80 protein-coding genes, 1 tRNA gene and 1 pseudogene (1 of these 82 only partly in view) are annotated in these 109,628 nt (G+C 68.5%); 47 read left to right on the forward strand and 35 right to left on the reverse strand.

The features are described from left to right. On the reverse strand, nt 1-322 hold the start of the coding sequence (locus RIC11_RS09340; protein ID WP_350210565.1) for a DUF1559 family PulG-like putative transporter. The gene continues 611 nt to the left of window position 1, outside the view; the window shows 322 of its 933 coding nt (coding positions 1-322); it begins with the start codon at nt 320-322; its stop codon lies off the left edge, out of view. After that, entirely contained in the window at nt 319-1,464 is a 1,146-nt protein-coding gene (locus RIC11_RS09345) for a hypothetical protein (RefSeq protein WP_350210566.1), read from the reverse strand. The genes RIC11_RS09340 and RIC11_RS09345 overlap by 4 nt, the downstream gene beginning before the upstream one ends. A gap of 227 nt (nt 1,465-1,691) precedes the next feature. On the opposite strand from RIC11_RS09345, the gene RIC11_RS09350 reads away from it, so the two are divergent. Beyond that, nucleotides 1,692-2,777 (forward strand): hypothetical protein, encoded by a 1,086-nt coding sequence (locus RIC11_RS09350; protein ID WP_350210568.1) that lies wholly within the window; start codon nt 1,692-1,694, stop codon nt 2,775-2,777. A gap of 109 nt (nt 2,778-2,886) precedes the next feature. On the opposite strand, the gene RIC11_RS09355 is transcribed toward RIC11_RS09350, so the two are convergent. Further along, complete coding sequence (locus RIC11_RS09355) at nt 2,887-3,513, reverse strand: ECF-type sigma factor (RefSeq protein ID WP_350210570.1); 627 nt, start codon at nt 3,511-3,513, stop codon at nt 2,887-2,889. A gap of 217 nt (nt 3,514-3,730) precedes the next feature. Between RIC11_RS09355 and RIC11_RS09360 the strand changes: the two genes are divergently transcribed. From RIC11_RS09360 to RIC11_RS09375, 4 genes are all read left to right on the forward strand, one after another. Further along, complete coding sequence (locus RIC11_RS09360) at nt 3,731-3,976, forward strand: hypothetical protein (protein ID WP_350210572.1); 246 nt, start codon at nt 3,731-3,733, stop codon at nt 3,974-3,976. Nucleotides 3,977-4,204: 228 nt separating this feature from the next. After that, the gene (locus RIC11_RS09365; RefSeq protein ID WP_350210574.1) at nt 4,205-5,692 is read left to right on the forward strand and encodes a hypothetical protein; all 1,488 of its coding nucleotides are present in this window, start codon (nt 4,205-4,207) and stop codon (nt 5,690-5,692) included. A gap of 182 nt (nt 5,693-5,874) precedes the next feature. Next, nucleotides 5,875-6,834, forward strand: a complete 960-nt coding sequence (locus tag RIC11_RS09370; RefSeq protein ID WP_350210576.1) for an ABC transporter ATP-binding protein — start codon at nt 5,875-5,877, stop codon at nt 6,832-6,834. 47 nt (nt 6,835-6,881) lie between these two features. Then, nucleotides 6,882-8,123 (forward strand): ABC transporter permease, encoded by a 1,242-nt coding sequence (locus RIC11_RS09375; protein WP_350210578.1) that lies wholly within the window; start codon nt 6,882-6,884, stop codon nt 8,121-8,123. Between the two features lie 21 nt (nt 8,124-8,144). Here RIC11_RS09375 and RIC11_RS09380 read toward each other — a convergent pair whose 3' ends face one another. From RIC11_RS09380 to crtI, 7 genes are read right to left on the reverse strand one after another with little or no spacing between them, the layout of a single operon-like run. Next, nucleotides 8,145-8,405: a TFIIB-type zinc ribbon-containing protein gene (locus RIC11_RS09380; RefSeq protein WP_350210580.1), complete on the reverse strand. Its 261-nt coding sequence runs from the start codon at nt 8,403-8,405 to the stop codon at nt 8,145-8,147. Beyond that, nucleotides 8,402-9,547: a glycosyltransferase gene (locus RIC11_RS09385; protein ID WP_350210582.1), complete on the reverse strand. Its 1,146-nt coding sequence runs from the start codon at nt 9,545-9,547 to the stop codon at nt 8,402-8,404. Before RIC11_RS09385 ends, RIC11_RS09380 begins: the two co-directional genes overlap by 4 nt. A gap of 42 nt (nt 9,548-9,589) precedes the next feature. Beyond that, nucleotides 9,590-10,420 (reverse strand): lysophospholipid acyltransferase family protein, encoded by an 831-nt coding sequence (locus RIC11_RS09390; RefSeq protein ID WP_350210584.1) that lies wholly within the window; start codon nt 10,418-10,420, stop codon nt 9,590-9,592. 15 nt (nt 10,421-10,435) lie between these two features. Continuing rightward, complete coding sequence (locus RIC11_RS09395) at nt 10,436-11,989, reverse strand: phytoene desaturase family protein (protein ID WP_350210585.1); 1,554 nt, start codon at nt 11,987-11,989, stop codon at nt 10,436-10,438. Beyond that, nucleotides 11,986-13,446 (reverse strand): aldehyde dehydrogenase family protein, encoded by a 1,461-nt coding sequence (locus tag RIC11_RS09400; protein WP_350210587.1) that lies wholly within the window; start codon nt 13,444-13,446, stop codon nt 11,986-11,988. Before RIC11_RS09400 ends, RIC11_RS09395 begins: the two co-directional genes overlap by 4 nt. After that, nucleotides 13,443-14,339 carry a squalene/phytoene synthase family protein gene (locus tag RIC11_RS09405; RefSeq protein ID WP_350210589.1) on the reverse strand — a complete coding sequence of 299 codons (897 nt, stop codon included), beginning with the start codon at nt 14,337-14,339 and terminating at the stop codon, nt 13,443-13,445. Before RIC11_RS09405 ends, RIC11_RS09400 begins: the two co-directional genes overlap by 4 nt. A 12-nt stretch (nt 14,340-14,351) precedes the next feature. Next, nucleotides 14,352-15,881 carry a phytoene desaturase family protein gene (gene crtI / locus RIC11_RS09410; RefSeq protein ID WP_350210591.1) on the reverse strand — a complete coding sequence of 510 codons (1,530 nt, stop codon included), beginning with the start codon at nt 15,879-15,881 and terminating at the stop codon, nt 14,352-14,354. A 582-nt stretch (nt 15,882-16,463) separates the two neighbouring features. On the opposite strand from crtI, the gene RIC11_RS09415 reads away from it, so the two are divergent. The 9 genes from RIC11_RS09415 to RIC11_RS09455 all read left to right on the forward strand — a co-directional run bounded on the left by RIC11_RS09415 (nt 16,464) and on the right by RIC11_RS09455 (nt 38,340). Next, on the forward strand, nt 16,464-18,398 hold the full coding sequence (locus RIC11_RS09415; RefSeq protein ID WP_350210593.1) for a DUF4914 family protein: 1,935 nt from the start codon (nt 16,464-16,466) through the stop codon (nt 18,396-18,398). A gap of 253 nt (nt 18,399-18,651) precedes the next feature. Continuing rightward, nucleotides 18,652-27,678 (forward strand): tetratricopeptide repeat protein, encoded by a 9,027-nt coding sequence (locus RIC11_RS09420; protein ID WP_350210595.1) that lies wholly within the window; start codon nt 18,652-18,654, stop codon nt 27,676-27,678. Between the two features lie 20 nt (nt 27,679-27,698). Next, nucleotides 27,699-29,390: a hypothetical protein gene (locus RIC11_RS09425; RefSeq protein ID WP_350210597.1), complete on the forward strand. Its 1,692-nt coding sequence runs from the start codon at nt 27,699-27,701 to the stop codon at nt 29,388-29,390. Beyond that, nucleotides 29,387-30,376, forward strand: a complete 990-nt coding sequence (locus tag RIC11_RS09430; RefSeq protein ID WP_350210599.1) for an AAA family ATPase — start codon at nt 29,387-29,389, stop codon at nt 30,374-30,376. The genes RIC11_RS09425 and RIC11_RS09430 overlap by 4 nt, the downstream gene beginning before the upstream one ends. Nucleotides 30,377-30,450: 74 nt before the next feature. Further along, entirely contained in the window at nt 30,451-31,317 is an 867-nt protein-coding gene (locus RIC11_RS09435) for a DUF58 domain-containing protein (protein ID WP_350210601.1), read from the forward strand. Continuing rightward, nucleotides 31,314-33,188, forward strand: coding sequence for a VWA domain-containing protein (locus RIC11_RS09440; protein ID WP_350210603.1), 1,875 nt, complete (start codon nt 31,314-31,316; stop codon nt 33,186-33,188). The genes RIC11_RS09435 and RIC11_RS09440 overlap by 4 nt, the downstream gene beginning before the upstream one ends. A 4-nt stretch (nt 33,189-33,192) precedes the next feature. Next, a complete protein-coding gene (locus tag RIC11_RS09445; protein ID WP_350210605.1) occupies nt 33,193-35,700 on the forward strand; it encodes a VWA domain-containing protein in 2,508 nt (835 codons plus the stop codon). Between the two features lie 131 nt (nt 35,701-35,831). Beyond that, nucleotides 35,832-37,304 (forward strand): PQQ-dependent sugar dehydrogenase, encoded by a 1,473-nt coding sequence (locus RIC11_RS09450; protein WP_350210606.1) that lies wholly within the window; start codon nt 35,832-35,834, stop codon nt 37,302-37,304. A 178-nt stretch (nt 37,305-37,482) separates the two neighbouring features. Next, a complete protein-coding gene (locus RIC11_RS09455; protein ID WP_350210608.1) occupies nt 37,483-38,340 on the forward strand; it encodes a universal stress protein in 858 nt (285 codons plus the stop codon). A gap of 226 nt (nt 38,341-38,566) precedes the next feature. Here the strand turns inward: RIC11_RS09455 and RIC11_RS09460 are convergent, their stop codons facing one another. From RIC11_RS09460 to RIC11_RS09475, 4 genes are all read right to left on the reverse strand, one after another. Further along, on the reverse strand, nt 38,567-39,205 hold the full coding sequence (locus RIC11_RS09460) for a hypothetical protein (RefSeq protein ID WP_350210610.1): 639 nt from the start codon (nt 39,203-39,205) through the stop codon (nt 38,567-38,569). Between the two features lie 32 nt (nt 39,206-39,237). After that, nucleotides 39,238-39,783, reverse strand: a complete 546-nt coding sequence (locus RIC11_RS09465) for a CPBP family glutamic-type intramembrane protease (protein ID WP_350210612.1) — start codon at nt 39,781-39,783, stop codon at nt 39,238-39,240. An 80-nt stretch (nt 39,784-39,863) separates the two neighbouring features. Further along, the gene (locus tag RIC11_RS09470) at nt 39,864-40,106 is read right to left on the reverse strand and encodes a hypothetical protein (protein ID WP_350210613.1); all 243 of its coding nucleotides are present in this window, start codon (nt 40,104-40,106) and stop codon (nt 39,864-39,866) included. A gap of 81 nt (nt 40,107-40,187) precedes the next feature. Then, the gene (locus RIC11_RS09475; RefSeq protein WP_350210614.1) at nt 40,188-41,396 is read right to left on the reverse strand and encodes a 2,3-bisphosphoglycerate-independent phosphoglycerate mutase; all 1,209 of its coding nucleotides are present in this window, start codon (nt 41,394-41,396) and stop codon (nt 40,188-40,190) included. Between the two features lie 237 nt (nt 41,397-41,633). Here RIC11_RS09475 and RIC11_RS09480 point away from each other — a divergent pair, with 237 nt between their 5' ends. The 8 genes from RIC11_RS09480 (at nt 41,634) to RIC11_RS09515 (ending at nt 47,950) form a co-directional block, all read left to right on the forward strand. Continuing rightward, nucleotides 41,634-42,140, forward strand: coding sequence for a shikimate kinase (locus tag RIC11_RS09480; RefSeq protein ID WP_350210616.1), 507 nt, complete (start codon nt 41,634-41,636; stop codon nt 42,138-42,140). 78 nt (nt 42,141-42,218) lie between these two features. Further along, nucleotides 42,219-43,616, forward strand: coding sequence for a phosphoglucose isomerase-related protein (locus tag RIC11_RS09485; protein WP_350210618.1), 1,398 nt, complete (start codon nt 42,219-42,221; stop codon nt 43,614-43,616). 51 nt (nt 43,617-43,667) lie between these two features. Next, nucleotides 43,668-44,048 (forward strand): hypothetical protein, encoded by a 381-nt coding sequence (locus RIC11_RS09490; RefSeq protein WP_350210620.1) that lies wholly within the window; start codon nt 43,668-43,670, stop codon nt 44,046-44,048. A gap of 57 nt (nt 44,049-44,105) precedes the next feature. Further along, entirely contained in the window at nt 44,106-44,810 is a 705-nt protein-coding gene (locus RIC11_RS09495) for a metal-dependent hydrolase (protein WP_350210622.1), read from the forward strand. Between the two features lie 73 nt (nt 44,811-44,883). Further along, nucleotides 44,884-45,870 carry a DUF6263 family protein gene (locus RIC11_RS09500; protein WP_350210624.1) on the forward strand — a complete coding sequence of 329 codons (987 nt, stop codon included), beginning with the start codon at nt 44,884-44,886 and terminating at the stop codon, nt 45,868-45,870. A gap of 38 nt (nt 45,871-45,908) precedes the next feature. Next, nucleotides 45,909-46,220: a Rieske (2Fe-2S) protein gene (locus tag RIC11_RS09505; protein WP_350210625.1), complete on the forward strand. Its 312-nt coding sequence runs from the start codon at nt 45,909-45,911 to the stop codon at nt 46,218-46,220. A gap of 137 nt (nt 46,221-46,357) precedes the next feature. Then, on the forward strand, nt 46,358-46,777 hold the full coding sequence (panD, locus tag RIC11_RS09510; protein ID WP_350210627.1) for an aspartate 1-decarboxylase: 420 nt from the start codon (nt 46,358-46,360) through the stop codon (nt 46,775-46,777). A 93-nt stretch (nt 46,778-46,870) separates the two neighbouring features. Beyond that, a complete protein-coding gene (locus tag RIC11_RS09515; protein WP_350210629.1) occupies nt 46,871-47,950 on the forward strand; it encodes a 3-isopropylmalate dehydrogenase in 1,080 nt (359 codons plus the stop codon). A 39-nt stretch (nt 47,951-47,989) separates the two neighbouring features. Here RIC11_RS09515 and RIC11_RS09520 read toward each other — a convergent pair whose 3' ends face one another. Continuing rightward, complete coding sequence (locus tag RIC11_RS09520) at nt 47,990-48,310, reverse strand: hypothetical protein (RefSeq protein ID WP_350210631.1); 321 nt, start codon at nt 48,308-48,310, stop codon at nt 47,990-47,992. After that, a complete protein-coding gene (locus tag RIC11_RS09525; protein WP_350210633.1) occupies nt 48,300-49,355 on the reverse strand; it encodes a DUF1559 family PulG-like putative transporter in 1,056 nt (351 codons plus the stop codon). Before RIC11_RS09525 ends, RIC11_RS09520 begins: the two co-directional genes overlap by 11 nt. A 134-nt stretch (nt 49,356-49,489) precedes the next feature. Between RIC11_RS09525 and RIC11_RS09530 the strand changes: the two genes are divergently transcribed. The 3 genes from RIC11_RS09530 (at nt 49,490) to RIC11_RS09540 (ending at nt 52,864) form a co-directional block, all read left to right on the forward strand. Further along, nucleotides 49,490-50,110 carry a GDSL-type esterase/lipase family protein gene (locus RIC11_RS09530; RefSeq protein ID WP_350210635.1) on the forward strand — a complete coding sequence of 207 codons (621 nt, stop codon included), beginning with the start codon at nt 49,490-49,492 and terminating at the stop codon, nt 50,108-50,110. Nucleotides 50,111-50,242: 132 nt separating this feature from the next. After that, nucleotides 50,243-52,552 carry a PilW family protein gene (locus tag RIC11_RS09535; protein WP_350210636.1) on the forward strand — a complete coding sequence of 770 codons (2,310 nt, stop codon included), beginning with the start codon at nt 50,243-50,245 and terminating at the stop codon, nt 52,550-52,552. A 36-nt stretch (nt 52,553-52,588) separates the two neighbouring features. Beyond that, on the forward strand, nt 52,589-52,864 hold the full coding sequence (locus RIC11_RS09540) for a hypothetical protein (RefSeq protein ID WP_350210638.1): 276 nt from the start codon (nt 52,589-52,591) through the stop codon (nt 52,862-52,864). A gap of 214 nt (nt 52,865-53,078) precedes the next feature. On the opposite strand, the gene xylA is transcribed toward RIC11_RS09540, so the two are convergent. Then, nucleotides 53,079-54,392 (reverse strand): xylose isomerase, encoded by a 1,314-nt coding sequence (gene xylA / locus RIC11_RS09545; protein WP_350210640.1) that lies wholly within the window; start codon nt 54,390-54,392, stop codon nt 53,079-53,081. Nucleotides 54,393-54,715: 323 nt separating this feature from the next. Between xylA and RIC11_RS09550 the strand changes: the two genes are divergently transcribed. The 7 genes from RIC11_RS09550 (at nt 54,716) to prmC (ending at nt 62,577) form a co-directional block, all read left to right on the forward strand. Further along, complete coding sequence (locus RIC11_RS09550) at nt 54,716-55,597, forward strand: peptidylprolyl isomerase (protein ID WP_350210641.1); 882 nt, start codon at nt 54,716-54,718, stop codon at nt 55,595-55,597. Between the two features lie 462 nt (nt 55,598-56,059). After that, nucleotides 56,060-56,905 carry a 3-deoxy-8-phosphooctulonate synthase gene (gene kdsA / locus RIC11_RS09555; RefSeq protein WP_350210643.1) on the forward strand — a complete coding sequence of 282 codons (846 nt, stop codon included), beginning with the start codon at nt 56,060-56,062 and terminating at the stop codon, nt 56,903-56,905. A 53-nt stretch (nt 56,906-56,958) separates the two neighbouring features. Further along, nucleotides 56,959-59,007, forward strand: a complete 2,049-nt coding sequence (locus RIC11_RS09560; RefSeq protein WP_350210645.1) for a hypothetical protein — start codon at nt 56,959-56,961, stop codon at nt 59,005-59,007. Beyond that, nucleotides 59,004-59,987: a bile acid:sodium symporter gene (locus RIC11_RS09565; RefSeq protein WP_350210647.1), complete on the forward strand. Its 984-nt coding sequence runs from the start codon at nt 59,004-59,006 to the stop codon at nt 59,985-59,987. The genes RIC11_RS09560 and RIC11_RS09565 overlap by 4 nt, the downstream gene beginning before the upstream one ends. A 184-nt stretch (nt 59,988-60,171) precedes the next feature. After that, nucleotides 60,172-60,399, forward strand: coding sequence for a 50S ribosomal protein L31 (gene rpmE / locus RIC11_RS09570; protein WP_350210649.1), 228 nt, complete (start codon nt 60,172-60,174; stop codon nt 60,397-60,399). Between the two features lie 105 nt (nt 60,400-60,504). Further along, a complete protein-coding gene (prfA, locus tag RIC11_RS09575; RefSeq protein WP_350210651.1) occupies nt 60,505-61,578 on the forward strand; it encodes a peptide chain release factor 1 in 1,074 nt (357 codons plus the stop codon). 123 nt (nt 61,579-61,701) lie between these two features. Then, the gene (gene prmC / locus RIC11_RS09580) at nt 61,702-62,577 is read left to right on the forward strand and encodes a peptide chain release factor N(5)-glutamine methyltransferase (protein ID WP_350210653.1); all 876 of its coding nucleotides are present in this window, start codon (nt 61,702-61,704) and stop codon (nt 62,575-62,577) included. 85 nt (nt 62,578-62,662) lie between these two features. Here prmC and RIC11_RS09585 read toward each other — a convergent pair whose 3' ends face one another. Continuing rightward, complete coding sequence (locus RIC11_RS09585) at nt 62,663-63,409, reverse strand: 5-oxoprolinase subunit PxpA (RefSeq protein ID WP_350210655.1); 747 nt, start codon at nt 63,407-63,409, stop codon at nt 62,663-62,665. Between the two features lie 91 nt (nt 63,410-63,500). Beyond that, entirely contained in the window at nt 63,501-65,120 is a 1,620-nt protein-coding gene (pxpB, locus tag RIC11_RS09590) for a 5-oxoprolinase subunit PxpB (protein ID WP_350210657.1), read from the reverse strand. Nucleotides 65,121-65,441: 321 nt separating this feature from the next. Here pxpB and RIC11_RS09595 point away from each other — a divergent pair, with 321 nt between their 5' ends. Beyond that, nucleotides 65,442-66,353: a YihY/virulence factor BrkB family protein gene (locus RIC11_RS09595; protein WP_350210659.1), complete on the forward strand. Its 912-nt coding sequence runs from the start codon at nt 65,442-65,444 to the stop codon at nt 66,351-66,353. A 294-nt stretch (nt 66,354-66,647) separates the two neighbouring features. Here RIC11_RS09595 and RIC11_RS09600 read toward each other — a convergent pair whose 3' ends face one another. Next, the gene (locus RIC11_RS09600; protein ID WP_350210661.1) at nt 66,648-67,556 is read right to left on the reverse strand and encodes a hypothetical protein; all 909 of its coding nucleotides are present in this window, start codon (nt 67,554-67,556) and stop codon (nt 66,648-66,650) included. A 50-nt stretch (nt 67,557-67,606) separates the two neighbouring features. Continuing rightward, nucleotides 67,607-68,317: a PEP-CTERM sorting domain-containing protein gene (locus tag RIC11_RS09605; protein WP_350210663.1), complete on the reverse strand. Its 711-nt coding sequence runs from the start codon at nt 68,315-68,317 to the stop codon at nt 67,607-67,609. Nucleotides 68,318-68,721: 404 nt separating this feature from the next. Here RIC11_RS09605 and RIC11_RS09610 point away from each other — a divergent pair, with 404 nt between their 5' ends. The 9 genes from RIC11_RS09610 (at nt 68,722) to RIC11_RS09650 (ending at nt 77,307) form a co-directional block, all read left to right on the forward strand. Then, nucleotides 68,722-69,744, forward strand: a complete 1,023-nt coding sequence (locus RIC11_RS09610) for an SMP-30/gluconolactonase/LRE family protein (RefSeq protein ID WP_350210665.1) — start codon at nt 68,722-68,724, stop codon at nt 69,742-69,744. Between the two features lie 106 nt (nt 69,745-69,850). Then, complete coding sequence (locus RIC11_RS09615) at nt 69,851-70,891, forward strand: galactitol-1-phosphate 5-dehydrogenase (RefSeq protein ID WP_350210667.1); 1,041 nt, start codon at nt 69,851-69,853, stop codon at nt 70,889-70,891. An 84-nt stretch (nt 70,892-70,975) separates the two neighbouring features. Further along, the gene (locus tag RIC11_RS09620) at nt 70,976-71,773 is read left to right on the forward strand and encodes an SDR family NAD(P)-dependent oxidoreductase (RefSeq protein WP_350210669.1); all 798 of its coding nucleotides are present in this window, start codon (nt 70,976-70,978) and stop codon (nt 71,771-71,773) included. 178 nt (nt 71,774-71,951) lie between these two features. Beyond that, nucleotides 71,952-72,024, forward strand: a tRNA-Lys gene (locus RIC11_RS09625). A gap of 121 nt (nt 72,025-72,145) precedes the next feature. Next, a complete protein-coding gene (locus tag RIC11_RS09630) occupies nt 72,146-73,318 on the forward strand; it encodes a tyrosine-type recombinase/integrase (RefSeq protein ID WP_350210671.1) in 1,173 nt (390 codons plus the stop codon). A gap of 143 nt (nt 73,319-73,461) precedes the next feature. After that, entirely contained in the window at nt 73,462-74,043 is a 582-nt protein-coding gene (locus RIC11_RS09635; protein ID WP_350210673.1) for a hypothetical protein, read from the forward strand. Nucleotides 74,044-74,121: 78 nt separating this feature from the next. Next, the gene (locus tag RIC11_RS09640) at nt 74,122-74,469 is read left to right on the forward strand and encodes a DUF1580 domain-containing protein (RefSeq protein WP_350210675.1); all 348 of its coding nucleotides are present in this window, start codon (nt 74,122-74,124) and stop codon (nt 74,467-74,469) included. Nucleotides 74,470-74,549: 80 nt separating this feature from the next. Next, nucleotides 74,550-76,625 (forward strand): AAA family ATPase, encoded by a 2,076-nt coding sequence (locus RIC11_RS09645; protein ID WP_350210677.1) that lies wholly within the window; start codon nt 74,550-74,552, stop codon nt 76,623-76,625. A 364-nt stretch (nt 76,626-76,989) separates the two neighbouring features. After that, the gene (locus tag RIC11_RS09650) at nt 76,990-77,307 is read left to right on the forward strand and encodes a hypothetical protein (RefSeq protein WP_350210679.1); all 318 of its coding nucleotides are present in this window, start codon (nt 76,990-76,992) and stop codon (nt 77,305-77,307) included. A 46-nt stretch (nt 77,308-77,353) separates the two neighbouring features. Here the strand turns inward: RIC11_RS09650 and RIC11_RS09655 are convergent, their stop codons facing one another. From RIC11_RS09655 to RIC11_RS09710, 12 genes and pseudogenes are all read right to left on the reverse strand, one after another. Next, nucleotides 77,354-78,346: a DUF4268 domain-containing protein gene (locus tag RIC11_RS09655; protein WP_350210681.1), complete on the reverse strand. Its 993-nt coding sequence runs from the start codon at nt 78,344-78,346 to the stop codon at nt 77,354-77,356. Between the two features lie 1,560 nt (nt 78,347-79,906). Then, nucleotides 79,907-81,418: pseudogene (locus tag RIC11_RS20720) on the reverse strand (site-specific DNA-methyltransferase); the annotation flags it as partial. 146 nt (nt 81,419-81,564) lie between these two features. After that, nucleotides 81,565-82,485 carry a hypothetical protein gene (locus RIC11_RS09665; protein ID WP_350210685.1) on the reverse strand — a complete coding sequence of 307 codons (921 nt, stop codon included), beginning with the start codon at nt 82,483-82,485 and terminating at the stop codon, nt 81,565-81,567. A gap of 2 nt (nt 82,486-82,487) precedes the next feature. Then, complete coding sequence (locus RIC11_RS09670) at nt 82,488-85,559, reverse strand: BPTD_3080 family restriction endonuclease (RefSeq protein WP_350210687.1); 3,072 nt, start codon at nt 85,557-85,559, stop codon at nt 82,488-82,490. Between the two features lie 942 nt (nt 85,560-86,501). After that, the gene (locus RIC11_RS09675) at nt 86,502-87,419 is read right to left on the reverse strand and encodes a hypothetical protein (RefSeq protein WP_350210689.1); all 918 of its coding nucleotides are present in this window, start codon (nt 87,417-87,419) and stop codon (nt 86,502-86,504) included. Then, nucleotides 87,416-88,231 carry a hypothetical protein gene (locus RIC11_RS09680; RefSeq protein WP_350210691.1) on the reverse strand — a complete coding sequence of 272 codons (816 nt, stop codon included), beginning with the start codon at nt 88,229-88,231 and terminating at the stop codon, nt 87,416-87,418. Before RIC11_RS09680 ends, RIC11_RS09675 begins: the two co-directional genes overlap by 4 nt. After that, on the reverse strand, nt 88,215-88,943 hold the full coding sequence (locus RIC11_RS09685; RefSeq protein WP_502879384.1) for a MotA/TolQ/ExbB proton channel family protein: 729 nt from the start codon (nt 88,941-88,943) through the stop codon (nt 88,215-88,217). Before RIC11_RS09685 ends, RIC11_RS09680 begins: the two co-directional genes overlap by 17 nt. 208 nt (nt 88,944-89,151) lie before the next feature. Beyond that, nucleotides 89,152-89,982, reverse strand: coding sequence for a GYF domain-containing protein (locus RIC11_RS09690; protein ID WP_350210694.1), 831 nt, complete (start codon nt 89,980-89,982; stop codon nt 89,152-89,154). Between the two features lie 12 nt (nt 89,983-89,994). After that, complete coding sequence (locus tag RIC11_RS09695) at nt 89,995-92,892, reverse strand: hypothetical protein (protein WP_350210695.1); 2,898 nt, start codon at nt 92,890-92,892, stop codon at nt 89,995-89,997. 23 nt (nt 92,893-92,915) lie between these two features. Beyond that, nucleotides 92,916-95,378, reverse strand: coding sequence for a GAP1-N2 domain-containing protein (locus RIC11_RS09700; protein WP_350210696.1), 2,463 nt, complete (start codon nt 95,376-95,378; stop codon nt 92,916-92,918). Then, nucleotides 95,375-96,685 carry a hypothetical protein gene (locus RIC11_RS09705; RefSeq protein ID WP_350210697.1) on the reverse strand — a complete coding sequence of 437 codons (1,311 nt, stop codon included), beginning with the start codon at nt 96,683-96,685 and terminating at the stop codon, nt 95,375-95,377. Before RIC11_RS09705 ends, RIC11_RS09700 begins: the two co-directional genes overlap by 4 nt. An 11-nt stretch (nt 96,686-96,696) precedes the next feature. Continuing rightward, the gene (locus RIC11_RS09710; protein ID WP_350210698.1) at nt 96,697-97,200 is read right to left on the reverse strand and encodes a hypothetical protein; all 504 of its coding nucleotides are present in this window, start codon (nt 97,198-97,200) and stop codon (nt 96,697-96,699) included. 843 nt (nt 97,201-98,043) lie between these two features. On the opposite strand from RIC11_RS09710, the gene RIC11_RS09715 reads away from it, so the two are divergent. Next, on the forward strand, nt 98,044-99,471 hold the full coding sequence (locus RIC11_RS09715; RefSeq protein WP_350210700.1) for a hypothetical protein: 1,428 nt from the start codon (nt 98,044-98,046) through the stop codon (nt 99,469-99,471). A 62-nt stretch (nt 99,472-99,533) separates the two neighbouring features. Further along, nucleotides 99,534-100,466: a DUF1559 family PulG-like putative transporter gene (locus RIC11_RS09720; protein WP_350210702.1), complete on the forward strand. Its 933-nt coding sequence runs from the start codon at nt 99,534-99,536 to the stop codon at nt 100,464-100,466. 5 nt (nt 100,467-100,471) lie between these two features. Here RIC11_RS09720 and RIC11_RS09725 read toward each other — a convergent pair whose 3' ends face one another. Next, a complete protein-coding gene (locus RIC11_RS09725; RefSeq protein WP_350210704.1) occupies nt 100,472-103,603 on the reverse strand; it encodes a protein kinase domain-containing protein in 3,132 nt (1,043 codons plus the stop codon). A 6-nt stretch (nt 103,604-103,609) separates the two neighbouring features. After that, a complete protein-coding gene (locus RIC11_RS09730) occupies nt 103,610-104,224 on the reverse strand; it encodes an ECF-type sigma factor (RefSeq protein WP_350210706.1) in 615 nt (204 codons plus the stop codon). A gap of 178 nt (nt 104,225-104,402) precedes the next feature. On the opposite strand from RIC11_RS09730, the gene RIC11_RS09735 reads away from it, so the two are divergent. The 3 genes from RIC11_RS09735 (at nt 104,403) to RIC11_RS09745 (ending at nt 109,299) form a co-directional block, all read left to right on the forward strand. Continuing rightward, nucleotides 104,403-105,146 carry a hypothetical protein gene (locus tag RIC11_RS09735; RefSeq protein ID WP_350210708.1) on the forward strand — a complete coding sequence of 248 codons (744 nt, stop codon included), beginning with the start codon at nt 104,403-104,405 and terminating at the stop codon, nt 105,144-105,146. Nucleotides 105,147-105,341: 195 nt separating this feature from the next. Continuing rightward, a complete protein-coding gene (locus RIC11_RS09740) occupies nt 105,342-107,438 on the forward strand; it encodes a fibronectin type III domain-containing protein (RefSeq protein WP_350210709.1) in 2,097 nt (698 codons plus the stop codon). Between the two features lie 346 nt (nt 107,439-107,784). Next, complete coding sequence (locus RIC11_RS09745) at nt 107,785-109,299, forward strand: hypothetical protein (protein ID WP_350210711.1); 1,515 nt, start codon at nt 107,785-107,787, stop codon at nt 109,297-109,299. The last annotated feature ends 329 nt before the right edge of the window (nt 109,300-109,628 follow it).

Genomic DNA, 109,628 nt, shown 5'->3' on the forward strand with positions numbered 1-109,628 from the left:
CGCGTTGGTCGACGCCGATCTGGTCGAACAGGGCCTGCTCTTCCGCGTGCGGCAGGATCCACACGCGCCACGACACGCCCTCGGTGTTGTCGTCCGGCGGCAGCGTCGCGCCGGGCGGCAGGACGCGTTCGGCCGATTCGTAGTTGTGGGTCGCCAGCGAGAGCTGCTTGAGGTTGCTGGTGCAGATCGACCGCCGCGCGGCCTCGCGCGCCGCCTGCACGGCCGGCAGCAAGAGGCCGATCAGCACCGCGATGATCGCGATCACGACCAGCAGCTCTACGAGCGTGAAGCCGCGCAGCGGGTCGGCCGGGCGGGGAATCATCGCGCCGCCCTCCCGCGCCCGAGGGCCAGCGCGAGGGCCGCGGCCGCCGCGAGCGTGGCGCCGCCGGGCTCGGGCACGCCGGCCAGGGCGAAGGCCAGGGCCGCCTCGGCGCCGCCCACGTGGGGCGCGACCAGCTCGAGGAACCAGGGGATGTCGTCGTAGTCGAACACCCCGTCCGGGCTGCCACGGTCGCCGGGGGAAACGCCGCCCCAGGCGTCCTCGTAGGCGAGCTCGTCGAGCAGGCCGAGGGCGAACTCGTCGATGTCTCTCTCGTCGATGAGGCCGTCGATGTACATGTCGCCGAGGATCGGGTCGCCCGCTAGAGCAGAGACCTCGACGTTGTCGACCGCCCAGTACGCGTCCTCGCCGGCGCCCTCGACGCCGAACTCGAGCACGATCGATCCGGCCGAGGCCGCAGCGGCGGGCGCCGCGCCGCCGTCGGAAGCGGCCAGCAGCGGGCCGTTGACGAGGTCGGTGAGATCGATGAACAGGCGGTCGCTCGCGACGAGCGACTGGAACCGCGGGTTGCGCCGGTTGGCGACGCCCTGGTCGTCGACCGGGTCGCGCGTGGGCCGCCCTTCGCGGTCGAAGTAGGGCGCCGACTCCCAGCGGAGCAGCTCGACCGGCGTGGAGTCCGGCCCGAAGCGTGCCCGGACCACCGCAGCGACGTTGCCCGGCGATTCGCTCGAGCCCCCTTCGCCGCAGCAACCGCCTTGCCAGCTCGTGTCGAACCCGAGCGTCAGGCGGCGGGTGTCGGCGTGCAGGTCCGAGAGGTCGATGACCGGCGTGCGGAGCAGCGTTTGGTAGCTGAAGGGCTCGGCGCCCGGCTGGAGCTGGTCGTTCCAAAGGTCCGGGTCCGCGACGGCCACCACGCCACGGCCGCGGTCGAAGAACGGCCGCAGGCCGCCGCCGACCTGCTCCCAGAGCCCGTCTCGCCAGAAGGTCCAGCCGGCGAACTCGGGCGTGCCGCCGGTTGGCTCGACGATCTGGAAGCTCTGCCAGCCGCCGGGCGGGTCGGGCGACCAGGCGTTGGGCAACTGGTAAGTGGGCGAGCCGATCAGCGGGACCGCGTCGAAGTCTTCGGTAAATACCCGTTCGAACAGCCCTATCTGCGCGCAAGCCGCTCCGCCGAGAAGGTGCAAAGCACCGGCGATCGTAGCGAAGCGCAACAAGGGTGCGCCGGCCCGTCGGCGAGCGACGGCGCCACGGTTTTCGGATCTCTGCGGGGGCCGTTTCATTTCACGCTCAGCATAGCGAGTGGCGGGCGCGTAAAGCCAATGGTTGCGAAGGGTCTCAAATCGCTTGGTTGGGAGGTCCCGGCAGGGGTATTCTGAACGGAGCGTGAACTTCTCTCGTTTTCGGACCCATGATGTCGTTTGCCTCCAGCGCCGAGAGTCTCCGCGTTGCGGCGGCGTGTCTGGTCGCGTCGGCCGTGCTCGGGCCGGGGCTTGGTGAACGGGCCGCGGCGGCCGAGTTCTGGCTGTCGCTGTCGGACGTGGTGTCGCCGGGGCCGGAGGCGCCGAGCATCGCGCCGAAAGAGGGCGTGGTGACGACGTTCCGTGTGTGGGGCCGCCCCACGGCGGGGCGGCAGTTCACGGCGGTCTCGCTCGACGTGGTGGCGAGCGCGACCGGCGTGGAGTTCGTCGACGGGACGTACACCTTCTTCAACGACGCCGAGCCCGGAACGCAGCGCTTCGAGTTCACGCGCGACTCGGCCTCCACGCCGCCGCTGTTGTCGGACGTGCCGCCGCCGGTGGTCGCGATCGGCGCGGTCGACGCGCTGCGTGGCGTGAACGCGTTCACGCTCGAGCCGGCGCCCGGCGTCCGCGGGCCGGGCCCCTACTGCGCCGCCACCGAGACCGGCTGTGTGGCGGCGGGCGATGGCCAGCCGGCTTGGCTGTTGGCCGAATTCGACCTGGCCGCCCTGGCGGCCGGGGCGATGGTCGACCTGCACCTGCAACTGGGCGACCGGGGCGTGGTCGAGCGCACCCTCGCGCCGGGCGACTACGCGATGGAAGGCGCGGTCGACTCGGCGGACTACGTGGTGTGGGCGTCGGCGTACGGCGATGTCTTTGCGCCGGCCGACGGCAACGCCGACGGCCTGGTGGACGGGGCCGACTACACGGTCTGGCGGGATCATCTGGGCGAGGTGGCGGTCGAGGGCGTGTTGGCCGACACCGACGTGCGCTTCGGCGTCGACGCTGGGGCGGGCAGCGAGCCCCTCTACGACGCCGAGGACCCGCTCGACCGCGGCGTCACGCTGCCCGGCGACGACCCCGACGCACAGGTGGTCGTCGCCGCGCCGGCTGTGGCGGTTCCCGAGCCGGCGTCGGTCGCAGGCGCCGTAGGGCTGGTGTGTGTGGGGCTCATCAGCAACGGCCGACGCGGGCCGACACGACACAGAGAGTTTTTGCGAATGACCAATGACCAACGGTGGTCGGTGGTCGGTGGCTAGCGGCTCATGGCTAGGGTCTTCGGGTAGCCGGGTCAGCCCGACGCACTTGATCGTTGGGGCTTGATCGTTGGGCATTCCCCCCAAAAGCCGAACCGGCGCCCAGCATCGGCTACGCAGGCGGCGCGTCGGCGGCGGGGGCCCAGCTTGCGCGGATCAGCGCCAGCTTCCGCTCGACCGTCCGCTCGACCACGCCCAGCTCGGTGGCGATCTCGGCGCTGCTGTAGCCCTCGAGCTTCCTGCCGGCGACCAGGCGGAGCGTGTCGTCGGGCAGCAGGGCGAGCAGGCGGCGCATCTCGTCTTGCATGGCGACGACGAACTCGGGCCCCAGCTCGTCGTCCGACGGGTCGCAGCCGGGGGTCCCTTCGTCGTCGGCCGTGGGGCCGATCCGCACCCTCGGCTGGCCGCCGCCGCGCTTCAGCGCGGTCTGCTTGTAGCGCTCGTTGATCGCCTTGCGGGCGGTGATCTTGGCGAGCAGCGACCAGAGGTTGTCGCGGTCTTGCAGGTCGGGGAAGCGGTCGCCGGCAAACCCGTGGAAAAGGCTCTGCATGGCGCTGATGGCCACGTCCTCTTCGTCGCTCGCCGCGCGAGGCAGGGCGCCAAGCTTGGTCCTCGCCAGGGCCACGATCCGGCGGAAGTAGCGGTCCCAGAGCTCGCGCTGGGCGACCGAGTCGTCCCCCTCCCGGAGATCGGCGATCCACCGGGTGACCGAGCCGCGTGACGTTTCTTCGTCGTGCATCGGACCGGCTTGCTGGGGGCTCACGGCGCTTCGGTGCGGCGCCGTGTCGCTTCAGTCTGCCTCGTGGGGTCGGCGCCGGCAAGCAGAGCCGGTCGCGGCTGCCGGTGTCGGGCGGCGGGGCGGGCCGCTGATAACCACCTTGCCGCCCGGCGGACCGCCCTCGGCGGGCGGTTGCCAGCTCGATCGAGCGGAGCACGCAGTCCGGCGGAGGTCTCTGATGAAGACCCGCAAGCGGTGTTGGGTTGCCGCAGCAGCGCTGGCGACCGCGGGCATCGCGCCGGCGACGACCCCTCCCACGCCGATCACGCCCGGCGGCCTCGGCGCGGGGCCCGCGGTCGTCGCGCCGGAGAACGTGTTCGGCGGCGCGTCGTCGGTCGGCGCCTCGGCGCCGGGTCCGGCCGGGCTCGCGCTGCTCGGCGCCGGCATGGGCCTGCTCGTCGCGATGCGGCGCCGCTTGGGATGAGCGGGTCGCTTGGCCCGCCGAGAAACTCCGCCGGGTCGGCCGAGAGTTCGGTCGGTCCGGACTTTTTTTTGCCGCGCGGTGTCGGGCGCGGGGCGGCGTTGCTGATCGGCAGCGGAGGGGCGCGCGCCGTCGGACGCCGGCGCCCTCGCCCTCCGCCGCACGCGCGGCGTGTGCGGTCCCTCCCCGCCACGGCGGACCTTTCTCTCCCCAGACCAAGCGAGGCATGCCATGTCAGTCACGAAGCAGCGGTTCCTGTCGGCCCTTGCGGCGGCGCTCGGCGCCGGCGCGGCGTCGGCCGCGATCCCGTACTCGCCCGTGCCGGTGCACGGCCCGCCGGTGGTGGGCCCGGGGGTGATCGCGCCGGACTATGTCTACGGCAAGGAGTACTCGCACGACCGCGACTTCTCGACGATCGGCCCCACGCCCGACCCGCAGCAGGTCATCGCGTGGGACGGCGGCGGGGGGACGGCCGACGCGATGGATTACTCGGGGACGCGGCCCGCTTGGGAGCCGGACCAGCAGGTCGACGCGATCGCCAACACGCGCGACGCGATGTTCGACCTGCTGCTCCGCGACGCGGCCCACCTGACCTTCTCGCACGACGACCTCATCAGCGGCTACGGGCCGATGTTCGGCGGCGGGCCGGGGCTGCTCACCGTGCCGAGCGTGGGGCCGGTCTTCCTCTCCGGCGGCGCGAAGATCGGCGGCGCCGGCGAGATCAGCGTCGAGCACGGCGGCGCGTGGGGCGCGCCGGCGCCGATGGACCTGTGGGCCTCGGCGGGTGAGGTCAACGGGATGCCCACGCCGGTCGACGTCGACGGCACGGAGCTGTGGGGCCGCGAGCCTCGACCGAGCGAAGAGCCCGACGCGCCGGTCTTTGGCGACGCTGACAAGTACTCGCTCGACACCGACTTCCCGAGCGGGGTCTCGGTGTGGAACGCGTCGGGCGACCCGTACGTGTCGCACGCGACGATCGTCGACGCGGTCACCACGCTGCTCGGGCCGATCCCGGCCTCGGCGTTCTCGCTCCGCGACGAGAGCCAAGGCAGGCAAGCGATCAACCTCGACGCGCTGCTGGTCAGCGACACGATCGAAGAGGGCGGCTTCTGGCACGAAGACGTCGGCCAGCGCAACGGCGCGCCGCTCCGCGACCAGAACGGCCAGCCTTTCGACCCGGTCGGGCCCAATGGCGACGAGCGGGGCGACACGCTTGTGTTCAGCATCCGCCAGATCCTCGATCCGGCCGACGCCGACGGCTATTACTCGACCGGCAGCGAGCTGTTCGTGCTCGACTCGCTCGGCGGGGTGGGCTTCCTCAAGCACGGCGGCCACCTGTGGGACCACGGCTTCACGCTGAGCGAGCTGGCGTACCTCGGCAGCGAAGAGCAGCCCTTCGAGGGCCGCGCGGTGATCGACATCAACGCCCTCGAGATCATCGGCGAAGACCAAGCCACGCCCTGCCGGCCTGGCGACTTCAACTGCGACGGCGCGGTCGACGCGGCGGACTACACGGTGTGGCGCGACTCGCTCGGCTCGACAGGCTTCGGCCTGCCGGCCGATGGCGACGGCGACGGCGACATCGACGCCGACGACTACGGCGTGTGGAAGTCCAACTACGGCGCCGGCGGCGGCGCGCCGGCGTCGGCCGTCCCAGAAGGGTCGACCGCGGCCCTGGCGTTGGGGGCCCTGGCGGCCGCGGCGATGCGCCGTCGTTGAATAGGGGGGATGGCGAACGATCCGAGTGCGGCGCAGGCGGGTCGGCCCGAACGCGGGGGCCGGCCCGCCCTGTTGCTTGGCCCGCGCCGCGTGCCGATCACGGGCGACAAACCCGCCGCGACGCGGTAAGATCGGCGGCTCGTGAGAGTCCGGCCGGTTCGTCTGTGTCAAGCGCGGTAGCGATGAGCGTCGCCCTTTCGGTCCGCGACCTGATGAAGTCTTACGGCGAGCGGGTCGCGTTGCGCGGCGTGAGCTTCGAAGCGAACACGGGCGAGCTGCTAGCGTTGCTTGGCCCGAACGGCGCCGGCAAGACGACCCTCATCCGCTGCTTGTCGGGACGCGTGCGGCCCGACGCGGGGCGGATCAGCCTGCTCGGAAAGCCGTTGCCCCGGCAAGGCGGCCGCGAAGCGCTGGGCTTCGTGCCGCAAGAGCTCGGCATCTACCCGGACCTCACCACGCGCGAGAACCTGCACGCTTTCGGGGTGTTCAACGGCCTGTACGGCCGCGGGCTGCGGGAGCGGATCGGCTGGGCGCTGGAATGGACCGGCTTGGCGGACCGCGCCGACGAGCTGCCGCGCGACTTCTCTGGCGGCATGAAGCGACGCGTCAACATCGCGTGCGGCGTGCTGCACGAGCCGAAGGTCCTGCTGCTCGACGAGCCGACCGTCGGCGTCGACCCCCAGAGCCGCGAGCGGATCTTCGCGATGATCCAAGCGCTACGCGCGAGCGGCACGACGGTCGTGCTCACCACGCACCACCTAGAAGAGGCCGAGCAACGGGCCGACCGGATCGTCGTGGTCGACCACGGCGAGGTCATCGCGCAGGGCACGCTGGCCGAGTTGATCGACCAAACCGTCGGCGCCGACCGACAAGCGACGGTGCGGCTTGCCGAACCGCTCGCCGACTACGCACGCCAGACGCTCGCCCAGCGTTGGGCGCCGCCGGCCGGCGCCAGCGGCGCCCAGGCGACGCCGCTCGACGCCCGCGTGCTCCGCACGCAGGTCGCTAGCGTGGCGGAGGACCTGCCGCGGCTGCTCGAGTCGATATCGCACCTGGGCGGCGAGGTCCGCGACGTGGAAGTCCACGCGCCGAACCTGCAAGCGGTGTTCTTGCACCTGACCGGCCGCGAGTTGAGGGAGTGAAACCCGGCCCGGAGCGTCGATAAGCTCTCTCGAGGGGGAATGCCCCTGTGTCGCCCCCGCTCTCGCTCGTTTCGAGGCTGCTAGCTGTGCCGCGTTTGGTCTGGGAAGTGACGCTCGTCGGGCTCCGCCGCCTGTGGCACGGCAAGCTCGAGCTGGTGCTGGTGTTCGTGGTGCCGGTGGTATTCTTCACGATCTTCGCGTTGATCTTCACCGGAGGGGTCGGGTCCGGGAAAACCAAGCGGATCAAGGCGGCCGTCGAGAACCTCGACGCGGACCCGCTGGCCGCGATGCTGATCGACCGGCTCGTGGGCGACCCGAGCATCCGCATCGTGAACGCGAGGTCGGACCAGGCCACACGGGACCCTTACGACCGAGCGCGGGACGCGATCCTCGACGGGTCGGCCGCGGTTTCCTTGGTGGTGCCGGAGGGCTGGGCCGAGTCGCAGCCGACCAGCGCGCCGGCCAAGCTCTTCCTGCTGTACGACGCGTCGGACCAGGTGGCGCCGCGGCTGATGGCCTCGCTCGTGGGGCGCGCGGCCGGCGAGGCGCTGGCCGTTCGCGCAAGGGCGCGGCGTGTCGAGGCCCGCAAGACCGCGTCGGACGGCACGCGCGCGGCCCCCGCGCCGCCGCTCGTCGCCGCGCCGCCGGCGGTCGAGTCGATCGACGTGCTGGCCGACGGCAAGTCGAACCCCGTGGTCGCCATGTACGCGGCGGGGATCGCCGTGATGTTCCTCTTGTTCAGCGCCACGGGGTCGGCCGGGTCGCTGCTCGAAGAGGAAGAAACCCAGACCCTCGAGCGGCTGCTCGCCTCGCGGGTCGGCATGTCGCACATCCTCGTGGGCAAGTGGCTGCAGCTGTCGATCGTCGGCGGGCTGCAGATCGTCGTGATGTTCGCTTGGGCGCAGTTGGTGTTTGGGCTCGACGTGTTGGGCCGCCTGGGCGGCTTCCTGATGATGACCGTGGTCACCGTGGCCGCGGCCGGCGCGCTGGCCCTGATGCTCGCGGCCGCTTGCCGCAGCCGCGCGCAGCTCAACGCCGTGTCGGTGATCCTCGTGCTCACGATGTCCGCGCTGGGGGGCAGCATGGTCCCGCGCTACCTGATGAGCGAGTCGATGCAAGAGGTCGGACGCGTCACGTTCAACGCGTGGGCGATCGACGGCTACACGAAGGTCTTTTGGCGCGACCTGCCGATCGGGTCGCTGTGGCCCGAGCTGTCGGTGCTCGCCGTGTCCGCGGCCGCGATGCTGCTGGGCGCGCGGGTGCTGGCGACCCGTTGGGAAGCGGTCTAGCCCGCGAGGCCCGCGCGGCGGTCACCGCCACCACGCGACCAGCGCGCCCGCCACGGCCAAGCCGATGATCCACCAACCGACGCGGAGCACGCGGCCGGTGGCCGAGCCGGCCCGCCAGGCCTCGGCGCGGTCCGCCTCGGTGATCCAGTAGCCGCAATCGGGGCAGGCCTCCGAGTCGGCGTCGATCGCGGCGCCGCAGTCCGGGCAAGGGAGGAGGTCCGCGTCGGGGTCGCCGTCGGGGTCTTCATCGAAGGCGTCGCCCCAAGAGTCGTCGCCGTTCATGAGGTCGTCGCGGCGGGGCGTCCGCGCCACTCGGCGGGCTTGCCGACGAGGTCGCGCAGGAGTGCCTCCCACTGGATGACCAGCAGCAGCACGACCGCGATCGGGTGCGCGGCGGCGCCGTCCAGCGGCTGGCGGAACCGCAGAGCGGCGTCGAGCCGCTGCGCGTAGCCCAGCGCCAGCGCGAGCCCCGCCATCCAAGCCGCGCCCCACTCGCCGGCCGCGCACGCGAGCGGCGTGAGCAGCCACGGCGCGGTTTGACCGGCCAGCAGCATCGCGGTGACGACCACCAGCAGGCCCGGCTTGGCGAAGCCTTCGGTCGCGTTCTTCGTGAGGCCGTTCCACACGGCCGGTCCGCTGTGGTACATGCGGCAGGAGGCCAGGTCGGTCGCGTCGACCAGGTCGGTGCGCAGCCCCGCGTGCCGGTACGCACGCGGCAGGGTGACCCCGTCGTGCCGCGACGAGCGGATCGCCGCGTGCCCCCCCGCGAGGCGGTACGCGGCCTTGTCGGTTAAGAACAACTGCCCGCACCCGGCGGCGAGGCTCGGCCGGCAGTGTTTCCGCATGCCGCGGAGCGACAGGAAGCCGAGCAGCAAGAAGTGGATCAGCGGCAGCAGCCACCGCTCGAGCGTGGTGACGGTCACTTGGCGCGGGAAGCCGCTGAGCAGGTCGGCGCCGCACGCGCGGCGGTGCGCGACCAGGCGCGCGAGGCTCGCCGGCTCGAGGCGCACGTCGGCGTCGATCCACAGGAGCGTGTCGTGCCGCGCGGCCTCGGCCAGCCGCCAGCACGCGTGCTGCTTGCCGTTCCAACCGTCGGGCGGCCCCGCGCCACGCACGAGCCGCACGCGAGGGTCGGCGGTGGCCAGTCGCTGCACGATCGCCGGCGTGTCGTCGTCGGACGCGTCGTCGTACACAACGACCTCCACCCGCACGCCAGCCGACGCGGCCAGCACTGACCCGACGCAGCCGGCGATGTTCGCCCCCTCGTCGCGCGCGGGGATCAGGACCGACAACGCCGGCTCGGGGTCGCCCTGGGGCGCTGGCGGCGCGGTGGGGAACGCCGTCCGGTTGCGGAAATAAAAGTACGCCGGCACGAGCGCCATCGCGAGCGACACGGCGCAGAGTGTTGTCAGCGGATCGAGCATCGGCGGCATTATGGCTTGTCGGTCGCCGTGGGGCGAGTCGGGTCAGTTGGTGGTGGTCGGGCCGCGGGACAGTTTCTCGCCGTGGGCGGCGCGGTACGAGCGGCCGGTCAGCTTGGCTTTCAGCCAGCGGACCGACTCGTAGACCCCGCCAACCCCCTCGGCCCCGCCGAGCACAACCCGCCATTCGCTCGGGTTGCGGCGTAGCGATCGCGCTTCGAGGGCGCGTTGCGTGTCACGCAGGCGGTCGGCCAGCAGCGTGTTCCAGCCGGCTTTGCCGAGGCCCTCGAACGACGACACGGCGATCGGTTCGCCGAATTGGCAGAGGGCCTCGGGCAGGCGTTCTTCCCAGAACGGGTACTCGATCGCTAGCGGCCAGAGCCACGCGTCGCGGCCCTCGGCGGCGAGCCGGTCCGCCAGGTGCGCCAGACCCGGCTCGAGCCGCGCCGCCCGGTCCCGCGGGTCGACGAAGCCTCCCTCGGGCGTGACCCAGAGGCTCGCGCGGGGTTCTTCGAGCACTTCGCGTGCGACCGACAGGAACTGGGCCGCGCCGCGGCGGGTGCCTTGCTGGACGGGGAAGAAGCCGAGCTTCTCGAAGACCGGGTACCGCTGGAGCGCCTCGGCGTCGAAGGGGGCGTAGAGCGTGCGGTCGGGGGCGACGACCTCCGCCAGACGCATCGCGACCAGCGGGTCCCACCACGACGCGTGGTTCAGGTACACCACCAGCGGCCCGTCGCGGGGCGGTTCGGGGCCCGGCCGAGCGATCGCCACGGAGTGGAACGCGCGGCGCAAGTATCGCCGTGTGTACCAGCGGAAGCACGCGAGCACGCGGCGCGAGACGCGTGGCTTCGGTGCGGCGTGAGGCGGTCGGGGCATGGGCCGGGCGGCGGCTCAGGCGGGGGCGAGCCGGCGCTCGCCGACGCCGGCGTTGTCGGCGTCGAGCGAGTCGGCGGCGATCCAGCCGCTCATCAGCACCATGGGCATGCCGGGGCCCGGGTGCGCGGCGCCGCCGGCGAGGTAGAGGTTCTTCACGTCGCGGCTGCGGTTGGCGGGCTTGAACGCGCCCAAGAAACGCCCGTGGCTGGCGAGGCCGTAGATCGCCCCGCGGAGCACGTTGTAGCGGCTCTCGATGTCGGCCGGGGTGAGGGTCTCTTCGGTGACGATCGCGTCGCGGAGGCCCTCCATGCCGGCGGTTCGCTCGAGCTTATCGAGGATCACCTCGCGGTACGCAGGCAGCATGCGACTCCAGTCTTGCCCGTCCCGGCGGTACGGCGTGTGGACCAGGATGTAGAGCGCCTCGCCGCCGTCGGGCGCGACGCCCGGCTCGGTCACGGCGGGCGCGCAGAGGTAGGCCGTCGGGTCGGGCGCGGGGACGCCGCGGTTGTAGATCGCTTCGAACTCTTCGTGCGGGTCTTCGGAGAAGACGAAGTTGTGGTGCAGCAGCTGCTCGTAGCGGCGGTTGAGGCCCAGGTAGAGCACCACGCCGGAGCAGGCCGGCTCGTACTTGCGGCGCTTGAGGAACGGCGACCTGGGCCCCTCGCCGAGCAGCTCGCGGTGCGTGAGCACGCTGTCGCAGTTGCTGACGACCGCGTCGGCGTCGTGGCGGTCGCCCGACTCGGTTTCGATCCCGACGGCGCGGCCCTTCTCGGTGAGGATGCGGCGGACGGGGGTCTCGGTGTGGACCTCGACGCCCAGCTCCTCCGCCAGCCGCGCGAGGGCCTCCGGCACCGCCCGCGTGCCCCCCATCGGGTACCACACGCCCTCTTGGGTCTGCATGTGGGCGATCCCGCAGAGCACCGCGGGCGAGGCTTCGGGGCTGGAGCCGACGTACTGCGTGAAGTGGTCGATCATCTGCGCGACCCGCTGGTCGGGCACGTGCGAACGCACCGTGCCGGCGACCGTGCGTCCCATGCGTAGGGCCAGCAGGTCGGCGAGGACCTTCGCGTCAAAGGTGGTCGAAAAGTCGATCGTGTCGCCGATCCCGCCCACGCTCTTCCAGAAGAAGAACCGGTCGGAGATCTCGTGGAGCCGCTTGCTCGTGTCGATGAACTTCTCGTAGCCGGCGGCGACCTCCGGCCGCCCGGCGAACTCGCTGAGCGTTTGCTTCATCCGCGGCACGTCGGCGGTGAGGTCGAGCACCGACTTGTCCTCGAAGAAGCAGCGCCACTGCGGGTCGAGCCGCACGAGGTCGAGCCTTTGGTCGACGTCGTGCCCCGCTTCGGCGAAGATGCGCCGCAACACGCTGGGCAGCGTCAGGATCGTGGGGCCCATGTCGAAGCGGTAGCCCTGCCGGCGGAGCTGCACCGCCTTGCCGCCGACCGTGGCGTTGCGCTCGAAAAGCGCGACGCGGTAGCCGCGGGCTGCGAGCGTGCAAGCGGCCGCGAGGCCGCCCAGACCCCCGCCCACGACGGCGACACGCTTTCCGGACTCGGCTTGTGCGATCATCGCGGCTTGTTCTTCGTGTGGTTAAGGGCTCTGTGCCGCTTGGCGGCTCTCAAGAATCCGACGAGTCCGGCGCCGCGGGCGGACCAACCCCCGGCGTGTTGCGATTGGATCAGGCCGACGACGATGTCGTCTAGCGCCGGCGTGGGCGGGTCGGCGTGCAGCAGCAGCCGCCCCCGCCGGCGGGCGATCGCTTGGGGCCGGGTCATCGCCAGCAGGCCCTCCGCCCCGCGGGTGACGCCGTAGCCGCTCTCGCCGGCGCCGCCGAACGGCGCGTCGGGGTCGGCCGTGGGAGCGATCAGGTCGTTCACCGTGACCGAGCCGGCCCGCAACCGCCGCGCGACCCGCTCCGCCTCGCGAGCGGGCCCAAAGACCGACGCCCCCAGTGCATACCGCGAAGCGTTGGCGAGCGTCACCGCGTGGTCGGCGTCGCGGGCGATGTCGAGCGTGAGCACCGGCGCGAACAGGTCGGCTTGGCCGACCGCCGTCGGCTCCAGCGCCGGCGTCAGGACGATCGGCGGCAGGCGGCGGGCGTCGCACGCGGCGTCGAGCGCCGCGCGGTCGAAGCCCTCCGGCCAAGCGATCCGCGCGCCGGCGTCGATCTCCGTGCCGACCGTCCGGCGGACCGACTCGGCGACCGCCTCGGGAACGTCGAAGCAAGCGGCCTTCGGCAACCGATCGATCACCCGGTCGCCGTGTTCCCCGATCGCGACCGCGATCAACCGGCGGGGGCCGATACAGGTGGCGCCCGCGTTGAGCGTGAGGCCCCAGGCGACGCACCTGGCGACCCGCTCCGGGTCGGCGCCGGGAAGGACGACGACCGCGTCGCTCCCAGAGCACTCGAGCGTGCAGGGCGTGAGCTTGTCGGCGGCCGAGCGCGCGACCGCGCGGCCTGTGGCGGAGGAGCCTGTGGCAACAACGTGGTCGACGCCTGCGTCGATAGCGTCCTGCGCCGCCTCGGCCGTCTCGCCGAGCACCGGGGCGAGCGCGGGATCGAGGCCGCCGGCGACTAGCGATGCGTGCAGTCGGCGCGCGAGGGCTTCGCACCCCGGCGGTGGCTTGAGCAGCGCGGCGTTGCCCGCCGCGAGCGCCTGAAGCGCCGGCACGGCGAGCAGGAAGAGCGGGTAGTTGCCCGCGCCGATCACGAGGACCACGCCGTGCGGCTTCCGCACCACACGGAGCGACACGCCCTGCAGCCAGCCGCCGGAGCGGCGCGTGCGGAGCAGCCGCGCGGCGTGCCTCTGCAGCCACCGGGACGCGTCGGCGGTGGGGAGGCACTCGGCGGCGAGGCTCTCGGCCGGTGTTCGGTCGTAGGGGGTTTGGATCTCGTCGGCCCACGCCCGCGGGTCGGCGCCGAGCGCGCGGCGCACCGCGGCGATCGGCCGCAGACGCTCCGAGATCGGCGTGTGCTCCCAGTCTCCCTGCGCGGCTCGGGCGGCGGCGACCGCCTCGGCGCTCACGGCGAGGCTCCTGTGATGGCGAGCGTCTCGGCGACTTTCTGAGCGACGACTTCGCGGGAGACCTTCACGCCCGCGCCCGACTCGATCACGTCGAGCGTCGCTTCGGCGAGGGTGCGGGGCAGGGTGGCGAACGCGACCACGCCGGGGTCGGCGCCGGCGGCGGCCAGGTTGTCGGCGTAGCGCTCGGCCGCGACGAGGTCGTCGCGCGCCGCGTCGAACACCCGCTGCCGATCGACGCCGGCGGGCAGGTACACGCGGCCGTGCCGCGCGTCGTCGGGGGCGTCTTTGAGGATGTTGACCAGTTGCAGCCCCTCGCCGAACGGCGCGGCGTCGGCGGCCAGCGCGTCGCGCTCCGCGGAGGGGGCCAGGCGCAGGACGAACAGTTCGGTGAGCATCTCGCCGACGATCCCCGCGACGAAGTAGCAGTACCGACGCAACGCGTCGAAGTCCGGCAGCCGCAGCGCGCCGCGCGCGTCGGCGCCGCGTAGCGTGTCGGCCATGCCGAGCGCCGAACGGATGACGTTCCGCTTGAGGGATCCCCCGGCGGCAGACTCGAGGCCGTTCAAGCGGCCGATCACGGCGGGCGCCTCGGCGAGCAGCCGGTTGTATTCCGGGTCGGCCGAAGGGGGCGTGCGAGACCACGCGGCGGCGGCCTGCCGGGCGTTGGCCTCGGTCGGCTCGCCTAGCAGCTCGATGAAGCGGCCGAGCTCTCGGATCCGCTCGTCGCGCGAGAGGAGCTCGGCGTCTTCGAGGGTGTCGGCGATCCGGAACAGCAGGTAGGCCAGGCCGACCTCGCGGCGCAGCGGCTCGGGCAGCAGCGGGATCGCCAGCGCGAACGTGCGGCTCGTGGCCTGCAGCAAGTCGTCGATGAGCGCGTCGGGGGGGGGCGTCATGTGTGGGGCGGCTCAAGCGGCGGCGCGCTTGCCGAGGTCTTCCAGCAACGCGTCGGTCGCGATCCGGGCCGAGCTGTAAATGGTGGGCAAGCCGCTGCCGGGGTGCGTGCCGCCGCCGACGAGGTACACGCCGCCGAGGTCCTCGAAGCGGTTGTGGGGTCGCCAGTAGAGCATCTGGTCGAGGCTGTGCGCCAGGTTGAACGTTGCGCCGCGGTAGATGTGGTGGGTGTGGCGCCAGTCGAGCGGCGTGACCGTTCGCTCCACGCGGATCCGCTCTTCGGGCCGCTCCACGCCGAGCCGCTCGAGCTGCCGCATCACGACCCCCCTCAGGCGCTGGGGCTCCTCGTTCCAGTCGATCCGCCCCTCGCTCGCGCCGAGGTTGGCGGTCGGGACCAACACGTACAGCGTGCTGCACCCGGCCGGGGCGAGCGAGGGGTCGGTTTGCGTGGCGGCCTGCACGTACACGCTGCAGTCCTCGTCGAGCGGGCGGCCGTGCTCGATGTCGGCGAGGTTCTTCTCGTACTCGGGGGCGAGGTAGACGGTGTGGTGCGCCAGTCCGGGCAGGTCGCCCTCGAGCCCCAGGTACATCATGAACGTGCTGCAGCTGTACTTCATCTTCGCGAGCTTCTTGTCCTTCCACCGCCGACGCAGGTGGTCGGGCGCGAGCTCGGTCATCGTCTGCGCGAAGTCGGAGTTGATCACCAACGCGTCGACCGCGTGCTCGCCCGAGCGGGTCGTCACAGCCGACACGCGGCGCCCCGAGAAGCCGAGCGACTCGATCGGCTCGTCCAGGCGGACCTCGCCGCCGAGTTCCTCGACGATCTCGGCCATGCGTTGGGAGACCTGCCCGCAGCCGCCGATCGGGTGGTGGACGCCGTGCTCGTACTCGAGGAACGCGAGGATCGAGAACAAGCTGGGGCACTGGAAGGGCGACATGCCCAGGTACTTGCCCTGGAATGTGAAGGCCAGCTGCAGCCGCGGGTCCTTGAAGAAGCGTCCCACCTCGCGGTGGAGCGTCCGCCACGGCCGCACCAGGTGCGCCGAGCGGAGGACCTCGGGCCGGAGCAATGCGGAGAGAGAGTCGAAGGGGCTCTCGAGGATCGGAGTGAAGGCCTCGAGCTTGCTGCGATTCTCGCGGAGGAACCGCGTGAAGCCGCCCCGGTCGCCGGGCGACAGCGCGGCGATCTGCTGCTCCATCCGCTCCACGTCGGGCGTGCAGTCGAGCCGCCCCGGCTTCTGCCGCGGCCCCTCGCCGAAGACGAGCCGGTACTGAGGGTCGAGCCGCTCCATCGGGACTTCGGCGGCCAGGTCGTAGCCGCACTGGGCGAAGATCTCGCCGAGCACCCGCGGGTACAGGAAGAAGGTGGGACCCAGGTCGAAGCGGAAGCCCTCGGCCGCGAAGCTGGAGGTCCTCCCGCCCGGCACGCCGTGCCGCTCGAACACGCGGACGCGGCAGCCCGCTTTGGCCAGCAGCATCGCGGCCGCCAGCCCGCCGGGGCCCGCCCCGACGATGGCGACCTCGGGCCGTGGTTTGGTTGGCACTGCGGACAGCTCCTGAGGCGGCGGGGTTGCGGGGCGGTCCGCCGGCGGCATGCCGCGGTTCGGCCCTCGTGTTTGTAGAACGTAGCGTCTGTCAGCCAAGCTCTTAAGCCGAGTCTCCCGAGCCGGGGCGGCAAAATCGCCGTAAGACCGGGGGTCTGGGCGGAGTTTGCTTGGGTCCCTCCTCTTGCCCGCGCCCGGCCCCGGGGCCCGCGGGCCTCGCACTCCTGCTTGCTCCCGGCGTTCGTTTTGCTTCGCTTGACCCTCCCTCCTATTGGAGATGGCTCTCCGAAGGCGCGGCGATGGTCCCGCAACTCCGGGAGTCGACCTCCGAGGGCAAGACGAGCCGCACCGGCGGCGGGCGACTTCCTCGGCATGCTCTACCGCTTCCGCATCGACGACCGCGTGCTCGGGAAGCGGCTCGGGCTCCGCGGCGCACGAGCCGGCTGGCGCCGTGCTCGCGGAGGCCGTGTTGTGCGGCTCGGCCCATCCTTCCAACGGGGCCCCTGACGGGCTACGCTCACCTGCAATCGCCAGGCGCCCACGGCCAGTCTACGGCCAAGTCAGGATCGGAGTAGAACCGCCATGCCGCTCAAACAGCTCCCGGGGCTGACGCTCTCCAACAGCGCGATGTCGATTCTCGAAGCCGCCGAAGCCGCGGGGCGGCTGCACTTGGCTGGCTCGGTCGACGACCTCGTTAAACTAGCGATCCCTTCGCCGGAGCTCGGCTTGGGCGAGGTCTCGCCCGACGGGCATTACACGGTCGGCTACGACGTGCCGGGGCGCGGCCGCGTCGACGAGGTGCGTGTGTGCAAGGTCCGCAACGGCGTCGCGGCGAACTACGTGGAAGCCTACATGCGGCGCCGCGACCCGGACTGCATGGTCGTCGGCGACAGCCGCGCGACCGACAAGCCGACCTTCGAGAAGCGATTTGGAAAGCCGTTCGACGGACTCCGCGAAGAGACCATCGAGTGGCTCAAGACCCAGCCCATCGCGTGCTTCTTTTTCCGCACCGGCTTGCCCGACGAGCCGCTCGACGCGGTGGCGATCGCCCCGGCCAACGCGGGCTTCTTCGCTCTGGGCCTCGCGATGCTGCAGGGCATCGTGCCGCTCGAGGAGATCCGCCTGGACGGGCCGGACTACCACCACGGCGCGGTCGTGTACGTGGCGCCGCCGTTCCGGCACACGCACTTCGACGGCCGGCAGGTGGTGGTTCACAACCGGCGGTTCGAAGAGAGCGTCGGCCTCCACGAGCTGTTCAGCTACAACCTCTACCCCGGCCCGTCGGCCAAGAAGGGCGTGTACGGCATGCTGCTGACGCTCGGCGAGCGGCACGCTCAGCCGTGGACCACCGCCCACTGCTCCACGGTGGAGGTCGTCACGCCCTACGAGAACGCCACCGTGATGATGCACGAGGGCGCTTCGGGCGGTGGCAAGAGCGAGATGCTCGAGCAGATGCACCGCCAGGCCGACGGCTCGCTGCTGCTCGGCGTGAACACCGTGACCGGCGACCACCGCACGCTGACTCTCCCTCGTGGCTGCGAGCTGCATCCGGTGACCGACGACATGGCGCTGTGCCACCCGTCGCTGCAGAGCAAGGCCGCGCGGAAGCTGTCGCTGATCGACGCGGAGAACGCGTGGTTCCTGCGCGTGAACCATATCGCCGATTACGGGACCGACCCGCACATCGAGCGGATGACCGTCTCGCCCCCGGGCCCTCTCTTGTTCCTCAACATCGACGCGAAGCCGGGCGCGACCGCGCTGATCTGGGAGCACACCGAGGACGAACCGGGCAAGCCGTGCCCGAACCCCCGTGTCGTGGTGCCGCGCAACTACGTGCCCGACGTGGTCAGCGGCCCGGTCACGGTTGACATCCGCAGCTTCGGCGTGCGGTGCCCGCCGTGCACGGCCGAGAAGCCGACCTACGGGATCTTCGGCTTGTTCCACGTGCTGCCGCCCTCGCTCGCCTGGCTCTGGCGCTTGGTCGCGCCGCGCGGCCACGGCAACCCGTCGATCGTCGACCAGGGGGGCATGCAGTCCGAGGGGGTGGGCTCGTTCTGGCCCTTCGCCACGGGCCGCAAGGTCGATCAGGCGAATATCCTGCTCGACCAGATCATGCAAACCGACGACTGCCAGTTTGTGCTCATCCCCAACCAGCACATTGGCTGCTGGCGTGTCGGCTTCGCGCCGCAGTGGGTCGCCCGCGAGTACCTCGCGCGGCGCGGTTCGGCGAAGTTTAAGCCGGGCGACCTCGTGCCGGCGCGGTGCCCGCTGCTCGGCTTCCACAAAGAGAAGATCCAGGTCGAGGGGCAGACCATCGGCAAGTGGTTCATGGACGTGTCGCAGCAGCCGGAGGTGGGCGAGCACGCGTACGACGCCGGCGCGACGATGCTCACGGAGTTCTTCCACAAGCAGCTGCGCGAGTTCATGGTCGACGACTTGCAACCGCTGGGCCGGCGGATGATCGAGGCCTGCCTCGACGGCGCAACGCCGCAGGACTACGTGGAGATGACGAGCTAGCTCCAGCGGGGGGCTAGTGAAGAAGCGAAACAGCGCAGCGTGGCCGCGTTTTTCGAAATCGCGGCGCGCGTCTCTGTGCGGCGAGGCCCGGCTCGATTCCGGCGGCCTTGGACCTTGCGCAAAGAATTCGCTTGTTTGCGTGCGCCAACCCGCGATACTCGGGGGGCTTCGGCGAAGAGGCAGTCGGCGGCCCGCGCGGCAAGCGTGGCGCCGGCCACCGACCCGACTTCCGAGACCGGAACAGAGAAGACGCATGCAGCGACTGTCTTTGGCGGTTCTAGCCGCGTTCGTTGCGCTACCGCCCCCGCCGAGCCAGGCCCAGCCAACGGAGGCCGCGGCGCCGGCCGAAACCGCGGCGCCTGACAAAGCCCTCCGCTACCACAAAGCGCTGCTGGGCCGCCCCGCGCCGGGGTATCTGTTCGACCGGTTCTTCGATGCTTGGGTCGACGAGGCGTCGGTCGAGTCGCTCGGCGACTTCCTCAAGAGCCGCGCCGACGAGTCGCCCGCCGACGGCCTGCTCGCTGCGTTCTTTTACGCTAAGCAGGGAGACGACCTGCAGGCGCTCGAGCAGTTCCGCGAGACGCTCGCCGCCGCGCCCGGCTCGGCGGACGCGTGGTATCAGAAGGCCCTCATCGAAGCGCGTTCGCTCAACTTCGAGAACGCCCTGTCGGACCTGGCGAAAGCGGCCGACGCGGCGGCCGACGACGAGACGGCCTCGCGGATCTCGAAGCTCCGCGGCCGCTTGCTTGTGCGTTCAGGCAGGCGCGAGGAGGCCATCACCGAGCTCTGCGGCCTGGTCGAACGCCGCCCCGACGACGAGCAACTCGCCGAGGACGTCGTCGAGCTGCTCGTCGACGAGGGCCTCTACGACGACGCCGCGGGCCTCGCCGAGCGGCTCGTCGCCCGCACCGACGACGCCTACCGCAAGGTGCTCCGCCGGCTCCGCCTGGGCGACATCCGCCAGCAGTCGGGCGACCGGGCCGCCGCGGTGACGATCTACTCCGACGTGCTCGAAGAGGTCGGCGCCGACACATGGCTCGAGCGGGAGGTCCTCGCCCAAGTGGAGCGTGCGTTCCGCCGTGAGGAAGACACCGGCGGTCTCAAGAAGCACTACGAGAAGCTGGTCGAGCGCTACCCGCAACGCGTTGCGGTGCTGCGGGGCCACGCGCGGGTGCTCGCCGACTCGGGCGACAGCAAAGGAGCGATCGAGCGGTTCCGCGCGATCCTGGCCGTGACCCCCGGCGACCGCGAGAACCAGCAGGAGTTTGTGCAGCTGCACCTGCGGCTGGGCGACTTCGCGGGCGCTCGGGAGCAACTGGAGCGACTCGTGGAGCTCCACCCCGACGACGCGGAGCTGAGGGTCGAACTGGCGGAGGTCGCCGCAAAGCTTAAGGACGAGGGGGCCGTTGTCGCGGCGGTCGACAAGTACCTGGAGCTCTCCGACAAGAGCGAGTACGCCCACCTGCGCGCGGCCCGGCTGCTCGAACGGCTCGAGCTGCCGGACCAGGCGCGGGCCAAGTACGCGCTGTTGACCGAAGCGTTCCCCGAGTCGCGGTCGGCCAAGGAGTCGCGCGCGGCGTTCCTCTACAAGTCGGGGGACAAGCCCTCGGCGATCGACTTGTGGCGCGCGGCCGCCGAGGGGGGCGACTCGCTGCAATACGTGCGTGTCGCCAAGGCGCTCGCCGCGCGGCAAGAGCACCAAGCGGCGTACGAGCTCTTGCAGTCCCAAGCGGAGAACCTAGCGGACGATCCCCTCTACCTGGCGCAAACGATCGACACGGCCCTCGCCGTGGATAAGCCGGACGAGGCCGTGCCGCTGGCCCGGCGGCGGGTGCGACTGGCCGACGACCCGGCCGAGCTGCAAGACGCCATCGCCCAAGCCGCCCGGGTGATCGACCGCGCGGAAGCGACGGTGCGGGTGCTCGGAGAATTGGAGTCCGCCGAGCGGCTCCTCCCCCAACAAGTGTGCCTGAAGGCGGAGCTTCACGACCGGGCGGGCGACCCGCAGCGGGCCGACGACACGCTGCGTCCGTTGGTCGAGGGCGGCGACCTGATGGCGGTGTCGCAGCAAGTGCGCTTGGCCCGTTCGCGACGCGACTGGGACGCCGCGGCCGACGCGGCCGAGCGGCTGCTGGACCTGCCCGACGGGCGGAACAGCCGGAACCTGCGGCAGCTGATCGAGCTGCTCGAGCGGGCCTACCGCGTGGAGGAGGCCCTCGCCCGCGCGCCCGAGTGGAAGCGGCTCTCGCCCGGCAGCAGCGGGCCGTGGCTGACCGAGGCCCGGCTGGTCGAGGCCCAGGGCAAGCAGTCCGAAGCGATCGAGATCCTCCGCCGCGCCGCGCGGCAGCTCGACGACGCACGCGACGTGCGCTCCCGCCTGGCGCAGCTCTACACCGAAGCGGGCCAGCTCGCCGACGCCGAGCGGATCTACTGGCGAGACTACGAAGAGAGCGAGGACGTCGTCGAGAAGGTCCGCGCCGTGGAACAGATCGCCCGGGTCGCGGAGCAGCAAGGCAAGGCCGCCGCTTTGGTCGACGACTTCCAAGAGCGGCGCCGCGCGAACCGCGACTCGATCGAGCCGCTGCTCGCCCTGGCCGCGATCCATCGGGTGACCGGCGACTACGCGAAGCGGGTGCAGGCGCTCGGCGAGGCGGCGAAACTCCGCCCGGACGACATGCAGCTGCTCGCCCAGATCGCCCGCGAGCAGGAACGCGAGGGAGACTGGGAAGCGGCCCGCGACACGCTCCGCCGCGCCGCGGAGGCGGACCCGACCCAGCGGTCGAAACAGAACCTCGCGCGGCTGTTGATCCGCTGGGGCGAGACCGATCAGGGCTACGCGCTGCTCCGCGAGATGGTCACCGACACGACCGACGATCCCCGCGAGCTGGAGAAGGTCGCCGACGCGATGGCGGGCGCGGGCGACTGGCGCTACGCGATCGACTTCCTCCGGCCGTTGGTCGACCGGTACCCGGACGATTACCGGCTGCGGTACTTGCTCGGCGTGGCGCTCGAGGAGGACGATCAACTCGACGCCGCGGCCGACGCTTTCTTGGCGGTGCTGCGGTGCGACGAGCAGGCCGGCGCAGGGCCGGCGAACGCGGCGACGAACTGGTACCAAGGCGAACTCCACTCGATCGCCCCGCCCGGGTTGTCGGACCTCATCAACGCCACTCAGCGGACCTACCAGGCCTACACGCACCTGCAGAACCGGGGCGGCATGGTCGCTTACCAGGGTTCCGGCCTGAACGTGCGGAGCACCGTGTCGATGCCGAGCGACGCCGACACGGCGCACGGCTATGCGCTGGCGCACCTGAGCCAAATCGGCTCGCTGCTCGAAGACGAGAAGGCCGCCGCCATACGCGAGGCGGCCGCGGCCACGGGCGTCGCCGACGCAGAGGCGGCCCTCGCCCTGGGCGGCACGAATTCGCCGACCGGCGCCAGGCAGGTCGACTTCGAGGCCCTTGGAGACCTCGTCGATCGGCCCGCGGTCATGGCCTATCTGGTGCTGACCGGGGCCGACGCGGCGTCCGTCCCGCCCGAGTACTACCTCAAAGCCGTCACGGCACTCTCAGAAGGCTATCCCCAGGTGGCGCTCATCGCCGCGCTGCACGGCATCAAGCGCTCCGATCTTCCTGTGGACGCCGAGCACCCGCTCGTTCGCCGGGCGATCGAACTGATCGGCCGCATCGACGAGCCGGCCACCGTCACGCTCATGCAAGCGTGCCAGTGGCGGAATCAATCGCACACGGCCGTCGCCGCGCAGGCGCCGGAGGCCTTGCGTGAGGAGCTCGGCAAATGGGTCGTCGAGGGGTACCGCCGCGCGTCGACGCCACAGAATTACGGCGCCTACTTGTTCCTGCAGATCGCCGGCATGCTCCGCGAGAACGGCGACCCGGCGACCTACGTGAGCTTCATCGAACAAGAAGCAAAAAAGCACGACGCTTCGTCGAAGGCGTCGGCCCCGATACCCTTCATTCGTCAGCAAGAAGCCCTCGTCGCGCCGCCGGCGTTCCCGCCGGCGAGCCTGCGGAGTGTGCCGGGCTCGGTGTTGGCGCTGCTGCAGATGACCAGCCGCCAGCCGAACGTGAGCGTCCATATCGGCGGGGTCGAGCGCGAAGCGACTTGGTCGGACGAGGCTTTCGCGGAGGCGGTCGCGTCGGTCGACGACGACACGCTCCGCGTGTTGCTCGCCGCGTCGATCGAAGACAGCCAAGAGATCATCGACCGGACGATCGCCGACCTGCTGGACGCCGCCAAGCCGTCGCTCGACGCCTACCTGCTGGGCGCCGGTTGGAGCGTCAAGAATGAAGAGCCGACCGAGGCGATCTCGCTCTTGAGCAAGGCCCGGTTCTTGCCGATGAACGCCGACGAGCGGCGCTCTATCGACGGCTCGCTGGTCGCGTTGGTGCAGCGGCTCACCCAGGGCGACGAGCCGCCCAGCGAAGACCTCCTGCAGCTCGGCCGCGACGCCGCGCTCCGGCTGCGACACGGCAAACTCGACCCCAACGCCCGCGCCGAACTGGCCACCGCGATGGCGGAGCTCGGCCTCGAGAAGGAAGCGGACCGGCTCGAAAAAATCGGCGGCAGCGCCGCGACGAGGGTCGTCTCGCAGGTCGCGCGCCCTCAGCCGGCGGCCTCACGGGACCAGATCCAGCGGATGATCGAAGCCGGCCGGACCGACTCGGCCGTGCGGCGCCTGGCGCAGGAGCTGCGCGGCGCCATGCAGCAGATCGCCCAGAACCCGTGGAACCGGGGCCACTACGCCCGCCAGCTGCGCGAGAAGTTCGAGGGCTACGCCCTCATCGACGAGACGCTCGCCGAGCTCGACCCGGGCGACTCGGCAGCGCACCGCAAGCACGCCGAGTACGCCGAGGCGTTGCTCGTTTTCGACAAGCACGACCGCGCTGTCGAGGCCCTCCGCCGCGCGGCCGAGCTCCGCCCGCGCGACGACGGCTACCGGGTGAGCCTGATGCTCGCGTTGGTGGCCGCGGGCCGGCCGGACGAGGCCGAGGAGTTGGCCGGCGGACTGGGCCGCGACGGCGCCGCGCTGCTGGCGGCCGAAGTGGCCTCCAAGTTCCACGACTACGAGCATCCGATCGACCAGCGGCTCGCGCAGATCGCGCTGGCGGTCGCCGCGTTCGAGCATTCGCTCGACACGCCGCGTGTGGATGTGTCCTGGGCGCCCCGCTTCCGGCAGGCCGTGGCGAACCCCCACCACACGCGCCAGCACGACGACCGACTCGAGCTGCTCTACTCCAAAGACGCGGACCAAGACACCGAGCCGCGCAAGCGCCGGCGGACGCTGCACGACCGCTTCTGTCGGGCCATGCTGCGGCAAGACCAGACCGCGTGCGACGGCCTGGCGGGCCTCTGGGCGGCCGCCGAAGCAAACGAGGGGGTCCACGACGATCACCGGTTAGAGCTGCTCGATTGGGGCGCCGACGCTCTCCGGCGGCACGAGCCGATCCGTGTCACGAGCCAGGCGTTCAACCGCGTGCCGATGAGCGCTTCGAACCAGCCCGGCGCCGTGCGACTGCGATCGCCGGCCGAGCTGCTCGTTCGCCACGCCGCCGAAGCCGATGAATGGTCAACGGTCGACAAGCTGCAATCCGACCTGGACTCGGGCGGCGACCCGGCCGCGCGCCGCGCCGTGCGGGAGCTGCGGGAGCTGTACCAATGCTCGGAGGAGGAGTTCCTCGACCGAGCCGAGTCGCTCGTGCGGTCGTGGCGCGGCCGCAACGCGGCCCCTCCCGGCGGCGAGGTCAGCCCCGAGATGGCGGTGCTCGACTGCTACCGGCTGCGCGGCCTGGGCGTCGATATCGAGCCGCTCTTCGATCGGGTGCTCACGCAGGCCGGCCGGCAATCGGGCTCGCTGCCGGACGCGTTGATCGACTACGCGGCGTACCTGGCGGAGGCCGAGGGCTCGACGGCCGCCGCCGATTGGCTCGAGAAGATCGCCGCGACCGTTATCTGCCCCCGCGATCGCCGCGAGGCCTACGTCGCCAAGCACTACAGCCAGGGCGGTTGGTCGAGCAACTCACCAAACGGCCAGATCCACCTGTTCGGGCAGTTGCTCAACCAAGCGGCCCAGCAGCCCGACCTAGCTCTGCCGGTCGCCAAGTTCCTCGCCAACGGCAGGGTGGGGACGGTCGGCAGCAACGCGGCGCAGGTGGCCCAGAGCCGCATCCGGATCGAGCAGCCCAGCGACCCCGAAACGGTCGAGCGCTTCTTGGAAGACGCCGGGCTCTTGGCCGCCGCCGGCGAGCTGCCGCTCGGGCCGCTCGCGTCTTCGTCGTTGGGTGGTGGCAAATCATTAGCCGACCTGTGCTTCGGCGCGCTGGGCAGCGTGCCGGCCGAAACCCGGCAAGCCGTGGCGGAGCGGCTCGCCGAGCGGCAGCCGCAAACGCTCGGCCTGTGGCTCGCGCAAGTGGCCCTCCGTCCCAAGAAGGGCGAAGCCCCTTCGCTCGAGTTCCTCGCCGGCCACCTCGGCGAATTGAAGCAACTGGAGCCCGAGCAACGGGCGCAGGTCGCGAGTCGCCTGAGCGAAGTCGTTACGTCGCTCGCGAACGAGTCCAGCGACGAGGGGCCGGGCGTCGCCGACGCGGTCGCTTGGATCGAAGCGGAATCCGGCAGATCGAGCAAAGCGGTGGTGGAGCGGCTCGAGGGGATGTCGCGGTTCGAAGAACTCGGCGTCGAGGGGCATCAGCTCGACGAGTGGCTCGCGCAGAACCTCCCCGCCTTGGTGGAGGACGACCTCGACACGGCCGCGTGGGCCTACCTCGAGGTCTGCCGCTTGTACGACGACGCGATGGCGCGGGGCGTGTCGGGGATGTACTTCTCGGGCTCGACGGCGGCCTACATGCTCCCGCGGCTCAGCTACTACTGGCGGCGCAATGGCGACAGCACCGGCCTGGCCGAGCTGGCCATCGCGGTGCTCGACAGGGAAGCGGACGAGGGGGTCGTGCTGGGCCGCAACGACCTGCGCCAGGTGCTCGAGCCGATCAAACGCAAGTGGGACGAGCTCCGGGCGTCGGCCAACGGCGCGCAGCAAAGGCTCGAGGCCTGGAAGACTTACTTGGCTTGGCTCGAAGAAGAGATCGCGTCGGCGGATTCTCCCGCTCTTCTTCCCTTGCTCTACGACCGACTCGATCGGCTCAACCAGGAAGACGTCGAAGCGATCGCCGAATGGCTCGACGAGCAACGCGGCGAAGCGGCCGCTCCCGACCTGGTCGCCAACGCCGCGGCCGCGGCCCGGTGGGCGCTCGACCGCCTTCGCTCGGGCGAGAACCGCTACGACTACTCCCGCTTGTCTGGCCGCGAGGCCGCCGCGGCGCACCACCGCTACGTGGCCGAGCGGCTCGCCGACGCCGACACGCCGCTCGGCGTGCGGGCGACCCTGGCGGTGAACCTAGCGGCGCTCGACGGCCGCCGGACGCCGGCCGAAACCGCGCGGGCGATCGCGTTGTGCGGCGCGGAGGCTTGCGACGCCACGTTCGCCTTCGACTACGAGGTCGAGCTGACGCTGGCCCGCAACGCGTACGAGTTGACCATGGACGGCGACGACGACCCCGCGGCCGCACGGTACCTCGATGCGTGGGAGAAGCGCTACGTGACCACACGGCCACGCACCAACCAGCGGGGCTACCCCCGCTCGCCGAACGAGGCCCAGTCGCGCGACGCGGTGCTGTGCCTGGTCGCCGCGATGTGCCAACGGGGCGAGCCGGAACGGGTGCTGCGGATTGTCAAGCGTTACGACAGGTTGCTCGAAGGCCGCCACGAGGTCGTCGCGCTGCTGACGCGGCACGACCAGATCGACGACGCCGCGCGCTTCGCCCGGGCCGGTTGGAACGAGTACCCGCTGACCAACTCGTCGTCGGCGCCGGTCGTCTACGACGCGCGCCTCGAACAGCAGGCCGAGAAGCTCTACGCGGCGCTGGAGGGCCCGGTCGGCTACGTCGCCGAGGTCGCCCTCAGCCGGCTGCCCGACCCGGACCAGCACAGCGACGCCCAGCCGCCCAGCGTCGCACGCGAGGAGCGGATGATCCGCTTGGCCCAGCGCTTCGATCAGGCCGCCCTCGAAACCACGCCGATGAAAAACGCGGCCTTGGTCCTGTTCCACGACACGCCCCAAGCGAGCGACCTGCTCGGCGACCACCTGGCCGAAGCGGCCGACCCGATCCGGCTCGCCCCGTTCGGCCAGTCGGGCGGCGATCGGCTGCAAAAAGCCGGCAAGCTCAAGCAACAGCACGCCGAGTGGGCGTTGCGCGACGGCGACGCGGGACCGGCGATCGCGCTGCTCGACGAGCTGACCTCCCCCAGCCGCAACAACAACTGGGCCCTCTGGAACCTGTACCACCAGGTAGGGGGCGACCTCTGGCGCGGGATGCTCGAGTCGGTCAATCAGCACGACCGAAAGCAGCTGCGAGAGATCGCCGACTGCTCTCGACGCTTGTTCGAACGGATGGACAACGGCCAACCAAACCAAGTCAACCGCCTGGTCACGCTCGCCGCGCAGAGCCACGCCTTCGTCGACGCGGCCGACGAGTATATCGCGTGGCTCGGGGCCCTCGGCGAACAAGGGAAGCGCGTGCTGCGGGACCGAGGGCTGGAGTCCTCCGGCGCCGATCGCTTCCTCGGAAACCTGGACCGCGACGACCCGGAGTCGTGCGGGGCGCGTGCCGAGCGTCTGGCGCAAGTGGTGCGGATAGGCGTCGCCAGCGGCTGGCTGCGCCCCGCCGAACGCGGGTGGCCCAGCGTGGTGTCGCAGCAGGGCAGGCAAGACTTCAAGCCGTGGGACGTGTTCTTCACCCCAGAGGAAGTCCCCGACGCGGCCGCTTCGGTCGCGGAGAAGGCCGGCGAAGCCAACGCGTTCGTGTGGCAATCGGCCGCTTGCCAACTCGACTCGATCGGCAAACACCAGGAGGCCGCCCACGCCTGGCGCGAGGCGATCGCCGCAACCGACAGCGGCGGCGAGGGGAGCCGCATGCACCTGCGGACGCGCCTGATCGACTCCCTGATCTCGGCCGAGCTTTTCGACGCGGCGCGCGACGAAGTCGCAAGCTGGTCCAGCACGACGGGCGAAGAAAACGCCGGCGAGCCGTCCCCGCGGCACGAAGGTCTGCTAAAACGGATCGACCAGGCGGAGCAGAAGGCCAATCCGGAGGCCGGCGACACAACCAAGCCGGACGCCGCCGCCCCGACGGCGCCGGACAGCGGCACGACGCCACCCGAAGACAGCGGCGAATCCCAGCCCCCGGCCGCCGAACAGAAAGCGGCCTAATCCCCTCTCCTGGAGCAGCGATGGCAGGCCAGCAGGATCGCCTCAGCGACTTTGTCGCCCACGTGCGGCGCCGGCTCACGGCCCGCCGCTTGTGGTCGATCGCCGCCGTCGTGGCCACCGTGGCCGGCGCGGCGCTCGTGCTGTTGGCCGGGGCGCGGGTGCTGACGGGCCACGCGGCCGAGCCTTGGTGGTACGTGGCGGCGGCGCTCGCCGCCGGCGTGACGACGCTCGTCTGGTTCGGCCTGAGCGTGCCGCAGACCGACGCGTCGGCCGAGTGGGCCGACCGCCAGTGGGGGCTGCAGGACTCGCTCGTGTCGTGGCTGCACTTCCGCCGCGCAGGCAAGCAAGAAGGCTTCTACGGGTTGCAAGCGAAGCAGACCGCGGAGCGCGTGTCGTGTCTGGACCCACAGTCGATCCCGGTCCGCCCCGCGACTCGCCGATGGCTGACCGCCGCCTGCCTGGTTGCGGTCGCAGCGGGGCTCGGGTTCATGAAGCCAAGCGCCGCCGTGCAAGAGAAGATCGCGCAGGAGGCCTTCACGCTCGCCGAAACCGAGCGGATCAACGAGCGGCTCGAGGAGCAACTAGAAGAGCTCACCGCGGGACTCGACGAGGAAGAGCGTGAGCTGATCGACCCAGACCAACTCCGCGAGCAGATCGAGGCGTTCCAGGCCACGCCCGACCAAAAGCAGGCCCTCCGACAGTACGCCCGGCTCGAGCAAGAGCTGCAGAAGAAGATCGCCAAGCTCGACCAGCGGCGGAACGAAGAGCTGGCCGCCAAGGCCGCCGCCGAGCTCGACAAGGCGGCCGAGACCCGCAAGCTCGCCGAGCCGCTCGCGCAGAAGCAGTACGATCGAGCGGCCGAGCAACTCGAGCAGATGCAGCCGGACCCCGCGGCGAAGCTCACCGAGCAGCAGAAGCAGGCCGCCCGGCTCCGCGCGGCCAGCCAGCGGATGGCGGCCGCCGCCAAGAGCCGCCGCGGCGCGAGCGGCGGCAGCGGCGCGGCTCAGGCGGGCGCGGGCCAGAAGGGCGCCGGCGCCGGCGCGTCGCAGGGGGGGGATGGGTCGGCGGGCGGTTCGGGGGCGAGCGGCGGCGACCTCGGCCAGGCGATGCTCGACCTCGACGAGGCGGTCGCCGAACTCGAGGACGCGCTCGACAAAGCGGCCCAGCAGCAGCGCCGCCTCGGCGAGTGCGACGCCAAGTCCCTGAGTCGGTGCAACGCGCGCCAGTCGCGCGCGAGCGCCGCGTTGTCGGGCCTGTCGAAGTGCCTGTCGAAGATGGCGATCAAGCGCAAGGCGCAGAGCCGGCTGGCGAGCCTGTGCAAGTCGTGCAGCGAGTGCCAGGGCGGTCTGTGCGACAAGGCGGGCCTGTGCTTGTCCCCCAAGTCGGGCAAGAACGCCGGCGCGGCGACCGTCGAGAGCCGCCGCGAGGGCCTCGCCGAAGCGCTGGCAGCCGGGCCAGCCGAGCAGCTCTCCGGGATCAAGGGCGACGGACCCTCCCAAAAGAGCGTCGAATCGGCCGACGAGGGCTCGGGCGTGTCGGGCCGTACCGCCGTGAGCCGCGAGCGTCGGTTCCGGCGCAGCGTCGAGTCGTTCGTCAGCCGCGAGGACGTGCCGGCCGGCGTGCGGCAGGGCGTGAAGCGGTACTTCGAATCGATCCACGACATCGCGCCCGCCGCGAAGCCAACCACCGCCGCCAGAGGGGAAAGCCTGTGACCCTGGTCGCCGATCAAGCGGAACAAGCCGCCGAGGATTTCGTCGAGCGCTTCGGCGCGATCCGCGACGAGGTGAGCAAGTTCATCGTCGGCCAGCAGCGGCTGATGGAGGACGTGCTGGCGGCGGTCGTGTGCGGCGGGCACGTGCTGTTGGAGGGGGTCCCGGGGCTCGGCAAGACGGCCCTCGTCCACTCGATCGCCGAGGCCCTCCACCTCGAGTTCCGTAGGATCCAGTTCACGCCCGACCTGCTGCCGGCGGACATCGTGGGCACGCAGGTGCTGGTCGACCGGCAGGGGCACAGGGCGCTGGAGTTCGCGCCCGGGCCGGTCTTCTGCAACGTGCTGCTGGCCGACGAGATCAACCGGGCCACGCCGAAGACCCAATCCGCGCTGCTAGAGACCATGCAAGAGCGCTCGGTCACGGTCGCCGGCCAGACCCACCGGCTCGGCGCGCCGTTTTTCGTGCTCGCCACGCAGAACCCGATCGAGCAAGACGGCACCTACCCGCTCCCCGAGGCGCAGCTCGACCGGTTCTTCTTCAAGCTCTTGGTCGAGATGCCCTCGCACGACGAGTTCTCCGAGATCCTCAACCGCACCGGCGGCGCCACGCGGCCCGAGATCCGGCCCGTCGCTGGCGGCGAGGACATCCTCCGGATGGGCGCCACGCTGCGCGAGACCCCGATCGACCAGACGGTGCAAGACTTCCTCGTCCGCGTGGTCCGCGCCACCCACCCCCAGAGCGAAGACGCCCCCGACGACGTGCGGCGCTTCGTGCGGCACGGCGCGTCGCCCCGCGGCGCGCAAGCGATGCTGGCCGCCAGCCGCGCGCGGGCGCTGCTGGCGGGCCGGTACCACGTGTCGCGCGACGACGTGGCCGCCGTGGCCGTGCCCGCCCTGCGGCACCGGATCCTGCTGAGCTTCGAGGGCGAGGCCGACGGCGTGCGGACCGACGAGGTCGTCCGCAGCGTGCTGGAGTCGCTTGGCTAAAAGGCGCTCGACCCGCTCGCGAAGCTGCCCCGCCGCTTGCGCGGGATTCCGCAATCCGCAATCCGAGTTCCGCGATGCGCTTAACGGACCCCGAATTCGTCCGCCGGCTCGACTCGCTGCACCTGCTGGCGCGCAAGGTCCTCGGGGGCACGCTGCAGGCCGACCGGAAGAGCACGACCAAGGGGTCGGGCGTCACGTTCGCCGACTACGCGGAGTACTACTACGGCGCCGACTACCGCGCGATCGACTGGCGTGTGTTCGCGCGGTTCGAGTCGCTCGTGATCAAGCTCTTCGAGCTGGAAGAGGACGCCACGATCTACCTGCTGGTCGACCTGAGCCGCTCGATGCAGAGCAAGTCGCTCTACGCGCGGCAGCTGGCGGCGGCCCTGGGCTACATCGCGCTGAACTCGCTCGACAGGCTCGCGGTGTTCGCGTTGGGCGACACGCTCGACCCGCTCCTCGACGCGTGCCGCGGCCGCAACAACGCGTTCAAGATGCTCCGCGCGCTCGACGAGGCCGAGACCCGCCCCGGCGACACCCGCTTCAACGCCTGCTGCCGCGTGTTTCAGGCGCGGCACACGCGGCGGGGCCTGGTCGTCGTGATCTCAGACTTCCTGTTCCCAGACGGGTTCGAAGAGGGGCTGCAGTACCTGGGCTTCCACGGGCACGACGTGTACGCCCTCCAGGTGCAGGACGAGAACGACACCCGCTGCGACTACAAGGGGGACGCCCTGCTCGCGTGCGTCGAGACCGACCAGCGGCGGCGGGTGACGATCACCGACCGCGAGGCGCGGCGCTACGAGCAGGCGGTGGCCGACTGGAACGACTCGCTCCGGCGGTGTTGCGCCCGACGCGGCGTCGGGCTCGCGTCGACCCAGACCGACAAGCCTTTCGAGCGGGTTGTCGAAGACATCCTCCGCCGCGGGGGCCTGGTCGCATGACGCTCGCCGCGCCGGTCATGCTGTGGTCGCTGCTGGCGCTCTCGCCGCTCGTGGCGGTTTACTTCCTCAAGGTGCGGCCGCGCCGCCGCCCGACGACGGCCTTCTTCCTTTGGGCGCAGGTCCTCTCGGACAAGAAGCCGAGCCGGCTTTGGGAGCGGCTTCGGAACGTGGCGTCGCTGTTGATGATGGCGGCCGCGTTCGCGGCGATCGCGCTGGCGATGGCCGGGCCGCGTGTGGGCGACGCGTCGGCCGACGACTTGTTGATCGTGGTGGACAACAGCGCGTCGATGTCCGCGGGGCAGGGGGGCGCCACGCGGCTGGGCGCCGCGAAAGCCGAGGCCCGCGACCTGGCGCGCGCCATGAACGGCGTGCAACGCGCCGCCGTGGCGACCATGGCGGGCCGCTTGCGGTACGCCTCGCACCTGAGCGACAACCCGCGCGAACTGATCGCGGCGATCGACCGCATCGGGCCGACGCACGAGGCGCTGCGCGTGGATCGGCTGCGCGCCGCCGCGGCGACCGCCAACGCCGGAGTGGCCTCCGACAACGGCCTCGCCGACGGCCCGCTCAACCAGACCGATCGCGGCGACTTGGCCGGCGCCAGCCCCGACTCGTCGCGGCGCCGGGTTGTGTTTCTCACGGACGGATCGCACGACGGCCTGCCCGCCGGCGTGGAGCCGCTTGTCGTTGGGGACGACGCGCCGAACGTCGGCCTGGTAGGCGCCGACCTTCGGTTTTCTGCCGAAGACCCCGACCGTCTGATGTTTTACTACCAGGTCGCCTCGACGCACGACGGGCCGCTCGACGTCGACCTGCTGCTCTACCACGAGCCCGACGGCGAGCCACGCCGGCTGGCGAAAGTCGTGCCCGTCGAGGCCTCACCCGGCGTGGGCGCTCCGCGTGTGCTGGCGGTCGAAGCGGGCGAAGCCGGGCGGTGGGTCGCCGAGCTGGACACCGAGTCCCTCGCCGGTGGCGACGCCCTCGCCGGCGACAACACCGCCTACCTGATCGCCTACAAGGAGCCGCCCATCCGGGTGCGGGTCGCGGCGGAGGAGAGCTACTTCTTCGACCGTGCCGTCGAGGCGTTCGCCACGTTCGGCGGCGGGCTCACCGCCGTGACGGGCGACCAGCCGGCCGACGTCGTGCTCGCCCACGGCGCGCCGCCGGAGGACGCACAGCGAGTCGTGCTGTTCGCCCCCCGCGGCCGGTCCGCGTGGTGGGGCGAGGCGGGTGAGGAGTTCGACGTGGCGGCGCCGCGCGTCGTGGCCGAGGGGCACCCGGTGATCCGGGAAATCGACCCGCTGTCGATCGACTTCGCCGGCGCGAGGCGGTTGACCCCGCCGGCTGGCAGCGAGGTGCTCGTCCGCAGCGACACGGGCCAGCCGCTGATCTACGTAGCCAAGCGTCCCGGCGAGGCGGCGGTCGTCGTGAACCTCGAGCCGGTAGCCGCGGAGTTCTACTACAGCGCGTGGTTCCCGGTCCTCGTCCGCGCGGCGGCGAAGCACCTGGTCGGGCGCGAAGCGGCCCTCGCTGCGACGCGTTCGCCCGGCGAGAGCCTCGCGCTGCCGCTCACCGCCGACGACCCGCCCGCGGCGGTGACGGGGCCCGGCGGGTTCTCCCGCGAGCTCTCGGGAACGACGATCGAGGGCCTGCCCGCGCCGGGCTTTTATCGCGTCGAAGCCGGGCCGCGTGTGATCGAGCTAGGCGTGAGCCAGCTGGCCGCCGACGAGACGTTGCTCGACTCCAAACCCCAGGCCGCCCCGCCCGAGGGGCTCGCCAGCGGATTCCGGCTCGACCATTGGCTCGTCGCAGCGGCGCTGGTGGGAGTCACGTGCGAATCGCTGCTCTACCACCGCCGCAAAGTGGGGTGAGCCGGTGGAGTTGCTGTCGCTCGAACCGTTGGCGTGGCTCGTCGCCCTGGTGGCGCTCGGCTTTGCCTTGCGGTGGAGCCTGGTGGACCAGCCGCTGGCGCGTCGCGTCGCGTCGGTCGCGCTGCGTGGCCTGGCGATCGTCGCCCTGGTGATCGGCCTGTGCCGGCCGTACTGGGTCACGCCGAGCGAGAGGATGCACGTGGCGTTCCTCGTCGACGCGAGCGACTCGGTCGACCTGTCGGGCATCGAACAGGCCGCGGAGCGAGTGCGAGAATCCCTCGAGCAGCTCCACGCCCAGGACACCTGGTCCCTGTTTGCGGTCGGCGCCGAGCTCCGCGAGCTGGAGTCGGCGGAGGAGCTTGCTGCCCTGGCCGACTCGTGGCGTGGCGGCGTCCAGGACGATCGCTTCCGCGGCGAATCGCGGCTCGCCGACGCGCTGCTCGGCGCGCGGCTCTCGTTCCCGGCCGGCTACGCGCGGCGGATGGTCGTCATGAGCGACGGACGCGCGACCGACGACGGGCTGCCGCGCGCGGTCGAGCAGCTCGCGGAAGAACGCACGCAGGTGCTCTTCGCTCCGCTGGCGGCCCTCGCCGACGCGGAGGCGGCCGTCGTGTCACTCGAGGCCGCCTCGCCGGTCGCTTTCAAGGGCGAAGTGGTCCGGCTCCGCGCGAAGCTCCGCGCCAACGCCGACATCCCCGCGACGGTCCGCATCCTGCACCGCGGCGTCGCGGTCCGTTCGGAGGAGGTGGCCCTCGCCGCCAACACGACGAGCCACGTCGAGTTCGACGTCGAGATGCAGTCGACCGGCCCCGCGCGGTACACCGCCGAGGTCGTTCCCGGCGCCGACCGTTTCCCCCTGAACAACCAAGCGGGCTGCACGATCGACGTCCGCGGCGAGCCGCGTGTGCTCGCCTTGCACAGCGAGCCCCGCGACCTGCGGCCGCTCGCGCGGGCGCTCGAGACGCAGGGCCTGGAGCTCGACGTGCGGGGCAAGCTGGGGCTGCCGACTTCGCTCGAAGAGCTGCTCTCGTTCGACGCGGTCGTGATCGCCGACCTGCCCGCGACCGACCTGTCGCCGCGCCAGATGCAGATGCTCAAGCGCTACGTGGTGGACTACGGCGGCGGCCTCGTGATGCTCGGGTCGGAGAACAGCTTTGGCCTCGGCGGCTATTTCAAGACGCCGGTCGAGGAAGTGCTCCCACTGGTTTCGCGATTCGAGAAAGAGAAGGAGAAGCCGTCGCTGGCGATGGTGCTCGTGATCGACAAGTCGGGCTCCATGCAGGGCGCGCCGATCGCGCTGGCGCGGCAGGCGGCCAAGGCGGCGGTCGAGCTGCTCTCCGCCCGCGACCTGATCGGCGTCGTCGGGTTCGACGGCGCGCCGCAGCTCGTGTGCGAGTTGCGCAGCGCGGCCGACGTCGACGCGGTGCAGTCGGCGATCGACTCGCTCGAGGCGGGCGGCGGCACCTACGTGTACCCCGCGATGGTCGAGGCCCGCGACATGCTCGAGGTTGCGCCGGCCAAGATCCGGCACATGATCGTGCTGAGCGACGGCCACACGCAGCCGGCCGACCACCAGTCGCTCGCGCAGGAGGCCGCCGACGCGGGCATCACCGTGTCGACGGTCGCCCTCGGCGGCGCCGACAAGCAGCTCCTCTCCAGCATCGCCGAGGCCGGCCGTGGCCGGTACTACGAGACCGACGACCCGGCCAACGTGCCCCAGATCTTCACCAAGGAAACGATGCAGGCGAGCAAGTCCGCCATCAAGGAGGACCTCTACGCGGCCGTGCTGACAGGCGACCACCCGATACTCGCCGGCGTGGTCGAGGACGAGCTCCCCTTTTCGCTCGGCTACGTGATGACCGAAACCAAGCCGACCGCGCAGCTCTTGATGGCGGCCGAGACCGGCGACCCCTTGATGGCCGTCGGGCGGTACGGGCTGGGCGCCGGCCTCGCCTACACGAGCGACCTCACCGAGCGGTGGGGAGGGGAGTGGCTCGCTTGGGATGGCGTCGGCAGGTTTTGGGCGCAGGTGCTCCGCGGCGTGTTACGCAAACGCGACGCCGACGGGATCGACCTCCGCACGTCCGCCGCCGAGAGCCTCTGGCGCATCGATATCGAGCGCTTCGAGGCGACCGGCTCGCCCGTAGCTGGCGTAGAGTGGGAAGCGGTCGTAACCGACCAGAACGACAAGGCGACGCCCGCCCGCGTCGAAGAAATCGGCCTGGGCCGCTACCGGATCGAGGTCCCGACCGACGGCGCCGAGCGGCTGAGCCTCCGCTTGCACGACACCGACTCCGACAAGCTGCGGGTCCTGCACTGGCGCCGGCCGTATCCCCGGGAATACTCGCTCACCGGCGGGGCCGATCCGTCGCTGGTCGCGTCGCGGGCGTTCGATCCCGGCGCGATCCGGCGCGACGTCGAGCCAGAGCCGAGCCGCCAGCCGGTCGCCCATTGGGCTTACCTGGCGGCTCTCGGCTTCTTGCTGGCCGGGTTGGTCGTCCGGCGCCTTTGAGAGCGAGGCTCGGCGACCGCCGTACCGGGGCGGGAGCCGGTAGTTTGTCAACGCCGGCGCCGGCGATTAGGGTGGTCCGGTTTATCGGGCGACAGCGCCCGCGGTGATCGGCACTGGGAACGGAGCTAAAGATGACGCGACAACGATTGATCCTTCTGGTGATCGCCGCCACGTGGGCGACAGCCGCCCAGGCGGGGCTCTCCCGCTTCGCTCAAGTCGCATCGGGCTTGAACTTGCCGGTGTACGTGACAGCCGCGCCGGGCGACGACTCGCGTCTGTTCGTGGTCGAACTCACCGGAGCGATCCGCGTGGTCAACGCGGAGACGGGCCAGGTCAACGCGACCCCGTTCTTGACGCTGCCCGACACGATCGCCAGCGGCGAAGGCGGGCTGCTCGGCCTCGCGTTCCACCCCGAGTACGAGACGAACGGGAAGTTCTATACCTATTCGACGGCCGACAACGGCGACGCGACCTTCGACGGCTCGCCGTCGCCGTTCAGCTCCCACGTGCGTGAGTTCACGGTCTCTTCGGACCCGGATGTGGCGAACCCGACCGGCCGCGAGATCATCAGCTGGGTGCAGCCCACGACGGTGCACAACGCCGGCTGGATCGGCTTCAACCCGAAGCTCGACGACTCGACCCCGCAGTACCTCCACATCGCGTCGGGCGACGGCGGGCGGTCCTCCCAGGCGCAGTCGCTCGATACGCCGTTGGGGGCGATTCTGCGTGTCGATGTCGACGCCGACGACTTCCCCGGCGACCCGGACCGCAACTACGCCGTGCCACCGACCAATCCCTTCGTGGGCGCCGTCGACGCGGACGAGACCCTCGCCTACGGCCTCCGCAACCCTTGGCGCTCGAGCTTCGACTCGCTGACCGGCGACCTGTGGATCGGCGACGTTGGCGCAGGCGAACGCGAAGAGATCGACCTGATCCCCGAGGGCACGAGCGGTCAGAACTTCGCTTGGCCCCGCCGCGAGGGGAGGATCGCCAACAACGGTGGTGAGCTGCTGCCGACCGACACCGAGCCTGTCTACGACTACGAGCACGGGACCGAGCCCTTCCAAGGGAACTCGGTGATCGGCGGCTACGTGTACCGCGGGCCCGACCCCGACCTTTACGGGACCTACGTGTTCGCCGACAACCGCCGACGCCGCGTGTGGACGTTCGACCCGGCCGACCCGGAGGGGACGGTTGCCCGGTGGGACAACGTGCTGCCCACTAGCCCCGGCACGCTCCGTGACCCGGTCTCGATGGGCACGGACAACCGGGGAAATCTCTACCTGGTCGACCTGCGCGAGGGGCTCTTCCGCATCGTGACCGACCGCCTGATCGACGGCGACTACGACGCCAACGGCGTGGTCGACCAGGACGACTACTCCCGCTTCGCGGAAGAGTTCGGCGAGCCCGCCGATCCCGGCGCCGACGGCAACGGCGACGGCGTCGTTAACGCGGCCGATTACACGATCTGGCGAGACAACCTCGGCGCCACCGTGGCGGACGTTGCGGCTCAGGACGCCGTGCCAGAGGCCACGGCTCTGTCGCTGGCGGTGTTGACGGTCGGAGGGGTCGCCGGGAGGGGGCGCCGTTTCCGCCGACGCTAGCGCGTGTCGCAACCGCCCCCGCCGCAACCGGGCCGCGTCATTCGGCCGCACCAGCGGCCGGGCCGCGTCCGCTCTCGCCACGCCGCCGTAGGTGAGCGTACAATTAAGTGAGGGCGACGATCGCGGCAGACGGGACGCCGGGGCCAGCCCTCTTCTCTTCTCGCGGGAGGACCTAGCAATGATCGGTCAAATCTTGGTCGGATTGGGCGGCAAGGGCGCCGATGGCGGCTGCTACACCGAGTCGGCCATCCGGATGGCGACCGACCTCGCCGTTCGCCACAACTCGTCGCTCACGGGCGTCACGGTGGCCGACCTCGCGCAGCTGCACCGGGTTGGGCCGGTGCCGATCGGGGCCGGCGCCGCGGCCGCCGAGATGCGCCAGCACCGCATCGACGAGACGCGCGACCGGGTCTCCGCGGCGATCGTCCACTTCGAGGAGGCTTGCCAGCAGGCCGGCCGCCCCTACACCGTGAAGCGGGAAGAGCGCAGCGAGGCGTTCGACTACTTGATCTCGCTCGCCCGCTACCACGACCTCACCGTGCTGGGCCTGCGTGGGCTGTTTGAGTTCGGCGTGGCCGGCGAGACCCACTACGACCCAGGCGACACGCTGTTGCGGCTCGTCACCGGGGGCGTGCGGCCGATCATCGCCACGGGCCCCGAGCACCGCGCGATCAACAAGGTGCTCGTCGCCTACAGCGGCTCGCCCCAGTCGGCGAAGACCATGCGGCGGTTCGTGCAGATGCGGGTGTGGCCCGACGCCGCGCTGCGGCTGGTCGCGTTCGGCGACGACCACGAGCGGCGGCAACGCCACCTGACCCACGCGGCCGCGTATTGCGAAGCACACGGCATCGAGGCCGAGCGGGACTACCGGCCCGGCGACCCGAAGACCGGCCTGCTCGAGGCCGCGCACGAGTGGGGCGCCGACCTTATCGTGATGGGCAACAGCCACCGCACGCTGATCAGCCGCAAGGTGCTCGGCGACACGGTGCTGCACACCATCCGCCACAGCGACCTGCCGATCTTCTTCGCGCAGTGAGACCGCGGGCGAACCTCCCGACGCTTCGTGCACCGCGGAGGGCGCGGGGATTGCAGAGCGGCCAAGAAACTCACCTGAGCCGCGACCACGAGTGACCGGCCGAGCGCGACGCAAGAGCCTCGGGTCGCTCGCCAGCGGCCGCCGCTCGGCGTTATCTCGGCTTGGTCGCTCGCTCCCTCCTTGCTTCTGTGGTGAGCCACGTCGGGCGGCCTTCGCGTTGATGCCGTCAGTCGTGTCCCTTTTCGCCGGCGGCGAGCTCGGGCGCCTCGAGTAGTCGGCACGCGTAGGTCTCGTCGCGGAGCACGCGGCCCTCGTGGCCCGGCGCGTCGGCGAAGTACTCGGTGCGGTCGCCGACGCCGTCGGTCGCGCGTTGCGAGCTGCGGTAGCGGAAGCCGACCCGGCGTCCGTCTTCCTCGGCCCACTCGAGGAAGATCACGCTGTGCCCCGAGCCCCCCTCGCGCCAAAGCTGCACGAAGTCGCCCGGCCGTGCTTCCTCGAGCGGCACGGCGCGGCCGATCCCCAGCGACTCGACCGCTAGGACTACCAGCGTGCGGTCGCCGCCCGGCGCGCCGTACCAGAGCTTGAGGAATCGCTTCAGGTCGTCGACCGACTTGTCCTCGAGCAGCCCCCGCTGGTCGGCGACACGCACGGCAACCGCGTACGTGTAGCCGCAGCAGAAGCTGCCCTCCTCGCACGCTTCGAGGAGTGTCTCGCCGCGGAAGGTGACCGCCTCGGTCACGCCCGACGCGCCGTCCTTCCAGTAGTAGCCGCCGCCGTCTGGGAACGACCGGGCGGCTTCGACGACGTCGTTCGCTTGGGCGAGGTTGGCGAGAAACAGCGTGAGGCAGGCGAGGGCGGGCCGCATAGTTCGAGCCGGTCCAAGGGGAACAGGGGAATTCATCGACCCAGCATGATAAACGGGCCGCCAAAGAGAAACTTCCACGCGACAACCGTGGCCCAGTGGATCAGCACGGCGGGCCAGATCGACTTCGACAGCACATAGCTCAATCCGCAAACCAGCCCCAACGCGAACACGATGACCAAGAACTCCGCCCGCCAAAACATCGGACGCGCGTGGGGAACGAACAGCCACGCGGCGAGCGGATGGGCGGCTGTGAACAGCGCGGTAGAGAACCCGATCGACGCCCAGGTTCGGCCCTCGAGCCGCCCGAGGCGCTCCGGGCTAATCAGCAGCCACCGCCAGAACAACTCTTCCACGAGTGAGGGGAGAAAAAAGAAACCCACGACCAACGCTGCCGATCGACCGACGGGACTGAACGTGGGCTCCAATCTGCCGAGTCCCGTCCCGAGGTACACGGCGGTCGCGAAGACGGCGTAAGCGGCGAACAACGCGGTCAGGCGCCAGCGCTCCAACCCCACAACACCCGCGCCCAGCGCTGGCACACGCTGTTTCAAAAGCGGCGGCAGTCCGAGTACGCTCACGCTAGACGAACCTCTCCCGTGCCCGTGATCCAGCGTGAAGCCTTCGGCGGGCGGCGAACCCTCGCCGAGACGCTCAGCAACTACGCACCGTTCTGCGTGTCGGGCCCTGAAGACGCAGGTTGCGCCGGTTCGACGGTCACGTGCGCGATGTTCATCAACGCGCAATGCTCGATGCCGTGATCGCTGCCCACGATCAAGAGTTCGTCGTAGACCATTCCCTGGTCGGGATGACGGACCTCGAAGGTCGAGCCGTTTGTGAGGTGAACCCTCATCGGCTGAAACGGCTGCCGCCGAAACAAGGCTCGCAGGTCATCGGAAGTCATCGCGGCGATCGAAGCGGTGTGCGAGGGTTGTCGGACCTTCCCTAACTAGACTAGCCGAAAATGCCGCCGAGGAGGGCCGCCTCAGGCGCCGAACTTTGTCAGCCGCCCCGCGTTCGCCAGGGCGAGCGTCATCAGGTGCTTGGCCTCGAATTGGCCCAGGCCGCCGGTCAGGCACTGCCGCTCGCCGAACGACTCGGCGCCGTCCGAGCGGCAGTTCTTCGCCCACAGCAGCGTCGGCACGGCGTGCCAACTGTGGCTGGACAGCATGCTCGGCGTGCTGTGGTCGCCGGTGGCGATGAACACGTCGGGGTGCATGTCCATGATCGCGGGGACGGCCGCGTCGTACTCCTCGGTGCGCCGGACCTTCGCGTCGAAGTCGCCGTCCTCGCCGGTGGAGTCGGTGTACTTGAAGTGGATGAAGAAGAAGTCGTACTTGTCCCAGTTCTCCTTCATCAGCGCGACCTGCTCGTCGAGCGACTGCGCGTCGCCCACGATGTCCATCCCCACGAGCGAAGCCAGCCCCTTGTACATCGGGTACACGGCGATCGCCGCCGCGTGCAGGCCGTAGACCTCCTCGAAGCTGGGGATCGACGGCTTGCCGGTGATGCCGCGCAGCGTGCAGCAGTTGGCCTTCTCCTCGTGGCTGAGCAGCTGCCGCACCTGCTTGACGAACTCGTCGCACACGCGGGCGGTCTTCTCGCTGCCCGGCTCGCGGGCCTCGGCCTTCAGCGGTGGCACGCCCGTCCGCTGCGGGTCGGTGTCCTCGACCTCGCCGCCCAGGTCGGGCCCCCGGAACACGACCACAAAGCGATGCTCCTTGACCGGCTTGACGATGACTTCGACCCCGTCGATCGACACCTCCTTCGCCAGCCGCTCGACGAGCGGCTTCGATTCCTCGCTCGGGATCCGCCCGGCGCGGCGGTCGGTGATGTTGCCGTCGGAGTCGACGGTGCAGAAGTTCGCCCGGATGGCGACATCGCCCTCCTCGAGCTTGAACCCGATGCCCGTCGCCTCGAGCGCGCCGCGGCCGATCAGGTACTCCACCGGGTCGTACCCGAACAGCCCCAGGTGGCCCGGCCCGCTCCCCGGCGAGATCCCCGGCGCAACGGGGATCGAGCTCCCCAGCACCCCCTCGCGCGCCAGCTTGTCCAGGTTGGGCGTGTTGGCGGTCTCGAGCTCGGTCTTCCCGCCCGGCTCCTGGGGCAGCCCCCCCAGGCCGTCGCCCACGTAGAGGACGATCTTCGTGTCGTTCTTCTGCAAAAGCGGGGCGATCAGCTTGTGGAGGTCCATTGGGCAGGCGCGAGGCTGGAGGCCGGAGGCGGGAGGGCACTAGCAGTACGCCCAATCGTCGGCGCCCCGGTCTGCCGGGCAAGACCCTGAGGCCCCTGCACGCCGCGTCGAACAGGAGCGACAAGGCCGCCGGGGCTCGCACCGCACCTCCGGTAGCGGCTCCGGAGTCGTGTCCGCACCTACGCTTTGGAGCTCGGCGGCCTAGGCGCTCACGGCGGCTTGGCGGTTAATCTCCCCATGCCAGAGAAGATAAACGTCGTGCTGATCGGCATGCCCGGCTCGGGCAAGAGCACGGTGGGCGTCGTGCTCGCGAAGCGAACCCGCCGCGGCTTCGTCGACGCCGATCTGGTCATCCAGCAGGCCGAGGGCCGCACGCTTCAAGAGATCGTCGATGCCGAAGGCGCCCACGCCCTCCGCGCGGCCGAGGAACGAGCCGTGCTGAGTCTCGCCGTCCGGGGGCACGTCATCGCGACCGGCGGCAGCGCGGTCTACAGCCGCGAGGGCATGGAGCACCTGGCCGCGTCGGGGCGGATCGTCTACCTGGCGGTCGATCTGCCAACGCTCCAGCAGCGGCTCGGCGACTACTCCCAGCGGGGCGTCGCGATGCGGGCCGGGCAGTCGCTGGCCGATCTGCTGGCCGAGCGCGACCCGCTCTACCGGCGGTGGGCCGACGCGACCGTCGACGCGACCGGGCCGACAACCGAAGCCGTCTGCGAGCGGATCGAGGCCGCTCTGGACGGCTGACCGGTCGGGCGTGCGGCGGTAGACTCGGGCCGTGCCGGCCGCCGGCCGCTCCCCCCGCCCCGAACCCTAGCTCGACCCATGGCTCTGCTTAAGTACGACCCGTCCGGCGCCCTGTTCGACCACGGGGGGACGTCGCCGATCGAGCTCGACGCGATCGCGCCGCGCCTGGAGTCGGCCCGCGCCGAGGTGCTCGCCGACGCAGACCTTTGGGCTCGCGGAGTGGAAACTCCGCCAGAGAAACAGCCGCTCGACGCGGGCTTCCACCGGCTGCCCGACCGGCTGCTGGCGGAACTCGCCGAGAAGGGCGCCGAGAGCGAGGTCGCCCGACTCCGCGCGACGGCCGACCGCCTGGCGGGCGACTGCAAGAGCGTGGTGGTGCTCGGGATCGGCGGCTCCTACATGGGCGCCCGCGCCCTGCTCGAGGCCTGTTGCCACCCGTACTACAACGAGGTCCCCGCCGGCGTCCGCGGCGGCCGGCCGCGAGTCTACTTCGAGGGGAACAACGTCGACAACGACGCGGCCAGCGGCCTGCTCCAGCTGCTGGGCACGCGCGACGAGCCTTGGGGCGTGGTCGTCATCTCCAAGTCGGGCGGAACGCTCGAAACGGCCGCCGCCACACGGATCTTCCTCCGCGCCCTGAGCGAGTCGGCCGGCGACAAGCTGCCCCAGCGATTCGTCCCCGTGACCGGCGCGAGCGGCAAGCTGTTCGACCTCTCCCAGGCGCTCGGCGCGCCGGAGGTCTACGAGGTTCCCGACGGCGTCGGCGGGCGGTTCAGCGTGCTCTCGGCGGTCGGCCTGCTGCCGGCGGCCCTGATGGGCCTCGACATCGAGAAGCTGCTGGCCGGCGCGAAGGCGATGAACGACCACTTCGAGTCCGCGCCGGTCGCGGAGAACGTGGTGCTGCAGTACGTGGGCGTGTGCCACTTGCTGGAGGAGACCGAGGAGTGTTCGACACGCGTGCTCAGCACCTGGGGCAAGCGGCTTGAAGCGACCGGCTTGTGGTACGACCAGTTGCTCGCCGAGAGCCTAGGAAAACAAGAGCAGGGCGCGTTGCCGCTGACAATCGTCAACACCCGCGACCTCCACAGCCGCGGCCAGCAGCACCAAGAGGGCCCGCGCGACAAGGTGATCACCAACGTCATTGTCCAGTCGCAAGACTCCGAGCCGCTCGCGATCGGCGAGCTGTCGCTCGGCGGGAGCGACTACAACCAAGACAAGCTCAACGAACTGTCCGGCAAGACGCTCCCCGAAGTTCTAAAAGCCGCCATCGCCGGAACGAACCAGGCCTACGCGGAAGACAACCGCCCCACGGCCGACATCGTCATGGACAGGCTGGACGAGCACACCATCGGACAGTTCTTGCAGATGATGATGCTCGCCACCGTGGTCGAAGGCCGCCTGATCGGCATCAACCCCTACGGCCAGCCGGGCGTGGAGGCTTACAAGAAGAACATGAACGCGATCCTGCGGGGGTAGAGATTTACCGCGGAGACGCGGAGGACGCGGAGGACGCGGAGAGTGTCATCGGTGTCAAAAGGTGAGGAGCATGAAATCGCGTTCATGCAGGCTTTTGTTGAAAAGCACCGCCAAGAGCGATACCTAGAACTTCGCGTAGAGAACCGCAAGAAATGGCTTGATCGGCTGAACCACATGTTGACTAACGAGCTGCGTAGCGACTTCATCGTTAGCGAGGAAATGGCGCAGAGAATGCTCGCCGAGCAAGACGTGACTCATGCCTGGCTATTCGCCGACGCATCGGACGCGGACATGGCGGAGTCGCCGCTCGACGCCGCGTTGCAAGAAATCAACCGGGCGAGCTTCGGGATCGTCGGATCGTTCATCCCAGGGCGGCTGGCGTGCTTCCGGCCGGAAGCCCCCAGCGGATCAATTTTGCTCTACCGGCAATAGTCGAATCTCTCCGCGTCCTCCGCGCCTCCGCGGTGAACCCCAACCCACCAACGAAGCATGCCCACCAAGCTCACCTGGTACGGCCACAACGCCTGGCTCCTCGAGACCGAGGGCTCGAAGGTCCTCATCGATCCATTCCTGAACGACTCGCCGACCTCCCCGGTCGAGGCCGACGCGGTCGGGTGCGACCATATCCTGCTGTCGCACGGGCACGGCGATCACCTGGGCGACACGGTCGCGATCGCCAAGCGGACCGGGGCGACGGTGGTCACGAACTTTGAGATCTCTCAGTGGCTCGCGGGGCAGGGCGTGCCGGCGGACTACGCGATCGGCATGAACCCCGGCGGCGGGGTCGACCTGCCGTTTGGGCGGGTCAAAATGACCATCGCCCACCACTCCAGCAGCTTCCCGGACGGCTCGTACGCGGGCGTGCCAATGGGGATGGTCGTTGAAACGGGCGGCAAGCGGGTCTACTTCGCGTGCGACACGTCGCTGTTCATGGACATGAAGGCCATCGGCGACGCGTCGCTCGGCGGCGCGCCGCTCGACCTGGCGGTGCTGCCGATCGGCGACCTGTTCACGATGGGCCCGGCCGACGCGGTCGAAGCGACCAAGCTGCTGGCCCCAGCCAAGGTCGCCCCGTGCCACTACAATACGTTCCCGCCGATCGAGCAGGACGCCACCGCGTGGGCGGAGCGAATCCGCCGGCACACGGTGGCCGAACCGGTCGTGCTCCAGCCGGGCGAGTCGATCGACCTGTAACACCGTCGCCAGAGACAGAACCCGTCCCCGCATTGCGGCAAAACAAGAACCCCTCCAACACAAGAAGGCCCCTATGTTCTCCACCCCCCACGCCGCGCGTGTGCTGACGCTGATCGCGGCCGTCGCCCCCCTCGCGGCGACCGCCGCGGAGCCGCTCGTGTGGAAGTGGGAAGAGGGCGAGTCGCAGCGGTACAAGTCGACCCAGTCGATGCAGATGACGATCAACGCGGGCCCCGCCGGCAAGGTGCAGACCGAGACCGAGACCACGATGGCGATGACTTGGTCCGCCAAAGAGGTCAAGCCCGACGACGCGGCCGTCCTCGAGCAGCAGGTGGAGCGCGTCGCCATGTCGATGCAGGGCCCGATGGGGCAGGGGATGAAGTACGACACCGCGTCCGACGCTCCGCCCAGCGGCATGGCGGCGATGATCGCCCCGACCTTCGAAGCGATGGTCGCCGCGCCGATCACGCTGACGATGCTCCCCACCGGCGAGATCACCGAGCTCTCGCTCCCCGAGGAGATGACCAACGCGATGGGCGCGATGCCCGGCGGGGCGGACATGAACCAGATGGTCAAGCAGTCGTCGCAGCAGGGGTTCGTCACCTTCCCCAAGGAGCCGCTCGAGGTGGGCCAGTCTTGGACGCGCCAAGCGACCGCGTCGACGCCGCAGATGGGCGAGCTCGTGACCACGACCACCTACACGTACAACGGCCCGAAGGAGGTCGACGGCAAGCAACTCGAGTCGATCGGCGTGACGCTCGACCTGGACAGCGGCAAGAACGGCGGCCAGGGCCAGATGCAGATGGACTTCAACACGGTCTCCTCCGACGGCGAGATCCTCTTCGACCGGGAGTCCGGCAAGATCGTCAGCAGCCGCCTCGACGCCGAGAACGAGATCACGATGACCATGGGCGCCCAGTCGATGACCAACAGCATGACCCAGCAGGTCCGGCTCGATGCGATCGGCGCGGACGAAGAGGTTGATTTCGGCGCCGGTGACGAGCAGCAAGAGCAAGAGCAAGCCCAACAGCCCGCGCCGGCCGGGACGGGCGACCAGTGAGCGGCGCGCAGGACCCCGCGGAATCCGAGTTCGAGGCCGTGCTTCGTGTAGGCGAATTGGCCGAGGGCGAAGGCCGCACCGTGCAGGTCGGCGACCGGTTGATCGCGCTCTTCCTGCACGGGGGCGAGTACCTCGCCATCGACGACCTCTGCCCCCACCAGGGCGCGTCGCTCGGGGCCGGCTGCGTGGTCGACGGCGCCGTTTCCTGCCCGTGGCACGGCTGGCGCTTCCGCCTGGAGGACGGCAAGTGGGCCGACAACCCACGGCTGGGGGTCGACACGTTCCCGACCCGCGTGGTCGGGGAGGAGGTCCAGGTGGCGAGCTCCCCGCGCCCCTCGGGAGAGGGCTAGAGCGGCGGTTTGGGCGACCGGACGCGACCGGACGCGGCCTTCGGGGCTCGCGGGTCGAACCGGGCGGCGGCGGTTGGTAAGATTCGGTGCTCGGCCCTCACCGGCCGCCCCCAACCCCCTGCTTGCCGCTCCGTCCCATGCTCCACAAGATGCTCCGGGCGAAGATCCACCGCGCCAGCGTGACGCGGTGCGACCCGGACTACGTCGGGTCGATCACGATCGACGCCGACCTGCTCGCCGCCAGCGGCATCCGCCCCAACGAGGCGGTGCTCGTCGTGGACATCGACAACGCGGCCCGCTTCGAGACCTACGTCATCCTGGGCGAGCCCGGGTCGGGTGAGATCGGCGTGAACGGCGCGGCGGCCAAGCTCGTCGAGCCGGGCCACAAGGTGATCATCTTGGCCTTCGGCTACCTCCACAGCGACCAGCTCGACGACCACAAGTCGCGAGTGGTCCTCGCCGAAGAGGGCAACCGCCCGGGCCAGTCGTTCGACTTGGCGAGCCGGCTGGAGGCGGGCGACCGGCGGCGGGACGACGGCCCCCGCTCCGACGCCTGAGAGCGGGGTCTTTGCCTCAGCCGACGTCCCCTCACACCACGCTCCGCCGGCCAACCCTCCGGCCTACAGCCTCCAGCCTCCAGCCTCTCCAACATGAAAATCGCTGTCATCGCCGGCGACGGCATCGGTCCCGAAGTGGTCGGCGCGTCGCTCGAAGTGCTGGAGGCGGCCGCCTCGGCCTCCGGACTCGAGTACCAGACGACCGACTTCCCGTTCTCGGCCGCGCACTTCCTCGAGACGGGCCACGTCCTCTCGGACGACGACGTCGCCACGCTCCGCGGCTACGACGCGATCCTCCTCGGCGCGGTCGGCGGGCTGCCCAACGATCCGCGCCTGGCCGGCGGGGTGATCGAGAAGGGCATCCTGCTCAAGCTGCGCTTCGAGCTCGACCAGTACATCAACCTCCGCCCGGTGCAGCTCTACCCCGGCATCCAGACGCCGCTGGCCGGCAAGACCGCCGAGGACATCGACTTCGTGTGCGTGCGCGAGAACACCGAGGACCTGTACTGCGGCGTCGGGGGCTTCGTCCGCAAGGGCACGCCGCAAGAGATCGCCAGCCAGACGATGATCGCCACACGGTTCGGGGTGGAGCGGTGCCTGCGGTACGCGTTCGACCTGGCGACCACCCGCGAGCGCCGCCACCTGACGCTCGTCCACAAGACGAACGTCCTCACCTACGCCGGCGAGACCTGGAACCGCGCGTTCAACGAGGTCGCCGAGGACTACCCGGGCGTCGAGACTGCGTACCACCACGTCGACGCGTGCTGCATGTACATGGTCACCAAGCCCGAGGCCTACGACGTGATCGTCGTGCCGAACATGTTCGGCGACATCATCACCGACCTCGGCGCGGCGATCGCCGGCGGCATGGGGATCGCCAGCAGCGGCAACCTGAACCCCGACGGCGCGGCGCCGGGCATGTTCGAGCCGGTCCACGGCTCGGCGCCGGACATCGCGGGCCAAAAGGTGGCCAACCCGATCGCCACGATCGATTCGCTCGGCCTGCTGCTGCGAGAAACGGGGCGGATCAAAGAGAACAAGGCCGCCGTCCAGGCCGGCGAGCGGGTCGGCGCCGCCGTGAGGGCGACCACCCCCAAGTTCGCCGGCAAGTCGCTCGACCGCAGCGGCTACGCGACCGACGAGGTCGGCAAGATGGTGATCGACGCGCTCTGATCCGCTTTCCGGGCTATCCTGGGGTAGCCCGGCCGGTCTTCATCGACTCACCTGGTCCTCCATCATCCGCCGCGCAGCGGCTTGGGCCTTGTCCCAGCGGCCGGCGCCGCAGTCGTCGCAGATGTCCTCAAGCCACTCGGCCTCGTGCGGAGGCAGCTCGCCCGCCTCGCGAGCCGCTTCGATTCTTCCGCGCACCTCTTCGACCCGGTCCGCCGACTGGCGGTTGCTCAGGGAGTAGACCGCCTTGGCGTACTCGTAGCCCGTAGGGCTGACCGGGCCGTAGCCGCAACCGGTGAGGGCCGCCACACAGAGCAGCGCCAGGGCGAGGAACCAACGTCGTGTCGTGTTGTCAGAGTTCACCGCTTGCCACCTCGTTCTCGCCGATGCTGCTGTACTCGGCCCACACGATCAGGCTGACGTCGTCCGTCACGAATCGGACCGACCCGTCGCCGAGGCCGACATTCCCGCCGCCGGGATGCTCGGAGTACATCTGCCCCACGTGGTAAGTCGGGAAGTTCACCGGGTGGATGATCGGCTGGCCGGTGATGTCCAGCTCGCCACCGGAGGGGCCGCCGTGAACCAGCACCAGGGTCGCCGCCGCGTCGGGCCCGTTTTCTGGCGACTGGAAGCCGGGGTGGGTGAACGCGCCCGGCACAACGCCCACCCAGGTCTTCTCGCTCAATAGCGACGAGTGCTCGCCGAAGAAGATCGTCTTGGAGAGCCCGTCGGTGACCTCCGCGTACTTGGTCTTCGAGTTGCGATAGAAGGGGCCGTCCGCCACGAGCGAAACATCGCCGTTGTGTGTCACAGTCACGGTCTCGCTCGTGTAGATGTCGACGAACACGGGCCCCGAAGCCGTCGCGCCGCACTCCCCCCAGCACGACTCTTGCCCGTGGCTCGCAACGTAATGAGATCGCGCGAGCAAGATCGGGCCGGTCCCCCGATCGACCTCCGCGCCTGCCTCGTCGCGCACGACCAGCGGTTCGGTCGGGCCGCTAGCGGAGGGGCAGAGAAACGTGCCGATGGTGGTCCGCACCAGGTCCGCATGGCCGGGCGCCCAGATCGGTTCGTCGAAACGCATAGCGAGCGAGACCACGCCCTCTTCGAGGTAGGGCAGCAGATGCGCGCCCCACCCCCAGCCGGGCGGGGCGTCCCAGGTGTCCGGGTCGCGCTGGTCGGAACGGGTGTCCGCCACGTAGCCTGGCGGCAGCAGCTTATGCGCCGACTCGTAATTTTGCGTGGCCAAGCCTATCTGCCGGAGATTGTTCGTACACTGCGACCTCCGCGCCGCCTCGCGCGCCGCCTGAACCGCGGGCAGCAGCAGCGCGATCAGCACGCCGACGATCGCGATCACGACCAACAACTCGACCAGAGTAAACGCCGACGGTTGCGATCGCTTGCTCACGGCGCGGCCCCGTTTTGTAACTTTGGCTAAATCTGCGACGCCCGAAGTGTAGCCAAGGTGAAAATCCTGGCAACCGGCCAGGCCGAGAATTTTTCGCCTCTGCTAAAAATCCGAACACGCAGGGGGAGGACCGAATGAGCGACCCGACGAACGACCCTCGCCATCTGGCGTGCGTCGGGGCGAGCGTCACCTTCGGGAGGGGCTTGGCCGACCGCCGCAAGGAGTGCTACCCGGCCGTGCTCCAGCGGCTGCTCGACAGCCGCGTCGGCGAAGGCGCCTGGCGGGTACGCAACTTCGGCTACAGCGGCGCGACTGCCAGCCGGGGCTCGAACGAGCCCTATTGGGACACGCCGAGCTTCACCTCGGCCACCCGTTTCGCGCCGCACGCGGCGATCGTCATGCTCGGCACGAACGACGCCCAGTTCGCCAACGCCGCCGCCCGGGCGTCGCTGCCGCGCGACTTGGCCGATCTGGTCGGCCACTTCCGCGGCCTGGGGGCCGAGGTTTTGTTGAGCGACCCGCCGCCGGCCTTCCCGCCGGTCGCCGAGATCGACTTCGACGCGCTGCGGGACGTGGTTCGGCCGGCGATCCGGCGGGTAGCGGCGGAGAGGGAGGTCCCGCTCGTCGATTTCCTCACGCCGCTGGCCGGCCGCCGCGAAGATTTCCCCGACGGCCTCCACCCGACCGCCGCGGTAGCCGAGTCGATCGCCCACATCGCGCTGGCCGCCCTCGTCAAGGAAGGAATCGCCCGGTAACCGCCGGCGCGGTGCGGCCAGACGTAACTCTTTCTTGACCCTCGTGTTATGGCGTGATGCAATAGCCATAGCGCTCGGGGGCCGTCAGGGGCCGCTACGCCCCGGCCGCTGCCCCCCCTTACGAGGCGCCACGTGACGCGAAACCGCCGCTACCTCTTGCTGCCTTCCCGCCAGCCCCTCGGCCGGCGGGGCCTGACGCTCGTCGAGATGCTCGTCGCGATCTCGATCTCGCTGTTGATGATGGCGGCCGTCGTCACCGTGTTCGCGAACATCAGCGGCAGCATCTCGCGCCGCCGGGCGACGATCGAAATGGCGTCGTCGCTCCGCTCGGTCCGCGAAACCCTCGCCCGCGACCTGGCCGGCGCGACCTGCCCGGCCGTGCCGGACCAGCGCCCCGAGTCGAACCACGGCTACCTCGAGATCATCGAGGGCCCGCAGAACGACTTCTACCCGACCCCTTGGATCTGGGACGGCGACAACGACGGCGTCGGCGATCCGATCAGCAACACGCCGGGCGTCGACCTGTCGCTCTCGTCGCTGCCGGGCAGCAACCTCCGCCACGCCGGCACGCCCGACGACGAGGAGGGCGCCGGCCTCACCGTTGGCCCGAACCAACCCCTGCCCGAGGAAGCCCCGACCGACGCCCGCGGCCTGGGCGACGGCGACGACATCCTCATGCTCACGGTGCGGAACGAGACCGACCCGTTCGTCGGGCGGATCCCGCTCCGCAGCGGCCCCGGCGCGCCGAGCAACACGGCGTTCCCGCTATGGCAAGCCGAGGAGGTCGAGTCCCAACTGGCCGAGGTCGCGTGGTTCGCGGTCGAGAACCCGGTCGAACGCTCCGGCGCGCAGACGTTCGCCTTCGGCGAGCCCGGCTACCGCACGATCTACCGCCGCGCGTTGTTGATCTTGCCGGATCTGGACTACCGGATCGACGTGACCGAGTCGGGCGTCGACTACGGGAACCAGAACACGACCGCGGGGCGGCTCGCCGGACCCGGCGTGGTGCGGGTGCTCGCTCCCGCCATCGGGCGGCCGGATGTGTCGCAGGCTCTGGCCAGCCTGATTGCCTTCCAAGAGCAGTACGACCTTTCTGTGCACCTCGAATGGGACCCCCTACTGCCGGATTCGACGCTCGACGACGCACGCGACGCGCCCGGCAGATGGGTCATCCGAGCCAACACGCTGGGCTCGCTGACCAAGCGAGAGAACCGGTACGAGCACCACGGCTATGTCGGCGAATCGCTGGCGCCGCAGGCGGTAATCGACTTGTACGTCGCTTCCAACCTGGCGCCCAGTTACCGGGCTTTTCCGTACCCGGTGGCCTCCGGCGGCCGGTTCAACGCCGGGCCGATAGGTCTGAGTTTCGTCAACGATATCGAGGTCCCCCCGCCGGGCGACCCCGCCGCTTTCCGCAGCGTCGTGGCGCCGATCCCCGGCGCGGGATCGGCTCGGTCGGTCGTGGCCTACGAGCCGACCGATGACCAGATCCTCGCCCAGAACCGCCGCTACAGCGTGAGGCCATTCGTCGTTCCCAATTACGAAACCGACACGCCGGCCACCGCCCGGGCGATCCTCAACGAGGACGGCCACGTCGTCCACGTGACCCGCGGCCTCGCGCCGCTGGGCGGCGCGCGCCGCGGCGACGACGTGATGCTCACCGGCGCGCTCGCGTTCGACCTGCGGGTCTACGACCCCGGCGCGCCGGTCTACGCCTACTACACCGACGCGGCGAACAGCCAACCGGTCCAGCTCGACCAGACGATCGAGCCGAGCGACCCGGCTTGGGCGAGCGCGTTCAACGCCGATGCGCCGTGGTGGCTCAACGCGGGCGCGACTCCGCCGCTCGACCCGATCGGCAACCTCTCGCCGACGACCGTCGTGCCGTTCGTGTTCCAGCGCCGCGGCGCGTACGTCGACCTCGGTTACGGCTCGACCTTCCTGACCCCCTCGGGCGCCGCGGCCAACATCGGGACCGTCCTCCCGGCGCAGCGGTTCTTCCCCCGGTCGGGCAACCAAGCGCTCTTCGCGACCTCGCCGGTGGCCCAGACGATGCGTTTCTTCACCGACGGGGCGATCCGCACGCCGGGCAGCGCCGACCTCACGACGTTCTACCGCACGTACGACACGTGGAGCTGGCACTACGAGACCAACGGCCTCAACGAAGACCGCGACAGCGAGAATGTCGGCGGCGTGCTCCGGCCCATGATCGACGAAGGGACCAACGGCTTCGACGACCTCGACCCCACCGACAGCGGCGACCTGCTCATTGCCGAAGCGTCGGACCGACGCTTCAACGGCCCCGACGACCCGGCCGAACGCGAGGCCCCGCCACCTTACGAGACGGCCCTACGCGGAGTTCAGGCGATGCTGCGGGTCTACGAGCCCGACAGCCGCCAGATCCGCGAGGTGCGGGTGCGTGAGTCGTTCCTGCCGGAGTAGGAAGAGTCGTCGTCGGCCAGCAGCAGGAACGCGCGAGTGCACACGATCCGGCTACGCGCCGCTTGGCGGCTCAGCGACGGCCACGCCATCCGGTCGTTCAATCGGCCGACCGGGCTCGACCGGGGCCAGACGGTCTGGCTCGCGTGGGACGGCGCCGCTCAGGCGGCCGCTCTGAACGGGGAGCCGCTCGACCCGACCGCCGGCCGGCACGACGTGACTGTCCGCCTCCGGCCAGGTGCGAACGAGCTCCGCCTTCGCGGCGCCGACGCGGCGGTGCTAGAGTCGACCCGGCTGGAGATCGAAGCGATCTAGGACGCGGATCAACGCGGATCGAGCGAATGCACGCCGATGGCGCCGCGGTCAATCGGCCCCCGCTAACAATCAGCGTGAATCCCAATCAGCGTGAATCCGACCAATCCGCGTGTCTCCGCGTCCCGTTCTTCCCGAAAACCGACTCACCCAGTCGCCCACCTGGAAAGAGGGCGATGGTCGAACCTTGGGCGGTTTCGAGTTCCTGGACCGCGGCTCAGAGGTACTCGTTGATCACGTTCTCGAACAGCTCTTGCTGGCCGCTGCGGTTGGGGGCCGCGTCGCCCTTGTCGAGCATGACCTTCTCGAGCGACGCGAAGTCGTGCTTGCCCGCTTCGATCTCGGCGCCCAGGCCGCTGTCCCAGCTCGCATACCGCTCGCGGACCATCTCTTCCAGCCGCCCGTCGGCGCGCATCGCCGCGGCGACCTTCAGCCCCCGGGCGAACACGTCCATGCCCCCGATGTGCGCGTAGAACAGGTCGATCGGCTCGTGGCTCTCGCGGCGCAGCTTCGCGTCGAAGTTGACGCCGCCGGTGGTGAACCCGCCCCACTTGAGGATCGAGTGCATGCACGCGGCGGTCTCGTACACGTTGGAGGGGAATTGGTCGGTGTCCCAGCCGAGCAGCAGGTCGCCCGTGTTGGCGTCGATCGAGCCCAGCACGCCGGCCGCTCCGGCGACCTCTAGCTCGTGGTGCATCGTGTGGCCCGCGAGCGTGGCGTGGTTCGTTTCGAGGTTGAGCTTGAACCGGTCGATCAGGTTGAACTGCCGCAAGAAGTTGATGCACGCGGCCGCGTCGGAGTCGTACTGGTGCTTGGTCGGCTCTTTGGGCTTGGGCTCGATGTAGAAAGGCTTGTCGAAGCCGATCGACTTCGCGTAGTCGACGGCCATGTGGAAGAAGCGGGCGAGGTTCTCTTGCTCGCGCTTCAGGTCGGTGTTCCACAGACACTGGTAACCCTCGCGGCCGCCCCAGAACGTGTAGCCGCCGCCCCCCAGCTCGTGGGTCACCTCGATCGCCTTCTTGACCTGCGCGGCCGCGTAGGCGAACGCCTCGGCGTTGCAGCTCGTGGCCGCGCCGTGCATGTACCGCGGGTTGCTGAACAGGTTGGCGGTGCCCCAGAGGAGCTTCACGCCGGTCCGCTCCTGCTCTTCTTTCAGGACCTTGACGACCGCGTCGAGGTTCTTGTGGCTCTCGGCCAGCGTGGCGCCCTCGGGCGCGACGTCGCGGTCGTGGAACGCGTAGTGCGGCACGCCCAGCTTCTGGAAGAACTCGAAGGCCGCGCGGACCCGGTTTTGGGCGTTCTCGACGGTCTCGGAGTCGTCGTCCCAGGGCCGCTGCCACGTGCCGGGGCCGAACGGGTCGGCGCCGCGGCCGCGGAACGTGTGCCAGTAAACGACCGAGAACCGCAGGTGGTCCCGCATCGTTTTGCCCTCGACGACGGCGTCGGCGTCGTAGTGCTTGAAGGCCAGCGGGTTGCGGCTCTCGGGCCCCTCGAAAGCGATCGGGGCGGTGACTTCGGGGAACGCGGTCATCGTGGTCGGCCGTGGGAGGAGACGAACAGTCGATCGGGCACGGACACCCGCAGGCGGCGGGTTGGGTGAGGAGTGTAACAGATCGACCGAATGTTGCGCCAGGTGGGCGTATCGGCCGGTGAATAGGGCGCCGGTTGTTCGACGGCCTGGGGGCTTCCGCTTAGAGTGCAGGTGCTCGGCGTAAGGTCCCGTCGCGGGCCGGAGCGAGCCCAGCGAAACTCAAGAACGGCGGAGATTAATACGTGGATTTTTTGCGACGCACTCGGGCGGCAGGGCTGGTTTTCGTGCTCTGTCTATTGGGTGAACCGGCGAGCGGCACGATCTTGCGCATCTCGACAACGCTCGGCAATATCGACGTAAGGATGTTCGACACCGCCACGCCTCAGAGCGTGCAGAACTTCCTGAATTACGTGAACGATGGGGACCTTGTCGGCTCGTTCTTCCACCGCGCCCCACTGCAGCCCCGCGTCGACGCCGAGGGGGAATTCGTTCGCGACAACGAGGGGCAGATAATTTTCGACACCTTTGTGGTGCAGGGGGGCGGCTTCACCTACACCGACGAAGGGGGCCTGGGGAATGTGCCGACGGATCCCCCCGTGGTCAACGAACCGGGGCTAACCAATCTTCCCGGCACGATCGCGTACGCGAAAGTCGGCGGAAACCCCAATAGCGCGACCAGCGGGTTCTTCTTCAACACGATCGACAACAGCGAGAACCTCGACGCTCAGAACGGGGGGTTCACCGTGTTCGCACGAATCGTCCGGGGCGAGTCGGTGCTCAACGCGATTGCCGCGCTAGACAAGTTCGACGTTGATGGTCAGTCGGGGTCGACATTCGATAACGTGCCGCTGCTCAACAACGGGGGCTCGCTCGAAAACAATCTGATCTATGTCACTGGCGCCACGGTTCTGGGTTTCTCGCCCGGCGACTACACGCTCAATGGAACGGTCGACAGCGCCGACCTGGCGCGGTGGCAAAGCCACTACGGCGCCAGCCTGCGGATCGAGGATCACGCGAACGGGTCCCCGATCACGCTGATGGCCGCCGACGGCAACGGCGACGGCGTCGTCGATGCGGCCGATTACACAATCTGGCGCGACGCCTACGGCAGCGCATCGGCCGCGGTCGCGGCGCCAGAGCCCTCGGCGGCGATGATGCTCGCCGCCGCGTCGGTCGCAGCGGCCGCACGCCGCCGCAGCCGGTAAAAAAAGCGCGACCTCGGTCGAGCCGGCTACTCACCGACTAGCTGCGGCGGCCAGGGGCAAACAAGCCGCCGCAGCAAAGATCGACCGAGGCCACGCGGGCCACCCGATACCGAAGCACGCAACGTGCCAGCTTCGATTGGCCGACGCGTCCCGTTGTTGGATTCCTGTTAGGCGTTCGTCACAAACGACTTAACGCCACGCCGCGCGTATTCTCAAAGCGAGACCGGCCCCGGCGACCTGCCGGCGGGGGCCGAGTGGCGTTGCACTTTTCAACGGACTGCCGAAACCTGCCCGGCCCCCGCAGGGGGCTCGCCGTAGCGAGCCCCGGCGTGTCTCATACCGGGACGCGCCCCTGAAAGCCCCCACCAGGCTGGCGGCATTGATCCGGTGGGGTCGGCGCCTTAACACGAGCGTGGGCGGCGCCCGAGCCGCCGACCTTCCTCCCCCTCGTCGGATCCGGCCATGGATGCGCCCCATCGCGTCGTTGCAATCGGTCCCCACCGTGTCGGCGGCGGATCGCCGCTGCTGGTCATCGCCGGGCCGTGCGTGATCGAAAGCGAAGAACTCACGCTGCGGATCGGACATTCGCTCGCCGAGCTGAGCGCGGCGCGGGGCGTGCAGCTCGTGTTCAAGGCCTCGTTCGACAAAGCCAACCGCACGAGCCTCGACGCGTACCGCGGCCCCGGTCTCGAAGAGGGCCTCCGGATCCTCGCCCGCGTCCGCGAGGCGACCGGCCTGCCGGTCACGACCGACATCCACGAGCCCGGCCAAGCCGCCGCCGTGGGCGAGGTCTGCGACCTGCTGCAGATCCCCGCGTTCCTGGCCAGGCAGACCGACCTGCTCGCCGCTGCCGCAGCGACCGGACGCGCGGTCAACGTCAAGAAGGGCCAGTTCATGGCGCCCAGCGACATGCGGCACGTGGTCGCGAAGCTCGTCGGCAGCGGCTGCCGCGACGTGCTCTTGTGCGAGCGCGGCACCTTCTTCGGATACGGCCGGCTGGTGAACGACTTCCGCTCTATTCCCGAGATGCAGGCCCTCGGCGCGCCGGTCGTGTACGACGCCACGCACAGCGTGCAGGAGCCCGGCGCGGCCGGAGGCAAGCTCGGCGGCGGCGCCACCGGCGGGCGACGCGACATGGTCGAGCCGCTCGCCAGGGCGGCGGTCGCCGCGGGCGCCGACGCGGTCTTCTGCGAGACCCACCCCGACCCCGATAGCTCGCCCAGCGACGGCGCCAACATGGTTCCGCTGAGCCGTTTGCCCGCACTGGTCGATCGGCTCCTCGCGATCCGAGAGGCCGCCGGCCTATGATGGTGGCAGCGGCCTCCGGCGCCGCCCCGTCTGCCCCGCTCTGAGTCCCAAGCGTGCCAACGAACCCCGACAGGCCGCCGCGAACGGCTCGCCCCCGAGCGATCGGCGCCACGGTCGTCGCGCTCGCGGCCGTCGCCGGCGCAATGCTGTACGGCTGCCGCCCCGGCGACACGGCCCAACAACGCGCCGCTTCGAACCGCTCGGCCCGGGAGGGGGCGAACCAGCGTGGCGCGCTGTTCGAGTCGATCCGGTCGCAGCTCCGCACGCTCCCGGAGCGGACCGCCCTGGAACTCCGCCCCCCGGCCGTGGTCCTCGACGCCCGCAACAGCACCAACGGCGAGGAGATCCTCGGCGCGTTGCTGCGACGCCCCGACGCGCCGCCCGGCGCCCCGGCGAACCTCATCCGCGTGCCCAGCCGCAACAGCGACTTCAAGCGGCACGTGCGCCCCGGCGACATCCTCAAGTACTACGCGCGGCTCGACGACGCGACGCTCCAGCGGCTCGAAGCGACCGGCGACGTCGACATCGCCACGTTCGAAGCCGTGGAGTTCATCGTCGCCCAAGTAATCAGCGACAACGAGTTGCTCATCGAGGGGGGCGTCCCCCAGGAAGTCGACGCCCTGTTCAAGGTCGAGGTCTGGCGGATCGACGACCAGCGGATGGCCGACATCAGCCGCGACCTCAACTCTTACCTGACCCGCCGCGACCCGCCGCTGGCGTGGCACCCCAGCCCCGACGAGCTGACCATCACCCGGCTCACCGAGCGGCTCAATCAGTGGCTCCGTCAGACAGGCGCGGCCGCGGTCGACTGGACGATGCCCGAGCGGCTCGAGGGCTTGCCCGCCGAGCTCTCGGACACCGAGGAACTCCGGCCCTACTTGTCCGAGCAGAGCCTCCGGTCGGGGCTCTTCAGAGACGACGAGACCCGCCACGTCCAAGGCGCCATCTGGCGGCGCGACGTGGCCCGTTGGGCGCGCGGGCCCGACCCGTCGCCGCTGGCTATCGCCGAGCGGCTCACCGAGTGGGTCGGCAAGAACATCCAGCTCGTGCCCGACGATGAGAGCCCGCCGCGGTGGCCGTGGGAGCTGATGCTGCACGGCAAAGCGACCGTCGAGGGACGCGCGTGGGTCCTGGCCGGCCTGCTCGAGCAACTCAATATCACGCCGGCCATCGTGTCGCTGCCCGTCGAGACCTTCGGCGACTACCCGTTGGTCGGGGTATCGCACGACGGCCAGCTCTGGCTGTTCGACCCAAAGATCGGCATGCAGCTTCACTCCGCGGAGGGGAAGCCCGCATCGCTCGTGAGTATTGGGGCCGCCGACGAGGCGACCGTGAGCCTCGTCGCTTCGCCGTTCTCGCTGACACGCCGCGCCGCGCTGCTCGAGGAGCGCCTGACCGGCGACGACGCGGTCCTGCTGGCGGTCGACTCCGACGCGGTCGCCGAGCGGATCGCCTCGGCCGAGGGCGTCGAGGAGGTCGGGCTGTGGCCCGAGCCGTTCCAGACGCTCCTCGGCAAGCTCCGGTCGACGGCCTCGGAACGCCGCCGCGCGGTGCGCGAGTTCTTGCCCTTCGCTTGGCGCCCGAAGCTCTGGAAGGGGAGGGCCCTGCACCTGCGGGGCGTGGTGCAGAGCACGTCGGCGCGCGACGACCCGCTCGTCGAGTTGCTCGACGATCACCGCGAGGCGGCCCGGTTGTACCTCGACCCGAACGTCCGGCCGCCCGACACGAGGCTCGCGGGAGTCGCCGAAGACAAGCGGGTCATCTACGAGCGGGCCAAGCTGCTCGCCACGCTGTGGCTGGGGCTCCTCGCGGCCGAGCAGGGCGACGACGAGGTGGCGGTCGATTGGCTCGAAAACCGTGTGTTCGAGGGCGCCGACGCGGACGAGATCCGGCCGATCGTCCATTACAACCTGGCGTTGGCCAAAGCCCGGCTGGGCCAAACCGACGAAGCGGTCACGCTGCTGGAGGGGATCGAAGGCCCGATGGCCCCCGCCGCGCGGCTGGCCGCTGAGCGCCTGGCCGCCGCGAGCCGGGGCGACGACGTCCGGTCGGCCGACGACTCGCCGTCAGCCGACAAAGCCTCGACGGTGGCGGGCGAGTGAGCGGCCGGCCCCGCGCGCTGGTTTGGATCGGCAAGCAGTGGTTCTTGCTCGCGCTGGTGGTGGTGCTGACCCTCGGCGCCGTCGCGCACGGCCCGCTGGCGCCGCTGACCGACGCCATCCCCCGCGGCCCGCTCGTCGCGGCGATCATGCTCGCGATGTCGGCCCCACTGAACCTGGGTCGTTCGCTCTCGGCGCAGTCGGCCGGCGCGGCCGTCGCGGTGGGCGTCGTGACCAACACCGTGCTGGCCGGTCCGCTGGCGTGGCTGCTGGGAGGCTGGTTGCCCGACGAGCTGGCGATCGGGCTCGTCGTCGCGGCGCTGGCGCCCTGCACGCTCGCTTCGGCCGCGGTCTGGACCCGCCGCGGGCGAGGCAACGACGCCGTCGCTCTGGCGGTCACGGTGGTGACCAACCTGGCCTCGTTCCTGGTGCTCCCCGCGTGGGCGGGGCTGCTGATAGCGCGGTCCGAGCCAATCGCGGTCGTGGGGCTCGGCGCGCAGCTGCTAGCGATCGTCGTCGCGCCGATCGTCGTGGGGCAACTGCTCCGCACGCTGCCCCCGGCCAGGCTGTGGTGCGACCGCCACCGGCACGCGCTGAGCCTGGCCGCGCAGGTCGGGCTGCTCGGGATGGTCCTGATCGGCGCCGTCCGCTGTGGCGCCGCGCTGTCCGACCCGTCGGCGCGCGTCGGCGCCGCGGCCTGGGGGGGGCTCGCCGCGAGCGCGGCGGCGGTCCACCTCGTGCTGTTCGCGGTCGCCTGGCGGCTGTCCCGTTGGCTGGGGTGTCCACGCGGCGAGGCCCTCGGCGCCGCGGTTTCCGGCAGCCAGAAGACGCTCGCCGTCGGCCTCGGGGTCGCCCTGCAATTCGGCCCACTCGCCGTGTTGCCTATGATCGTTTACCACGCTTTGCAACTGCTGATCGACGCGGTGCTGGTCGACCGGCTCGGCCCCCCGGCGGCTTCGGACGCGGGGCTCAAGGCGCCCTGACGGCAGCCCCTCCGAAGCCCGAAGCCCGACGCACGCAGCCCGACGCAGGCTCCCCGCCATCCCTCGCGCCCTTGAGCCGCGACCCGCCCCGCCGTACGATACGGGGCTACCCGATCGCTCCCATCCACGCCCGCACAACCCGGGCGGCTCAACCCCCCGAGCGAGACCAAGAGGAACCGCGACGATGAAGGAAGGCATCCACCCCAAGTACCAAGAGACGGCCGTCCACTGCGGATGTGGGAACACGTTCACCACCCGCAGCACGCGGTCGGAGCTGAAGGTCGACATCTGCAATGCGTGCCACCCGTTCTACACGGGCAAGCTGAAGTTCGTCGACACGGCGGGCCGGATCGATAAGTTCAAGAAGAAGTTCTCGGCCGCGGGCTACGCGAGCCTCAAGAAGAAGAAGTGAGGCGGGAACGTGCAAAGGGGAATGCGGAAAGTGGAAGGCCTTTAGCGCGACGCCGCCCGTGGCTCGTGTTCCTCCCCCTTTCGGATTTCGCCCTTACCCTTCCCGATGCGTGACCTCCTAGAGACGAAGCTCGACCGGTTCGAACAGCTCGAGCGGGACCTGGCCGACCCGCAGGTCCTCAGCGACTCGGAGCGGGTGGCCGCCACGGCCCGCGAGCACGGCTCGCTGGCGCGGCTGGCGGGCAAGTACCGCCGCTTCAAGGACCTCTGCGACGAGATCGCCGACGCCCGCGAGATGGCCCACGGCGACGACGCCGACATGCGCGAGCTGGCCGAGGCCGAGCTGAAGGGCCTGGTCAGGGAGCGCGAGTCCCTGTGGGACGAGCTGCTCGGCATGACCATCGGTGGCGAAGACGCCAACCGCACCCGCTGCCTGATGGAGATCCGCGCCGGAACCGGCGGCGACGAGGCCGCGCTGTTCGCCCGCGACCTGTACGAGATGTACAAGCGGCACGCGGAGCAGAAGGGCTGGAAGCTCGAGATCATGGACGCGAGCCCCACCGAGCTGGGCGGCTTCAAGGAGCTTTCGCTCGGCCTGGAAGGGGAGGGGGTTTACCGCGAGCTGCAGTACGAGTCGGGCGGGCACCGCGTGCAGCGGGTCCCGAAGACCGAGACCCAAGGCCGCATCCACACGTCGGCCGCCACGGTGGCCGTGATGGCCGAGCCGGAAGACGTCGAGGTCACGCTCACGCCGGACGACTACCGCCTGGACAAGTTCAACGCGTCGGGCCCCGGTGGGCAGCACGTGAACAAGACCGAGTCGGCCGTGCGGCTCACGCACCACGAGACCGGCATCGTCGTGCAGTGCCAGGACGAGAAGTCGCAGCACAAGAACCTGGCCAAGGCCCTCCGGGTGTTGAAGTCGCGGATCTACGATTTCCGCCAACAGGAAGAGACCAAGAAGCGCTCCGCGGAGCGGAAGGGATTGGTGGGCTCCGGCGACCGCAGCCAGCGGATCCGCACCTACAACTACCCCGAGAACCGCCTGACCGACCACCGCATCGGCCTGACGATCTACAAGCTCGACCAGATCCTCGCCGGCGACGTGCAGCCCGTGACCGACGCGTTGATCGACCACGACCGGCAGAGCTTGCGCGACGCGATGGGGGGGTTGGATTAATGTGGAATTCGGAATGCGGAATGCGGAACGACGCGCAGGCGGGGCTTGAGCCCGAGCGGTCCCGCATTCCGCATTCCGCCTTCCGAATTCAGCGTGCTTCGATAGACAGCGCGGGAGGGCGCCGTGCCTGACGCCTCGCCCTGGTCGGTGCTGAAATTGCTTACATGGACGACCGACTTCTTCAAATCGAAAGAGGTCGACTCGCCGCGGCTCGACGCGGAGGTCCTGCTCGCCGAGGTCCTCGGCTGCAAGCGGATCGAGCTGTATGCCCGCTTCGAAGAGGTCCCGCCGGCCGCCGCGCGCGATGCGTTTAAGGCGCTCGTGAAGAAGCGCGGCGACGGTGAGCCGGTCGCCTACTTGGTCGGCCGGAAGGAGTTCTACTCGCTCGACTTGGAGGTCGAGCCCGGCGTGCTGATACCGCGGCCGGAGACCGAGCTGCTGGTCCTCACCGCGCTCGACCGCCTGAAGGCCCGCGGCGACGCCGCGCCGATGCTGGCCGACGTGGGGACCGGCACGGGGGCGATCGCGATCGCCGTGGCCAAGCACGCGCCGGCGGCCAAGGTCGTCGCTATCGACGTCGACCCCCAAGCGGTCGCCCTGGCGAACAAGAACGCCGAGCGGCACGGCCTGGCCGACCGCGTCTTCGCGACCGAGAGCGACCTGTTCGCCCGGCTCAAGGCCGAGCGGCGGTTCGACTTGATCCTCAGCAACCCGCCGTACGTGACGACCAACGAGCTGATGAACCTCGACCCGACGGTCAAAGACCACGAGCCCCACCTGGCGCTCGATGGCGGCCCGGAGGGGACCGACGTCATCGAGCGCTTGCTCGCGGCGGCGCCCGACCGGCTGAAGGAGGGCGGCGAGCTGCTCGTCGAGATCAGCCCGATGATCGCCGCACGCGTGGAGCGCCTCGTCGGCGAGGCGCCGGGCCTCCAGCACGTGGCCACGATCAAGGACCTCGCCGGCCACGCGCGCGTCGTCCATGCTCGGCTCGGATAGCCTCACGCCAAGGAGCGAAGGCGCAAAGGAGGCTGGCCGACATCGTTGCGCCTTCGCGCCTTGGCGTGAGACCATTTCCGTCTTGTCAGGCAGAGAAAGCGCGTAGCGTGCAGCCTGCCTGGCAGAGGGCGGTGCGAACGGCGACTGCGTTTTCCAGTGCGCTGGGATGATCGCCGTGCAGGCAGAGCGATTCGATTTCGCAGAATCGAGCCTCTCGATTGATGACAAGAGCTTCGCCAACGTGAATCAACTCGTGGACTTGATTCGCGATGGCGTCGGTGTCTCCCAACACCGCGGCTGGCGAGTCCCGTGACACGAGCGCTCCGTCTGGCGAGTAGGCTCGGTCGGCGAACGCTTCGGCGTAGAACGGGACGTCGGCGTGGTCGGCCGCCCGCGCGAGCTGCGATCCATTGCGGCCCAGCACCGACAACGGAGTGTGATAGCAAATGACAAAGTCGATCGCCGCGTCGGCGAGGGCCTCGTCACGCCCGACCTGGTGGTACAGCGCGCCGTGGAGCTTGAGGTAGCTCACCCTCCCGCCGAGGCCGTCGGCGATCGCGTGCAGGCGGTCGACTTGGCCATTCAGCAAGTCGATCAGCTCGCGCGGCGTGATCGGCAGCTCGCGGCGTCCGAAGTGCGCGCGGTCCTCGTGCCCCGGGTGCGCGCCGATCGCCACGCCCGACTCGACCGCCCGTCGCACGGCGGCGGCCATCGAGCGCTGGTCGCCCGCGTGGCCGCCGCAGGCGATGTTGGCGGAGGTCAACAGCGGGATGAGCTCCGCGTCGGTCGCGAAGCCCTCGCCCACGTCGGCGTTGAGGTCGATCGTTCTCATCGATAAAGGGCTAACCACGACGGGCACGACGCACACGACGGCTCGAACCTACAACCGAGTCGTCGTGCTCGATGTGTCCGTCGTGGATTGATCACTTTAATCGTAATCGGAAGCCTTGGATCGCCAGGGCTAGTTCGCGTTCCGCCAGGCGGCGGAAGTGCTCGGCTTCGGCGAGGGTGATCGGCTCGAAGCGGACCGGGTCGCCCGGGCGGAGCTGCGCCAAGGCGGGCCAGTCGACGCTCGCCACGACCGCCACGATCGGGTAGCCGCCGAGCGTCTGCGCGTCGGCCCCCAGCACGATCGGCCGCCCGTCGCCGGGCAGCTGCACCGCCCCGTGGCAGGTCGGTTGCGACTCATCGGGTGGGGCGCCGGCGAGCGAGACCGGCGGGCCATCGAGCCGCAGGCCCATCCGGTTCGACTGCGAACCGACCCGCCAAGCCGAGCGGCAAAGCCGGTCTAAGCCCGACGGGCCGAGCAGCTCCGACTGCGGGCCGGCGAGCAAGCGGAGCGTCGCCCGTCGGGTGGCTGAAGGGCCCCACCACTCGGGCGTCGGTTGCAAGTCGGCCGGCTCCGTCGGCGCCGAGTGGATCGGGTCGCCATCGGACAGCCGCTCCCCTTCTAATCCGACGAGGCCGCCGGCGGCAGCCACGTACGCCCGGGCCCCGCCCGCCAGAGCGCGGAGGTCGAGCCGCTGGCCGGCCGCCAAGTCGATCCGCCGTGAGCCGCGTAGCCGCGCCGGCGTTGCGCCGGCCAGGCCCAGGCGCACGTCGCGGAGGGCCTCGAGCACCGGGCCGACGAGCGTGGCCTCGATCGCCGCGCCGCCGACCGGGCCGCCCGCCAGCGCGCAGGCCAGGCGGTGAGCTTCGGCGTCCATCGGCCCGCCGGCCGGCGCGCCGGCGCTGCGGCGGCCTCGCGGCGCCGGCGCGTGCAGCGCGGTCCAGGCGCCGGCCGACACGACACGCAGCACCGCCTCGCCGTCGGCCGCAGCCGCCCGACGCGCTGGGCGCGGCTCTACGGTCAAGCGGTCGAACTCCGCACGGTCGATCGCACGGAAGCGCACCGTGTCGCCCGGTTGCACCAACGCGGCCGGCTCGCGGCGCGGGTCGTACAGCCGCGTGGCCGTGCGGCCGATCAGCCGCCAGCCGCCGGGCGACTCGTTCGGGTAAACGCCGGTGTAGGGGCCGCCGATCGCGACCGATCCGGCTGGCACGCGCGGGCGGGGCGTGTCGCGGCGGGGCACTTGTAGCTCTTCGGGCAGGCCTTCCAAGTACGGAAAACCCGGCTGAAAGCCGACGGCGGCCACCCGGTACGGACGAGCATGCCGCGCGACGACTTCCTCCGCGGTCAAACCGGCTCGCCGCGCTACCTCCTCAAGGTCGGCCCCCTCGGCGCCGCCGTAGAAGACCGGGACCTCGATCGCACCGCGGGCTCCGCGCGCCGGACTGCCGCTGGCCCCTGGCGCCGCGGCCAGCCACTTCCCGACGGCCTCGCTGGGCGACGCGCCGGCAGCCACCTCAACGATTGCGGGGTCGAAGTAAGCCACCGCGCGGCCGAACGCGACGACCAAGTCCGTCACGCCCGGCGGCAGGTCCTTGGCGTCGACCCGGGGCGGACGTGCTCCGCCGAGCGACACGGCCACCGCGGCGTCGCCCAGCGGCTCGTGCGTTCCGGCCGGCTGCGGCCGATGCGGTTTGGTACAAACGCGACACACGCTGCAGCACCCGGAAATGTAACGAAACCTGTAGCGAAACCGACGTTAACTCTCTGTGGTATAACCGCTTGCGATTTTGTTACACCGGTGCGGCGGCAAACCGATCCCGGTCCGTTTGCCCTCCTGCCCCCTATTTTAGCAGGCCGATCGCCTAACTTTGCCGGTTGGCGCGGCGGATGGCGGCTGCCGCCTGCCCGCCTGCCCGCCTGCCCGCTTGCCCGGCGAGGGCGCCGGATAGCGGCCGGGGGATGGCGCGGGCTTTGCTCCCCCCGGGGGAGTGGGCGGCTCTTTGACCCGCTTGGCGCATCCTCGAGGAGACCCGTGAAATTTCTCAAGCAAGTCTTTCTCGAATTCGGGCAGGATCACTGCGGGATGTTGGCCGCGGCGCTGTCCTACTACACGCTCTTCGCGCTGCCCCCGCTGATGTACTTGCTGATGATGGTCCTCACGGCCGGCCTGTCGGTGGCCTACGATTCGGACGCCGCCGAGAAGGAGGCCGCGCGGGTGCTCGAGGATCAGGCCGCCCAGTTGCTCGGCGGAGAGGAAGCGGCCGAGCAGGTGTCGACGATGATCGACCGGGCCGACCGGTCTGGCAACAAGTGGTGGAAAGCGCTGCTGGGTGTCGCGGGCGTGATGCTCGGCGCCACGGGGCTGTTGGCCACGCTCCAGCGGTCGCTCAACCTGGTGTGGAGCGTCAAGGCGGACCCCGACCGGCCGCTGTTCAAGGTCTTCTTGCGGCAACGCTTCGTCGCGTTCGCCGTGATCCTCGGCATGGGCGTGCTGCTGCTCGCGTCGGTCGCCGCGTCGGCCGTGATCGGCTACCTAGGCGACACGGCCGAGACCGTGCTCGGCGTGCGCCCCGTCTCGGCGGCGGTGACGGCCTACGTGGTCCAGGCGGTGATCGCGTTCGTGGCGTTCGCCGTGTTGTTCAAGGTGCTGCCGGAAGTGAAGGTCGCCTGGTCCGACGTAGTAGTCGGCTCGTTGATCACCACCGTGTTGTTCCTCGCCGGCCGTGTCGCGATCCAGCAGTACTTCGCCTTCAACAACCCGGCCGCGCGGGTCGGCTCGGCCGCCGCTTCGTTGGCGGTGATCCTGGCCTGGGTCTACTACTCGTCGATGATCTTGTTGTTCGGCGCCGAGGCGACCCAGGTCTATGCCAACCGGCACGGCAGCGGCGTGCGACTGAAGCGCCGCGCGGTGCGGATCGTCGAGTCGATCGAGCGTCCCGAGTGACCGGGCCCGCCCAAAAATAGAAGGTCGATCCGGGTTCTCTGTCAGTGACTTCGGAAGATCGGTGGTTCCTGACCTCAGCTCGGACAACAACAACGGGGGTTCGAGCGAGGTCGGGATCCAAAATCACCCCTCGGAAGGCAGCTTGGTGAGCCCCTCTTGGCGAGGCCGAGCCGAGGGAACCCTCCCCACCGAAAACCCGGAGGGAGCAAATAGAAGCACCGCGCCGGCGCGCCACCCCCAGCGGCGCCGGCACGGTGCTCAATCGGATCGTCTAAGCCGCGTTGCGTCCTCGGGTCAAACCGAGCGCCGCGCCCTCGCCCGCCGGCGGCGCCCGGCCAGCGCAAACGACGCCAGCAGCAGCGTTCCGCTCGACGGCTCGGGGATCGCAAGCACCGAGTCGGCAACCGCCGTGAGCCGAGCGCCGTCTTCGGCGCTGAGGCCGAGTTGGTTCAGCACCGAGGCGAGGGGGATGTCGCTCGTGGTCGGGTCCCCGTAGATCGTCCCGTAGAGGACCAAGCCGTTGAGCAGCACGCCGCGGTTGTTGGCGTGGTAGATGTCATTGGCGTAGAGGCCGAGCCAGAAGTCGTCGGCCTCCCACGCGTCGCCCGCGCGGGCCAGGCGGGCGATGTCCATGCCGACCGCCTGGTTGATGTTGGCGGTCGACTGCTCGTAGCCGTCACGCAGCTCGGCCTGCATCTCGGCCGGCCCGCCGGGGAACGAGGGGTTGGCGCCGGCGTAGAACGAGTGGCCCGGGCCGCGGGCCCAGGTTTCGTACAGCACCGGCACGACGTCGGGGCTCCGGTCGGCGACCAGCTGGTACATGTCCAGCGTGCTGCTGAGGTGCTGCGAGAGACTGCCCAGCCGCGTGGGCATCGTCGACAGGTCTTGCAGGACCACGAAGTCCCAGTCTTCTCCGGCGGGGATGCCGGTGTTGATCGCCGAGGCGTTGTTGTCGATGTGCCACTGGAGGGACTGGCCGTTGACCGACCGGTTCACCGTGCGCGGCGCCGGGTAGCCCGCCGCGCGGGCCAAGTCGAACACCACGGCCGGAACGCTCCGTGTGCCGCCGCAGCAGGTGGCTTGGGTGAAGCTGTTGCCGAAGTAGAGCAGGTTGAGGGGCTCCTGGGCGTGGGCCGGCGCGGCCGCCACGAGGGCGGCCAGCGCCAGCATCACTCCAAGGCCCCGACCGAGTAGCCGAGACATGATCCGGTGCTCCGGGTTGCGGGTGTCGACGCTTGAGGGCGAGGGAGGACTCAGCGTCGACGCGCGGCGATCCCGACGCCCAGAAGACCGACCAGCGCGAGCGTGGTCGGCTCGGGGATCGGGTTAGACTCAACCCGCAACGCGCCCAGGTAGTAGAACAGCTGCGACGAGTCGTTGTTCGGGCCGGGCTCGGCCGTGAGGGTGATCTCGCCCGACGCGGTCGGGATGATCCCCGAGACGGTGACGACCGAACCCTCGTTGCCCGACGCGTCGAGCACGGCCGATCCGCTGTTGGCGCCGGTGACTTCGTACAACGCGTCACGCACGTTCGTGGCGCCCAGGCGGCTGGCGAAGATCGTGAAGTCGTAAGTGGTGAGCCCCGAACCGTCGAGGCCGGTGAACGCGACCGTACCCTCCGGCGTGAGCGGGTTCGTGCCGAACTCGCCCGCGTGGCCGAACGCGTTGTCGGCGGTCGCTTCGCCGGCAAAGATCGCACCGGCGTCGCCTGTCGCGGGATTCGGGCCGGACTGGTTGGAGCCGTTGAAGAAGCCGCTCACGCTCACCGCGATTCCGGTCGACGCGCCGGTCGAGTCGATCGAGTCGAGCAGTTCGAGCTGGCCGGGCGGGTTGACGACGATCTGGTTGTAGTTGCCGGGCGTCTGGTTGTTGCTGTCGCCGAAGTCGTAGAAGAGGGTCGCCGCCGACGCGGCGGGCGCCAGCGCGAGGCAGAGCGACAGCGTGAGCAGGGAAAGAGCCTTCATGAGACCAACCACCTTTCTTCGAGTTGCGAGAATCAAAGGAGCCGCCGAGTGCGTCGGGCCGGCCAAAGGCCCGGCTGCCGACGCGGCTTGACGCCGAAAAGGACTTGGCTTGGGAGACCGGGTGGACCGGCGTAGCTGAAAGCGCTTTCAAGCCAGTGGCAGCCTATTCGCCGCTGCGCCGCGACGCAACGGTCTGGCGACCCGCTCATGGGAATAATTCGCGACATCCCCCCCGAGCGACCCAGAAACCGCCGCCCGCTAGGCCGCACGAAGCACGCTGGGCGAGCGGCGGTGGCGACGCGCGAGCTCCCAGGGCAGAATAGCCCGGCGCCCTTTTTTCCTGACACCTCCGAAGGTCTTTCCTGACACCGCCGAAGGTCGCGATGATCTCCGTTACTAAGCGAATGTTGGTCGCCGCTGGCGCCGTCTGTTTGGCCGCCGCGCCCGCAGCGCTTGCCGAGCCCCAGGCCGTGGAGCCGTACACGCTGGGCGACGTCGAGCGGCTCGACCCGGCGATCGACGACCTGATCCCCGAGGGCGCCGAGATCGAGGTGCTCGCCGATGGCTTCCAGTGGTGTGAGGGCCCCGTTTGGGACAAGCGGAACGGCGTGCTGCTGTTCTCGGAGATCCCCGGCAACACGGCCTATCGCTGGGAGGAGGGCGCCGGCCTGTCGGTCTACTTGCGCCCCTCGGGGCACACGCGCGGCGGCGCCCAGAGCGACGAGCCGGGGTCCAACGGCCTGGCGATCGACCCGAGCGGCCGCCTGCTGTTGTGCCAACACGGCGACCGCCAACTGGCCGCGATGGCCGCGCCGCTCGACGAGCCGCAGGCGACTTACAAAACCCTCGCCGCGGAGTACGACGGCAAGCGCTTCAACAGCCCGAACGACTTGGTGGTCCACTCGTCGGGAGCGATCTTCTTCACCGACCCGCCGTACGGACTCGCCGGCAAGGCGGACGACCCGGCCCGCGAGCTGCCGTTCTGCGGCGTGTACCGGCTCGACCCCGACGGCAAGGTCACGCTGCTGGTGCGCGACATGACACGCCCCAACGGCATCGCCCTCTCGCCCGACGAGAAGACCCTCTACGTGGCGCAGTCCGACCCCGACGCGCCGCTCATCAACGCGTTCGACCTGACCGGCGAGCTCGGCGTGGCCAACGAGCGGGTGTTCTTCGACGCGGGCGAGCTCCTCAAGGAGCGCCGCGGCCTGCCCGACGGCATGGCTGTCGACAACGACGGCGTCCTGTTCGCCACCGGGCCGGGCGGCGTGCTCGTGTTGTCGCCCGAGGGCGAACACCTCGGCACGATCCGCACCGGCGAGCTCATCAGCAACTGCACGTTCGGCGACGACGGCCAAACGCTCTATATGACGTCCGACCGCTACCTGTGCCGCGTGCGAACCGCTACGAAGGGGCTTGGGTTCTAGCCAATCGTAGGGTGCTATTTCGCGAAGCGGAATCGCACCGCGCGTTTGAAGTTGTTCCCGGTGCGATTCGCCTTCGGCGGATGGCGCCCTACGTCTTGATTGCCGATTGAAAGCTCTCCTGCTTACCGCCGAGCGGACGCTCGAGCTGACCGACGTGCCCGCGCCTGAGTGCGGCCCGGAGGACGTGCTGGTCCGCGTGCGGGCTTGCGGCGTGTGTGGGTCGGACGTGCACGGCTACGACGGCTCGAGCGGCCGCCGCCGCCCGCCGCTGGTGATGGGGCACGAGGCGGCCGGCGTCGTTGAGTGGGTTGGCGAGCGTGTCGGCGAACGGGCGAGCGGCATTGTGATCGGCGACCGGGTCACGTTCGACTCGACCGTGTGGTGCGGCCGCTGCGGCCCGTGCCGCGCGGGGCGCGTGAACCTGTGCGACGAGCGCCGGGTGCTCGGCGTGTCTTGCGAGGAGTACCGCCGGCACGGGGCTTTCGCCGAGCTGGTCGCCGTGCCCGAGCGGATCGTCTACAGGCTGCCCGACAGGCTGTCGTTCGAGCACGCGGCGATGGTCGAGGCCGTGTCGGTCGCGGTGCACGCGGTCGGCCGGACGCCGATCCGCCTGGGCGACACGGTCGTCGTGATCGGCGCGGGGATGATCGGGCTGCTGATCCTGCAAGCGGCTCGGCTGGCCGGGGCAGGGCGGGTGGTCGTTGTGGATTTGGCGCATGACCGGCTCGAGCTCGCCCGGCGGCTCGGCGCCGACGAGGTGGTGCAGCCGGGCGAGGACGGCGCGGCGGCGATCCTCGAAGCGGTTGGCCCGCAGGGCGCCGACGTGGTGTTCGAGGCCGTTGGCGTGGCGCCCACCGTGAGCGCCGTGATCCACGCGGCCCGCAAGGGGGGCAGCGTGACGCTCGTCGGCAACGTCACCGCGACGGTCGACCTGCCGCTGCAAGCGGTCGTCACCCGCGAGCTGACGCTGATCGGTTCGTGCGCCTCGGCGGGCGAGTACCCGGCGTGCCTGGAGCTGCTGGCCGCGGGCAAGATCAACGTCGAGCCGCTGATCTCCGCCACGCCGCCGCTGGCGGAGGGCGCCGAGTGGTTCGACCGCCTGTACCGCGGCGAGGCGGGCTTGTTGAAGGTGATCTTGCGGCCTTAGTAAGCCGCGGTGCGTCCGCCCCGCGGAACGACCATCTCCTCATCCCGCTGATCACCACCTCTCCCTTCCGAACGCAGCCAGCCGATGACCCCGCCGCACAACTTCTTCGACCTCACCGGCAAGTGGGCTCTGGTGACCGGCGCGAGCCGGGGGCTGGGGCAGCGTTTCGGGCGGGCGCTTGCGCGGGCCGGCGCGGACCTGGTGATCACGAGCCGTGATGCGGCCGCGCTGGGCGACTTTCAGGCAGAGATCGAAGGGCTCGGCCGCCGCGTTGTGCCGCTCGAGCTCGACGTGCGCGACGAGGCGAGCATCACTCGGATGGCCGGGGCCGCCTACGCCGCGTGCGAGCGGATCGACATCTTGGTGAACAACGCCGGGTGCAACGTCCGCAAGCCGGCGCTCGAGATCACCTGGGACGAGTGGAACACGGTGCTCGACACGAACCTCCGCGGCACGTTCTTCGTCGCCAAGGCGATCGCGCCGGGGATGATCGAGCGCGGCAAGGGGAGGGTGATCAACATCGGGTCGGTCACGTCGGTCTTCGGCTGCGGGGGCATCACGCCGTACTGCGCGAGCCGCGGCGGCGTGAAGCAGATGACGATGGCGATGGCCGACGAGTGGGGCCCGTCCGGCGTGACCGTCAACTGCCTGGCCCCCGGCTGGTTCCGCACCGAGCAGAACAAGGTGCTCTACGAGAACGCCGCGTGGGTGGAGTACCTCAAGGACCGCATCCCCCTCCGCCGCCCGGGCCAGCCGGACGACCTGGACGGCGCGGTTGTGTTCCTAGCGTCGGACGCGAGCCAGTACATCACCGGCCAGACGCTGCTGGTCGACGGAGGGATTACGACCGGCGCGACGAGGGCGACGGTGGCGGAGGGATGAGGGACGAGGGACGAGGGACGAGGGACGAGGGACGAGGGAACCTAAGCCGAGGGCATCAGCCCTCGGAGCCTTTCCGCGGCCGAGGCCCGTCCCCAGCCGGGCCGCCGAACCAGCCGGCGGGCCTTTCTGTCCCGGATTGAAGCGGCTAAGCTACACGGCCTCGCCAACGGCGGGCGCCGCTCCCTTAGCTCAATCGGCAGAGCAACTGACTCTTAATCAGTAGGTTCTTGGTTCGAGTCCAAGAGGGAGCACTCTTTCTAAAGCGAGCCGAGCTAAGGGATTACGCTACCTGCCGGCGTGGCAGCGCGGCCTCTGACGGACCTCGTCAAAACGGTATCTACCGTTTTGGCGGCAACCCCTCGGAGTTCCGCCGTGCCCAAGCTGACGAACCGCACCCCCAACTACCGTCTGCACCGCGCCTCGGGTCAAGCCGTCGTGACGCTCAGCGGACGCGACTTCTACCTCGGCCCCTACGGCTCCGACGAGAGCCGCCTGGCGTACGACCGGCGTGTCGCGCAGTGGCTGGCCAACGGCCGGCGGCTGACCCCCACCCGAAAAGTTTCGGGGTGGCCTGTTGAGCGGCTACTGGCCGAGTTCTGGCTTCACGCGCAGCGCTACTACGTGGGCCCCGACGGCCAGCCGACCAGCGAGCTGGACGCCTACCGCCAGGTGATGAAGCCGCTCCGGGCGATGTACGGCTCGACGCCGGTCGACGCGTTCGGGCCGCTGGCCTTCAAGGCGCTGCGTGAGGCGCTCGTCGCTCGCGGCCTGACGCGCAAGAGCGTCAACCAGCGGATGGGGCGCGTGCGGCGGATCTTCAAGTGGGGCGTCGAGCAAGAGTACGTCCGCCCCGGCACCTACCAAGCCTTGCAAGCGGTCAGCGGGCTCAAGCAAGGACGCTGCGCTGCGATCGACCGCGATCGCGTGGCGTCGGTTCCCGACGAGGTCGTCGACGCAACGCTCCCCTACCTCAGCAGCCCCGTCGCGGCGATGGTGCGGCTGCAGCGCGTCACCGGGATGCGGCCAGCGGAGGTGATCCAGATGCGCCCGTGCGACCTCGACCAGAGCGACCCGGCGTGCTGGCTCTACCGCCCCGCCCACCACAAGAACGCCTGGCGGGGCCGCGACCGGGTCGTCTACCTGGGGGCGGACGCCCAAGCGATCTTGCGTCCGTTCCTCAACCGGGACGCCGAGCGGTGCCTGTTTTCCCCGCAGGAAGCCGTCGCCGAGGCCCGCGCCGAGCGGGCTCGCGGCAAATCGAGCACGCTGCGACGGCCCACGCGTAGGGCGCCGCGGAAGCAGCCGGGGCTCCGCTATAGCACCGGGAGCTACGGCAAGGCGGTCGCCTCTGCGTGCCGCAAGGCGGGGGTCGAGCACTGGTCGCCGAACCGCTTGCGGCATTCTTTCGCGACGGAGATCCGCCGTCGCTATGGGCTCGAGGCGGCTCAGGTGCTCCTCGGTCACTCCAAAGCGGATGTCACCCAAGTCTATGCCGAGCGCGACCACGAGCGGGCCCGGCAGATCGTGATAGGACAGCTGCCGTAAGCATGAGTCGAAACGACTGTAATCAGATAGCGTCGAACGCTGAGGCTGCGCGATGTCTACGGTCCCTGGTCGAAGTCATACGCCGAAAGTGGGGCGATCAAGTGTCCATTGCGAGCCAAGGATTTGAACCCACCTCCTGCCCCATGTACGCCTCGGACCTCGAATCTATCGATGTCACGTCTGTGCGTATTGACTTGTATCTGCGCCAAAGCCAAGTGGTCATGCCGACTCTGGAAGACAAGGGGTACGGGCCGCTTCGCGTCCCAATAGCGGTTTGGGAGGAAATCGACTCGTACGGAGATCGCTGTGGCCTCGTGGAGGATCACCAACTTTGGTGCCGCCAGATGGAGGCTCTTGCCGAGCAACTCGAGTCGGAAGAGCAGCCCAGTGGCGGCGACCATCGGTCAACGCCCCACAGGCTCGTCCTGCGCTGTGGCGAAGTTGGTAGCTTGGATGACGGGTACGCGGAGTTTGACGGCGCCGGCCTGACCCTAACCGAGAAGGAGACTGCGTTTCTTCGGCAGCTAATACTCGCACAAAAAAACAGACGTGGCGTTATGACCTTTACACAGATTAAAGATGCCGAGGGAATAGTCTTCGCGCCGAACGATAAGGCGATAGACGTTCGGCGTAAGATTGTGGCGAAGTGGGATAACCTAATTGAGAGGACTCCCAATGGCTTCTGCATTGCGGAAGGAGTGAGGGGAGAAATCGCCCCTCACTAGGGAAAAAGTTCCCCCTCGACCGGGCTTTGGACTCCGCTGAAAGTACCTCACCGTTTGGCACTTTCCCCGGAGGCTCTCATGTCCTGCTCGATTCTTCGCGAGCGTCTGCTGCCGTTGGCGGACGTTTGCAAGCTGCTCCCTAATCGGCCGCACCGGTCGACCGTCGAAAGGTGGCGCTTGCGTGGGGTCCGAGGCGTCCGCCTCGAGACCTGGCTCGTCGGCGGGTGCCGGTACACCAGCTACGAGGCGCTCGACCGCTTCTTCGCCGCGACGACCGCTTCTGCGGACGGCCCCCCCTGCTCGGGCCGATCGACGCCGGGTCGCAACGCTTGGCCGGCGGACTCCGGTCCTCAAGACGCTGAGGCGAGTCGCATCCTCGACGACGCCGGGATCAGCGGTCCTCCCGCGAAGGAGGAGGACCGATGAGCGAGGCAGGAAACAAGTCGCTTACTCCCCATACGGGAGGGAAGCACGCGGGCCAGGACGCTAAGGCGAACGGCCTCTCAATGCTGGCTCTGTTGAAAGAGACGAAGCAGAAGGGCTCGGAGCAAACCGTCGCACGAGAGGCGACAACGCTGCAGCAAGCGACCGCCTACCACGACGCGGGGTTTTGTACGATCCCGATGAGGGCGGACGGCGCCAAGGCCCCCGCCGTCGATTGGAAGCGTTACCAATCCGAGCGGCCGAGCCGAGAGGATCTCTCGGGATGGTGGGGCGCCGATTCCTACGGCATCGGCATCGTCTGCGGCGCCGTGTCGGGCGGTTTGTTGGTCCTCGACTTCGATGAAGGGTCGGCCTTCGAGCAATGGCGGGCAATGGCGGGCGAGCTCTGCCCGGAGCTGCTCGAGGGATTGCCGATCGTGCGGACCCCGTCGGGTGGCTGCCACGTCTACCTCCGATGCCCGACGCCGGGGAGAAATCACAAGCTTGCCCGGCGGCGGTTGGCGGACGGGCAGATCCAGCTGCTCGTTGAGACCCGGGCAGAGGGCGGCTGCGTCGTCGCTCCCGGTAGCCCTGCCACGTGTCATCTGTCCGGAAAGCCGTACCAGCTGCTGACCGATGTCGGCATCGAGAGCACGCCTGTGCTGAGTGAAGAGGAGGCTGCCGTCCTCGTTTCGATCGCCGCGTCGCTCGACGAGGTTCTGCCAGACTCCGAGAATCGCCCGGAACGCTCGCCCCGGGCAGCGACAGCCGAGGGAGGGTGCGGGCGACCGGGCGACCGGTACAACGCGACCGCCGACTGGAATGACCTCTTGCCGAGACACGGCTGGCGACTTGCCTACGAGAGCGGTGGCGTCGCCTACTGGTCTCGACCTGGGAAGTCGCCGCGTGGCGGAATTTCCGCCACCACCGGTCGCTGCGTTAGCGAGGAGTGCGGCGGCCTGCTGTACGTGTTCTCTACCAACGCCGATCCTTTCGAGGCCGGCAAGACGTACACGAAGTTCGGGGCCTACGCGTTGCTCGCGCACCGCGGCGATCACCAAGAAGCCGCGCGGGCGCTGGGCGGCGAAGGGGGCGGAGCGCTCACCGACCCGAAGGGTGAACGCCCGAATCTGGTCCGCATGGCGGACATCGAGGTCCGGGAAGTCGACTGGCTCTGGGAGAGTCGGATCGCGGCCGGCTCGGTGACCCTCTTGGTCGGGCAGCCGGGCGTCGGCAAGTCGTTCGTCACTTGCGATCTGGCGGCCTGTGTCAGCGCTGGGCGGGAGTTCGCCGACGGGAACCCGTGTCGGCAGGGGTCCGTCGTCCTCGTGTCGGCCGAGGACGACCCGGCCCACACGATTCGTCCTCGGCTGGAGGCCCACGGTGCTGCCCTCGAGCACATCCATCTCCTTTCGGGCGTGACCGAGACCCGCACGAACGGCTCACAGGGTGAGCTCCCCTACACACTCGCCAATGTCGACGCGTTGACTGCGACCCTCGAAACGCTGGGGGATTGCCGGCTGGTCGTCATCGATCCGATTGGCTCTTACCTGGGATCGAAGACCGACGCCTACCGCGACAACGAGGTCCGGGCTGTCCTCTCGCCGATCGTAAAGATCGCCGAAAAGTTTGGCGTCGCCGTGCTTATCGTCGCCCACCGGCGGAAGTCGGCGGCTGCCTTCGCCGACGACACGGCGATGGGCAGCCGGGCGTTCACCGGCGTGGCCCGGAGCGTCTTGCACTTGATGATCGATCCGGACGACCGGGGTCGGCGGCTGCTGCTCGCCGGGAAGAACAACCTAGGGCGGCAGGCGGACGGGTTGGCATTCCAGATCGAAGGCGACCCGGCCCGAATCGTTTGGGATGAGGAGCCCGTGCCGTGGACCGCTGACGACGTTCTTGCCCGAGAAGTGGCTGGCAGCGGGCGTACCGCTCCCGCCCGCACGCGCGCCGTGGATTGGCTCCGCGACCAACTCGCGGAGGGACCGGTCAAGGTTGAGGACCTTAAAGCGGCTGCGAGGCATGCCGGACACTCGTGGCGGACGCTCGAACGCGCGAAGCGAGAACTCGGCGTCGTCAGTAGCCCCCGTGATTTCCAAGGGCCTCATGAGTGGCGCTTGCCGGCCGAGCCCCCTGCCCGCGGCGAAGCCCCGGCATAGTCCGCCAACTCTCTGGATGGCGGCCTCTGGCAGGCACAGCTGTCCACGCCAAGAGATTGCAGACTCCGCCACCTCAGCTAACTGGCGGTCTCTGAGCAGACTGGCCGCTCGTCGCTGCAACGAGGATTCCGGTTCCGGAGCGTGCGTTGGCCGCTTGGGCTCTCGGAGACGTTAGACATCTTAGCGTTCCCCTTAAACCGAGGCGAAATCTCCTGTGACGCATCACGAACGACTGACAGAGGAAATTATCGAGAGGAGCTGGGCCGAGGACTGGGCCGAAGCGCGGCTCGAGTGGCAGTACGAGGGGAGCTGGCGAGCAACCCGTTCACAGCGGTGCCTATGCGGCAACCGGACCTGCCTGAGGATGTCCGTACTCTGCAACGAGCTCTCGGGGGAGCGGATCGTGGTCGGCAGCACGTGCGTAAAACGCGTGCTGGGGATCGACGCTCCCGCAATCGACCGATCGCTCGACGCGATCGAACGGGACCCGTTGCGGTCGGTCAACAAAGCGATCTTGGACGTTGCTTTCGACGGCGGCTGGATCACGCGCTACGAGTTCGACTTCTACTGCAACACTAGGTCGAAGCGAAAACTCACACCGAAGCAGGAAGCGTTCAAGCGAAAGGTCAACGGGAAGATCCTGCGCGGGCTTGTGGCGGACGAGGAGCTACAGGTGGGATGACTCAGCCTAACCGATTGGCAAGTTGCTCTGGTCGGCTGGGTCCGACTCAGTCGATACCCCCCTCGGCGTCGGCAGCTTCCTCCAGCGACAGGCTGCGGACGCGGCGCTTGAAGGTCTCGTAGAAGCGCCGCAGCCGGTCGGCGAACCACTCGTGCTGGCGTGGCCAGTCGCTTTCTTTCTCGGGGTCGCACACCATCCGCAGCGCGATGCGGCTCTCGATCCGGTCGGGCAGCTCGCGCCACTCGAGCCTCTCGCCGATCTGGGCCTCGATGTCGGGGCGGTCCTGCTCGAGCAACGCGAAGTGGCCCTTCCCCTCGGGCCCCTGGCACCAGAGGGCGACCTCGATCCAGTCCTCCTGGGTGTTCATGCAAGCGGCGAGCTTGAACTGGCTGCGGCCGATGGCGAACACGAGCCAGCCGGTCGGCTGTGGGGTCACGGCGCTGACCGGGTGGTCGAGCGTGGCGATCTTCTCCATCATCGCTTCCCAGTAGCGCCGCTGGGTCTGCTGCAGCTCGGATAGCTCAGTGCTGTCCGACCTCTTGGCAGCCGATTGCGACTCGGTCGAGAAGCGGTTGGGCTTACACACCACGTTGAAACGCGGCGCGGGGAGCGAACCGGCGATCTGCCAGAGCTCGATCTCCAAGCCGAAGAAGCCGAGCGACCCGTTGCCGTGTTCGTTGAGGTAGGTCAGCGCCGCCCGGTGCTCCTCGGTGAAGCGGGCCGCGATCCACACGACCGCGGTCGCCTCGAGCCCGGCCGCGTAGGTGATCGTCTGGCCGAGGTGGGAGTGGTCGGTCTTCTCGAGCTGGTTCTCGATGACCACGTACGCGCCGTCGAGCGTGTTCTTGCAGAGGATGTCGGCCTTGAACGGGCCGACGAACTTCTCGGTGGCGACGAGTTCCAAATCGAGCTCGATCGTCTTGCCGAGCTGCGTCAGGTTCTCTTCCTGCGCGAGCCACTGCGTGAAGTCGGCGGCCTCGTTAGGCCACGCGGTGCGTAGTTTGACGTTCTGCAGCTTGCCCAGCTCGATCTTGCTCATGTCGCCTCGCGGATTGGTCGCTTCTCGCGCGTTGGCCCCGCCTCACTCCACCCTAAACACCTTCATCACCTCGTCGCCGAGGTGGTTGATCACCTTGACCGCGATGCGGCCGCTGGTGGGCCGGTCGAAGGGGCGGCTGGTGTCGCTGTTGAGGGCGCTCCAGGCCTCCTCGTCGATCTCGGCCTTGAGCGTCGTCTTGAGCGCCTTGTAGGGGTCGTTCTGGCCGAGGAAGTAGGCGTGGCGGACGAAGAAGCTCTCTTCGTTGTAGTCGTCGTCGATCATCCAGCAGGCGATCCCGTCGGCCGAGTCGCTGCGGACCTGGCCGGTGGCCGGGTCGAACACGTCGACGCCGCGCACCTCGACGAAGAGCTGGCCCTCGGCGGTCTGGCTGGCCCGCTCTTCGAACGTGCGGAACCGCTCGAGCTCTTCCCGCTCGTCGGCGGAGAGCTTGCCCTTGGACTCGAGCTCTTCGGCCCGGTCGCTGCGGCGGACGAGCTCCGCGCCGAGCTTCTCGGTCCCGCCCGCGTAGAACTCGATGTCGGGCTCGCCGAAGATCACGAACAGGTTCCCCTTGCCCGTGTTGGCCAGGTCGCCCGCCATGTGCAGGTCGGCGTTCATGCGGGCCTTGAGGACCGGCAACGCGCCGAGCTTGTTGAACTCGCTCGCGTGGGCCTCGTAGCTGAACGCGCACGCGACGAGCACGTCGAAGCCCGCCTCGGCCGCCTCGCGCGCCGCGGCCGCCAAATCGCTGCGGGCGACGGTGCCGAACTCGGGGCCGATGAACACGGCCGCCCGCTTCTCGGGGCCCGACTCCCCCACTTGGTAGCGGCCCTCGGCGGCTACGTGCACGCCGGGCCACGGCTTCAGCGAGGAAAACTCGATCCGATCCTCCTTGTGCGCCTGTTGCACGCCGGCCGTGCGGAGGTTCTCGAGGATCACGCTGGCGAAGTCGGGCGCGCCACCCCCGGCTGACGTGGCGGGCTCGCCTTTCTTGTCGAGCGGGTCGATCAGCTGGTCGTCGGCCCCGACGGCGAGCGTGCGGTGCGGGCTGAGGCTCTCGACGGTGAACGGGCCGGCGACGCGGACCTTCGACTTGTCTTGGTGCGGCTTGTCGTACAGGTACTCGTGGTCGGCCTTGGCGGCGATCGACGCGTCGATCTCTCGCTGCCGGGCGATCCGCTTCTCCCACCAAGCCGCGTGGAGCTGCTTGGCTTTGTCCGACCAGCCCTCCTCGGCCTCCCGCGGGATCTCCCATTCTTCCCAGTTCTTGCCGAGCGTGTTGTTGAGCCGCTCACGCAGGGGCTCTAATTCTCCCTGGTACTGCTCCCAGATCGTGTCGATCTCGGCGTTGTTGGCGATGCTCTTGAGCGTGATGTGCGGCACGCGCTCGTAGACGAAGCCTTGCCGCACGCGGCCGTAGGTCGCCGCGGTGCTCTTCTCGGTGCGCGACAGCTCGGCCTCCTTCTGCTGCCCCTCGGGGCTGTCGGCCAGCACGTAGTAGGGGTAGCGAGCCCCCATGATCCGGGCGCGGGCCAGGGCGAGCGAAACGCGGGAGGTGTCGATGGTGATCCAGCGGCGTCCCCATTGCTCGGCGACGTAGGCGGTCGTTCCTGAGCCGCAGGTGGGGTCGAGGACGAGGTCGCCGGGGTCGGTGGCCATCAGCAGACAACGTTCAACGACACGGACGTTCGTTTGCACCACGTAAGTCTTCGCATCCGCAAATCCGGATGTGATTGTGTCGTCCCAACCGTTTACGACGGGAAAAGCGGCGAAGTCGTCAAAGAAGCGACGGTACGAAAGTGTCCGACCTTGGGGATACAAGCGATCGGCCTTCTTCAGACGCTCCATTCCAACCGCGTTCGTCTTCCATCCTCCCTTTGAAGGTCGGAACGTGGCACCTTTCACAGCCACTGGGAATACTGTCGTTTGGCCGACACGAGTCGTTTGGGATGTCAAATTGTCACCACGAAATACTCGCCCATCCGCAACCCCTTTGATTTGTTCGCGATCCGTAACTCGACGAACGGTCCCGTCGCTTGCCAAGATGCGGGTGTATTGGCCACCTCCAGTACCGGCCAGTTCCTTGGCGTGGTGAAGCTGCCGGTATTTCGTCTGCTCTTTGTCTCGGCCATACCAAAGGACATAGTCATACACCGACGCCAGAAGATTCGTACCTCCTGCGAAGCTGCCAGCTCCACTTGTCTTTTTGAATGAGATGAATGCACAGCAATTCTGAGAGCCGAACACTTCGTCCATCGCCGCGCGAAGCAGATGGACATTCTCTTCTCCGATCTGAGCAAAGACAGATCCGGTCGGGTGGAGAAGATCTCTAGCGACTGTGAGCCGATCCCGCAGGTACGTCAGGTAGCTGTGGATCCCGTCGCGCCAGGTGTCGCGGAACGCCTTGACCTGCTCCGGCTCGCGGGTGATGTGGTCGGCCTTGCCGTCCTTGACGTCGCGGCTGGTGGTGGACCACTGGAAGTTCGAGTTGAACTTGATGCCGTAGGGGGGGTCGAGGTAGATGCACTGGACCTGGCCGCGGAGGCCTTCGCGCTCGGCAAGCGAGGCCATCACCTGGAGCGAGTCGCCGAGGATCAGGCGGTTGGTCCAGTTGGCGTCGTGCTGGTAGAACTCGGCCCCGCGGGCCTCGTCGGGCACGCCGTTGAAGTCGGCGAACAGGTCGAGCTGCTCGCCGCCGCCGGCCCGCTCGATGGCCTTCTCTTGGGCCTTGCGGCGGTCGGCGGTCTCGCGGACGAGGTCGTCGACGAGCGCCTTGGGGTGGACCCGCTCTTGGATATAGAGGGGCGGGGCGGAGACCACCAGGTCCGACCAGTCGTGGTCGCTGGTTTGTTGGTCGGCCCCTTCGGGCCCGAACTTGCCCCGCCAGACGAGTTGCGGGTCGAGGTCGCTGTTGCGGCGCTCGATCGCGACGCGCACCGGCGAGCGGTCCGCGGCAGACATCACGGCCTCGTGCTCCGCCGACGGGAGGTTCCGCCGCTTCGCCGAGGGGTGCGTGATGGTCTCGACGGATTTCTGCTTGGCGGGCTTCTTGGCTTTCTTCTTTTTGGCCATCTTGGCTCGTCAGGTGGCTCGCTCGACGGAGATCCCGTCCGGCTTGAATTGGTTGATCAGCTTCCGCATCGCCTTCTCGGCCCCGCCGCCCCAGTGCCAGTTCACCGCGTAGGTCTTGCCGCGGGTGTGGATCAGGTCGCTTTCCGCTAAGAACCACTTGCGAGGGAGGAAGGCGTCGCCGTCGCGCGGTGCGTGAGGGCTGCGACGAAGGCGTCTGGGTCTAAGTCTCCGTCGGCCGACCGGAAGAGGGTGTCGTTTTTCGTTCTCCAAGTGATCACCGCGGCGATCTCTTCGGGGTCGACTCCCGCTTGGCAGAGGCCCTGGATCAGGCGCAGGATCGCTTGGTTGCGTGGCAGCGCGTCGTAGACCTTTCCCTTGACGACGACGCGGAACTTTGGGGCCGTGCGTCGGGAACGGCGAGAAGCGCGTTCCTCGCTCTGCTTCTCGCGGATGCGGACCTGGAACTCTTCGGCTTCGGGAAGCGGGATCAGCTGCTGGACGTCGAGCAGCACGCGTCCCGCGTCGCCGTAGGGGCGGATGCGCACGCAGCGGATGTCGACCCCGCGTCCGGTGAGCCAGAGAACGCTCGAGGTGAGCTCCTTCGAGAACTCGGCCGACGCAAGCACGATGCGGACGTCGCTAGCGAATTCACCGTCTTCGTCGGACTCCCAACCGAGGAAGTCGAGGAGGGTCTGCTCCGGGTCGCGGTCGTCGCCGCGGGCCTCGAGGTAGGCCGCGAACACCTCGACGGCCCGAGAGAACGTCAGCGTCGACACCATGGCCGCGTAGCGGATCGCTTGAAGCTCCATGTGGCCGCCGTCTTCGGTGCGCTTCAGCTCGATGACGACGAGGTTCGCGTCGCTGTCGACGGCGAGCAGGTCGATGCGTCGTCGGCTCTCGTCCCACTCGCCGAACTCCTCGGCGATGACGAGCGTGCCCGGCGCGACCGCGTCGATGTTGTCGCGCAAGAACCGCTGGAGGTCCTGGCGTTCGCGTACTCCGGCGGCGGCGAAGGTTGTGGTTGGGACAACCTCGAACCGGTCGCCGCTGATCTGGTAGATCGCCATGCTCAGCTCTCCTTCGGTCCGCCCGCGGCGGCGATCATGTCGCGGAACTCGTTCTCGAGACGCTCGGCGAACTCGTCCTTCATCGTCAGGATGTTCGTCAGCTCGTAGAACGCCCAGCGGCCGTAGTCGCCCAGGTTGTTCACGCCGGGGACCCAGTAGGTGTCCATCGTGAGTTTCTTGGCGACGGCGTCTTCGCCGCGGTAGCCCTTCACTTCGACGACCAGGTGGAGCGGGTCGTCGCGGCCGCGGCCGTCGTCGACCAAGAGGAGGAAGTCGGGCAGGTAGCGGCGGGGAACGTTCCCGTACAGGTAGGGGACCTCGAAGCCGAGGTTGTGGTTCTTGACGTACGCGAACACGCGCGGGTGCTGCTCGGCCAAGCGGCAGAACTCTTGCTCCCACGTGCTGTCGCAGATCGCCCAGTCGACGTGGCACTTGCGCGAGTCGGTCTGCCAGCGGAGCGTCTTGGACGTGTTGAAGCGGACGTTCGAGGTCGAGCCGGTCGGGTTGTACGGGTCGAGGATCGCCTTGATCGGCCGCTCCCCTTCGAAGCGGGTGACGATCCCCGCGGCGATCCGCTCGACCGCCATGTTGGCCAGTTCGCGGTGCATGAGCTGCGCGGGGAACGTGCCGGCCCGGCAGACCAGGTGGTTCTCGATCCAGTCCTGGGCGACCCGCACCAGCGGGAAGTAGAGGTGGTGCTTGGGCTGGTCGTTGCTGTCGCGGAACTTGTTCTCGACCAGCAGCTTGGCGATCTCGAACGCGACCTGCTTGGTGCGGACCTTGCCGGTGTGGATCAGGTTGAGGTCGACCGCCTCGCCGACGATGCCCTGGTTGCGGGCCTCGGTCGGGCCGGTGAGGTCGGTGGTGAGCTCGAGCGTCGACTCGGGGCCAAACGTGGCCTCGATCCGCTCCTCGGGGAGCTCGACCCGGTAGCCCTCCACCCGCGGGAAGGTGATCCGGCACGCGTCGCGCTCGGGGCTGACCGCGCGCACGTGGACCGTCGGCCGGGGGGGCTTGGGCTTGGCGACGACCGGCTTGGCGGTGAAGTCGAACGGGATGCCGAGGATGTCGGCATACTCCACGTCGAACAGCCCTGAATCGTTGACGTCGTACGACTGGCGGCGGAGCGCGCGGCCGATGACCTGCTCGCAGAGCAGCTGGGTCTTGAACGCACGCACGCCGAGGATGTGGGTCACGGTGTTCGCGTCCCACCCCTCGGTGAGCATCGACACGGAGACCACGCAGCGGATCTGCTCGCCGAGCCGGCCCTTCTTGCCGACCGTGTTCATCACCTCGCGGAGCAGGTCGGCCTCGGTGAGGTTGCGAGCCGCCTCGGCGTCTCGTGTCCGTTCGATGATCTCGTCGCGGAAGCGTTCGATCTCGACCGCCGCGGCCTCACGGAAATTCTTGTCGAGCGCCTCGCCCGATTCGAGCTGGTGGCTGTCGATCAGCAGCGTGCGGGGGCGGGCCAGGGGCTGGCCGTTCTGGTCGTAGTTGCGGAACAGCTCGAGCCGGCCGGGGATGTACTCGGTCTCCCCCTCGGAGTTCTCGCGGTCGAAGCCAGAGATATAGTCGTGCACCAGCTTCGACGCGGCCGTGTTGTTGCACACCACGATGAAGCAGGGGGGCACGTCGATCCCCTCCTCCCGCCACTGGTGGAAGGTCTTCTCGTAGTGGCCGTAGAGGGCGGCTAGGGCCGTTTCCAGTTCGGGGGGGAGCTTGAGCGGGTCGAGCCGGGTCGCTTTGCCGCGGCCCTTCTTGGGCATCTTCTTGCGGATGTGCGTCCACAGGTTGCGGTAGATCGGCACGTCGGAGCTGGCCACGTTGTCCGACACGGGCACGCGCGGCAGCTTGACGATGCCGCACTCGATGGCGTCCATCAGCGAGAAGTCGGTCATCGTCCAGGGGAACAGCGTCCCCTCGGCGTAGCCCGAGCCGCGGAGGAAGAAGGGGGTGGCCGACAGGTCGATCACCCGCAGCAAGCCGAGCTTGCGCTGGACGGCCTCCAGGCCCGAGATCCACATGCGGGCCGCCTCGGCGTTCTCCTTGGCGTCTTCTTTCTCGTCGGCGTCGAGGGCGTCGTCTTCGTCGGGGTCGCCCGGCTTCTCGCGGTAGCAGTGGTGGGCCTCGTCGTTGAGGACCATCACGTTCTTGATCCCCATCAGGTCGGGCATGACCCGCTGGATCATCTGGCCCTCGGTCTCGAGGGTCTGGAGCTCTTCGCCCCGGCCCTCCAGCAGCGCCCGCGTGCCCTTGGAGAGCTCCATCCGCTCGCGGAGCTTGAACGCGTGGTAGTTGGTGATGACGATCTTCGCCTTGCCCAGCTCGCGCATCAGGTCGGTGGGGACCAGCTCGCGCGACTCGTAGTAGCTGTCCGGGTCGTTCGGCTGCAGCACGCGGAGGCGGTCTTTGATCGTCAGCCCCGGCGCGACGACGAGGAAGCCGCGGGTGTAGCGTTTGCTCCCCGGGCGACGCACCGCGTTGATCGTCTGCCAGGCGATCAGCATCGCCATGACGGTCGTCTTGCCGGCTCCGGTGGCCAGCTTGAGGGCGAGCCGGTCCAGGCCGGGGTTGGCCTCGTCGTTGGCCTGCTCGAGCCGGGCGAGGAAGTCTTGGCCCTTCTTGGTCTTCGGGGCGACCTCGGTCAGCCAGATGACGGTCTCGACCGCTTCGACCTGGCAGAAGAAGGGGCGGACGCCGGAGAACGCGTGGTTGCGCCAATGGTCGAGCAGGCGGGCCGTCTCGGGGGTGACGCCTTGGCTCTTCGCGTCGGCGTACTTCCGCCACGCGTCGACCTCGGCGCGGATGTCGTTGACCAGCTCGGCCGTCTTGGCGTACTGCTGCTGGGCCGTGGAGACCTCGGACTCGAGGTCGGCGTCGTCGTCCAGTCCGAGCTCTTGCTGCCGGGACCGCTTCCGCTTCTTCGCTTTGGGGATCGGCGTGACGAACTCGGCCGGCCGCCGCTTCTCGACGATCTGCTGGGTCGGCTGACCCTCTTCGTCGAGCTCCCAGTGCCGCGTGGGGTACTCGTAGGGGGAGTTGAGGATCGGCTGGTCGAAGAACGGGTTGCTCATCGGCGTCGAGAAGAGTCGGGCGGCGTCGACGGCGGGCCTTGTCCGTGGCCCGCTCCCTCTGGTTGCTTGGTCCCATTCGGGATCGCGTGGTTTCTACCAGACTCGCGGCTGCGGATGCAGTGGCTGGCCCGTGTCGAGCCGGGGTCAGCCGAGCAGTCGACCCTTTCGCCGGCCGGGTGGATCGGTTGTCCTTGTCCCTCAGCCGCTGGCGGACACCAACCGGAGCGCGCCTTTGGAATCAGACTCGCCATAGTCCGCCAAGGACGAAGCTGGCGGCCTCTGTGACGCTTCACGAACCGATGCCAACTCCGGCGTGCGGTCGTAGAAATCGGGCCCGCCGCTGAACGCTGTTTCTGGCGCGTTGCGTGTCTTTGGCTAGCGGCCAGCTGGCGGCGAGACCGGTGGATCGGCGACTCACTTTGAGCTGCGTGCCCAAGGCGGAGTCGATGCGTTCGCCGCCAGCCTTCGGCAGCTCACGGCGCTTGGCAGGGCGCCAATCTGCGTGTCTGACGCGGACCGCGTTCTCTCGGAACACGGCGCCTCCGCATCCAGCCATGGCAAGCCGCTCGCAGAGCAGCCGTCGCAGGATGCCGAAGCCGCCCGCCGAAAGCACTTGGCATAAGTCGTGCAAACAAAGAGCTGGTCTCGTAGAGGCCTGCTTGGTTCTGGTGGAGCGGTCGCTTGGCAATAGAGGGGGCGTCAACACGCAGCGTCGATGGCGTAGACCGCTGCGGCGTGGCGGCCAAGAGGCGAGAAGGCCTGGCTTGGAATCCAGTTTGGTGATTGGGATTCCGCCCCGGCCGGGTCGTGACGCTGCGATGAGACCCCGACATCACGGTCGGGCGATCGGCCGAGCCGATCGCCTCAACGATCAACCGGTGTTTCCGGTACGAACGCCGGGGGCGGCGGCTGCGGGCTCGTCGGCCGGGAGACCCCTCCGCGTCACTGCACACGCGGGTCGGGGACGTAGCCTTCTTGTACTTCTCCCCCCTCGGTCATCGGGATCAGGCGGTACCGGAACCCTTCTTCGACGAGGCACTCGCGGAGACGGACCATCGCGTCGAAGGAGTCGTCCCACACCGCGATGTGGAAGTCGTAGGAGCCGGGGTCCCACGCCGCGACGCTGGCTCGAGCCGCGGCCGAGACCCCCTCGCCCGCCAAGATCGGGACGCCCCGCCACGGCTTGGGGGTAAGCACCCGGTAGCGTTCCCCGAGAAGCCCTCCTTCGGTCCCGAGATCGAAGAAGTCCTCGAGGTTCGCGTCGTGGGAGTCTCGGGGCGACGCGTTCCGCATGTAGTAGAGGCGGCCGTACCTCACGACCGCGTCGGCGGAAGCCCGGCGCGCCCGCTGCTCTCTTGGCAGGGGGAGCGGCTGGGTGCGGGAGGCGACCTCCTCCGCGAGGAGCGACTTGAGCCGGTCCAGCTCGTCGCTGGCCGTTTTCTCGGCCCGCTCGCTGTCTAGAGAGGCTTGCTCGAAGGCTTCGGCTCGGAGCTCTGCCTGGGTGAGCCGGCTCGCGGCCGAGTCGCGTGCGGCCGCCAAGCGGTCGCGTCCGGCCCGGGCCGCTTGGACGTCGGCGACGAGGCGCTTCAGCTCGGCGTTGGCGCCCGCGGCGGCCAGGTCGGCCGCGAGGGAGAGCTCCTCGGCGAGGCCCTCGCTCTGTAGTTCGGCCGAGCGGAGTTCCCGCCGGAGGCGCTCGACCGCCGAGGTGAGTTCGCCACGGTCGCCCCGCTCGGTCTGCGAGTGCTTGGGCAGCAACGCGACCAGCAGCGCGATGAGCACCACCCCGCCCAGGGCGTTGGTGATCGTGTCGAGCAGCAAATCGAGGCTCGACTCTTCGGCGTGGGAGCGGCGGCGTCTCATGGCGAGGGGGGGACTCCGTGCTCGGGATCGACGACGATCACCCCGCCGGGGATCAGGTCGAAGCCGACGTCGCGGTCTAGTTCACGCCCGGTCTCGCGCACCGTTTCCAGCGGCCGGACCGCCCCCGGGTGGCAGAACAGCATCCAGCGGGACGCGGGGGGCTGGTCCCCGAGCCAGGCGGCGAGCGTGCCGGGCCAGTCGCCGCCGTCGAAACGCCGCGGCCGTTGGCGGACGCCCGCCTCGGCGGCGAGCGCGTAATCCGGGAAGAGCTCGACGACGAGGATCGGGCCGGCGCTGGGGTCGGGCAGGTTGAAGAGCATCCGGTTGGAAGACTGGATTTGCTCGAGCCGTCGCTCGGCCTCGTGTTGCTGCTCGAGCAACCGGGCGATCCGCTGCGCCGCCTCGTCGGCCAAGCGTTCGCTCAGCTGCTGGGCTTCTCGCTCGCGGGACTCGGCGGCGGCCGTCAGCTCGGCGATCTGGGCGCGTAGCGACGCCGACTCGTCTTGCGCCGCGGCGAGCGTCTCGGCCGCGGTCCTCGTGTTGAGGTCCGCCGTGCCGACGAAGTCGTCGTCGAGGCGATCGACCCGTGAGGCCAGGTCGTCGGCCCGCGCCTCGGCTCCCGCGAGGCTCGCCTCGAGCCGGTCACGCTCGGCCAGCAGCGACTCGACCGACGCGTCTTCGCGTGTCTCGGCGACTCGCAGCGCCATCGTCAACGCCACCAGCAACAGCACGCCGGTCACGGTCGTGACGATGTCTTGGAAGGCAAACAGCGAGACGGGCCCCGCCGAGGCGCCCCTACGGCGTCGGCTCATCGTACGGGGTCAAGCGGAGGCGGTTGATGATGTGCCGCTGGCAGTACTCGGCGCAGTCGTCGAGGTGCTCGAGCTCCGCCTTGTAGAGCAGCGTGTAGACGATGTGCAGCATCACGGCGGCGACCAGCGCGGCGAGCGTGGTGTCGAAGGCGGTCGCGAGCCCCTCGGTGACGCCCCGCAAGGAGGTCGTGAGGGCGTCGATGTCTTCGGCCGCCCCGAGCACCAGGCCGAAGCCGCCGATCGCGTCGGAGAGGCCCAGCACGGTGCCGATAAACCCCAGCGTCGGGATCGCCCAGATCAGCCCGCGCACGACCCCGTAGCTGGTCTCGAGGGCGGCCTCGTCTTGCTCGGCTTGGCCGCGGAGGATCTCGTCGACGTCGGTGACCCGGCCCAGGTTGCGGAGGTTCGACAGCCCGTGGACGACGCGGTTGAAGAGCACGAATCGCCGCGGGTCGTCGACGGCGCGGTAGACCTCGACCAGCACCCGCTGCGCCGTGGAGGGGGAGAGGACAAAGTCGGCCTCTTGGGGCACGACGACACGGCCCAACGCGCGGCGCTGGACCGACAACTTGAGCCGCTTCAATAGCAGCAAAGCGGCGCACCAGCCGGCAGCGACCGCGATGATGGGGGGGATGACCCCCCGCTGGAAGAACATGGCGTGGATCGCCGTGGCCGTGAGCGGCGCGAGCAAGGCGTAGAACACGCCCGCCATCGCCGCGCCTAGCAACAACGCAGCGAAGGTGTTGACCTGCGTCGGCCGCCGTCCCTGCAGGCCCAGCCACGCCTCCGGGTCGGCGGCCGAGTGGCTCAGCGCGGAGTGTTTCCCTATCGGCGGCGGCGTGTTCGTCGGTGGGGCTACAGTTTCGATGGCGAGAAGGTCTCCGTGTTCATTTCACCGTCAGAGCGTCATCGCCGATCGGCTAATAGCGTAGTCCGATCTCGACGGCGACTGCGACGAGAATCGCGATGAAGGTGATAAGCAACCCCAAACCGGAAGCGAACCAGAAGCGGTTCTCCGACCTCAGGTAAGACTTAAGTGCGCCCTCGTCGAACCGATACCGCAAGGCCCGGATCTGACGGCAGTGCCCCCAAAGGAAGCAGCCGGATACGACAAGGCTCAACCCAAAAGCGAGGGCAATCAGACGAGGACTAACGTCTGGGCCGGCTCCGACACGCGGGGCGAACGCGGCGAGTACCGTCAGAAGTCCAAACAGAAGTAGCCAGAGCGTCACGAAGAACCTCCAACCGGCAGCCCCTCCGACCGCCTGTTCGATCTCGCTTAAGTCCAATTCTCCCTCCGATTCGGCCTTGTTGCCCTTGCTGCTTGGCCCGGGCTTCCGAAAATGGCTAGCCAGCCCGATAAACGAACCGGCTTCTGCCCATTGTTGGGCGTTCGGCGCCCATAGCTGATCCTGGGGAGAAAGGGCGCCGGTGGTCGCTAAGCTTTGCAAATGGCGGAATGAGACCGGCCCGACTGCGTTCTCGCCATGTTGGGAGTAGTACCAGCCCTCCTCGTCGATATCTCGCGATTGCGGCGGGCTCGAGGAGTTGACCGAGGGGCGAGTTTGGACTGATTCTGACGCACTCTCGAACAACTCGCTCCGCGAGCCGACCGGCTCCCAGGTGCGGCCGTCGAGCGAGACCTCGTGCATCCGGCCGAGACGGCCCTTCTGGATCAGCTCCCGGGTCTTCGCCAGATCGAACGGGCCGTGCACCCGGCCGCGGATCCGCACGTGGTAACTGGCGCTCATGCGGGGGACCCGTTAGTTGCTCGGCTGGGTGGGTCGGGACAGCTCGGCGAAGACCGGCGTGAACAGCGGCGCGCCGACCAGCTGGCCGGGCTCGAGCCGGCCCGCCTTGACCCGGCCGGCGGGCGCCATCGATTGCGCCGCGGGGTCCCACAGGACCAGCGGGCAGTCGCCCGGCGGCTCGGGGATCAAGCGGATCCGGGGCTCGGCCGGGACGGTCGCGTCGACCGCGCCGACCCACCGATACGCCGGCGGGGGCGTGCTCACAGCAGACCGGGCCTCGCGGTAGGTCGCGGAGCGGAACGGCTGGTCGAGGCGGCCCAGCCCCGCTGCGACGCGGCGGGCCTCGCGGAGGGCGTCCGAGGCGCGCTGGGTGTCGCTCAGGTACCAAGGGGCGAGGAAGTCGACCGGTGAGTTGTTGATGCGGTCGAGGGTAGGCCGCACCGCGTTTTCGTACGGCAGGCTGCCGGCCGCTCCGGTCACGAGCAGCCGCCGCAACAGGTCGAGGCCAACTTGCGGGTGGATCGCCGGACGCTGCGGGTCTTGGCTGCTTGCGGCCGGATCGGAGAGCGCTCCCGCTAGCCGCACCGCCTCGGTGGCGAAGTATCGGTCCCAGTCGGCGAGCGGCGCTCTCGGGTCGAGGTCTCGTAGGATCCTCTGCGCGACCTCGGCGTGCGGCGCGAGGCCGGTCCACTTCGGGTTGACCGTCCCGCGTGTCTGGGTGTCGCCAAGAGCCGAGACGAGCTCCGTGTAGCTGACGCTCTGGCCGTCCGGTTTGGGGGGGGTGTTGCTGTAGACGACCCCGTCATTCGAACGCTTCACGGCCCACATCCGCGAGAAGAGCGGCTCCTCGAGCCACCCGCGCAGCTTGTTCAAGGCGGCTTGGCGGCCAGCTACCTTCTCGAGGTGGGGCTCCTGCTTGCGGAACGCCTCGGCGAGAGGCCCCTGGGGGCTGGCGTCGGGGGAGAGCAGCTCGCGTCCCGCGGCGAGCAGCAACTCGGCTTGGGTGGGTGTCAGCTCCCCTGCATCGGAGCGGTAGGGCCCCCAGACGGCTTCCCAAAGCTCGAGGTCGCGCCACGTGGCGTCTTGCGCCACGCGTAACGCGGCGGGACGGCCGGGCGTGTCGGCGTGCTCCTGCAGGTACCGCAGCGCGGCGTCGGCGTAGACCTTCGGGGAGCCGATCGCTGCGAAGACGGCCTCGGCGTCGCGAGACCGCGCGCCCAGCCTCTCGTCGAGCCGGACGAGCCCCCGCGCTTTGCGGACCAACGTGTCGGCTCGTTTCTCGTAGCTCGAGGCGACGCCCGGGTAGGCCCGCAGCGCCGTGACCGCGTCGTCGACGAGCGTCAGCCGCTGCTGCTCCGTCAGCCGCTCCCCTTCGGCTAGCCGCGCTTCGAGGACGCTGAGGCGGTCCATCCAGTCTTGTAGGGCCGCCCCGAGCCGCCGCTCGCGGTCGCGGCGGATCTCTCGCTCGGCGGCGGTCACACCGGCCCGCACTTCCGCTACGCGGGATCGCTCCGAGTCGGTCCGAGCCAGCTCCTCGAGGCGGGCCAGCAGGCCGTGGTCGGGCTGGGTCGGGTCGCGCGCCTCGGCCTCGGCGATCAGGCGGTCGAACTCCTCGGCCGTGCGGTCACGGGCGGCGATTGCGGCGTTGACGTCCGTGACAACCGCGGCGATCCGCGGCTGGCTAGCGAGCCCGGCCGGGACCTTCTGGGCGTAGGCGGCGGCCTCGTCGAGCCGCTCTGCGTCGAGCATCTCGGCGAGCTGCGCGGCGTGCTCGTTGACCGCCCGTTGCCGAGCCGCCCGCCACGAATAAAACCCAACGGCCCCGACGGTAGCGGCGAGCAGCAAGCCGGCGGCGATCGCGAGCAGCCGCAGCCGGATCGCCCGCTGGCGGTCGAGCGAAGCCAGGCGGTTCTCGACACGCGCCTCGAGCTCTTCTGGGAGGGGACGACCGAAGCGGCGGGCCGCCTCGTAGGCGCTGCGGATGCCGCCCGCCTCGGAGCTGCTCTCCAGCCGCTGGCGGAGACCCAGCACCGCGCGGTTGAACGCCGCGAGCTCGGCGGCCTGCTGGGCGACCTCGTCGCGCCACGCCAACGCGGGGGCGGCCCGCTCGGCGAGGGGGTCGTCGGCCGGCAGGCTGGCGGTCTCGGCTAGGTTGCGCCACTTCCGGGCGAGCGGCTCGATAGCGGCTTCGTCGAGCTCGCTGTGGGCCGACTCGATTTGCGGCAAGAGGGCCTCGAGCGCGCGGCGGGCTTGGACCGAGCGGGACTCGCCCACGAGGGTGGCGGCCCGGCGGCGGATCGGCTCGGGAGGCGGGAAGAGCCACTCGCTAGAGAGGATGGCGCGGCAGAGGGCGCCGATACGCTCGTGGTCCGCTTCTTTGACCGCGGACCCGAGCTCGGCGTCGAGCTCTTTCGCCCGCTCCCCTTCGTATTCTTCGACGGTCTCGCTCCAGACGGGGTTCTCTGGGTCGTGCTCGCTCAGCCGCCGGGCGATCTGCAGGCGCGCCGCTAGCGGGGCCCGGCCGAGGGCCAGCGTGCGTTGCTTCTTCAGCAACGGCTCGAGCGTCTGCAGCTCGCCGTAGGCGCGGTTGAGGGCGGCGGCGTGCTCCAGGGCGAGCGGAGGGGGGGTCTGGAGCTCGAGGCTAGCGAGCAGGGCGACCCACTCGTCGCGGCGGGGGAAGTCGAGCTGCTGCACCTCGTCGAGCAGGCTGGGGGGGCGCTCGGCGAGGCCGATCGCTTCGCTGCGGAGCCCCCGTTCCAAGACGCTCGCGATCTCGCCGAGGCGCTCGTTCGCCTCGTGGCACGCCTCGGCGTAGGCGACGGCGGGCTCGACGAGCAGCGCAGCGTCGGGGGCGTCGCTGCTGTCGAGAGCAGTACCGATCTCGATGAAGTGCTGTCGTAAATCCGTCATGGCGCAGGCGAGTCGACTAATCGTCAAGGCTTAAGAAGTGTAATCCGGCCACGTGTGAAACCCTCTGGGTCGTCGTTTTGTGGATAGACCTGGTTGATCGCCTCGACGAAATCGATGCCGCTCGGCAGGTCGGCCGCGAGTGACGTGAAAGCCTTGTAATCTTGAATATTGGATACGAATTCGAGTCGTTCTCGCCAGTATTCACGAGTTGCGATAGAATCAGCCCAATCCGGCTTGTCCGGAAGCCCGTCCTTTGATCCACCGCTGGATAATGCAGCGAGAACCTGAAGCGCTACTTCATATGAAGGAAGGTCATACACCAGCACCCTCACCATATCTTCGTACGAGGCTAGCTGGGCGAGCTCAATCAATTTTCTGGGCACGGAAGTCAGATTGACGTTTTGCAGCGCAGGGGGAAAGGTCTGCGGATTCTCAACGAACCAGTTGTTCAACTTCGTCCTTAGGTCTTGGTGCGGATTTTCATTCCGCTGCTCAAGAGACGAAACAAAAGCATTGGCCGTTCTTCGCCATACAGCCCAGCTTTCAGCGTGTTCATCGATGCCCGGGTCGGTCGGTAAGGCCGTCCTTCGACCTGGCAAGAGTTTAATGCTGGCTTCTGCGGTTCCGTCACTATGCCGCGATACCGAAAGATGGATTGCGTATGACTGGCCGCCAATTTTCTTTCGCTGTAGCACGAATGACTTCGTTTCGGGCCCAGCTTCGAGCACTCCAATTGCTCGATCCTTAGATTTAAGCGTAAGGCTTCGCCCCAGCGGTAAATCGAGTTTGGCGGCATTGCTGCCCGCAGTCCCGCGTGAGGTGATGTCGATAAAGGCCCTCTGGATCGGCGCCGCAGGCCCGATATGAGACTCGTTGCCTTCATCGACAGTAACAATCAGCGAACGGACATCGAGTCGTTTCACAGCTTCTTCCGATGCATTGATCGCCACGCCAAACTTAGTTGCCTCAATCGATACATAAACATCTGTTGACAGCGCACTTGCGAAGTGAATTATTCCTTCCGCCTTCTTATCGTCTGGGTGCAGCTCAAGGCCTTCGAACAATCCGGCCGGGCAGCTTAGTCTTAAGCGTGGCTGTACTCTTGCGGGCCGTAGAAAATTGATCAACGCGTTCGCGGCGCTGCTCCAATGAAGTTGCTGTGCGAACTCGACGCTGTCATGAGGAGGTAGTAGAGGGCCCCTCGGAGGTTCCGGCAGGATAGGGTGCGACGGTTGAAGCTGTTTTGCGACTAAACCATTTCCGCCGATTGCGCTTTCCGGCGGCCAAACTATGGTGACAGGCGTCTCGACGTCGCTTTGGGCGAGGTCATCAGTGTCAGACGGTGTCTGAAGCGGCTCGTGGTTTAAGTCGTCCGCTTCGCTATCCGTCGTGTCGGTACGTGCAGCTGCGTCGACGGCGCGATCGCTGTAGATACCGATAGCAATCGCACCCGCAACCACCGCGCCGATGGTCAGGACGGTTAAGAAGCCAATCAGCGAGACGGCCCAAGCCGAAAGCGATCGCTCCTTCGTGCTCGTGTTGTAACCGGGGCGAGGGCGGCCCGACGGTGGCGGGGGCGGGCCCGGCGCTCTTACGCGACGGCCGGCTTCGGCGAGCTGGTACTCGCCCTCGACCTCGAAAGGAGAGGCTGCTGGTGTTTGCCTCGACACGGGCGGAGCGGCGGTGACAGTCCGGTAGTCGCTGCCCTCGCGGGCCGCTTCGACAAGCCGACCCGCCGGCGCGGCTCCCAGCGGCCGGCAAAGATCCAGCGCCCCCAGGTCGGGACGCTTGCGGAGCGTGGCGGCCTCTGGCGTTCCGTCCGGCACGAAGCGCCACAGGCACTCCACGCTCGGCGGGAGCTTCGTGTGGAACGTGTTGTAGGTGGCTCGCCAGCGTTGCTCCGGCGGCAGTAGCGCCAGGCTCTCGGCTGCCAGCGCCAAAGGGTCGACCCCCGCGGGAACGATCAGCGTCTGGGGGCGGGCGTCGCCGCCGAGCAGCCGCTGCGGCAAGAAGCCGCCCCAACCGGCGTCGCCGGTCAGCCGCCGCCAGGCTTCGCACGGCCCGGCCGCCGGCTCGCCCTGGGGCAAGGGGCGTGCGTGCGGCAGCGTCCGCGGTTGCCCCGCCCACTCCTGCGTATGGGTCGCTGCTTGCTGCTGCAGCCACGCGGGGCCACCGGGAGGCAGCTCGCCGGCTCCTAGCACGAGGTGGTGAGCCAGCTTGTTCGACCGGCCCGAGTAGTCGTGGCCCGCGTCGGCGACCCGAGAGAGCACGTGCAGCCGCTCGCCGCCGAGCGTCGCGACGACGTGCCGCCACGCGGGCGGGTTGCCGGGCGTGCCCGGGTCGGCCAGGTGCCGGTAGCCGCTCAGCGACTCGAGCAACTGGGCCAGCGGGGCCGGCATGCCCGTCGTGGCCTCGACCGTGCAGAAGCCTTGGCTCCCCGGCTTGAGTCCGCGCTGGGCCGACGTGTAGAGCAGCTCGTGGCTCACGCGGCCCCCTCTTGCTCGTCGGCGTCGCTCTCTGGCTTGGCCAGCCGCAGGGGCCGGTTCACGGTGGGCACGAGCCCGCCGGTGGTGAGGGCCAGGATCGTCAACAGCGGGACCGCCTCCCACATCGGGTCGACACGGCAAGGCCGGAACCCAAGCCGGCCGGAGTCCTTGTCCCGCTCGGGAGAGCAGCCTGTAGCAGAGATCGGCACGTACCAGACCTGGTCGCTCAGGTCGTCCGCCGCGGCGACGAACTCGGGGCTGATCCGCTTCAGGACGTCGCGGACCGCGTCCGACACGTGCTCGACCTTCCCCAGGTGAAGCGCATGAGCGCCGGTGTCGCCAGCCAACGTCCACGGCTCGGGCAGCCGCTCGGCCCCGAGGAGCGGCCACCACTGGTCGTACTTGGTGAGGGCGACGATCAAGGGGCGGTTCTGGGTCTTGCCCAGACCTTGCCGCCGTTCGAGGCGGGTCGCGATCTCGTGCAGGACGGTCTCTTGCCGCGAGGCGACGTCGTCCGCCGCCGCGGCTCGCCTTCCGGCCTTCTGGTACGCCTCACGAAAACGAACGTCTTGCGTGGGGTCGTAGACGGCCACGACCGCGTGCGAGTCGGTGAGGTGGCCGGTCGAGCGGTTGGCGGCCGTGTCCTTGCCGGGCAAGAACGACTCGCCGGCGTTGTCGTAGAGGCAGAGCAGCCGCTCGAGCTTGGTCGCCCGCTTCCGGCTCGGGTGGCCCTCGCCGGGGCGCACCGCGAACAAGAAGGGCCGGGGGAGTTGCACGACGCTCCCGTCGAGCTGCACCGTGCTATAGAGGTCGCCTTGCTCCTCGGTCTTCGCGAGGCGGACGATCGCGTTGCGGTTGGGGTTGAGGAACTGTTGTTGCTCGTAGCTGTTGAGGATCGCATTGGCTTGGGGGTCGGCCTCGGCGAAGGTCAGCCGGAACAGCTCGGGCAGCTTCCGCCGCATCGACCACGCGAGCGCCGCGAGGAAGTAGCTCTTGCCGCTGGAGGGGGTGCCGGCGATCGACACGATCAGCGGGGCCATCTGCAGCGTCGCTCGCGGCACGACGAGGTGGCAACGCGGGCAAGCCAGCTCGTGGCACTCCGTGCCGCGGGCGTCTAGGGCGACCGCCTTGGCGTTGAATCGGGTCGGCGTGAAGCGGAGCGGCTCGTGATCGCCGAGCACCGCGTCGCCTGTCAGGTCGGGGTGCGTCGCGACCCACAGCACCGATTGCGGGGTGAACTCGGACCAGCAGTGGGGGCAGGTCGCCTTGCGTCGCAGCCGCAGCTTGACTTCGTGGTCCGAGTCCATTGCGGTGCGGGTTATTTGATCTTGAGGGGGAGGTCTTCGGTCTCCCGGCCCACGCTACCGGCCTCAGCAGCAGGGCTGCTTTGCAAAAAAGCGAGCAGCTCGCCTCGAAGGGCGTCGCACTGCGTGTGCCCTTGGTGCTCGCGGACCGCCTCCCAGCCCGCCAGAGCGGCCTTGACGCCCGCCGCCGCGGACCGTGCCGCTTCCGCCTTTCGGAGCTGATCGCGGCCGAACGCCGCGGCGGCGTCGGGCGAATCGAAGCGCTTCGCGCCCTGAGAGCTTTCGGCGTCCCCTGACGAATCGGCCGGCTCGGGACCACTCTCTTGGGCTACGGTCTCGTCGGCAGAGTCCGCCATGCTCTCAGCCGAAGGAGTCTCGCTGGCGGAGTCTGCCGAAGTGGCGGACTGTGGCGAATCGGTCGCGTTTTGCGAGGCAGCGACCGGTTCCTCCGGCTTTTCTTCGCAGCCGCCGCAGAGAGCGAGAGCGACGGCGACCGCGGTCAGATTGAGTCGAGCCATGCCAGGAGAACTGAGCGAGAAACGTGGGGCAGTCACCACGGCGGTCGGACAGTGTACATAGAGGCAGATCGGCGTAAAAGCATTTCCGGCCGGATCAGCGTCCCGAGGTCAAGAGTCGCGGCCGTCTCGACCGCTATCTCCGGCAACGACAGCGGCATCGCCAGGCCTTCGCACGAAACCCCTCAAAGCCTTCGGTGATGTCTACCCCTTCTCAGGGTGTCGAGATGAAGACCCCGGGTGTCCTGCAGGCGGACTCTGGAGAGCACCACAACCTCGGACAGCTTTGCCGGCTTGGTCGTGACGCTCCGCACTGCCCCGGAGCGTCCCTTCTGTCCAGCTCAGGCTAGGCCCATGTGGAAGATAACCGCGGTCCGCTCGGTCAAGGTCGCACCGCATATGCGAAGTAGATTGCGCTCTCTGGTGGGCTGTCGAATCGACCATCGCCTGAATGGCAAAATCCAACCACGGCACGTGGTAAGATCAGCGGACGTCCAGTCGGCGGAAAGGGCTTCGTGGCGCCGTCCAAGCGCCGAGTCGTAGGGCCGACTCTCGCTTGGCTCGCCAGCTGCCGCGAACCGTCTCAGGCAACGAAAAGACAACCATTAGCGGCGAGGCCTCGTCCACCTCGCTCTATCCAGACTCCTTGCCGAGCGACTCGCCCGGGCGAAAGACCCGTCTTCGGACAGCTTCGCAGCGAACTTTGACCACGCATTCGACACGATTTGCTAACTTTCAGGGGCCACAACCGGAATTCGACGGGGCGCCGCCGTGCGTGGATGGCGTTCGTATTCGCATAGACCGAATCCACAAACGCGTCTTTGTCCCTCCAACAGAAGGGTCGTGATGCTCGATCAACCCCTCTCCCGATGGCGTGGCGGATCGGCAGACGCCGTAGCATCCTGCTCGGTCGCGCCGTTCGTCTTAATGCTGATGTGGCTGCCAACTGCCGGACTGGCTGACTCGTTCGATCCGAACACCGGATATACCGATGCGTTCAGCGACGGTGGCCTCCTGCCTTGGCTTGTACAAGACGGCGACTACGCGTCTCGCTTCATCTCTCCTGGCGAGTACGAACAGCTATTCGGCTCACGAATGATTAGCCCCGTGCTCCCGTTAGCTGTCGATTCCATGGCGACCCAGTCTCTTCGGATCGAAGCCGTCGTTGATCAGCTCTACATAGGAGACGCTCCCGTTTTGTTCTTCCACTTCAACAGCTACGCCGATTTCAGCAGCCCCGTGGTGGCCCCTGCTCAGCTGTCTCTCAGCCATCAATCAGACCCTTGGAGCGATGAGCTTCGCTACACCGTCGCAATCGACCTCGCCCTCGTTCCACCTCCACCTCCGAACTGCCGTTGCGACGGAGTGGTCGTGCAATTGACGGCCAGCGATGACTCGTATTCGAGCAATGAGGTGCATTCTTTCGAGCTGAAAGAAATTGCATTCGACTGGAGTAAGCCTCGCTGGACTCCTGAGCTCTCCTGGCCCCTGGGACGCACGAACTCACTGCTTCCAGACGGTTGGGAATCCCAATCAGTCGGCGGGTCATGGCGTCCCGACTCGGGCGTTCTTGCCGCAGAAGCTTCCGAAGGGGCCGAGGTCGTGCGCCTCGAAGCCACCACACCTGCCTTCCGGTTCACGGACATCGCTAGCGCCTATTTCAGCCTCCAATTTGAGATGAAAGTCGACTACGGCTACAATGCACTCACCGATCGGGTGGAGATCGATCTCCTTGCTGCCGATGGGTCACTGATAGCCTCGCTCACAACGAAATGGCTAGACGATATCATAAGGGACATCGGCACCCAGGCGTCAGGGGTGATCGACACCTACATCCTTCAGGACGCCTTCGGAGGCGAAGCACCGCCCAATCACGTCGACGGAGTGACTACTTACCGAATCCGTACCCGCATCTGGGACGAAGACGACGACAAGTTCAACGAGGGTTTTCGGGGCCGCCTGATTGGCATTGGAGACTTCGACCTCAGCCATGCGCTACTGGCCGACTCGGGGGACTATAACCGCGACGGTCGCATCGATGCGGCTGACTACACGTTATGGCGCGACGCCACTGTGGCTGGCGGCCTCGCTGCCGACGGGGACGGTGACGGCGTCGTAGACAGCGACGACGACCTGGCATGGCGAGATTCCTACGGCGTTGGTGTGGCCGCCGGCGCGATCGTCCCTGAACCTTCTGCGTGCATCCATGCTGCTACGCTTGCCGTGGCAGCAGCGATGCTTGTCCGTCCTCGGAAGCGTCTGCGGTCAGTTTGATGGTGGAGTTTCCCGTCGCGACGTCGGGCCGCAATGGGAAGACTGCGAGCGAAATGCGCGGGATGACGCTCGTCGAGCTTCTTGTTGTCGTGGCTATTGTCGGCTTGCTTCTTGGCATGCTGCTGCCGGCGGTGCAGGCCGCTCGTGAACGAGCGCGGTTCGCACACTGTACCAACCAGATTCGACAGCTTGCGCTAGCCGTCGCACTGCATGTTGAGGCGATGAAGACCTACCCCGCCGGCGGATGGGGAAGCGACTGGACCGGTGATCCAACCCGCGGATACGGACGCGAGCAACCCGGTGGATGGCTCTACGCGTTGCAGGCGTTCGTCGAAGGGGGCGTCGATACAACTGCACTCACGGGACTTGGCGAGTACGCCCGCAGGCGCGATAGGGCTGCCCGCGAAATGCAAGTCGTACAGGAACTCTTGATCTGTCCCTCGCGTCGATCAGCCACCCTTTTTTCCCACCCCAACCCTTACGCGTTGGTCAACGTCGACCCGCCAAGCGTAGTAGCTAGGTCCGACTACGCAATCAACGGCGGCTCGGCCGGCACGAATACGCTTTTACGCAGCGACGGCACAGCCGGACCTCGGTCTCTCGAGGAAGGAGACACGACGTTTCCGTGGCCGCCGGACAACTTCTACAGCGGCGTCATCCGTTTCCACGGCAGCTTCGCGCCCCGCCAAATCTTGGACGGCTTTTCCAACACTTACCTCCTCGGCGAGAAGTATCTGAGCACGCGGGACTACTTGAGTGGCTGGAATGAGGGAGACCGCGGCTTTGCCCTCATCGGCTACTCATCCGACACGGTGCGACTGACGATCAGGGGCTCGACGCCGACTCGCGATAATCCCGGGCGAGATCCGAAGCGGTTCGGTAGCGCTCACGCCTCGGCGTGCTTGTTCGCATTCTGCGACGGCTCCGTGCGACCGATCTCCTACGAGATCGACGAACCAGCCCACCGGGCGAATGGCAACCGCCGCGACCGGTGACACCATCAATCGGCGTCGACTATCACGCTTCGGCACACGCGAAACCCCGTCGCTACCGCCCCGGGGTTTTCGGGGTCGTTCAGCCCGATGTTGCCGTCTTCGCTCCCGGGCTGCCGGATGTCGCCAGCAGCTCCGCCGCGGGTCACGAAGTAACCGCCGGGTGTTATCGGATACTCCCGGCCCGGATCGTCGTCGCAGATTTCGTCAGCGTTCCCGTACATATCGAACAGACCATTCGGCCCCGGCATGCGCACGCCAACCGCAGCCTTCGTCCCGAGAGGCGAGTTTGGCGGAACCGTGGCGAAGAGCGGCAAGAGCTCGGAATCGTCGCCAAAAAACCAACGGGTCTTCGTGTCGCTGCGACAGGCGTGCTCCCATTCGGTCTCGGTCGGCAACCGATACCCCTGTCGCTCGAGAAGGTCGGGGGCGCTCCGCAACGCTCCTCCACTGCCTCGGTCTGGGATATAGCACCACTGCTCTTCAGGAATCCCGTCCAGCTTGCTCAGCCAGTTGCAATAGGCAGCTGCTTGCTGAGCAGAGACCCCGAAGACCGGCCAGTCGGGACGTGGCGGCTCGTCGCCAGGCGCACGCCATTCCCGGTCGAACTCCTGGTACTGACGCACGGTCGTCTCGAACATCGCGATTGCGAAATGGCGGCGTACTCTGGATGGCCGCGGCGCGACCGCTAGCGAACCGTCGACGAGTCGTCTTCGCCCGGGAGGTTGTGGCAACGGTCCCGGCTGACAATTGAGCAGGATGTGGTCATTTGGTCCGCAAGCAGCTCCGCCTGTTGGACGCTCGTTTGCTGCGGACGCTCGTATGGCTCTCATGACGCTGAATTCGCTGCCCACCCAGGCACGCATCGCCCAGGCGGACGCTGCCCAGACCGCCGGCTCATTCGCAATCGAAAGTGACCGCAAAAGCTCGCTCTCCACCGCCTCTGGCAACGTTTCCGACCCCTTCGCCAGCGCACCGACGAGAAGCATCGGCACCTGCGACAACTGCGCCGGGAGCTTTGCGTCCAACCAAGCCGCCGCCTGAGCGACGCCCAAGCCCGCCGCGGCGGCATCCGCGACGAAGCGGTATCGGGCCTCTGGCGTCGCGTCAGAGGCGAGGAGCGATCCCGCCTCGGCAGCCCTTCCCCAGGCGGTCAAGGCTATAGCTGCGTTCGCCGTCGCCCGCCCCGGCGGCATTCCTCCCCGATTGTGGCTGTCGGTCCCCGCTGCAAGTAGGTCCGCAACTGCGTCTCTCGATTCAAGCGAACCGACCTCCCTTAGACTTAGCCGTAGGCATTCGGGCCGTACGCTCGAGATCAATTGAGCGAGCCTCTCTGGCCGACTATCAATCGCCAATGCCTGACGCGTTGCCGCCAAGGAAGCTGACAGGGATGTCTCTTCTTCAGCCGCCGTAGCGACTAGCTCGGGAAAGACTTCGTCGCGCACGGAGCTAAAGGTTTCCGCGAGCGATTCAACCGATCCCGGGTCGTCCTCTACTTCGGCCACCATCGCACGAGCGAGGCGTGAGCCGTCTGTCTCAGGCGCCCCAGCGTCTATCGCAATACGGTAAGCAGTGCGGCGTAGCCATTGCGAATCGGGCTGTGGCGACGCCGGCAGATCGGGCCGAGTCGTTTCATCGTCGACCGCCAGCGCTAACTCCCTCGCACATAGCAAAGCCTCCGAGATCGGCGCTTCCAGCATGTAGCGGTAGACCTCGTCCCGCTGGGCTTCGTCTGAGTCAAGTAGGACAAGCCGGTATCGTGTCGCCGCCCTGTCGTCCTCGCTCACCCTGTCCAGAAGAACGCGGCTCGCGTCGAGGGCGCGTTCTTGGGTCGACAAGTCTCGAATCAGCATTGGGGCCACTTCAGCGGGTGCGTCGGCAAGCCGCGACAACTGCGCGTCGATCCGATCCCGCTCTGCACGACGGATCTCGAGCAATTGCCAACTCGTGATGGCGGTCGCCGCGACGAGGCTGAACACGAGCCCCGCCGCCAAAGAGGCCACCACCGGCCTGCGGCGACAGGCTCGCCAAGTACGCACCGCTGTTGGTAGTGGTCTAGCTTGTACTTGGCGACCTTCTCGAAACGCATCCAAATCAGCAATCAGCGCCGCCACCGTCCCGTAGCGATCCTGCGGGGCTTTCGCCAATGTCTTCAGTACTACCTGGTCGAGGTCGCCGCGGACCGCACGCCAGGCTTCAGGACGCCGGCCCTTCTCACTCGTCTCTCCTTTTCGCATTACGTCAGAGGGACGCGGTGGATTGGCATGGCAGACCGATTGGATGATCCCTTCCAACGACTTCCCGGAAGCCACATAGGGGCGCTCCCCGGTCAGCATCTCGAAGAGCAGCAAACCTAGGCCGTAGACATCGCTTGCAGCTGTCAGGCGCCTCTGCAGGACTTGTTCAGGACTGGCGTACTGCGGGGTGAATGGCGCCACCCCCCCAGCAGTTGCCGTTGTCTCGCTTAGCTCGCCAGAGAGCTGCTTCGCTATACCAAAGTCCAGCAGCTTAGAGTCGCCTAACTTGTTGACCAGCACGTTGGCTGGCTTTATGTCGCGATGAATCACGCCGTAGCTGTGGGCGTAAGCCACCGCTTCGCAAATCTGGCGGAATAGCGCTAAGGTGTCGTCGACCGAACCCCGGTGTCTGCGGCAGTATTCCGTGACCGGCTCGCCGTCAACGAACTCCATGACGATGTAGCGACGTCCATCGCCGAGCCGACCACCGTAGTAGAACCTCGCGATGTGAGGGTGGTGCAGGTCCGCGAGGAGCTGGCGCTCTGCCTCGAATCGTCCTTCGGCTCCACCCAATACGTCTCGTCGCAGCAGTTTGATTGCCACCAACTGGCGATACTCATCGGTCCGCTCCGCTAGGAACACCTGCCCGAAGCCGCCACCGCCCAGCTTCGATCGGATCGTAAAGGGACCGATCTCTGTCCCGACCCACGCGTCGTCACCGTCTTCGCGAGGTCGCCAGAGACTTCCAGAGAAGTCTTCGGTCTGCTGGTGCGCAGAAAGCAGCTTTAGCACCTGGCGCCGCAGGTCCCCGTCATCGCCGCACGCCTCTTCCACGAACGACGCACGATCCTCCCCGCTCAACTCTGTAGCACGGTAGAAGATCTCGTCGACTCTTGTATGCATTGCGATTCACTCTAGATCGCCGAGCATCGACCGCAGCCGCGCAAGTCCGGTCAGCCAGTCCCGTTTAACGGTATCGGTCGAGACACCGACTATGTCGGCCACTTCCGAATGAGTGAGCCCTCCGAAGACCTTCAACGACACCACTTCCTGCTGCCGAGGCCTCTCACGCCCCAAGACCTCCATCGCTTCGTCCAGCGACTCGATTTCGTCTCCAAACAGAGTGGTGGCCGAATCCAGCGCGGCGTCTGCCCACTCGCCCAGCTCTACGCGGGACACACGACCGCCGTGCTTGATCGCCTTCCTCTGGCGCCAATGGTCGATCAAAATCCGCCGCATCTGATCGCAAGCCGCGCAGAATAAGTAACGCCTGTTTTTCATCTCGCCCAGCCGGCGGTCTTTCGTCCACTTCAAGGCGAGCTGCTGAACGATATCTCCCGTCGTGAGACTCGGGTCGCCGAACTCGTTGCGTTGGCGATGGGCCAGCATGCGTAGTTCACCATCAACGATGCGGTAGAGCTCTTCCTCGGCCGCACGGTCGCCTCTCCCGATGCGACCAATCAGCCCGGTGATCAGCCCAGGGTCGGCTGGATCGGCAGCGCCGTCGGCGGGATCTGGTGCCATGTCAGTGTCTGGGGGCGGCGGGCAGTTCGCGGCCGTTTCTGATTTTTCGCTTTTTTGGGCGCCCCCATCGGCCGCCCTCCTTCGGGTGAACCATTGAACGGCCGTCGTGGCCGCCGTGGCCCAAAGGCGGCTCTTGCCGCCGGGGGGCAAGCGTAACCACTTTCTCAAGGAGCCTTCAATGGTTTTCTCCCGCGTAGTTGCCCCCCTCCTGACCGCTTCGCTTCTAGCCGCCAGCAGCTTCGGCCAATCCGAAGCTTCCGCGACTTACCGAGCACCACAGCATCCCGGCTATACGGAGGGTCGTCCGCTCAGCGGCGTCGGTGCTTGGCGCTACGATCAGGCCCGCCGCGGTTACTACCAAGCAGTCGCCCGTTGGAACGGAGTGGCCGCTGAGACCAGCTTGGCTCAGCTAGCCGACCTCCGTAGCGAGCGACGTGACCGACTGGCCGTCGACAAGGAAGGGCGAAGAGAAGCGTCGAAGGCAGCCAAGCAACGTCGCGAACAGTGGCAAAGCGACCGTGCCCAGGAGCTCTGGCGAGATATCACCACCGGATACGTCGATTGGCCGCTGGCGCTTCGCCATCCGTGGTCGCAAGCGAGGCTGAACGAGGCGATCACCGCGTTGCAGAGGGGCTCCGAACCCAAGGTGGCGACCGCTGCGTTGTATCGACTGCGCCGGGCGATCCGCCACAGCGACGATCGCTTTACGCACCTTCAAAAGATCCAAGCTCTCCGCGTTCTGGATCGCTTAGAGCTTATCGCGGCCATCCCCAGTGATTTTGATTTGGCTAGCCGGACGACATCGCGCACTCCGCGTCCTGACGTTGCACGCACGGATCCCGCCCGGTCAGCGCCGGTTGCCGCGGTGGCTTCCGCTCGAACGGACATCGGAATCGGGCCACGCGCTGTCGCGGAGCGCTAGCCCTCGCAGCAGGGATTTTCCGGATCTTTTTTTTGCAGCCGCGGCCGGCTTCCTGCCGTGTTTCCCTGCGACGGATGGCGTCCAACAGGACTCACTCGGATACCAGCCGATCTGAGCGGGCACCGTGCTATGCGGCTTTGCCGACCCAGCGTTCTTTGCCAAGCACGCTTTCCTCGATTAAGCAAGAGACGAGCCATGCATCTCTGCCGACTGGAGTTTCTGGAGTCACGAGAGTACCTCGCCGCTGATCCTTTCCTTGCCGCTGGGATAAACCAGGCGCTGGTTGAAGCCGCACTGGCAGATCAGAACGGCGATGGAAGTGTGAACGCGGCGGACTACGTGATCGCGCGGGACGCAGGTCGGCAAGACGCTCTGGAGGCGTTCACCGCCCGTTACGGCGATTCCGCCCCCCTACCTGGCATTGCAACGGAAACTAAACTAGCCCGACTCCCCGAGAGCCTGCTCGGCGAATCTGTGTCGCCGGCAGCGGTCGAGGAGGTCTTCAACTCTCTCGGTGTGTCCGTCATACGCCACCTTGGCACACCCGGCCATGCGTTGGTCGACTTCCCAAACGGTGGCTTGTCAGACGATGCGCTGGCTCTGCTCGCCGTCGCCGAACTCGACGCGGAAGGCGATTACCTCCGCAGCTACGAGGGAATCGAGACTCGAGGTTTGTCTCCCAGCGACGTCTTTGAGAGCCTCAAAGACGGGGTCGAAGGGATCATTAGCGGCGCAGGGCAGATCGTCTCGGAAGCTTGGGAAGGCGCCGGGGACGTGCTCGGCGGGGCCGTTGATCTCCTGAATGGACCTGCCGACGCAATTCGCGACGCCGTTGACCAGCTCGGCGGAAGCTTCGGAGCGGGATTCGACAGCATCGAAAGCTTGATCGGCTCGTTCGCAAACAACCCCATCGACGCCGTGGCTGACATCACTTCCGATGCGGCCAAGGACATCCTGTCGGGTCGATTGCCCGATTTTCCCGGCATCTCGGACGCCCTCACTCTCGGGACCGACGTTCTCTCGGCGACCGAGGGGGCCTTCCAGCAGATCGTCACCGAGCTCGTCAGCGCCGGCTCTCAGTTCGCGTCGCGGTTCCAGGGATTCCTCGAGACGTGGCTATCCGTTGATTTGGGCCCGCAGTGGACCTCTACGGGCTGTGGCGTCGAGTACTTCGGACTGTGGCTAGTTCCCGACAAGATTGGGCCGATTGACCTGACGCAAGCCTGTGCGACGCACGACGCGAACTTCAATCTCTTTGCTCCACCGGGCGTCAACGCTGTCGATAACTTCATCGATAACATGGTCAGCAACGGTGTCTTCTTCGTTGACGTGTTCGAAGCTGCTGTTGCGACGGGGGACCCCGTTGCGATCGCGATGGCCCCCGGCTTGGCGACTGTCTACACCGCTGGGGTGACGGCCGGCGCATTGGTCGGCTTCGGTCTGGACAGCGCGAACCAGGCTGGGGACGCCGCCGCTCAGACTTTACGCAACGATCGTTCGGCGGTGCCCCTCGCAGTGGCGTCCGGGATCGTTGAAGGGTCGATAGGGAGTTTCTTGTCTGTGCCGGGATCCTTTGCCGACATGCCTGCCGCCTACCGGCCGGCGTCGCCGACGGACCTAAGCCTAGTGTCTGTCGGACGAAACGAAGTAGTCGTGCGATTCACGGACAACGCCTATTTCGAGAAACGCCACATCGCCGAGGTGAGCGTCGATGGTCAGACGAACTGGTCGCGACTTGAGAACATCCCACCAAACGCAGAACGCGCGAAGCTCGAAGGTCTCAACGCGGGGACAGGCTACTGGATTCGAATCGTGGCCGAGGGACAGACCGGCAGGCTTTCCGCACCTTCGAATGCGGTCTATCTGGAGACCGATCCTCCTTTGATCGTCCTTCCGTCTTGGTTGAGCTCATCGGGCGGCGTGTACTCGATCCGAGGCGGATCAGGCAACGATTCAGTCTCCCTTGTCCGAAGCGGTGACAACGTGAAGGTCACCTTCAACAACCAAGTCGCGTACGTACCGCACGCGATTATCAAAAGCTGGGACATTCGATTGGGGGCGGGTGACGACTTCTTCGAGAACTACGGGTTTGTCCGCCCCGCGTTGGTGTTCATGGGCGAGGGCGCAGACGTTGCTTATGCCCGGGAAGGTCGCCAGGACCTCCGCATGGGCAAGAACGGAGATATCATCTACTCCATCGATAGCTCTCTCACCAATGACTCATTCAACGGCGGCGATGGCCGAAACGACGAGATTATTGGGGCGGGATCGAGCGAGATTGTCGCGTGGTAGGGTCGAGTTCCTGACGGGCGGCGGGCGGGTTTGGGAGCCGGGGCGTTCACGAAACCAGTCGGCGGCGAGTATGCCATGGCAGTACTTCCTGGACGTCTCGGGCCGTGCGTTCGGTTGAAGCGGAGCGCGGCGTCCCAGCCTCAGGATCGCCTGACCCGGAAAGGGGCCGAATGGTTGGGGGCTGCTGCTGAGGCGTTCTGTTGCGACCGCTTATCGGCCATGCTACTATCCGCAACGCGCTGCCGGGTCGGAAGCTGCCAGGCCCCGCCGCTCAGCCGCTCAGCCATCAAAGTGTCGAGTCGTACGACCTCGTTCTTGTAGCTCCCGCGCACCGGATCGACGCGTGATGTCTCACCTTGTATCACGCAATTTGACTTGCGGGCGAATTGCACGTGTCGTTTGCCCGCTGTTGTGGCTGACAGCCGCAGGTCCAGATCGCTCAGTACTCGCCGCTGGATTTCTCGGCGGCGGGGGGTACTGGGACAACTTCGAAGGTGGCCCCATACTGCCTTGGACCTCAAGCTTCGGTACTCTAAGCGGAGCAAATAGCGACGGAATCCTCTTCGATGAGAAGTGGCTCAGAACTCCGCTGCTTCCTGTCGCCGTGCCCGCGGAGGAAGTTGTATATCTTCGGATTGGCGTGTCAGTCGGCGGTGTCCATTCGAGAGTTGGAATCGAAGATACCGATCTGCCGGTCCGCGTTTTCCGCGGCAACTCTTCGGACGCAATCCTCGACTTCGTAATCCCCTACCCGCTAAACGAACCTAGCGTCGCGGAACCAGCTGATCCAGACGACGTCTTTATCTGGTTCGAGTCCGCTATTCCTGTGAGCTCGGTGGGTTCGCTAGGCGGCTGCTGCTTGGGAGAAGGATTGCGCATCGAGTTCTACGACCCACTCGGGATGTATGGTCCCGGCCTTGAAATCGGCGAGGTGTTCTTAGAGTGGTCTGAAAAACCACCGATCACAGCGGTCTCTTGGAGTGGGGAACAAGCCATCGGAACCGACTCTGGCTGGGATTTAGATTCCGAGGGGGGCTATTGGCGACTCGATAGTCTTGTCGGGGGCTCCGAATACCTATTTGCGGCCTCCGAGTATCCGGTAGAAGACCCGAACGGCCCGGTGCGTGTCATCGTCGAAGCGGTAACTCCTCCTCTCCGCTTCCTAGACCTGTCCACCGCCGAGTTCTTGATGGATATCGATTTAGCTTGGTCCGATGGCGACAAGCAGGCAGACGGAATATCTATCGACCTTGAGACGATCGCAGGCCAGCCGGTCGCTAGTATAGCCAGCGTAAGCACAGTGCAGTTTACCGGTTTCGAAGACGCATCGATGGGTTACGTGGGCGGGCAGATCCGACTCAACTTTCTCAAGGATGTATTCAATGAGTTTCTACCTTCCAGCCACGTCGACGGTGAGACGGTCTACAGGATCCGGACGCGCGTTTTTGACTCGGATGACTTCAGATACTCATCGTATTACGGATTCGGTTCGTTGACGGTCACCAACGCTGTCGTGGACGATGCTGGAGACTACAACCAAGATGGGGTAGTCGACGCCGCTGATTACACTATCTGGCGAGACGCTGCTGCAGGGGTAAGGCTCGGAGGTGACGGCGACGGAAATGGTGCAGTTGACGCAGTGGATTACTCCATATGGGAAGCATCTTATGGCGTTCTCGGCGTGGGTCCGGTGCTTCTATCACGCCACACGGTGCCGGAGCCGAGCGCGATGTTCCAGTTAGTCTTGCTAGTTGTCTCCGCTCGGTCGACGCGATTTCGAGCTCACTTTGCGCCGTTAGGCCCTGATGGACCTGCGAGCGCGTTTACCGCATGGTTCACGCAGTGCGGGAGTCGTCGGTAAGACGACTCGCTATCGAGAGCCACTAGTTCGGTGGCAAGCGGCCCCGCATCGACGCTTGCTCGATCGAATCGATTTGGAGTGAGTCTGGCGAGACCATCCAGCGCTCGGCGCCAGCCGAGCGACCTCCTGCTAGTGTGGGTATGGTCTGTCGCAAGCTCGCCGATGGGGCCAATCCAGTCTCGACGACGCCGGGAGTTATCGTCGAATGTTGTGGACGGCGTAGGTTGAAGAGGGCGGCGGGTTCGTGGAGAAGGGAGGCATCTGACCTCCAACCCTTCACCGGAACCCACCGCCATGAGCGAAGCTACCGCGACGACGATCTCGTTTCC

The sequence above is a fragment of the Botrimarina sp. genome (assembly GCF_040219535.1).
Taxonomy (GTDB): Bacteria; Planctomycetota; Planctomycetia; order Pirellulales; family Lacipirellulaceae; genus Botrimarina.

Bases quoted from the DNA above. Each gene is read 5' to 3' on its own strand.
- RIC11_RS09500 (WP_350210624.1), top strand. From the start codon at position 44,884: ATGTTCTCCACCCCCCACGCCGCGCGTGTGCTGACGCTGATCGCGGCC.
- RIC11_RS09675 (WP_350210689.1), bottom strand. From the start codon at position 87,419: ATGAGACGCCGCCGCTCCCACGCCGAAGAGTCGAGCCTCGATTTGCTG.
- RIC11_RS09670 (WP_350210687.1), bottom strand. From the start codon at position 85,559: ATGAGCAACCCGTTCTTCGACCAGCCGATCCTCAACTCCCCCTACGAG.
- RIC11_RS09480 (WP_350210616.1), top strand. From the start codon at position 41,634: ATGCCAGAGAAGATAAACGTCGTGCTGATCGGCATGCCCGGCTCGGGC.
- RIC11_RS09725 (WP_350210704.1), bottom strand. From the start codon at position 103,603: ATGCATACAAGAGTCGACGAGATCTTCTACCGTGCTACAGAGTTGAGC.
- RIC11_RS09425 (WP_350210597.1), top strand. From the start codon at position 27,699: ATGGCAGGCCAGCAGGATCGCCTCAGCGACTTTGTCGCCCACGTGCGG.
- RIC11_RS09710 (WP_350210698.1), bottom strand. From the start codon at position 97,200: ATGGCTCGACTCAATCTGACCGCGGTCGCCGTCGCTCTCGCTCTCTGC.
- RIC11_RS09720 (WP_350210702.1), top strand. From the start codon at position 99,534: ATGACGCTCGTCGAGCTTCTTGTTGTCGTGGCTATTGTCGGCTTGCTT.
- RIC11_RS09515 (WP_350210629.1), top strand. From the start codon at position 46,871: ATGAAAATCGCTGTCATCGCCGGCGACGGCATCGGTCCCGAAGTGGTC.
- RIC11_RS09360 (WP_350210572.1), top strand. From the start codon at position 3,731: ATGAAGACCCGCAAGCGGTGTTGGGTTGCCGCAGCAGCGCTGGCGACC.
- RIC11_RS09390 (WP_350210584.1), bottom strand. From the start codon at position 10,420: ATGCCCCGACCGCCTCACGCCGCACCGAAGCCACGCGTCTCGCGCCGC.
- RIC11_RS09415 (WP_350210593.1), top strand. From the start codon at position 16,464: ATGCCGCTCAAACAGCTCCCGGGGCTGACGCTCTCCAACAGCGCGATG.
- RIC11_RS09665 (WP_350210685.1), bottom strand. From the start codon at position 82,485: ATGGCGATCTACCAGATCAGCGGCGACCGGTTCGAGGTTGTCCCAACC.
- RIC11_RS09370 (WP_350210576.1), top strand. From the start codon at position 5,875: ATGAGCGTCGCCCTTTCGGTCCGCGACCTGATGAAGTCTTACGGCGAG.
- rpmE (WP_350210649.1), top strand. From the start codon at position 60,172: ATGAAGGAAGGCATCCACCCCAAGTACCAAGAGACGGCCGTCCACTGC.
- RIC11_RS09635 (WP_350210673.1), top strand. From the start codon at position 73,462: ATGTACGCCTCGGACCTCGAATCTATCGATGTCACGTCTGTGCGTATT.
- RIC11_RS09690 (WP_350210694.1), bottom strand. From the start codon at position 89,982: ATGAGCGCCAGTTACCACGTGCGGATCCGCGGCCGGGTGCACGGCCCG.
- RIC11_RS09380 (WP_350210580.1), bottom strand. From the start codon at position 8,405: ATGAACGGCGACGACTCTTGGGGCGACGCCTTCGATGAAGACCCCGAC.
- RIC11_RS09455 (WP_350210608.1), top strand. From the start codon at position 37,483: ATGATCGGTCAAATCTTGGTCGGATTGGGCGGCAAGGGCGCCGATGGC.
- RIC11_RS09405 (WP_350210589.1), bottom strand. From the start codon at position 14,339: ATGACGCCCCCCCCCGACGCGCTCATCGACGACTTGCTGCAGGCCACG.
- RIC11_RS09475 (WP_350210614.1), bottom strand. From the start codon at position 41,396: ATGGACCTCCACAAGCTGATCGCCCCGCTTTTGCAGAAGAACGACACG.
- RIC11_RS09745 (WP_350210711.1), top strand. From the start codon at position 107,785: ATGTCTCACCTTGTATCACGCAATTTGACTTGCGGGCGAATTGCACGT.
- RIC11_RS09695 (WP_350210695.1), bottom strand. From the start codon at position 92,892: ATGACGGATTTACGACAGCACTTCATCGAGATCGGTACTGCTCTCGAC.
- RIC11_RS09435 (WP_350210601.1), top strand. From the start codon at position 30,451: ATGCGCTTAACGGACCCCGAATTCGTCCGCCGGCTCGACTCGCTGCAC.
- RIC11_RS09650 (WP_350210679.1), top strand. From the start codon at position 76,990: ATGTCCGTACTCTGCAACGAGCTCTCGGGGGAGCGGATCGTGGTCGGC.
- RIC11_RS09730 (WP_350210706.1), bottom strand. From the start codon at position 104,224: ATGGCACCAGATCCCGCCGACGGCGCTGCCGATCCAGCCGACCCTGGG.
- kdsA (WP_350210643.1), top strand. From the start codon at position 56,060: ATGGATGCGCCCCATCGCGTCGTTGCAATCGGTCCCCACCGTGTCGGC.
- RIC11_RS09385 (WP_350210582.1), bottom strand. From the start codon at position 9,547: ATGCTCGATCCGCTGACAACACTCTGCGCCGTGTCGCTCGCGATGGCG.
- xylA (WP_350210640.1), bottom strand. From the start codon at position 54,392: ATGACCGCGTTCCCCGAAGTCACCGCCCCGATCGCTTTCGAGGGGCCC.
- RIC11_RS09655 (WP_350210681.1), bottom strand. From the start codon at position 78,346: ATGAGCAAGATCGAGCTGGGCAAGCTGCAGAACGTCAAACTACGCACC.
- RIC11_RS09460 (WP_350210610.1), bottom strand. From the start codon at position 39,205: ATGCGGCCCGCCCTCGCCTGCCTCACGCTGTTTCTCGCCAACCTCGCC.
- RIC11_RS09605 (WP_350210663.1), bottom strand. From the start codon at position 68,317: ATGAAGGCTCTTTCCCTGCTCACGCTGTCGCTCTGCCTCGCGCTGGCG.
- RIC11_RS09440 (WP_350210603.1), top strand. From the start codon at position 31,314: ATGACGCTCGCCGCGCCGGTCATGCTGTGGTCGCTGCTGGCGCTCTCG.
- prfA (WP_350210651.1), top strand. From the start codon at position 60,505: ATGCGTGACCTCCTAGAGACGAAGCTCGACCGGTTCGAACAGCTCGAG.
- RIC11_RS09485 (WP_350210618.1), top strand. From the start codon at position 42,219: ATGGCTCTGCTTAAGTACGACCCGTCCGGCGCCCTGTTCGACCACGGG.
- RIC11_RS09420 (WP_350210595.1), top strand. From the start codon at position 18,652: ATGCAGCGACTGTCTTTGGCGGTTCTAGCCGCGTTCGTTGCGCTACCG.
- RIC11_RS09640 (WP_350210675.1), top strand. From the start codon at position 74,122: ATGTCCTGCTCGATTCTTCGCGAGCGTCTGCTGCCGTTGGCGGACGTT.
- RIC11_RS09645 (WP_350210677.1), top strand. From the start codon at position 74,550: ATGCTGGCTCTGTTGAAAGAGACGAAGCAGAAGGGCTCGGAGCAAACC.
- RIC11_RS09495 (WP_350210622.1), top strand. From the start codon at position 44,106: ATGCCCACCAAGCTCACCTGGTACGGCCACAACGCCTGGCTCCTCGAG.
- RIC11_RS09680 (WP_350210691.1), bottom strand. From the start codon at position 88,231: ATGAGCCGACGCCGTAGGGGCGCCTCGGCGGGGCCCGTCTCGCTGTTT.
- RIC11_RS09600 (WP_350210661.1), bottom strand. From the start codon at position 67,556: ATGTCTCGGCTACTCGGTCGGGGCCTTGGAGTGATGCTGGCGCTGGCC.
- RIC11_RS09365 (WP_350210574.1), top strand. From the start codon at position 4,205: ATGTCAGTCACGAAGCAGCGGTTCCTGTCGGCCCTTGCGGCGGCGCTC.
- RIC11_RS09740 (WP_350210709.1), top strand. From the start codon at position 105,342: ATGCATCTCTGCCGACTGGAGTTTCTGGAGTCACGAGAGTACCTCGCC.
- RIC11_RS09705 (WP_350210697.1), bottom strand. From the start codon at position 96,685: ATGGACTCGGACCACGAAGTCAAGCTGCGGCTGCGACGCAAGGCGACC.
- RIC11_RS09585 (WP_350210655.1), bottom strand. From the start codon at position 63,409: ATGAGAACGATCGACCTCAACGCCGACGTGGGCGAGGGCTTCGCGACC.
- panD (WP_350210627.1), top strand. From the start codon at position 46,358: ATGCTCCACAAGATGCTCCGGGCGAAGATCCACCGCGCCAGCGTGACG.
- RIC11_RS09355 (WP_350210570.1), bottom strand. From the start codon at position 3,513: ATGCACGACGAAGAAACGTCACGCGGCTCGGTCACCCGGTGGATCGCC.
- RIC11_RS09735 (WP_350210708.1), top strand. From the start codon at position 104,403: ATGGTTTTCTCCCGCGTAGTTGCCCCCCTCCTGACCGCTTCGCTTCTA.
- RIC11_RS09530 (WP_350210635.1), top strand. From the start codon at position 49,490: ATGAGCGACCCGACGAACGACCCTCGCCATCTGGCGTGCGTCGGGGCG.
- RIC11_RS09620 (WP_350210669.1), top strand. From the start codon at position 70,976: ATGACCCCGCCGCACAACTTCTTCGACCTCACCGGCAAGTGGGCTCTG.
- RIC11_RS09715 (WP_350210700.1), top strand. From the start codon at position 98,044: ATGCTCGATCAACCCCTCTCCCGATGGCGTGGCGGATCGGCAGACGCC.
- RIC11_RS09685 (WP_502879384.1), bottom strand. From the start codon at position 88,943: ATGGCGGGCGTGTTCTACGCCTTGCTCGCGCCGCTCACGGCCACGGCG.
- RIC11_RS09450 (WP_350210606.1), top strand. From the start codon at position 35,832: ATGACGCGACAACGATTGATCCTTCTGGTGATCGCCGCCACGTGGGCG.
- RIC11_RS09470 (WP_350210613.1), bottom strand. From the start codon at position 40,106: ATGACTTCCGATGACCTGCGAGCCTTGTTTCGGCGGCAGCCGTTTCAG.
- RIC11_RS09610 (WP_350210665.1), top strand. From the start codon at position 68,722: ATGTTGGTCGCCGCTGGCGCCGTCTGTTTGGCCGCCGCGCCCGCAGCG.
- RIC11_RS09350 (WP_350210568.1), top strand. From the start codon at position 1,692: ATGTCGTTTGCCTCCAGCGCCGAGAGTCTCCGCGTTGCGGCGGCGTGT.
- RIC11_RS09395 (WP_350210585.1), bottom strand. From the start codon at position 11,989: ATGATCGCACAAGCCGAGTCCGGAAAGCGTGTCGCCGTCGTGGGCGGG.